99 protein-coding genes, 1 tRNA gene and 3 pseudogenes (2 of these 103 cut by a window edge) are annotated in these 114835 nt (G+C 71.5%); 58 read left to right on the top strand and 45 right to left on the bottom strand.

The genetic code is table 11. The features are described 5' to 3' along the window. Nucleotides 1-63: the end of a glutamate synthase subunit beta gene (locus AB0950_RS15480; protein ID WP_360150226.1), read on the top strand. The gene continues 1401 nt to the left of window position 1, outside the view; 63 of the gene's 1464 nt are visible here — the last part of the coding sequence; the start codon falls outside the window, past its left edge; it ends in the stop codon at nt 61-63. 143 nt (nt 64-206) lie between these two features. On the opposite strand, the gene AB0950_RS15475 is transcribed toward AB0950_RS15480, so the two are convergent. Then, nucleotides 207-884 carry a hypothetical protein gene (locus AB0950_RS15475; RefSeq protein ID WP_360150229.1) on the bottom strand — a complete coding sequence of 226 codons (678 nt, stop codon included), beginning with the start codon at nt 882-884 and terminating at the stop codon, nt 207-209. 44 nt (nt 885-928) lie between these two features. Further along, nucleotides 929-1411: a MarR family transcriptional regulator gene (locus AB0950_RS15470; RefSeq protein ID WP_360150232.1), complete on the bottom strand. Its 483-nt coding sequence runs from the start codon at nt 1409-1411 to the stop codon at nt 929-931. Nucleotides 1412-1546: 135 nt separating this feature from the next. Here AB0950_RS15470 and AB0950_RS15465 point away from each other — a divergent pair, with 135 nt between their 5' ends. Beyond that, nucleotides 1547-2986 carry an MFS transporter gene (locus AB0950_RS15465; RefSeq protein WP_366778697.1) on the top strand — a complete coding sequence of 480 codons (1440 nt, stop codon included), beginning with the start codon at nt 1547-1549 and terminating at the stop codon, nt 2984-2986. 60 nt (nt 2987-3046) lie between these two features. On the opposite strand, the gene AB0950_RS15460 is transcribed toward AB0950_RS15465, so the two are convergent. Next, nucleotides 3047-3928, bottom strand: coding sequence for a hypothetical protein (locus AB0950_RS15460; protein ID WP_366778696.1), 882 nt, complete (start codon nt 3926-3928; stop codon nt 3047-3049). A 58-nt stretch (nt 3929-3986) separates the two neighbouring features. Continuing rightward, nucleotides 3987-5747, bottom strand: coding sequence for a beta-galactosidase family protein (locus tag AB0950_RS15455; RefSeq protein WP_366778695.1), 1761 nt, complete (start codon nt 5745-5747; stop codon nt 3987-3989). Nucleotides 5748-5872: 125 nt separating this feature from the next. Here AB0950_RS15455 and AB0950_RS15450 point away from each other — a divergent pair, with 125 nt between their 5' ends. The 7 genes from AB0950_RS15450 to pyk all read left to right on the top strand — a co-directional run bounded on the left by AB0950_RS15450 (nt 5873) and on the right by pyk (nt 15314). After that, a complete protein-coding gene (locus AB0950_RS15450; protein WP_366778694.1) occupies nt 5873-6790 on the top strand; it encodes an AraC family transcriptional regulator in 918 nt (305 codons plus the stop codon). A gap of 5 nt (nt 6791-6795) precedes the next feature. After that, nucleotides 6796-7143: a chorismate mutase gene (locus tag AB0950_RS15445; protein ID WP_360150247.1), complete on the top strand. Its 348-nt coding sequence runs from the start codon at nt 6796-6798 to the stop codon at nt 7141-7143. A gap of 151 nt (nt 7144-7294) precedes the next feature. Beyond that, complete coding sequence (pepN, locus tag AB0950_RS15440; protein ID WP_366778693.1) at nt 7295-9820, top strand: aminopeptidase N; 2526 nt, start codon at nt 7295-7297, stop codon at nt 9818-9820. Nucleotides 9821-9928: 108 nt separating this feature from the next. Next, nucleotides 9929-10762 carry an NAD(P)H-binding protein gene (locus AB0950_RS15435; RefSeq protein WP_360150253.1) on the top strand — a complete coding sequence of 278 codons (834 nt, stop codon included), beginning with the start codon at nt 9929-9931 and terminating at the stop codon, nt 10760-10762. A 118-nt stretch (nt 10763-10880) separates the two neighbouring features. Next, the gene (locus AB0950_RS15430) at nt 10881-12257 is read left to right on the top strand and encodes an aminotransferase class V-fold PLP-dependent enzyme (RefSeq protein ID WP_360571416.1); all 1377 of its coding nucleotides are present in this window, start codon (nt 10881-10883) and stop codon (nt 12255-12257) included. Further along, nucleotides 12254-13666 carry a SidA/IucD/PvdA family monooxygenase gene (locus tag AB0950_RS15425; protein ID WP_360150259.1) on the top strand — a complete coding sequence of 471 codons (1413 nt, stop codon included), beginning with the start codon at nt 12254-12256 and terminating at the stop codon, nt 13664-13666. The genes AB0950_RS15430 and AB0950_RS15425 overlap by 4 nt, the downstream gene beginning before the upstream one ends. A gap of 211 nt (nt 13667-13877) precedes the next feature. Next, entirely contained in the window at nt 13878-15314 is a 1437-nt protein-coding gene (pyk, locus tag AB0950_RS15420) for a pyruvate kinase (RefSeq protein WP_366778692.1), read from the top strand. Nucleotides 15315-15317: 3 nt separating this feature from the next. Here pyk and AB0950_RS15415 read toward each other — a convergent pair whose 3' ends face one another. Next, complete coding sequence (locus tag AB0950_RS15415; RefSeq protein WP_366778690.1) at nt 15318-16073, bottom strand: helix-turn-helix domain-containing protein; 756 nt, start codon at nt 16071-16073, stop codon at nt 15318-15320. Between the two features lie 105 nt (nt 16074-16178). Further along, nucleotides 16179-16253, bottom strand: a tRNA-Leu gene (locus AB0950_RS15410). A 103-nt stretch (nt 16254-16356) separates the two neighbouring features. On the opposite strand from AB0950_RS15410, the gene AB0950_RS15405 reads away from it, so the two are divergent. Beyond that, nucleotides 16357-17016, top strand: coding sequence for a response regulator (locus tag AB0950_RS15405; protein WP_360150268.1), 660 nt, complete (start codon nt 16357-16359; stop codon nt 17014-17016). A 73-nt stretch (nt 17017-17089) separates the two neighbouring features. On the opposite strand, the gene AB0950_RS15400 is transcribed toward AB0950_RS15405, so the two are convergent. The 9 genes from AB0950_RS15400 to AB0950_RS15360 form a co-directional block, all read right to left on the bottom strand. Then, complete coding sequence (locus AB0950_RS15400; protein ID WP_360150271.1) at nt 17090-17806, bottom strand: ABC transporter ATP-binding protein; 717 nt, start codon at nt 17804-17806, stop codon at nt 17090-17092. After that, the gene (locus tag AB0950_RS15395; RefSeq protein WP_360571410.1) at nt 17803-18774 is read right to left on the bottom strand and encodes an ABC transporter ATP-binding protein; all 972 of its coding nucleotides are present in this window, start codon (nt 18772-18774) and stop codon (nt 17803-17805) included. Before AB0950_RS15395 ends, AB0950_RS15400 begins: the two co-directional genes overlap by 4 nt. Nucleotides 18775-18779: 5 nt before the next feature. Further along, nucleotides 18780-20621: a branched-chain amino acid ABC transporter permease gene (locus AB0950_RS15390; RefSeq protein WP_360571408.1), complete on the bottom strand. Its 1842-nt coding sequence runs from the start codon at nt 20619-20621 to the stop codon at nt 18780-18782. A gap of 5 nt (nt 20622-20626) precedes the next feature. Continuing rightward, nucleotides 20627-21559, bottom strand: a complete 933-nt coding sequence (locus AB0950_RS15385; RefSeq protein ID WP_366778689.1) for a branched-chain amino acid ABC transporter permease — start codon at nt 21557-21559, stop codon at nt 20627-20629. A 114-nt stretch (nt 21560-21673) separates the two neighbouring features. Then, nucleotides 21674-22912, bottom strand: coding sequence for a branched-chain amino acid ABC transporter substrate-binding protein (locus AB0950_RS15380; RefSeq protein WP_360150283.1), 1239 nt, complete (start codon nt 22910-22912; stop codon nt 21674-21676). Nucleotides 22913-23183: 271 nt separating this feature from the next. After that, complete coding sequence (locus AB0950_RS15375) at nt 23184-23837, bottom strand: Tat pathway signal sequence domain protein (RefSeq protein WP_360571405.1); 654 nt, start codon at nt 23835-23837, stop codon at nt 23184-23186. Beyond that, nucleotides 23834-24274 (bottom strand): hypothetical protein, encoded by a 441-nt coding sequence (locus tag AB0950_RS15370; RefSeq protein WP_366778688.1) that lies wholly within the window; start codon nt 24272-24274, stop codon nt 23834-23836. Before AB0950_RS15370 ends, AB0950_RS15375 begins: the two co-directional genes overlap by 4 nt. A 100-nt stretch (nt 24275-24374) precedes the next feature. Continuing rightward, nucleotides 24375-24866: a hotdog fold thioesterase gene (locus tag AB0950_RS15365; protein WP_366778687.1), complete on the bottom strand. Its 492-nt coding sequence runs from the start codon at nt 24864-24866 to the stop codon at nt 24375-24377. Nucleotides 24867-24914: 48 nt separating this feature from the next. Continuing rightward, complete coding sequence (locus tag AB0950_RS15360) at nt 24915-27227, bottom strand: FdhF/YdeP family oxidoreductase (protein ID WP_360571399.1); 2313 nt, start codon at nt 27225-27227, stop codon at nt 24915-24917. A gap of 566 nt (nt 27228-27793) precedes the next feature. On the opposite strand from AB0950_RS15360, the gene polA reads away from it, so the two are divergent. Together polA and AB0950_RS15350 are read left to right on the top strand one after the other, a co-directional pair. Continuing rightward, entirely contained in the window at nt 27794-30520 is a 2727-nt protein-coding gene (gene polA / locus AB0950_RS15355; protein ID WP_360150298.1) for a DNA polymerase I, read from the top strand. 313 nt (nt 30521-30833) lie between these two features. Beyond that, the gene (locus tag AB0950_RS15350; protein ID WP_360150301.1) at nt 30834-31280 is read left to right on the top strand and encodes a hypothetical protein; all 447 of its coding nucleotides are present in this window, start codon (nt 30834-30836) and stop codon (nt 31278-31280) included. Here the strand turns inward: AB0950_RS15350 and AB0950_RS15345 are convergent. Beyond that, a complete protein-coding gene (locus AB0950_RS15345; RefSeq protein ID WP_360571394.1) occupies nt 31162-32058 on the bottom strand; it encodes a DUF4184 family protein in 897 nt (298 codons plus the stop codon). The genes AB0950_RS15350 and AB0950_RS15345 overlap by 119 nt on opposite strands. Nucleotides 32059-32375: 317 nt before the next feature. Between AB0950_RS15345 and AB0950_RS15340 the strand changes: the two genes are divergently transcribed. Continuing rightward, nucleotides 32376-34109 carry a lytic murein transglycosylase gene (locus tag AB0950_RS15340; RefSeq protein ID WP_366778686.1) on the top strand — a complete coding sequence of 578 codons (1734 nt, stop codon included), beginning with the start codon at nt 32376-32378 and terminating at the stop codon, nt 34107-34109. Between the two features lie 49 nt (nt 34110-34158). On the opposite strand, the gene AB0950_RS15335 is transcribed toward AB0950_RS15340, so the two are convergent. Continuing rightward, a complete protein-coding gene (locus tag AB0950_RS15335) occupies nt 34159-36816 on the bottom strand; it encodes an ATP-dependent helicase C-terminal domain-containing protein (RefSeq protein WP_366778685.1) in 2658 nt (885 codons plus the stop codon). Nucleotides 36817-36946: 130 nt separating this feature from the next. Next, on the bottom strand, nt 36947-37831 hold the full coding sequence (locus AB0950_RS15330; protein WP_360150313.1) for a class I SAM-dependent methyltransferase: 885 nt from the start codon (nt 37829-37831) through the stop codon (nt 36947-36949). A 325-nt stretch (nt 37832-38156) separates the two neighbouring features. Between AB0950_RS15330 and rpsA the strand changes: the two genes are divergently transcribed. From rpsA to AB0950_RS15310, 4 genes are all read left to right on the top strand, one after another. Next, the gene (gene rpsA / locus AB0950_RS15325; protein WP_330340677.1) at nt 38157-39647 is read left to right on the top strand and encodes a 30S ribosomal protein S1; all 1491 of its coding nucleotides are present in this window, start codon (nt 38157-38159) and stop codon (nt 39645-39647) included. A 273-nt stretch (nt 39648-39920) separates the two neighbouring features. Continuing rightward, complete coding sequence (locus tag AB0950_RS15320) at nt 39921-40859, top strand: PAC2 family protein (RefSeq protein ID WP_360150316.1); 939 nt, start codon at nt 39921-39923, stop codon at nt 40857-40859. Nucleotides 40860-40904: 45 nt separating this feature from the next. Beyond that, nucleotides 40905-41528, top strand: a complete 624-nt coding sequence (coaE, locus tag AB0950_RS15315) for a dephospho-CoA kinase (RefSeq protein WP_360150319.1) — start codon at nt 40905-40907, stop codon at nt 41526-41528. A gap of 50 nt (nt 41529-41578) precedes the next feature. Beyond that, nucleotides 41579-41959, top strand: coding sequence for a tetratricopeptide repeat protein (locus AB0950_RS15310; protein WP_361984234.1), 381 nt, complete (start codon nt 41579-41581; stop codon nt 41957-41959). A 38-nt stretch (nt 41960-41997) separates the two neighbouring features. Here the strand turns inward: AB0950_RS15310 and AB0950_RS15305 are convergent, their stop codons facing one another. After that, nucleotides 41998-42294, bottom strand: coding sequence for a DUF6343 family protein (locus tag AB0950_RS15305; protein ID WP_360150325.1), 297 nt, complete (start codon nt 42292-42294; stop codon nt 41998-42000). An 86-nt stretch (nt 42295-42380) separates the two neighbouring features. Between AB0950_RS15305 and AB0950_RS15300 the strand changes: the two genes are divergently transcribed. The 3 genes from AB0950_RS15300 (at nt 42381) to AB0950_RS15290 (ending at nt 44632) form a co-directional block, all read left to right on the top strand. Next, complete coding sequence (locus AB0950_RS15300) at nt 42381-43325, top strand: acyltransferase domain-containing protein (protein WP_366778684.1); 945 nt, start codon at nt 42381-42383, stop codon at nt 43323-43325. A gap of 61 nt (nt 43326-43386) precedes the next feature. Continuing rightward, nucleotides 43387-44070: a class I SAM-dependent methyltransferase gene (locus AB0950_RS15295; protein ID WP_360150331.1), complete on the top strand. Its 684-nt coding sequence runs from the start codon at nt 43387-43389 to the stop codon at nt 44068-44070. 112 nt (nt 44071-44182) lie between these two features. Further along, on the top strand, nt 44183-44632 hold the full coding sequence (locus tag AB0950_RS15290; RefSeq protein WP_360150334.1) for a DoxX family protein: 450 nt from the start codon (nt 44183-44185) through the stop codon (nt 44630-44632). Between the two features lie 436 nt (nt 44633-45068). On the opposite strand, the gene AB0950_RS15285 is transcribed toward AB0950_RS15290, so the two are convergent. Beyond that, a complete protein-coding gene (locus AB0950_RS15285) occupies nt 45069-45857 on the bottom strand; it encodes an RNA-binding S4 domain-containing protein (protein ID WP_360150337.1) in 789 nt (262 codons plus the stop codon). A 140-nt stretch (nt 45858-45997) separates the two neighbouring features. On the opposite strand from AB0950_RS15285, the gene AB0950_RS15280 reads away from it, so the two are divergent. After that, nucleotides 45998-46693: a uracil-DNA glycosylase gene (locus tag AB0950_RS15280; RefSeq protein ID WP_366778683.1), complete on the top strand. Its 696-nt coding sequence runs from the start codon at nt 45998-46000 to the stop codon at nt 46691-46693. A 133-nt stretch (nt 46694-46826) separates the two neighbouring features. Here the strand turns inward: AB0950_RS15280 and AB0950_RS15275 are convergent, their stop codons facing one another. After that, nucleotides 46827-47510: a GntR family transcriptional regulator gene (locus AB0950_RS15275; protein ID WP_360571380.1), complete on the bottom strand. Its 684-nt coding sequence runs from the start codon at nt 47508-47510 to the stop codon at nt 46827-46829. 212 nt (nt 47511-47722) lie between these two features. Between AB0950_RS15275 and AB0950_RS15270 the strand changes: the two genes are divergently transcribed. Beyond that, the gene (locus AB0950_RS15270; RefSeq protein ID WP_360150346.1) at nt 47723-49180 is read left to right on the top strand and encodes an NCS1 family nucleobase:cation symporter-1; all 1458 of its coding nucleotides are present in this window, start codon (nt 47723-47725) and stop codon (nt 49178-49180) included. A gap of 5 nt (nt 49181-49185) precedes the next feature. Next, a complete protein-coding gene (locus tag AB0950_RS15265; RefSeq protein WP_366778682.1) occupies nt 49186-49908 on the top strand; it encodes an aspartate/glutamate racemase family protein in 723 nt (240 codons plus the stop codon). 333 nt (nt 49909-50241) lie between these two features. Here AB0950_RS15265 and AB0950_RS15260 read toward each other — a convergent pair whose 3' ends face one another. Together AB0950_RS15260 and AB0950_RS15255 are read right to left on the bottom strand one after the other, a co-directional pair. Next, entirely contained in the window at nt 50242-50697 is a 456-nt protein-coding gene (locus AB0950_RS15260; RefSeq protein ID WP_360150973.1) for a GNAT family N-acetyltransferase, read from the bottom strand. An 81-nt stretch (nt 50698-50778) separates the two neighbouring features. Then, a pseudogene (locus AB0950_RS15255) lies at nt 50779-51111 on the bottom strand (RidA family protein); the annotation flags it as partial. 197 nt (nt 51112-51308) lie between these two features. Here AB0950_RS15255 and AB0950_RS15250 point away from each other — a divergent pair. The 5 genes from AB0950_RS15250 (at nt 51309) to AB0950_RS15230 (ending at nt 56934) form a co-directional block, all read left to right on the top strand. Next, nucleotides 51309-52124: a nucleotidyltransferase domain-containing protein gene (locus tag AB0950_RS15250; protein WP_360571378.1), complete on the top strand. Its 816-nt coding sequence runs from the start codon at nt 51309-51311 to the stop codon at nt 52122-52124. 209 nt (nt 52125-52333) lie between these two features. Continuing rightward, nucleotides 52334-54472 carry an FUSC family protein gene (locus AB0950_RS15245; protein ID WP_366778681.1) on the top strand — a complete coding sequence of 713 codons (2139 nt, stop codon included), beginning with the start codon at nt 52334-52336 and terminating at the stop codon, nt 54470-54472. Between the two features lie 166 nt (nt 54473-54638). Further along, nucleotides 54639-55805 carry a cytochrome P450 gene (locus AB0950_RS15240; protein ID WP_366778680.1) on the top strand — a complete coding sequence of 389 codons (1167 nt, stop codon included), beginning with the start codon at nt 54639-54641 and terminating at the stop codon, nt 55803-55805. 127 nt (nt 55806-55932) lie between these two features. Beyond that, nucleotides 55933-56604, top strand: a complete 672-nt coding sequence (locus AB0950_RS15235; RefSeq protein ID WP_360571372.1) for a DUF899 domain-containing protein — start codon at nt 55933-55935, stop codon at nt 56602-56604. Between the two features lie 153 nt (nt 56605-56757). Further along, nucleotides 56758-56934 carry a hypothetical protein gene (locus AB0950_RS15230; protein ID WP_360150361.1) on the top strand — a complete coding sequence of 59 codons (177 nt, stop codon included), beginning with the start codon at nt 56758-56760 and terminating at the stop codon, nt 56932-56934. A 103-nt stretch (nt 56935-57037) separates the two neighbouring features. Here the strand turns inward: AB0950_RS15230 and AB0950_RS15225 are convergent, their stop codons facing one another. Next, nucleotides 57038-57427, bottom strand: coding sequence for a hypothetical protein (locus AB0950_RS15225; protein ID WP_360150979.1), 390 nt, complete (start codon nt 57425-57427; stop codon nt 57038-57040). A 419-nt stretch (nt 57428-57846) separates the two neighbouring features. Beyond that, nucleotides 57847-58458 (bottom strand): annotated as a pseudogene (locus AB0950_RS15220) (ATP-binding protein); the annotation flags it as partial. A 213-nt stretch (nt 58459-58671) separates the two neighbouring features. Between AB0950_RS15220 and AB0950_RS15215 the strand changes: the two are divergent. The 3 genes and pseudogenes from AB0950_RS15215 to AB0950_RS15205 form a co-directional block, all read left to right on the top strand. Then, the gene (locus tag AB0950_RS15215) at nt 58672-59532 is read left to right on the top strand and encodes a helix-turn-helix transcriptional regulator (RefSeq protein ID WP_360150364.1); all 861 of its coding nucleotides are present in this window, start codon (nt 58672-58674) and stop codon (nt 59530-59532) included. After that, entirely contained in the window at nt 59533-59787 is a 255-nt protein-coding gene (locus AB0950_RS15210) for a DUF397 domain-containing protein (RefSeq protein WP_071375516.1), read from the top strand. Between the two features lie 68 nt (nt 59788-59855). After that, nucleotides 59856-60016 (top strand): annotated as a pseudogene (locus tag AB0950_RS15205) (SAM-dependent methyltransferase); the annotation flags it as partial. A gap of 26 nt (nt 60017-60042) precedes the next feature. Here AB0950_RS15205 and AB0950_RS15200 read toward each other — a convergent pair. From AB0950_RS15200 to AB0950_RS15190, 3 genes are all read right to left on the bottom strand, one after another. Next, nucleotides 60043-61530: a glutamate synthase subunit beta gene (locus AB0950_RS15200; protein WP_360150369.1), complete on the bottom strand. Its 1488-nt coding sequence runs from the start codon at nt 61528-61530 to the stop codon at nt 60043-60045. A gap of 187 nt (nt 61531-61717) precedes the next feature. Further along, nucleotides 61718-62197: an anthrone oxygenase family protein gene (locus tag AB0950_RS15195; RefSeq protein WP_360150372.1), complete on the bottom strand. Its 480-nt coding sequence runs from the start codon at nt 62195-62197 to the stop codon at nt 61718-61720. Nucleotides 62198-62358: 161 nt separating this feature from the next. Beyond that, nucleotides 62359-63054 carry a DUF2293 domain-containing protein gene (locus AB0950_RS15190; protein WP_366778679.1) on the bottom strand — a complete coding sequence of 232 codons (696 nt, stop codon included), beginning with the start codon at nt 63052-63054 and terminating at the stop codon, nt 62359-62361. 194 nt (nt 63055-63248) lie between these two features. Between AB0950_RS15190 and AB0950_RS15185 the strand changes: the two genes are divergently transcribed. Next, the gene (locus AB0950_RS15185; protein ID WP_366778678.1) at nt 63249-63881 is read left to right on the top strand and encodes a uridine kinase; all 633 of its coding nucleotides are present in this window, start codon (nt 63249-63251) and stop codon (nt 63879-63881) included. On the opposite strand, the gene corA is transcribed toward AB0950_RS15185, so the two are convergent. Then, complete coding sequence (gene corA, locus AB0950_RS15180) at nt 63882-65009, bottom strand: magnesium/cobalt transporter CorA (RefSeq protein WP_366778676.1); 1128 nt, start codon at nt 65007-65009, stop codon at nt 63882-63884. A gap of 220 nt (nt 65010-65229) precedes the next feature. Between corA and AB0950_RS15175 the strand changes: the two genes are divergently transcribed. Further along, nucleotides 65230-66024, top strand: coding sequence for a methyltransferase (locus AB0950_RS15175; protein ID WP_360571362.1), 795 nt, complete (start codon nt 65230-65232; stop codon nt 66022-66024). 216 nt (nt 66025-66240) lie between these two features. Here the strand turns inward: AB0950_RS15175 and AB0950_RS15170 are convergent, their stop codons facing one another. Next, nucleotides 66241-67161: a PfkB family carbohydrate kinase gene (locus tag AB0950_RS15170; protein ID WP_360150387.1), complete on the bottom strand. Its 921-nt coding sequence runs from the start codon at nt 67159-67161 to the stop codon at nt 66241-66243. Continuing rightward, complete coding sequence (locus tag AB0950_RS15165) at nt 67158-68066, bottom strand: pseudouridine-5'-phosphate glycosidase (protein WP_366778675.1); 909 nt, start codon at nt 68064-68066, stop codon at nt 67158-67160. Before AB0950_RS15165 ends, AB0950_RS15170 begins: the two co-directional genes overlap by 4 nt. A gap of 105 nt (nt 68067-68171) precedes the next feature. Here AB0950_RS15165 and AB0950_RS15160 point away from each other — a divergent pair, with 105 nt between their 5' ends. Beyond that, nucleotides 68172-68603 carry a VOC family protein gene (locus tag AB0950_RS15160; RefSeq protein ID WP_360150390.1) on the top strand — a complete coding sequence of 144 codons (432 nt, stop codon included), beginning with the start codon at nt 68172-68174 and terminating at the stop codon, nt 68601-68603. Between the two features lie 16 nt (nt 68604-68619). Here AB0950_RS15160 and AB0950_RS15155 read toward each other — a convergent pair whose 3' ends face one another. Further along, on the bottom strand, nt 68620-69174 hold the full coding sequence (locus AB0950_RS15155; RefSeq protein WP_360571357.1) for a methylated-DNA--[protein]-cysteine S-methyltransferase: 555 nt from the start codon (nt 69172-69174) through the stop codon (nt 68620-68622). A 41-nt stretch (nt 69175-69215) separates the two neighbouring features. Continuing rightward, nucleotides 69216-70085, bottom strand: a complete 870-nt coding sequence (locus tag AB0950_RS15150) for a glycerophosphodiester phosphodiesterase family protein (RefSeq protein WP_366778674.1) — start codon at nt 70083-70085, stop codon at nt 69216-69218. A gap of 281 nt (nt 70086-70366) precedes the next feature. Here AB0950_RS15150 and AB0950_RS15145 point away from each other — a divergent pair, with 281 nt between their 5' ends. From AB0950_RS15145 to AB0950_RS15120, 6 genes are all read left to right on the top strand, one after another. Continuing rightward, nucleotides 70367-71233, top strand: coding sequence for an MHYT domain-containing protein (locus AB0950_RS15145; protein WP_360150399.1), 867 nt, complete (start codon nt 70367-70369; stop codon nt 71231-71233). 40 nt (nt 71234-71273) lie between these two features. Beyond that, nucleotides 71274-73421 carry an excinuclease ABC subunit UvrB gene (gene uvrB / locus AB0950_RS15140; RefSeq protein ID WP_360150402.1) on the top strand — a complete coding sequence of 716 codons (2148 nt, stop codon included), beginning with the start codon at nt 71274-71276 and terminating at the stop codon, nt 73419-73421. A gap of 154 nt (nt 73422-73575) precedes the next feature. Next, nucleotides 73576-74154, top strand: a complete 579-nt coding sequence (locus AB0950_RS15135; protein ID WP_360150405.1) for a TerD family protein — start codon at nt 73576-73578, stop codon at nt 74152-74154. A 61-nt stretch (nt 74155-74215) separates the two neighbouring features. Further along, nucleotides 74216-76225, top strand: a complete 2010-nt coding sequence (locus AB0950_RS15130; protein ID WP_366778672.1) for a TerD family protein — start codon at nt 74216-74218, stop codon at nt 76223-76225. Between the two features lie 222 nt (nt 76226-76447). Next, complete coding sequence (locus tag AB0950_RS15125) at nt 76448-77449, top strand: TerC family protein (protein WP_360150411.1); 1002 nt, start codon at nt 76448-76450, stop codon at nt 77447-77449. 43 nt (nt 77450-77492) lie between these two features. Further along, on the top strand, nt 77493-78593 hold the full coding sequence (locus AB0950_RS15120) for an ionic transporter y4hA (protein WP_360571353.1): 1101 nt from the start codon (nt 77493-77495) through the stop codon (nt 78591-78593). A gap of 47 nt (nt 78594-78640) precedes the next feature. On the opposite strand, the gene AB0950_RS15115 is transcribed toward AB0950_RS15120, so the two are convergent. Further along, complete coding sequence (locus AB0950_RS15115) at nt 78641-79912, bottom strand: MFS transporter (protein WP_366778742.1); 1272 nt, start codon at nt 79910-79912, stop codon at nt 78641-78643. Nucleotides 79913-80121: 209 nt separating this feature from the next. Between AB0950_RS15115 and aroQ the strand changes: the two genes are divergently transcribed. Continuing rightward, nucleotides 80122-80595 carry a type II 3-dehydroquinate dehydratase gene (gene aroQ / locus AB0950_RS15110; RefSeq protein WP_360150418.1) on the top strand — a complete coding sequence of 158 codons (474 nt, stop codon included), beginning with the start codon at nt 80122-80124 and terminating at the stop codon, nt 80593-80595. A 24-nt stretch (nt 80596-80619) separates the two neighbouring features. Here aroQ and AB0950_RS15105 read toward each other — a convergent pair whose 3' ends face one another. From AB0950_RS15105 to AB0950_RS15085, 5 genes are all read right to left on the bottom strand, one after another. Further along, nucleotides 80620-81348: an amino acid ABC transporter ATP-binding protein gene (locus tag AB0950_RS15105; RefSeq protein WP_360150988.1), complete on the bottom strand. Its 729-nt coding sequence runs from the start codon at nt 81346-81348 to the stop codon at nt 80620-80622. A 26-nt stretch (nt 81349-81374) separates the two neighbouring features. Beyond that, on the bottom strand, nt 81375-82277 hold the full coding sequence (locus tag AB0950_RS15100; RefSeq protein ID WP_366778671.1) for an amino acid ABC transporter permease: 903 nt from the start codon (nt 82275-82277) through the stop codon (nt 81375-81377). Then, nucleotides 82274-83158, bottom strand: coding sequence for an ABC transporter substrate-binding protein (locus AB0950_RS15095; RefSeq protein WP_366778670.1), 885 nt, complete (start codon nt 83156-83158; stop codon nt 82274-82276). The genes AB0950_RS15100 and AB0950_RS15095 overlap by 4 nt, the downstream gene beginning before the upstream one ends. Before the next feature lie 315 nt (nt 83159-83473). After that, on the bottom strand, nt 83474-84130 hold the full coding sequence (locus AB0950_RS15090; protein WP_360150427.1) for an MBL fold metallo-hydrolase: 657 nt from the start codon (nt 84128-84130) through the stop codon (nt 83474-83476). A gap of 45 nt (nt 84131-84175) precedes the next feature. Beyond that, nucleotides 84176-84859 carry a maleylpyruvate isomerase family mycothiol-dependent enzyme gene (locus AB0950_RS15085; protein WP_360150430.1) on the bottom strand — a complete coding sequence of 228 codons (684 nt, stop codon included), beginning with the start codon at nt 84857-84859 and terminating at the stop codon, nt 84176-84178. A gap of 224 nt (nt 84860-85083) precedes the next feature. On the opposite strand from AB0950_RS15085, the gene uvrA reads away from it, so the two are divergent. Beyond that, the gene (gene uvrA / locus AB0950_RS15080; RefSeq protein ID WP_360571347.1) at nt 85084-88110 is read left to right on the top strand and encodes an excinuclease ABC subunit UvrA; all 3027 of its coding nucleotides are present in this window, start codon (nt 85084-85086) and stop codon (nt 88108-88110) included. Between the two features lie 163 nt (nt 88111-88273). Here the strand turns inward: uvrA and AB0950_RS15075 are convergent, their stop codons facing one another. Further along, entirely contained in the window at nt 88274-89185 is a 912-nt protein-coding gene (locus tag AB0950_RS15075; RefSeq protein ID WP_366778668.1) for a carbohydrate kinase, read from the bottom strand. Then, nucleotides 89182-90312, bottom strand: a complete 1131-nt coding sequence (locus AB0950_RS15070; protein ID WP_366778667.1) for a LacI family DNA-binding transcriptional regulator — start codon at nt 90310-90312, stop codon at nt 89182-89184. Before AB0950_RS15070 ends, AB0950_RS15075 begins: the two co-directional genes overlap by 4 nt. A 270-nt stretch (nt 90313-90582) precedes the next feature. Between AB0950_RS15070 and AB0950_RS15065 the strand changes: the two genes are divergently transcribed. Further along, nucleotides 90583-91014 (top strand): Rieske 2Fe-2S domain-containing protein, encoded by a 432-nt coding sequence (locus tag AB0950_RS15065; protein WP_366778666.1) that lies wholly within the window; start codon nt 90583-90585, stop codon nt 91012-91014. Nucleotides 91015-91078: 64 nt separating this feature from the next. Here the strand turns inward: AB0950_RS15065 and AB0950_RS15060 are convergent, their stop codons facing one another. Beyond that, on the bottom strand, nt 91079-92026 hold the full coding sequence (locus AB0950_RS15060) for a hypothetical protein (protein WP_360150445.1): 948 nt from the start codon (nt 92024-92026) through the stop codon (nt 91079-91081). A gap of 683 nt (nt 92027-92709) precedes the next feature. On the opposite strand from AB0950_RS15060, the gene uvrC reads away from it, so the two are divergent. From uvrC to pgi, 11 genes are all read left to right on the top strand, one after another. After that, complete coding sequence (gene uvrC, locus AB0950_RS15055; protein WP_366778665.1) at nt 92710-94800, top strand: excinuclease ABC subunit UvrC; 2091 nt, start codon at nt 92710-92712, stop codon at nt 94798-94800. Then, nucleotides 94797-95816, top strand: coding sequence for an RNase adapter RapZ (rapZ, locus tag AB0950_RS15050; RefSeq protein WP_360150451.1), 1020 nt, complete (start codon nt 94797-94799; stop codon nt 95814-95816). The genes uvrC and rapZ overlap by 4 nt, the downstream gene beginning before the upstream one ends. Beyond that, nucleotides 95813-96910: a uridine diphosphate-N-acetylglucosamine-binding protein YvcK gene (yvcK, locus tag AB0950_RS15045; RefSeq protein ID WP_360150454.1), complete on the top strand. Its 1098-nt coding sequence runs from the start codon at nt 95813-95815 to the stop codon at nt 96908-96910. Before rapZ ends, yvcK begins: the two co-directional genes overlap by 4 nt. Further along, the gene (gene whiA / locus AB0950_RS15040) at nt 96901-97890 is read left to right on the top strand and encodes a DNA-binding protein WhiA (protein ID WP_330340728.1); all 990 of its coding nucleotides are present in this window, start codon (nt 96901-96903) and stop codon (nt 97888-97890) included. The genes yvcK and whiA overlap by 10 nt, the downstream gene beginning before the upstream one ends. A gap of 568 nt (nt 97891-98458) precedes the next feature. Further along, nucleotides 98459-99466, top strand: coding sequence for a type I glyceraldehyde-3-phosphate dehydrogenase (gap, locus tag AB0950_RS15035; protein ID WP_069781521.1), 1008 nt, complete (start codon nt 98459-98461; stop codon nt 99464-99466). Nucleotides 99467-99600: 134 nt separating this feature from the next. After that, complete coding sequence (locus AB0950_RS15030; protein WP_360150459.1) at nt 99601-100812, top strand: phosphoglycerate kinase; 1212 nt, start codon at nt 99601-99603, stop codon at nt 100810-100812. A 2-nt stretch (nt 100813-100814) separates the two neighbouring features. Continuing rightward, nucleotides 100815-101591 carry a triose-phosphate isomerase gene (gene tpiA, locus AB0950_RS15025; protein ID WP_360150462.1) on the top strand — a complete coding sequence of 259 codons (777 nt, stop codon included), beginning with the start codon at nt 100815-100817 and terminating at the stop codon, nt 101589-101591. Between the two features lie 108 nt (nt 101592-101699). Next, nucleotides 101700-101936, top strand: a complete 237-nt coding sequence (gene secG, locus AB0950_RS15020) for a preprotein translocase subunit SecG (protein WP_360150465.1) — start codon at nt 101700-101702, stop codon at nt 101934-101936. A gap of 215 nt (nt 101937-102151) precedes the next feature. Beyond that, nucleotides 102152-102487, top strand: a complete 336-nt coding sequence (locus AB0950_RS15015; RefSeq protein WP_003957010.1) for an RNA polymerase-binding protein RbpA — start codon at nt 102152-102154, stop codon at nt 102485-102487. 131 nt (nt 102488-102618) lie between these two features. Next, the gene (locus AB0950_RS15010) at nt 102619-103896 is read left to right on the top strand and encodes an MFS transporter (protein WP_366778664.1); all 1278 of its coding nucleotides are present in this window, start codon (nt 102619-102621) and stop codon (nt 103894-103896) included. A 51-nt stretch (nt 103897-103947) separates the two neighbouring features. Beyond that, the gene (gene pgi, locus AB0950_RS15005; protein WP_366778663.1) at nt 103948-105600 is read left to right on the top strand and encodes a glucose-6-phosphate isomerase; all 1653 of its coding nucleotides are present in this window, start codon (nt 103948-103950) and stop codon (nt 105598-105600) included. A 314-nt stretch (nt 105601-105914) separates the two neighbouring features. Here the strand turns inward: pgi and AB0950_RS15000 are convergent, their stop codons facing one another. Genes AB0950_RS15000 through AB0950_RS14990 form a run of 3 tightly spaced genes read right to left on the bottom strand, consistent with a single transcriptional unit; the run spans nt 105915 to nt 109473 of the window. Continuing rightward, entirely contained in the window at nt 105915-108197 is a 2283-nt protein-coding gene (locus AB0950_RS15000) for an FtsX-like permease family protein (RefSeq protein ID WP_366778741.1), read from the bottom strand. Nucleotides 108198-108217: 20 nt separating this feature from the next. After that, complete coding sequence (locus tag AB0950_RS14995; RefSeq protein WP_360150474.1) at nt 108218-108970, bottom strand: ABC transporter ATP-binding protein; 753 nt, start codon at nt 108968-108970, stop codon at nt 108218-108220. Beyond that, a complete protein-coding gene (locus AB0950_RS14990; protein WP_360150477.1) occupies nt 108967-109473 on the bottom strand; it encodes a PadR family transcriptional regulator in 507 nt (168 codons plus the stop codon). Before AB0950_RS14990 ends, AB0950_RS14995 begins: the two co-directional genes overlap by 4 nt. A gap of 129 nt (nt 109474-109602) precedes the next feature. Between AB0950_RS14990 and AB0950_RS14985 the strand changes: the two genes are divergently transcribed. From AB0950_RS14985 to AB0950_RS14970, 4 genes are all read left to right on the top strand, one after another. Continuing rightward, nucleotides 109603-110874 (top strand): ABC transporter substrate-binding protein, encoded by a 1272-nt coding sequence (locus tag AB0950_RS14985; protein WP_360150480.1) that lies wholly within the window; start codon nt 109603-109605, stop codon nt 110872-110874. A 143-nt stretch (nt 110875-111017) separates the two neighbouring features. Beyond that, the gene (locus AB0950_RS14980; protein WP_360150483.1) at nt 111018-112679 is read left to right on the top strand and encodes a glycoside hydrolase family 13 protein; all 1662 of its coding nucleotides are present in this window, start codon (nt 111018-111020) and stop codon (nt 112677-112679) included. A gap of 29 nt (nt 112680-112708) precedes the next feature. Further along, nucleotides 112709-114034 carry an ABC transporter substrate-binding protein gene (locus AB0950_RS14975; protein ID WP_360571337.1) on the top strand — a complete coding sequence of 442 codons (1326 nt, stop codon included), beginning with the start codon at nt 112709-112711 and terminating at the stop codon, nt 114032-114034. Between the two features lie 2 nt (nt 114035-114036). Further along, on the top strand, nt 114037-114835 hold the 5' portion of the coding sequence (locus AB0950_RS14970; protein ID WP_360150489.1) for an ABC transporter permease subunit. 557 nt of this gene lie beyond the right edge of the window; only the first 799 of its 1356 coding nucleotides appear in the window; its start codon is at nt 114037-114039; its stop codon lies beyond the right edge, outside the window.

The following is a 114835-nucleotide window of genomic DNA, read 5'->3' as shown; positions in this document are numbered from 1 at the left end:
CTGACCGGCGCCAGCGACCTGCCGGCCCCGATCCGCCCGACCGACCGCGCCCTGGCGGTCTGACGGCGCCAACAGACGTCCCGTACAACGGCGTACGGGCGGGGTTTTCTGGGGGGACACCCCCCAGACCCCCCGCTGACGACGCCTGCCCGACTGTCCCCGACCGGACGCGTGGGCAGGCGTCGTTGCATGTCCGGCCGAGGGTGTCACTCGTACCAGACGCCGGCAAGCGGCCCGCGCTCGGTGACGGCCCGCACCCCGGACGGCAGGACGGCCCGGCCCGGATCGCCGCGGATGTGCTGGTAGAGCGTGGGCGTGGGCAGGCCGGCGGTCTGGATCCAGCCCCGTCCGTGCACATGCCCGGCCGCGGTCAGCTCCTCCGCCTGCCCCGCCGGAGCCAGGTCCTTGCGGTACAGCTGGCTGATCGTCTGGTCCTCGTCGGCGTAGGCGAACCGTGCCGCGTACGCGTACCGGTCGTCGTTCAGCCACACATAGAGCACGACGGGCTTGTCCAGCACCGAGCGGAACCACCGCGCGGACCGCTCGGCCAGCTCCTCGACCGTCCCGGCGGCCTCCAGGGCCCAGCTCGACGGGCGGTCGGTCAGGGTGAACAGCTGGTTGTGCAGACGGTCGCCGCGGACCCGGTCGCCGTAGAAGTGCACACCGACGTCGATCAGATGGAGCCGCGCCCCCGGATCGCTGAAGGACAGGCGGGCCACCAGCGAGTCCCAGGCGTCCGTGCGCAGCAGCTCTGCGCCGACGCCGGCCCCGGCCCAGCCGGCGGTGCGCTCGCGCAGCGCGGCCGCGAACGCCCGCTCGTCGTCGGTGAACTCGAGCTCTTCGTCGTCTTCCGGTTCGATGGCGAACCAGGGATGCTCAGGCATGGCCGGAAGCGTACGGCCGGCCCACCGGGCCGGGCACCTGCTTTTCAGCCCGTCAGGCGGGCCGCGGCGGCGCGCTGACGCTCGCTCATCACGGACAGGAAGCGGATGACGGTCCGCAGTTCGTCCGTGCTGAACTCCTCGCACGCCTCGACGACGTCCCGTCCCCAGTCCTCGAAGAACTCGGCGAGTTCGGCGATCTTCTCCTCGTTCAGCTCGACGAGCACCCGGCGCTTGTCGGTGGGGTGCCGGACGCGGTGGACGAATCCCTTGGCCTCCAGCCGGTCGATCAGCCCCGTGACGGAGGCGGGGGCGAGTCCGGTCAGCTCGGCGAGGTCCTTCGCGGTGAGCGCGCCGTGCCGCTGGAGCAGGTCCAGGGTCTTCTCCTCCGTCGCGTTCAGCCCCTGCTTGGCCGCGACGGCCGAGTGGAACATGACCGTGACCCCGCTGTGGGTCCGGCCCACCGTCATCAGCTGCTCCAGCGTCTCCGCCCGGGCCGCCTGCTCCTGCTTCTCGTCTGCCTTGGCCATGTCCCCAGGCTAGCAAAAATTTCGTTCGGCCGAACTAAGGACTTGCGGAGGTGGCCGTGCCGGTGCAATTCTTTCGTTAGCCCGAACGAAATAAATCCGGTGGACGCCGGATCCACGACAGCCGAGGAGACCTCCGTGTCCGCAACGCTCACCGAACCCTCCGCCACCGCGGCGCCACCGCATCCGCGGCGCTGGGCCGCCGCCGTCGTGATGATGATCGCGGCGCTCATGGACCTGCTCGACACCACGATCGTCAACGTGGCCGTCCCTTCCATCAGCCGCGACCTGCACGCCTCGCCCAGCGACCTGCAGTGGACCGTCTCGGCCTACCTGCTCGGCTTCGCCGCCGCCCTGATCGTCTCCGGCCACCTCGGCGACCGCATCGGCCGCCGCCCGCTCTTCCTCGCCGGGACCGCCGGCTTCGGACTGGCGAGCCTGGCCTGCGGGATCGCCCAGTCACCGGGACAGCTGATCACCGCACGCGCGGTGCAGGGCCTGCTCGCGGCCGTGCTGGTGCCGCAGGTGATCGGCTCGTTCCGCACCCTCTTCCAGGGCAAGGAACGCGGGGCGGCCTTCGGGATGTACGGCGCCGTCGCCGGCTTCGCCTCCGCCGTCGGACTGCTGCTCGGCGGCGTCCTCACGGACGCCGACCTGTTCGGCTGGGGCTGGCGCTCGGTGTTCCTGGTGAACGTGCCGGTGGCCGCGGCGACCTTCGTCGCCGGCTGGCTGCTGGTCCCGGCCACGCGCGAGCGGTCGGCGGGCCGCCCGGACGTTCTGGGCAGCCTGCTGCTCGCCGGCGGCCTGGTCGCGGTCGTGCTGCCGCTGGTGCAGGGCCGGGAGAACGGCTGGCCGCTGTGGGGCTGGATCTGCCTCGGCGCGGGCGTGCTGACCGTGGCGGGCCTCGGGGTGTACGAGGCCCGGCGGCACCGGCCCGGCATCGTGCCGCTGCTTCCCGCCCGGGCCTTCCGGCTCCCCGCGTTCTTTGTGGGCGTCCTCGTCCAGCTGCTGTTCTCCGTCGGCATGCAGGGCTTCTTCCTGGTCTTCGCGGTCTGGCTGCAGGCCGGCGAGCGGTACACGCCGATGCAGGCCGGGCTGGTGACCGTCGCCTTCTCGGCCGGCGGCTTCCTCACCGCGCCCGCCGCGGACGGGCTCGCCGTACGGTACGGGCGGCTGGTGCTCGGCGCCGGGGCGCTGATGATGGCGGGCGGCCTCGGCTGGGCCGGCGCGGTGATCGACGGCGCGCCCGCCGCGCACACCGGGGCGTGGCCGCTGGTGCCGGGTCTCGTGATCGCTGGAGCCGGGCTCGGGTTCCTGGTGGTGCCGCTGGTGAACGTGGTGCTGTCCGCGGTGCCGGGGGAGCTGGCCGGCGGCGCGTCCGGGATCTTCTCCACCGCCCAGCAGTTCGGCGGCGCGGTGGGGGCCGCGGTGGTCGGCACCGTGTTCTTCGGGGCCGTCGGGAAGGGGATGACCGGGGCGCTGGTCGACGCGATGCCGTGGGTCGTCGGGGCGTTCGTGATCTGCGCGGGGCTGTGCGCGGCGCTCCCTCGGCGGGGGTCGGCCGACCAACTCGACTGATCCGGAGGTTGGGCAAGGACCGGGGGCCGGGGGCGGAGCCCCCGGCTTGCTGCCGTGAAGCTACGTGTCGCACTCCAGCACCGTCCGGCACAGCCCGCACCGCGCCCGTACCCGCCCCTTCACCGGCACCCGGATCCGCTGGTGGCAGGTCGGGCACGGGAACGTCACGCGCAGGTGGCCCGCGGGGTCGGGGCTGAAGGCGTAGGGGGCCGTCGGCTGGACCCCGGACACGTGCCGCCGGTCGTGGGCGTAGCGCCGCCGCCCCGCCCAGCCGGCCCCGGTCAGCGGCGGCTGCTGCCCGTCCCGGCGGGCCACGGCCATTCCCTCGACGTACGCCTTGTACGCCTGCGGGCTGGTGAACCACACCGAGGGGTCCTCGTGGAACAGCAGCGCCCGCTTGGCCAGGACGTACCCGAACTCCTCCGGGGTGAGATAGCCGAGCTTCTGCGAGGAGACCCCGTCCTGCCGGAAGGCGTCCAGCAGCAGCCATCCCGCGCCCAGGTAGGTCGTCACTGTGTCCGTGAGGATCTCGTTCTCCGGCGTGCCGGCGAAGGAGAGGTCCAGCCGGTGCAGGTACACGTGCGCCACCTCGTGGGCCAGCGCCGCGCCGATGTCGCGGCGGTGGGTGCGGAAACGGTCGTTCAGCTCCACGAAGTACTCCGGTCCCGCCGCCAGTTCGACGTTCGCCGCGTGGGTCATCTCCCGGAAGCCGACGATCAGCCGCGCGTCCGGCAGCCGGAAGTGCCGCACGATCTCGCGGGCCACCCGCTGCGCGCCCAGATGCAGGTCGTCGGTGTCGCAGAAGGCCACGTCGGCGGGGGCCACACTGGTCGCGAACGTCTGGACGGTGTCGTAGGACAGCCGCTTGTACAGCGCGGTGATGGCGGCCCGCACCGTCTCCAGGTGCGGGTAGCCGTGCTGGACCGGTCCGCCGTTCGCCACGTCCGCACCCCCAAAGACGCCGGAACTCCTCTCCACTGTAGGCGTGCGGGACGCCCCGTCACACGGGCAGCAGCCGGGGCGCGCACCGGTCGGGGCCGGCCTCGTCGAGCTCCAGCACCCACACCTCGTTCCCGCCCTCGCGCAGCACCGGGCCGGGGACGTACAGCGACCGCTGCGGGCCCACCGACCAGTAGCGGCCCAGGTTGAACCCGTTGATCCAGACGAACCCCCGGGTCCAGCCGGGCAGCTCCAGCCGCGCGTCCCCGGCCCCGCCGACCTCGGCCGTGCCCCGGTACAGCCCGCGCGCACCCTCCGTGGGCAGTGCCCCGAACGGCACCGCGGCCACGCCGTCGTCGAACGCGCCCAGATCCAGGCCACGCGCGCGTACCCCGTGCAGATACTGCCGCTCGTGCAGGATCCCCCCGGTGATCCCCTTCGCCTCCCCGAACCGCGGCCCGTAGTTCACCCGCCCGAGCGACTCCACCCACACCTCCACGCGCGCGGGGCCCGCGACGGGCTCCTTCAGCCGGGGCTCCTCCTCGGTGAGCACCCCGGCCCGCTCCCCGTCGACGTACACCACCGCCAGGTCCCGCAGCCCGCGCAGCGTCAGCGGGTACGGCTGCCGGGGGCCCGGCACGTCCACCGTGTAGCGCACCAGGCCCCGGGTGACGTGCAGTTCCTCGAAGGCGAGCGGCAGCGGGGCCACCCTCTCCTCGCCGCCCAGCGCGTCCAGGACGTCCCCCATGGGCGCCCAGGAGTCCAGCGTCACCGCGGCGGGACGGCCCAACGCGGCGGGCGGCGACGGCAGTTCGGGCAGCGGCTCGCCGTGGTACGCGGTCAGCACCTCGCGGAAGCGCCAGAACTTCCGCGTCGGGCGGCCGTACTCGTCCACGGGAGCGTCGTAGTCGTAGGAGGTCACGTCCGGCTCCAGCGGGCCCTCGTGCAGCGCGCCGCCGCCCCGGTTGGCGCCCGCCCAGCCGCCGAAACTCGTGCCGCCGTGCGCCATGTACAGGTTCACCGACGCACCGCACTCCAGGATCTCCCGCAGCGCCCCGGCGGCCTCCTCAGCATCCCGTACGACGTGCTCGCCGGCCCAGTGGTCGAACCAGCCGCACCAGAACTCCATGCACATCAGCGGGCCCTCGCGGCGATGGCGGCGCAGCGTTTCGAAGGCCACGCGCGCGTGGGAGCCGAAGTTCACCGTGGCGAGCACCCCGGGAAGCGAACCGCCGGTCAGCATGTGGTCCTCGGGACCGTCCGACGTGCACAGCGGGACCGTGACCCCCTTGGCGCGCAGCAGACCGGCCAGGTGCTCCAGATAGCCGGTGTCACTGCCGTAACTGCCGTACTCGTTCTCGACCTGCACCAGGATCACCGGGCCGCCGCGGTCGATCTGCCGGGGCGCGATCTCGTGCATCAGGTGGTGGAACCAGCGCTCCACGTGGGACAGATACCGCTCGTCACGCGTGCGCACGCGCGTGCCCGGCTCGCCCGTCACCCAGGGCGGCAGCCCGCCGTTCTCCCACTCGGCGCAGATGTAGGGACCCGGCCGCACGATCGCCCACAGCCCCGCCTCCCGGACCGCGTCCAGGAACCGGCCGAGCGCCTGCACGTCCCGGTACCCGCCGCCCGGCCGCGGCTGGTGCAGATTCCACGGGACGTACGTCTCCACGCAGTTCAGGCCCATCGCCCGCAGCATCGCCAGCCGGTGCCGCCAGTGCCCCTCGTGCACCCGGAAGTAGTGCAGCGCCCCGGACAGCAGCCGCACCGGCCGCCCGTCCAGCAGGAAGCCGGATTCCCCCACCGTGAACTCGCTCATGCGCCCCAGCCTCGGCTCTTCCGGCGGTCGGCGCCATGGACGAAGATCGGCAGAGCTTGGACAAAACGTTTGGCCGCAACGTCTGGCCGAAAGTCCGCCTCGGAGCACGCCCGGGAGGAGCAGCGATGTACCAGACCTGGATGCGGTTCTTCAGCCCCGGCCCCGCGCACCACCGGCTCGGCCTGGTCTGCCTCGGCGTCGGCCTGCAGCACGGCGCGCTGCCCACGGTCGGCCCGCGCACCCTCGACCGCCACGTGGCCGTCGTGATCAGCTCCGGCCGCGGCTGGTACCGGGGCGCCGACGGCCGCCGTACGGCCGTCACCGCGCCCGCGCTGCTCTGGCTCACCCCCGGCGTGCCCCACCACTACGCGCCCGATCCGGACACCGGCTGGGACGAGGGCTTCGTCGACTTCGCCGGACCCGCCGCCGCCACGTACACCGACCTCGGCTACATCGAGCCGGACCGGCCCGTCGTGCCGCTCTCCGACGCCTCCGGGCCCCGCGCGGTCGTCGCCCGCATCGCCCGCGCCGCCCGCCGCGGCAACCCGCTGCTGGAGGTGGAGACCGGCGCCGCCGTGCACGAACTCCTCGTCGCCCTGCGCCGCGCCCGCGCCGACCTCGCCCCCGACGGCGACCAGGTGCTGCAGGCGCTCGCCCGCGACGCCTGCACGCCGATGAGCGTCGCCGACCACGCGCGCGTGCACGGCATGACCCCCGCCGAGCTGCGCAACGCCGTCCGCCGGGCCGCCGGGTGCAGCCCCAAGGACTACCTGCTCGGCATCCGCCTCGGCCGCGCCAAGGAACTCCTCGCCGCCACCGAGCTGCCCGTCGCCGCCGTCGCCCGCCGCGTCGGCTACGACGACCCCGCCTACTTCTCCCGGCTCTTCACCCGCCGGGTCGGCCTCGCCCCCGTCCGCTTCCGGGCCCAGCAGGGCCGCAGCGTGCCCGGCGGCTGGAGCGACCGCGTCCCCGACCCCGGCGATCCGCCGATGATCCACTCTCCGGACAGCCCGGAGCGCCGGCCCGCACACCCCATAAGGTGACCCGCATGACCACCAGCGACATCGGAACCGGTGACGTGGACCCCGAGGTCCGTCAGGAACTGGAGCGGCTGCGCGACAGCATCGACAACATCGACGCCGCCGTCGTCCACCTGCTCGCCGAGCGTTTCAAGGCCACCCAGCAGGTCGGCCGGCTCAAGGCGGTGCACCAGCTGCCGCCCGCCGACCCGGCCCGCGAGGCCCGCCAGATCGCCCGGCTGCGCCGGCTCGCGGAGAACGCCAAGCTCGACCCGGCCTTCGCCGAGAAATTCTTGAATTTCATCATCGCGGAGGTGATCCGCCACCACGAGCGCATCGCCGAGGACACGGCCAACGGCCAGCAGCCGGAGGCCTGACCGGGGGCCTGACCGGGGGAGAGACGGGGGTGGGCGGGGGAGTGGGCGGCGCCGGCCGGGGAGCGCGCCGAAACGACCGGTGAGCCGGACATAAGCCGTTAAACCGCCCACCCCCTGTGCGCTGTCAGTGCGATCAGGCAGCATGGCCTGCATGTCCGTACTCACGCGCGATGAAGCGCAGCTCCGAGCACAGCTCCTCGACGTCCACCGCTACACGGTCGAACTGGACCTCACCACCGGGGACGAGACGTTCGACTCCCGCACGGTGATCCGGTTCACCGCGCGGAGCGCCGGGGACACGTTCGTGGAGCTGAAGCCCGCCGCATTGCGCGCCGCCACCCTCGACGGGCAGCCCCTCGACCCCGAGTCCCTGGACGACGGCCGGCTCGCCCTGCGCCATCTCTCCGCCGGCGAACACGAACTGCGCGTCGACGCGGCCATGCGCTACTCCCGCACCGGCGAGGGCATGCACCGCTTCACCGACCCCGCCGACGGCGAGACCTACGTCTACACCCAGATGTTCATGGACGACGTCCAGCGCGTCTTCGCCGCCTTCGACCAGCCCGACCTCAAGGCCGTCTTCGAGGTCTCCGTCAAGGCCCCCGACGGCTGGACCGTCCTCGCCAACGGCATCACCGGGCGGCGCCCCGACGGCGTCTGGCAGGCCGCCCCCACGCCGCGGATCTCCACCTACCTCGTCGCCGTCGCCGGCGGCCCCTGGCACTCGGTGCGCACCGAACACCGCGGACTGCCCTTCGGCATCCACTGCCGCCGCTCCCTCGCGCCGTACCTGGACACCGACGCCGAGGAGATCCTCGACATCACGCGCGCGTGCTTCGACCGCTACCACGAGAAGTTCGAGGAGCCCTACCCCTTCGACTCCTACGACCAGGCGTTCGTCCCGGAGTTCAACGCGGGCGCCATGGAGAACCCGGGCCTGGTCACCTTCCGCGACGACTTCGTCTACCGCTCCGCCGTCACCGACACCGAGCGGCAGACCCGCGCCATGGTCATCGCCCACGAGATGGCCCACATGTGGTTCGGCGACCTCGTCACCCTCAAGTGGTGGGACGACATCTGGCTCAACGAGTCCTTCGCCGAGTACATGGGCTACCAGACCACCGCCGAGGCCACCCGCTTCACCGACCCCTGGACCGAGTTCGGCGTCACCCGCAAGGCCTGGGGCTACGACGCCGACCAGCGCCCCACCACCCACCCCGTCGCCCCCGAGAACGTCCACGACACCGCCTCCGCCCTGCTCAACTTCGACGGCATCTCCTACGCCAAGGGCGCCTCCGCGCTGCGCCAACTCGCCGCCTGGCTCGGCGAGAAGGACTTCCTCGCCGGCATCAACACCCACTTCGCCCGGCACAAGTTCGGCAACGCCGCCCTCGCCGACTTCATCGACTCCCTCGCCTCCGCCACCGACCGCGACGTGCCCGCCTGGGCCGACAGCTGGCTGCGCACCACCGGCGTGGACAAACTCACCCCCCACATCGCCTCCGCCGACGGCACCTGCACCCTCACCGTCCAGCACGCGGGCAGCCGCCCGCACCGCCTCACCGCCGGCCTGTACGACCACGACATCGCCGACGAAGGCCGCCTCGTGCTGCGCGAACGCCTCGGCCTCGACATCCCGCAGACCGCCCCCCAGCCCATCGGCAAGCGCCCCGCGCTGCTCCTGCTCAACGACGGCGACCTCACCTACGCCAAGATCCGCTTCGACGACGGCTCCTTCGACACCCTGCGCACCAGCCTCTCCGGCCTGCCCGACCCCCTCACCCGCGCCGTCGCCTGGAACGCCCTGCGGGACGCCGTACGCGACGGCGAACTGCCCCCCGCCGCCTACCTGGACACGGCCCGCGCCCACCTCCCGCGCGAGACCGACCTCGCCCTCGTCCAGGGCGTCCTCGCCTTCGCCTCCGGCCAGATCGCCGACCAGTACCTCAGCCCCGAGGACCGCCCGGCCGCCCTGACCACCCTCACCGCCCTCTGCCGCGACCTGCTGCGCCGCACCGAGGACGGCGACCACCCCGGCCTGCGGCTGCTCGCCGTACGGCACCTGATCGGCGTCGCCGCCCACCCCCACACCATCGCCGCCTGGCTCGCCGACGGCACCGTCCCCGGCGGCCCGGAACTCGACCCCGACCTGCGCTGGAGCATCCTCGGCCGGCTCGCCGTACTCGGCGCCACCGACGAAGCCGCCATCGCCGCCGAGCTGGAACGCGACCCCAGTGCCACCGGCCAGGAGGGCGCCGCCCGCTGCCGCGCCGCCCTGCCCGACCCGGAGGCCAAGCGCACCGCCTGGGAAGCCATGTTCGCCGGCGACGACCTGTCCAACTACCTCTTCACGGCCACCGCACAGGGCTTCTGGCAGCCCGAACAGGCCGACCTGGTACGGCAGTACGTGCCCCGCTTCTACCCCGACGCCGTCGCCGTCGCCGCCCGGCGCGGCCCCGCCATAGCCACCGCCGCCGCCCGCTGGGCGTTCCCCGCCCACGCCGTCGACGCCGAGAACCTGCGGCTCGGCCAGGCCTGCCTGCGCGAGGCCGACCCCACCCCCGCCCTGCGCCGCACCCTCGCCGACCGCCTCGACGACCTCGCCCGCGCCCTGCGCGTACGCGGCGAGCAGCAGACACCGGCCGCACAGGAGGCACAGGAAGCACACCAGGACTAGGTCCGGCGGCCTAGGGCACGGCTGGTCCCTGCCGACGATGCGGCGGCCCCGACGGCCCTCCTAGGGTCGAGCAGTCAGAAACGACCAGCCACCCCCGGAGGCACCCCCGTGATCGCAGTGACCGGCGCGACCGGCAACGTCGGCCGTGCCCTCGTCGACCGACTCCTCGCCGCAGGGCAGCCCGTGCGGGCGCTCACCCGCGACCCGCAGCGGGCCGCCCTGCCCGACGGCGCCGAGGTCGTCCGGTTCCGGCCCGACGACCCCGCCGCCGCGCTCGACGGGGCTACCGCCCTCTTCCTGTACGCACAGGCCTGCACCCCCGACCTCCTCAAAGCCGCCCGCACCCAGGGAGTACGGCACGTCGTGCTGCTCTCCAGCGGCATCATCAAGGAAGGCGCCGACGACGACACCCACCCCATCCACGTCCTGCACGCCACCGCCGAACAGCACATCCGCGACAGCGGCCTCGACTGGACCTTCCTGCGCCCGAACGCCTTCGCCACCAACGCCCTGCAGTGGGCGCCCCAGATCCGCGCCGGAAACACCGTCCGCGGCGTCTTCGCCGACGCGCTCTCCGCACCCATCCACGAGGACGACATCGCGGCCGTCGCCGAACGCGCCCTCCTCGACGGCGGACACGAAGCCGCCGTACACCGCCTGACCGGCCCCGAGGCCCTCACCAACGCAGGACAGGTCGCCACCATCGGCGCCGCCCTCGGCCGGCAGCTGACCTTCGCCGAGACCGACCCCCGCCAGGCCGGCCCCGAACTGTTCCCGCACGTCCCGCCCGGCATGCTCCAGCGGCTGCTGCACACCTTCGAAGAGACCATCGGCGTCCCACCGGAGATCACCGGCACCGTGGAACAGCTCACCGGCACCCCGGCCCGCACCTTCGCCCAGTGGGCCCACGACCACACGGAGGACTTCACCGCACAGAGCTGAGCACGCACTTCCGCCGTACCCACTTTCGGGTCTCGCTCGTTGAGCATCGGGGACACACCGGGTTCTTCCCGTACAACCCGCAAGCCCACGAGTCGGTCCACGAGCGGAGGGACAGGCGATGAGCGGTCAAGGCCCCCTGCACACCCCACCCCTCGCCTCGGGGGCGCACGGCCCCGCCGCCCTGCGCCCCCTCCTCGACACCGTCCTCGACGCCCTCACCGCCGGCACCCGGGCACGCGGCGGGCCACTGCCCGGCGGCGGCCCGCAGGCCGTCGCCGCCCGCGTCACCGCCGCCCTCGCCGACGTCCTGCCGGACCACGGCGACCCCGACGCCCTGCGCGCCCTCGTCCACGCCCTCGCCGAGGGCGCCGCCGACCCCGCCGACCCGCTGTGCGCCGCCCACCTGCACTGCCCGCCCCTCGCCGTGGCCACCGCCGCCGACCTCGCCGTCAGCGCCCTCAACCCCTCCCTGGACTCCTGGGACCAGGCCCCCGCCGCCTCCGCCCTCGAAACCGCCGTCACCCGCGCCCTCGCCCACGCCACCGGACTCGCCGACGCCCTCGTCACCACCGGCGGCACCGAATCCAACCAACTCGCCCTGCTCCTCGCCCGCGAGACCCACGGCGACGGCGTACGGCTCGTGTGCGCGGCCAACGCCCACCACTCACTGCCCCGAGCCGCCTGGCTGCTCGGCCTGCCCGACCCCGTCGTCCTCCCCGCCCCCCACGGCACCCTGGACCTCGCCGCCCTCGACCAGACCCTCACCACACTCCCCGGTCCCCTGCTCGTGGCCGCCACCGCAGGCACCACCGACGCCGGCCTCATCGACCCCCTCCGCGAGATCGCCGGCCTGTGCGCCACCCACGGCGCCCGCCTGCACATCGACGCCGCCTACGGCGGAAGCCTCCTGTTCAGCGACCGGCACCGCGACAAACTCCACGGACTCGACGCCGCCCACACCGTCACCCTCGACCTGCACAAACTCGGCTGGCAGCCCGTCGCCGCAGGCCTCCTCGCCGTCGCCCACCCCACCGAACTCACCGCACTGCACCACCGCGCCGACTACCTCAACGCCGACGACGACACCGACGCCGGACTCCCCGACCTGCTCGACCGCTCCCTGCGCACCACCCGACGCCCCGACATCCTCAAGATCGCCGTCACCCTCAAGACCCTCGGCCGCACCGGACTCGGCGCCCTCGTCGACCAGGTCTGCGACCGCGCACGCCGGCTCGCCGCCCTCATCGCCGAACACCCCGGCCTCGACCTCTACGACCGGCCCGTGATCAGCACCGTCCTGTTCCGGCCCACCGACGCCGACGACGACACCGTCGCCGCCGTACGCCGCAGGCTCCTGCACGAAGGCCGCGCCGTCCTCGGACGCGCCCGGCTCGACGGACGCCTCTGGCTCAAAGCCACCCTCCTCAACCCCCACACCCGACCGGACGACCTGGCCCAGCTCCTGAAACTCGTCACAGAAGGCACCCCCGCATGAACACCCCCCCACGACACGAGGCCACCTCCCCCCGCGACCTCGTCGGCATCGGCATCGGCCCCTGCAACCTCTCCCTCGCCGCCCTCGCCCACCCGCTCGCCGAACTCGACGCCGTCTTCTACGAACAACGCCCCGGCTTCGGCTGGCACCCCGGGCTCCTCATCGACGGCGCCACCATCCAAGTCCCCTTCCTCGCCGACCTGGTGACCCTCGCCGACCCCACCAGCCCCTGGAGCTTCCTCAGCTACCTCAAAAACCGCGAACGCCTCTTCCCCTTCTACTTCGCCGAGCACTTCCACATCCAGCGCGCCGAATACGACGCCTACTGCCGCTGGGTCGCCCAGAACCTCCCCGGACTGCACTTCAGCCACCAGGTCGACGCCGTCCGCTGGAACCCCGAAGGCGACGTCTTCGAAGTCGACTTCACCCAGCTCGACACCGAAGGCGAAGCCGAAGCACTAGGCCGCACCTACACCCGCAACGTCGTCCTCGGCGTCGGCAGCGAACCCTGCGTACCCGACCCCCTCAAGCCCCTCGTGGACACCCCCGGCGTACCCGTCGTCCACGCCGCCGACTACCTCGACCACCGCACCGAGATCCTCGCCGCCGACCACATCACCGTCGTCGGCTCCGGACAGTCCGGCGCCGAAGTCTTCCTCGACCTGCTCCGCCACCGCCCCGCAGGCCGCGAACGACTCCACTGGATCGGCCGCAGCGAAGCGTTCGCCCCGATGGAATACTCCAAACTCGGCCTCGAACACTTCACCCCCGACTACACCCGCTACTTCCACGCCCTCCCCGAACCCGTACGCGACCGGCTCGTCCCCGCCCAATGGCAACTCCACAAGGGCATCGACGCCGGCACCCTCGCCGCCATCCACGACGAGCTGTACCGGCGCACGCTCCACGGCGGCTGGCCCGACGCCGTGCTCACCCCCGGCGTCCGCGTCCGCACCGCCGGCCGCATCGCCACCACCAAGATCGAACTCCACTTGGAACACCTCCAGCAGGACAGCCGCTCCCGGCTCACCACCGACGCCGTCGTCCTCGCCACCGGTTACCGCGAACGCCCCCTCGACCGCATCCTCGCCGGACTCGACCCCTACCTGCGCCGCGACAAGAGCGAACGCCTGCGCATCGACGAGGACCACCGGCTCGTCCTCGACCCCTCGGTGACCGGCTCCGTCTACGTCCAGAACGCCGAACTGCACACCCACGGCGTCGGCGCCCCCGACCTCGGCCTCGCCGCCTGGCGCAGCGCCACCATCCTCAACACCCTCACCGGAAAAGAGCCCTACCCACAGCCCACCCGAACGGCCTTCACGACCTTCGGCCTGAGGGAAGACCGCCACCGGGTACCGCCCACCCGGCAGGTACGGCACCTCACACCACTCGTCGACGGAACGTGACCGCGGACCCGGCCACCGTCCGGACGGCCACCCGCATCAGCCCCCGCATTCAGCGGGCCGCCGACGGCCGTCCGGACACATCCGCCGCAATTCGCTCATCGGAGCGAGCGCTCGCACAATTCAACACTTGTCAATGACCCTTTACTCAAAGGTCCTTGAGTGGTCATGTGCGACCGATTCTCTACCCACCGGTAAGGCCTAGGCTCGACCTATGCGCCGAGCAAAGATCGTCTGCACTCTTGGGCCCGCCACCGACACATACGACCAGATCAAGGCACTGGTCGACGCCGGAATGGACGTCGCCCGATTCAATCTCAGCCACGGCACCCACGCCGAACACGAAGAACGCTACCGGCGAGTCCGCAAAGCAGCCGACGAAACCGGCCGCAGCGTCGGAATTCTCGCCGACCTCCAAGGACCGAAGATCCGGCTCGGCCGATTCACCGAAGGCCCCGTACTCCTTGAACGCGGCGACACCTTCACCATCACCGTCGAAGAAGGCGCCGAAGGCGACCGCCACCAGTGCGGCACCACCTTCGCCGGCCTCTCCGCCGACGTCACCACCGGTGAGCGCATCCTCGTCGACGACGGCAAAGTCTGCCTCGAAGTCACCGCCGTCGACGGCCCCCGCGTCCACACCCTCGTCATCGAGGGCGGCATGATCTCCGACCACAAGGGCCTCAACCTCCCCGGCGTCGCCGTCTCCGTGCCCGCCCTCTCCAAGAAGGACGAGGACGACCTGCGCTGGGCGCTGCGCACCGGCTTCGACGTCATCGCCCTCTCCTTCGTCCGCAGCGGCGACGACGCCAAGGACGTACAGCGGATCATGGCCGAAGAGGGCCGCCGCCTCCCGGTGATCGCCAAGATCGAAAAACCGCAGGCCGTGGAGAACCTCGACGACATCGTCGCCGCCTTCGACGGACTCATGATCGCCCGCGGCGACCTCGGCGTCGAGATGCCGCTCGAACAGGTGCCGATCGTGCAGAAGCGCGCCATCAAGCTCGCCAAGCGCAACGCCAAACCCGTCATCGTCGCCACCCAGATGCTCGACTCGATGATCGACAACGCCCGCCCCACCCGCGCCGAAGCCTCCGACGTCGCCAACGCCGTCCTCGACGGCACCGACGCCGTCATGCTCTCCGGCGAGACCAGCGTCGGCAAACACCCCGTCGAGACCGTACGCACCATGGCCAAGATCGTCGAAGCGGCCGAGGAGGACATGCTCGCCAAGGGCCTGCCCCCGCTCACCGAACGCAACAAACCCCGCACCCAGGGCGGCGCCGTCGCCCGCGCCGCCGCCGAAATGGGCGACTTCCTCGGCGCCAAGTTCCTCGTCGCCTTCACCCAGTCCGGCGACACCGCCCGCCGCCTCTCCCGCTACCGCTCCCCGATCCCCCTCCTCGCCTTCACCCCCGAACCGGCCACCCGCTCCCAGCTCAGTCTCACCTGGGGCGCCGAGACCTTCCTCGGTCCGCACGTGGACTCCACCGACGCCATGGTCGACCAGGTGGACGAGCTGCTGCTGAAGTACGGCCGCTGCGAGAAGGGCGACACCGTGGTCATCACGGCCGGCTCCCCGCCCGGCGTCTCCGGCTCGACCAACATGGTCCGCGTCCACCACATCGGCGAGGACGACAGCCCGAGGTGACACTCAGTGTTTCGGGCCGACGTGGGTGTCCATGAGGGCGACGGAGGTCTTCTTGGCGACGGAAATGTTGTACGGGCTGCCGTCGCGGGTGCAGTGGGTCCACTCGACGCCCAGCTTGTCGAGGGTGCTCGTATAGAGGTCCCGGATGTCCTCCGACTTGTTGGTGAAGAAGTAACGCGGGTATTCGTACCGCTTGCGCTCACCGGCGACCACGCGTGTCGTCCAGTTGGTGATCCGGCACCCGTCGGAGTGGATGAGGCCGCGGATGAACTCCCAGGGGTGAGCGTCGACGATGGCCTGCTGCCAGGGTTCGAGGACGATGGGCCGCTCGTGCTTCCTGCCGGGGCCGTGCTGGGGGAACAAGCGTGGCCCGTGCCGGGAGTAGCTGGTCACCATCGAGCACCCCTGCTTCTGAACGGCGTAGACACCGACGCCGGGACGCACCTTCGTGATGGCCTCTCGGCACTGCCGTAACAGGTCGGGCCACGCGTCGGCGCATGCGATCCTGAGGTAGTAGCCGGTGCGTGGGTGGGCGCTGATGCAGCCGTCGCCGAGATAGAGGCCAAGCAGGTAGGCGTAGGCGCTGTCGTCAGCCGGTGGTCCGGGGTCTGGTGTTACCGGACCAGGCAGGGGCTCCAAGCGGTGCTGCCACGAGCGGATGGCGGCCCGCGACATGCCGGTTTCCTTGCTGACGGAGTTCAGGCTGCGCCCCTGGGCCAGCAGTGCGAGGGCTCGCTTGCGTGTGCTGATGTCGTACATGTGGACACCATGCGAGAGGGCTTGCGGCGACACGCAGAGAAAAGCGGAGGATCACACGAAGGGAATCCTCCGCTTCGCGCGCTGACCTTGGAATCGAAGGAAAAGTGCCCCGGGTCGGACTCGAACCGACACTGTACGGGTTTTGAATCCGTTGCCTGCTGCCAATTGGGCTACCGGGGCTCGCAGAATCCAAGGTTTCCCCTGACCCTCCGCGCGTCCACCATACCGTAGCTAGGTAGGCTCTTGTCAGCAGTACCAGCCTGCCCTGGACCAAGGAGCCTCAGTGACCGCCCCCGAGTCGCCCCAGCCCGTAGACGTGCCCGACGACGACAAGTCGCACGTGCCTCCGCTGACGACCCGTGTCGTCATCGCCGAGGACGAGGCCCTGATCCGGCTCGATCTGAAAGAGATGCTGGAGGAGGAGGGGTACACCGTCGTCGGCGAGGCCGGGGACGGTGAGCAGGCCGTGGCGCTGGCCCGCGAGCACCGCCCGGATCTGGTGATCATGGACGTGAAGATGCCGAAGCTCGACGGCATCTCCGCGGCGGAGAAGATCGCCGAGGAGTCCATCGCGCCGGTGCTGATGCTGACCGCCTTCTCGCAGCGTGACCTCGTGGAGCGGGCCCGGGACGCCGGTGCGATGGCGTATCTGGTGAAGCCGTTCAGCAAGAGCGATGTCGTTCCGGCCATCGAGATGGCCGTCTCGCGCTTCACGGAGCTGAGGCAGCTGGAGAAGGAGGTCGCGGACCTCACGCAGCGTCTGGAGACCCGGAAGCTGGTGGATCGGGCGAAGTCGATCCTGCAGACGGAGTACGGCCTGACGGAGCCGGCCGCGTTCCGGTGGATCCAGAAGACGTCGATGGACCGCCGTATGTCGATGCAGCAGGTCGCGGAGGCCGTGATCGCTGACAACGAGGAGAAGAAGGCGGCCAAGAACGGCTGAGCGGCGTTCTTCGTACGACGCGGCCCGCACCCCGGTCTCCGGGGTGCGGGCCGCGTCGTCGTGTCCGTACGGTTCAGTCCTCGCCGAGGTAGGCCTTGCGGACGGATTCGTCGTGGAGGAGGTCCTGGCCGGTGCCGGACAGGACGATGTTGCCGACTTCCATGACGTGCCCCTGGTCGGCGAGGGAGAGCGCCGCCTGGGCGTTCTGTTCGACCAGGAGGATGGTGGTGCCCTGTGCCTTGAGTTCGGCGATGGTCGACATGATCTTCTGCATCATGATCGGTGACAGGCCCATGGAGGGCTCGTCGAGCATGAGCAGTTTGGGCTGGGACATCAGGGCGCGCCCCATGGCGAGCATCTGCTGTTCGCCGCCGGAGAGGGTGCCCGCGGCCTGCTTGCGGCGTTCTCCGAGGATGGGGAAGAGGTCGTAGGCGCGCTGGATGTCTTTTTCGATGCCGGGTTTGTCGCTGCGCAGGAAGGCGCCGAGGCGGAGGTTGTCCTCGATGGTCATGCGCGGGAAGATGTGCCGTCCCTCGGGGGAGTGGGCGAGGCCCAGGGAGACCACCTGGTGGGCGGGGACCTTCTTCAGTGACTTGCCGTTGAAGCGGATCTGGCCGCCGACGGGTTTGAGCAGGCCGGAGAGGGTGCGCAGGGTGGTGGTCTTGCCGGCGCCGTTGGTGCCGATGAGGGTGACCACCTGGCCGGCTTCGACCTTGAAGGAGATGCCCTTGACGGCTTCGATCTTGCCGTAGGCGACCCTGAGGTCCTCCACTTCGAGCAGTGCGGTCATCGGTCGTTCTCCTTGCCGGGCGCGGCGTCGTTCGTGTTCTCGGCGTTGCCTTCGGCCGGTTCGGCTGCCGCGGGTGCGTCCTCGGAGCCGGAGCCGGAGCCGGCGTCGGCCTCCGCGGCTTCGACTTCGGCGGCTTCTTCTTCGCCGGGGGCGTTTTCGAAGGGTTCGCCGAGGTAGGCCGCGATGACGCGTTCGTCGCCCTGGACGGTGGCGCTGTCGCCCTCGACGAGTTTCTCGCCCTGGACGAGGACGGCGACGCGGTCGCAGAGGTTGAAGATGAAGCGCATGTCGTGCTCGATGACGAGGACGGCGATGCCCTTGTCGCGGATGGCGAAGACGAGTTCCTCGGTGGCCCGGGTTTCCTGGGGGTTCATGCCGGCGGTGGGCTCGTCGAGGAGCAGCAGGCCGGGTTCGCTGGCGAGGGCGCGGGCGATCTCGAGTTTGCGCTGTTCGCCGTAGGGGAGGTTGCGGGCGAGGTGTTCGGCCTTGCGCTCCAGGCCGACGAACTCCAGGAGTTCCATGGCGCGTTCGCGGGAGGCCTTTTCGGCGCGGTGGAAGCCGGGGCCGCGCAGGAGTGCGGACCACAGGCCTTCTCTGGTGCGGGTGTGGCGGCCGACGAGGACGTTCTCCAGGACCGTCATGTTGGCGAACAGGCGGATGTTCTGGAAGGTCCGGGCGATGCCGGCGGCGGTGACCTTGAAGGACTTGGGCGGCAGGACCTGGCCTTTGTAGCGGACTTCGCCCTCGGTGGGGACGTACAGGCCGGTGAGGCAGTTGAAGAAGGTGGTCTTGCCGGCGCCGTTGGGGCCGATGAGGCCGACGATCTCGCCGGTGTTGACGGTGAGGTCGACGTTCCGTACGGCGGTGAGGCCGCCGAAGCGCATGGTGACGCCGCGGGCGTCGAGGACGGTCTGGCCGGAGGCGGGGGCGCCGGGGGTGGCGTCCTTGGTGGTGGTGTCGGTGGTCATGGTGGTCAGGCCCCTGCCTTGGTGAGGACGGCGGGCGCGTCGGTGTCTTCGTGGAACTCGAGTTGGCGGCGCCGGTTGGGGATGAGGCCCTCCGGCCGGAAGCGCATCAGGAGTACGAGCGCGACGCCGAAGGCGAAGAGCTGGTAGTCGCCCAGGAACTGGAGCTTGGCCGGGATGAGGTAGAGGAGGGCCGCGCCGACCAGGGGTCCGGAGATGGTGCCCATGCCGCCGAGGACGACGGCGGCGAGCAGGAAGGCGGAGTTGGGCGGGACGACGTGGGCGAACTGGTACTGCTCGGGCGTCACGGTGTAGGTGACGTGGGCCTGGACGGAGCCGGCGAGGCCGGCGAGGCAGGCGCCGAGGGCGAAGGCGATGAGCTTGACGCGGAAGCCGTTGATGCCCATGGCGAGTGCGGCGGTCTCGTCCTCGCGGATGGCGATCCAGGCGCGGCCGATGCGGGAGTCGCTGCTGCGCCGGAACACCACGACCACGATGAGGGTGATGAGCAGCATCAGCAGGAAGTAGTTCGCGAAGCGGCCGATGGTGGCGCCGAGGAACTGGTGTTCCTGGCCGAAGTCGAAGCCCAGGATGTCGAGGTTGGGGATGGAGGAGATGCCGTTGGAGCCGTTGGTGACGTCGGGGCCTGAGGTGCCGTCCATGTTGAGGACGGTGATGCGGAAGATCTCACCGAAGCCGAGGGTGACGATGGCGAGGTAGTCGCCGCGCAGGCGCAGGGTGGGGGCGCCGATGAGGACGCCGAAGACCATGGCGACGGCGGCGCCGAGCAGGGCCGAGGCCCAGAAGGGCCATTGGACGTGCAGCGGGGAGGAGGGGGAGCCGGAGACCAGGGCGGCGGTGTAGGCGCCGACGCCGAGGAAGGCGACGTAGCCGAGGTCGAGGAGGCCGGCGAGGCCGACGACGATGTTCAGGCCGAGGGCGACGGTGGCGAAGATGAGGATGTAGACGCCGATGGTCGCGTACTGGTCGTCGGACTGGGTGAGGGGGAAGGCGGCCGCGGCGACGAAGGCGCCGGTCATGGTGATGATGCGGTGCCGTGCGGTGATCGCCGAGAGGCGGGAGACGAGTCCGGCCTTGACGAGGGTGGCGAAGCCGAAGCCGGCGGTGATGAGGAAGCCGATGAACAGCTCGTCGTAGGAGGTGTCGATGCCGTAGGAGAAGACCGCCAGGCCGATGGCCATGGCCGCGGCGATGACGAGGATCTCGGCCCAGGCGGGGAGTTTGCGGCCGGGGCGCGGGGTGTCGGCGGCGAAGGAGGCCTTGAGGACGTTCCACTTCTGCCGGGTGTTGTGCCTGAACAGTTCCCAGCCGGTGTCGTCGGGGTCGGCGGGGTCGGGTTCGGGTCGTTCGAAGGGCAGGGCGAGTGCGCCGACGAGGGCGGCGAGGGTGGCGACGGCGACGACGAAGCCGCCGGGTTCGAGGTTGACCAGTCCGCCGAGTTCGCTGCTGATGGCGATGACGGTGTACCAGGCGGTGGCGAAGGTGCCGAGTGCGGCCATCTTCAGGGCCGCGTCGGGGGTGCCGGGGGTGAGCCAGCCGAGGCCTTTGATGCCGTAGGAGGCGAGGCCGAAGAGGGTGGTGAGGATGCCGCCGATGAGGACGAGGACCTGCAGGCCGCCGGGGTAGCCGTAGACGGTGAGGTCGCCGGGAAAGTCGGTGGTCCAGGTCCAGGACAGGAAGGTGGAGGCGATCGCGAGGGCGCCGCCGCCGGTGGCGAGGGCTCGTCCGAGGGGGGCCGGCAGACCGATGAGGCCGGAGTGGGTGGCCTCGGGTGCGGTCGTGGTCTGCGGGGTCTCGGGGGAGCCGGATGCGGTGGTCTGTGTGGTCATCGCGATCACGCCCTGTCCGCGACGCGCTCGCCGAGCAGGCCCTGTGGCCTGAACAGGAGCACGAGGATGAGGAGTACGAAGGCCCAGACGTCTGCCCAGGACTGGCTGCCGAACTTGTCCATGCCGGGGATGTCCGCGATGTACGCGGTGGAGAGGGCCTCGGCGACGCCGAGGACGAGTCCGCCGAGCATGGCGCCGTAGATGTTGCCGATGCCGCCGAGGACGGCCGCGGTGAAGGCCTTCAGGCCGAGGATGAAGCCCATGCGGAAGTCGATCTGGCCGTATTTCAGGCCGTAGGCGACGCCGCCGACCGCGGCGAACGCGGCGCCGACGGCGAACGCGACGACGATGATGCGGTCGGTGTTGACGCCCATCAGCTTCGCGGTGTCCGGGTCCTGGGCGGTGGCCTGCATGCCGCGGCCGGTGCGGGTGCGCATCACGAAGTAGGCGAGGATCGCCATGCTGATGGGGGCGGCGGCGACCAGGAAGATGTCACCGGTCTGGATGGTGACGTTGCCGATGTTGAAGGGGCCGCCGGGGATGCTGGGGAAGGTGCGGGCGGACTTCGCCTGGGGGTACCAGGCCCAGACGGCCTGCTGCAGCGCCAGGGAGAGGCCGATGGCGGTGATGAGGGGCGCGAGGCGCGGGGCGTTGCGCAGGGGGCGGTAGGCGAACCGTTCCGCTCCGACGGCGACGGTGACGGCGACGAGGATGGCGCCGATCAGCATCAGCGGCAGGGCCACCCACATGGAGGTGCCGTCGGGAAGGATGTACGCGTAGACCGTGAGCGCGCCGAAGGCGCCGGTCATGAAGATCTCGCCGTGGGCGAAGTTGATGAGCTGGACGATGCCGTAGACCATTGTGTAGCCGATGGCGACCAGCCCGTACATGGATCCTAGTAGCAGGCCGTTGACCAGCTGCTGCGGCAGCTCGTTCACCGCATGTCCTCCGGGACGTTCGGGAAGTTCGACGGATGAAGCCGGATGCGAGTCCGCGCGGGGCGCCAGTGGAACAGCGCCCCGCGCGGCTCTCGGCAGGTGCGGGTGTGGGGGTCAGCCGCCGTTGTAGGTGCCGGACTCCACGGCCTTCCAGGCGCCGTTCGTCACGGAGTAGACGGTGAGCTGCTTGTTGGTGGCGTCACCGTACTGGTCGAAGGAGACCTTGCCGGTCACGCCGTCGAAGGAGACGTTCTGCAGGGCGGCGGTGACCTTGGCGCGGGCGTCGGAGGGCAGCTTGCCGCCGTTGTCGTCGACGACCTTCTTCACGGCCTCGATGATCGACCAGGCGGAGTCGTAGGAGTAGCCGCCGTAGGCCGCGTACTCCTCCTTGTAGCCGGCTGCCTTGTAGTTGGCGACGAAGTCCTTGGCGGAGGGGAGGGTCTCGACCGGGGCGCCGACGGAGGTGGCCATGTCGCCGGTGGCGGCGCTGCCGGCGAGCTTGATGAAGTCGTCGGCGTAGATGCCGTCACCGCCGACGAGCGGGATGTTGGCGCCGGCGGACTTGATCTGCTTGCTCAGCGGGCCGGCCTGCGGGTACTCGCCGCCGTAGTAGACGACCTGGGCGCCGGAGTTCTTCACCTTGGTGGCGACCGCGGAGAAGTCCTTGGTGTCCGGGTTGATGTGCTCGGTGCCGACGACCTTGCCGCCGAGCTTCTTGAACTCCGAGGTGAAGGTGGCGGCGAGGCCGGCGCCGTAGGTCTTCTTGTCGTCGATGACGAAGACCTTGGTCTTCTTGGCCTTGTTGTAGACGTACTGCGCGGCGAACGGGCCCTGGATGGCGTCGGTGGTCGCGGTGCGGAAGTACGACTTGTACGGGCGGGCCTTGGTCTTCTGCCAGTCGGCGCCCTGGGTCAGGGCGGGGTTGGTGTTGGCGGGCGAGACCTCGACCAGCTTGGCGTCGTCGAAGACCTTCTGCATCGACTCGGCGACGGAGGAGTTCAGCGGGCCGACGACGCCGAGGACGCTGTTGTCGGAGACGAAGGCGGAGGCGTTCTGCTGGCCCGAGGAGGGCTGCGCCTGGTCGTCCTTGGCCGCGATCTTGAAGGTGACGCCCTTGACGTAGTTCTTCTTGTTGGCCTGGTTGACGGCCAGGTCAACGGAGTTCTTGATGCCCAGGCCGAGCGCGGACAGGTCGCCGGTCAGTGGGGCGTCGACGCCGATGGTGACGGTGGTGCCACCACCCTTGCCGGAGTCGGAGCCCTTGTCGCCGCTGTCGCGCGAGCCGCAGGCGGTGAGGGTGAGTGCTCCCGCTGCCAGCGCGGCGGTGATGGCGATGAGCGAACGTTGACGCACGATCAGTCCTTTCCCCTGGACGACCGCTTCCCCCTGGAAGCGGTCGAGCCGCGCGCCCGACCGAAGTGACAAGCCCAAGAGGCAATTGGGGGGCGCGGTGACTGGCCGTGACTCTAAGCGTGTGTGGGGAACGTGGAGGAGTGTCTGGCCAATGCTGTGACTCTCTTGTTATGACACGACGTAATGCAGAGCGGTACGGCGTGGGAGTTAGGGCGGAATTCCGGCCGATTCGCCCCGTCCGCAATGTGAGAATCCGCAGGACCCACCATGATCAATTCAGGTGTCTCGAGGGTTTTGGTGATGACGTGGTGCTGTTGCCGCAGGCGGCTTTCAGTGCCCGGGAGAGATGCCGGGCGTAGCGCGTGCCGAGGATGTAGCTGTGAATCTGTATTGCGCGCGTATTACGCAGAGTTACGTCCAGAAAAGGAAGCCCGGCGTCCATGGGCAGATTTCCGCATCGGGTCACGTGCATGGTGATGGTGATCCTGCGGTCCGAACCTGCCCTTGTCCGGAACGGCGCCGGCGGGTCCGTCACCAGCGAGAGTCCCGCGTACGGCTGGGTCACCCGGGTCACGGTGACCGGTGGCCCGGACTCGACGCTCACCAGCACCGCGAAGCTGAAGCTGCGGGGCGGGGCGCCGGCCGGGGTGGGACGGCCGCTGGCGTACTCCACCTCGACCACCTGGGCGGGGTACGGCGCCGGGGGTGGTGGCTGCTGCCGGGGGCGGGCGGCGTAGAGGTAACCGCCGCCGGCCAGGAGGGCGGCCACCGCGGCGAACGCCAGCGTGGCGCGCCGATGTCGGGCGTAACGGGTCGCCAGGAACAAGCGAACGCGCGCCGCGCGGTCGGCAGTTGGGGACGTGGGGTGCCGCAGGTCCCACGCGTGCGTGCCCTCGCCCGGCTCCAGGGGGCCGATGCCGCTCATTGCCAGGGGCCTCCACTCGGGGTTCCGTGCCGATACCGCTCGACGCAGGCCGCGTGCGCCTGACGGTCGATCAATTTCTTCGCGGCAGCGGTGCCTTGACGCCGTTTCGCGACCCGCGCGGCGTCGACGACCTCGCGCAGGATCGCGTACTGCCCGTTGGACAGGCCCATCGACTGGTAGTCGCCGTAGGTGCCACTGTCGAGCACTTCACGGGCCCAGTGCGCGACGAGGCGGGTGCAGAGGGTGGCGGGGGAGGTGGGGGAGGTGCGAGTGGGGGTATCGGAGGTCGGCGAGTTGGGGGAGTCGGTGGCCGTGGAGACGGTGCCGGGGTCGAGCGCGGCGGGCCGGTCGCAGGCCGTCGTACAGAGCAGTGCCGGCAGCGCCAGCCCGAGCACCAGGAGCCTCGCCCCCGGCCGGGGGTTCCCTCGCCGTCCCATGAGCAGAAGCTAAGGGGAGGGACGGCGGAGGGCAACGGGCCGGTGCGGGCGGGCCGGGGCGGCGGGAGCAGTGGGCCGGTGTACGAGCGGGCCGGGGCGGTCAGGCGCCGGCGGGCGGGATCACGGCCGCGTCGGTGGGGCGGGCGTCGCGCAGGAGACAGGTCAGCCGGGCGGTGCACACGCGGCGGCCCTCCTCGTCGCTGATCACGATCTCGTACGTCGCCGTCGACCGGCCCCGGTGCACCGGCGTGGCCACGCCCGTCACCAGGCCGGAGCGGACCCCGCGGTGGTGCGTGCAGTTCAGGTCGACGCCGACCGCGATCTTCGAGCTGCCGCCGTGCAGCATGGAGCCGACCGAGCCCAGGGTCTCCGCCAGCACCGCGGAGGCGCCGCCGTGCAGCAGGCCGTACGGCTGGGTGTTGCCCTCCACCGGCATGGTCCCGACCACCTTCTCCGCCGAGGCCTCCAGGATCTGCACACCCATCCGCGTGCCGAGGTGCCCGGCCGAGAACAGGGCGGGCAGGTCGACACCGAGCGCCGCGTACTCGTCGACGACCTCCTGCGGGAACTGAACTCGCTGCTGCTCACCCATGGGCCCGGCTCCGTTCTTCGTACGGCTGTCTGCTCGCTGAGCAAACGCTCAGTCGGTCGCCGATTGTTCCAGACGGCCGCCCGCGGTGGCGGTGTGATCTTCGAGACGTACGACCACGGACTTGCTGGCCGGTGTGTTGCTGGTGTCGGCGGTGGCGTCGAGCGGGACCAGGACGTTCGTCTCGGGGTAGTACGCCGCCGCGCAGCCCCGGGTCGTCGGGTAGTGCACGACCCGGAAACCCGGCGCCCGCCGCTCCACGCCGTCCTGCCACTCGCTGACCAGGTCGACGTACGCCCCCTCGGCGAACCCGAGCGCCCGCGCGTCCTCGGGGTGCACCAGCACCACCCGGCGGCCGCCCGTGATCCCCCGGTAGCGGTCGTCCAGGCCGTAGATCGTGGTGTTGTACTGGTCGTGCGAGCGCAGGGTCTGCAACAGCAGCCGGCCCTCGGGCAGTTGGGGATACTCCACCGGCGCCGCCGTGAAGTTCGCCTTGCCCGTGGCGGTCGGGAAGCGGCGCTCGTCGCGCGGCGCGTGCGGCAGCGCGAAGCCGCCCGGCCGGGCCACGCGCGCGTTGAAGTCGTCGAAACCGGGGACCACGCGCGCGATGCGGTCACGGATCGTCGCGTAGTCCTTCTCGAACTCCTCCCACGGCACGACGCTGCGCTCGCCGAGCACGCGGCGCGCGAGACCGCAGATGATGGCCGGCTCGGACCTCAGATGCGCGCTCGCGGGCGCGAGCCGCCCGCGCGAGGCGTGCACCATGCCCATCGAGTCCTCCACGGTCACGAACTGCTCACCACCGGCCTGCACGTCCCGCTCGGTGCGTCCCAGCGTGGGCAGGATCAGCGCACGCGCGCCCGTGACGGCGTGTGAGCGGTTGAGCTTGGTCGACACGTGCACGGTCAGCCGCGCGCGCCGCATCGCGGCCTCGGTGACCTCGGTGTCGGGGGAGGCCGAGACGAAGTTGCCGCCCATGGCGAAGAACACCTTCGCCTCGCCGTCGCGCAGTGCGCGAATGGCCCGTACGACGTCGAAGCCGTGCTCGCGCGGCGGCGCGAACCCGAACTCCTTCTCCAGCGCGTCCAGGAAGGCGGGAGCGGGCCGCTCGAAGATGCCCATCGTGCGGTCGCCCTGGACGTTGCTGTGCCCGCGCACCGGGCACACGCCCGCGCCCGGCCGGCCGATGTTGCCGCGCAGCAGAAGGAAGTTGACCACCTCGCGGATGGTCGGCACGGCGTGCTTGTGCTGGGTGAGGCCCATCGCCCAGCAGACGATGGTCCGCTTGGAGGCGAGCGCCATGGCGAGAGCCTGCTGGATCTCCGCGCGCGTGAGGCCGGTGGCCCGGAGCGTCTCGTCCCAGTCGGCGGCACGCGCGACCTCGGCGAACTCCTCGAACCCGTGGGTGTGCTCGCGGACGAACTCCTCGTCGACCGCGCCCTCGGTCTCGAGGATCAGCTTGTTGAGCAGGCGGAAGAGGGCCTGGTCGCCGCCGATGCGGATCTGCAGGAACAGATCGGTGAGGGCGGCGCCCTTCAGCAGGCCCTGCGGGGTCTGCGGGTTCTTGAACCGCTCCAGGCCCGCCTCGGGCAGCGGATTGACGCTGATGATCTTCGCGCCGTTCGCCTTCGCCTTCTCCAGCGCGGAGAGCATGCGCGGGTGGTTCGTCCCCGGGTTCTGCCCGGCGACGATGATCAGGTCGGCCTGGTACAGGTCCTCCAGCAGGACGCTGCCCTTGCCGATGCCGATGGTCTGGCTGAGCGCCGACCCGGACGACTCGTGGCACATGTTGGAGCAGTCCGGCAGGTTGTTCGTGCCCAGCTCGCGCGCGAACAGCTGGTACAGGAACGCGGCCTCGTTGCTGGTGCGGCCAGAGGTGTAGAAGACGGCCTCGTCGGGGGAGGCGAGGGCGGCGATCTCCTCGGCGACGATGTCGAAGGCACGGTCCCAGCCGACCGGCTCGTAGTGGGTGCCGCCCTCGGGCAGATACATGGGGTGGGTGAGCCGTCCCTGCTGCCCCAGCCAGTACCCGCTCCTGGTCGCCAGGTCGGCGACGGAGTGCGCGGCGAAGAACTCCGGGGTGACCCGGCGCAGGGTGGCCTCCTCGGCGACGGCCTTCGCGCCGTTCTCGCAGAACTCCGCCTTGTGCCGGTGGTCCGGCTCCGGCCAGGCGCAGCCCGGGCAGTCGAACCCGTCCTTCTGGTTCACCCGCAGCAGTGTCAGCGCCGTGCGCCGCACGCCCATCTGCTGCTGGGCGATGCGCAGCGTGTGCCCGATCGCGGGCAGCCCCGCCGCCGCGTGCTTCGGCTCCACGACCTGCGGCGCGTCCTGAACCGGATCACCCTTGGGCGGCTTCGTCGCCATCGCACGCTCCCCTTCGACTGCGTGTGACAAGTACGACGCCGATCCTGCCACGCCCCACCGACAACACCCCCGCCCCCTTCTCCGACGCCCTCTCTTCGGGCGGCCGGTGCGCCCCGCCTCCACGGCCTTCAGCGTCGGCCAGTCGCCTTCGCCGGTGATCGTCTGCGCTGACCGACCGTCCGCCTCCGCCGGCCTCCTGCTTCCGGTGGCCGCCTTCGACGTCTGGCTCCGTCCGCCTGCTCTTTCCTTCGGCCGCCGTCCCCGCCGCTCCCCTCTACCGGTGGCCTTCTTCGCGGGCCGTCTTCCTCCGCCCACTGTCTCGTCCCCCTGCCATCTTCGGTCGACCGCTCTTCTCTGCCGCTCGCCCTCTTGCGGGCGTCTTCCGCCGTGGGCTTTTGCCCGTCGCGTCGGCGATCAGCCAGGCCGGCGGCTGTCCGGCGGTGGCGGAGCCGGTGTCACCGCTCCGCGACGGCGCCGACACATCCGGCAACCGGCGGGGCAGCCCCCGGCGCCCGCCCGAGACGGGCCGGTCCGGGTTGTCAGTGGCTCGTGGCAGGATCGAGGGCGTGGCAGAGACAGCATCGAAGCAGACCGACAAGACCCCCGGCGGCACCCGTCCCCGGCTGATGCTCATGGACGGGCACTCGCTGGCCTACCGCGCGTTCTTCGCGCTGCCCGCGGAGAACTTCACGACCGCGACCGGCCAGCCGACGAACGCGATCTACGGTTTCGCGTCGATGCTGGCCAACACCCTGCGTGACGAGGAGCCGACGCACTTCGCGGTGGCCTTCGACGTCTCGCGCAAGACCTGGCGCTCGGAGAAGTTCACCGAGTACAAGGCGAACCGCTCCAAGACCCCCGACGAGTTCAAGGGCCAGGTCGAGCTGATCGGCGAGCTGCTCGACGCGATGAACGCCCCCCGCTTCGCCGTGGACGGGTACGAGGCGGACGACGTCATCGCCACCCTCGCCACCCAGGCCGAGGCCGAGGGCTTCGAGGTGCTCATCGTCACCGGCGACCGCGACTCCTTCCAGCTGGTCACCGACAACATCACGGTGCTCTACCCGACGAAGGGCGTCTCGGAGCTGACCCGGTTCACCCCGGAGAAGGTTTTCGAGAAGTACGGCTTGACGCCCGCCCAGTACCCGGACTTCGCGGCACTGCGCGGCGACCCGTCGGACAACCTCCCCGGCATCCCCGGCGTCGGCGAGAAGACCGCGGCGAAGTGGATCAACCAGTTCGGCTCGTTCGCGGACCTGGTGGAGCGCGTCGACGAGGTCAAGGGCAAGGCCGGGCAGAACCTCCGCGATCACCTGGAGTCCGTCAAGCTCAACCGCGTCCTCACCGAGCTGGAGCGCCAGGTCGAGCTGCCGAAGCCGGTCACCGACCTGCAGCGGACCGCGTACGACCGCAAGGCCGTCGCGATGATCCTGGACACCCTGGAGATCCGCAACCCGTCCCTGCGCGAGCGCCTCTTCGCCGTCGACCCGGGCTCGGTGGAGGCCGAGGCCACGCCGATCGCCACCGACGGCGTGGAGCTGGACGGCACGATCCTGCGCACCGGCGAGCTGGCCGGCTGGCTCGCCGAGCACGGCGCCGAGACGCTGGGCGTGGCCACCGTCGACGCCTGGGCGCTGGGCGCCGGCTCGGTCGCCGAGGTCGCCCTTGCCGCGGCCGGGGGAGCGGCCGCCTGGTTCGACCCGGCCGAGCTGGACGAGGCCGACGAGAACGCGTTCGCGGCCTGGCTGGCCGACCCCGCCCGCCCCAAGGTGTTCCACAACGCCAAGGGCGCGATGCGTGTCTTCGCCGAGCACGGCTGGTCCGTCGAGGGCGTGACCATGGACACCGCGCTCGCCGCCTACCTGGTCAAGCCGGGCCGCCGCTCCTTCGACCTGGACGCGCTGTCCCTGGAGTACCTCCACCGCGAGCTGGCGCCCGCCGCCGCTGCCGACGGCCAGCTGGCCTTCGGCGCCGACGAGGCCGCCGAGGCGGAGGCCCTGATGATCCAGGCCCGCGCAGTCCTCGACCTGGGCACGGCCTTCGAGGCCCGCCTGGCGGAGGTCGGCGCCGCCGACCTGCTCCGGGACATGGAGCTGCCCACCTCCGCCCTGCTCGCCCGCATGGAGCGCCACGGCATCGCGGCCGACCGCGCGCACCTGGAGGCGATGGAGCAGATGTTCGCGGGCGCCGTGCAGCAGGCCGTGAAGGAGGCGCACGCGGCCGCCGGCCACGAGTTCAACCTGGGCTCGCCCAAGCAGCTCCAGGAGGTCCTCTTCGGCGAGCTGGCCCTGCCGAAGACCAAGAAGACCAAGACCGGCTACACCACCGACGCCGACGCCCTGGCCTGGCTCGCCACCCAGACGGACAACGAACTTCCGGTGATCATGCTCCGCCACCGCGAGCAGGCGAAGCTGAGGGTGACGGTCGAGGGCCTGATCAAGACCATCGCGGGCGACGGCCGTATCCATACGACGTTCAACCAGACGGTGGCCGCGACCGGGCGCCTGTCCTCCACGGACCCGAACCTGCAGAACATCCCGGTCCGCACGGACGAGGGCCGGGCGATCCGCCGCGGCTTCGTGGTCGGCGACGGCTTCGAGTCCCTGATGACCGCCGACTACAGCCAGATCGAGCTGCGGGTGATGGCCCACCTCTCCGAGGACGAGGGCCTGATCCGGGCGTTCACCTCCGGCGAGGACCTGCACACCACGGCCGCGTCCCAGGTGTTCGGCGTCGAGCCGGCCGCGGTGGACGCGGAGATGCGCCGCAAGATCAAGGCGATGTCGTACGGCCTGGCCTACGGCCTGTCCGCCTTCGGCCTCTCCCAGCAGCTGAACATCGAGGCGGCGGAGGCCCGCGCCCTGATGGACGCGTACTTCGAGCGCTTCGGCGGCGTCCGCGACTACCTCCGCCGCGCGGTCGACGAGGCCCGGGCGACGGGCTACACCGCGACCCTCTTCGGCCGCCGCCGATACCTGCCGGACCTCAACAGCGACAACCGCCAGCGCCGCGAGGCCGCCGAGCGCATGGCTCTCAACGCGCCCATCCAGGGCACGGCGGCGGACATCGTGAAGATCGCCATGCTCAAGGTGGACAGCGCGCTGCGGGCGGCGGACCTGAAGTCCCGCATGCTCCTCCAGGTCCACGACGAAATCGTCCTGGAGATCGCCCCCGGGGAGCGCGCGGCCGCCGAGCAGATCGTCCGCCAGGAGATGTCCAAGGCCGTCCAGCTCCGAGCCCCCCTGGACGTCTCGGTCGGCGTGGGCCCGGACTGGGAATCAGCAGCGCACTAGCCCACGGGGCTCAACCGGAGGGGGCACCGCAGCCGACCAGTGCTGCAGCGCCCCCTCCGCCGCTCCGGCCTTCCCCAGTCCCGACCAGGGACGCCACCCCGGCACAGAGAATCCCGCCACACCGGCGCCCAGCCCCCACGGCGCATCCCGGCGGTGCCAGCCCCACCGAACCCGCGAGACCCACCCCACCCCACCCCCACAGCACAAAACCCGGCACCCGCCGTCAGCAAGTCGGCCGAACCCCGCAGGGACCGTCACTCACGTGGCCCCCGCCAAAACGCCCCTCCACCCCGCGCCGCGCAAAACTGCGGGCATGGGTATACGCATGCTTCACCGCCGGACGCCCGAGGCAGACATTCGGGCCTGGGCGGACACCGCCTCGGCGCAGGCCATGCTCGCCTCGCCGGTCCCGGCCCTCGCGGCCGACGCAAGCACCGCCCGCATCCCCGCCGACCTGACCGCGACCGTCCGCAGGGCAGCCGCCGGTCTCCGGCACACACTCACCGGCCTGACCGCGCACGCGGACCACGCCCCCGACTGGCGCCAGTGGGCCGACCTCGCCCGCGGCTACCTCGCCCTCGCGCTCGCCGCGCTCCCGAGGCCGCGTCCCCGGCACACCCTCACGGTGTTCGTGGCGTCCCTCACCGAGCGGCCGGCCGCCCCCGCCCCGCACCGACCACCCCACCAGGAGCACCGGGACCAACGGGACCACCGAGATCAGCGGGACCGCCCGGACCCCGGCGCCGACCCCACGCCCTGACCCCGCCGGCGTACAGCACCAGCCCCAGGACCAGCCCCGCGCCCGCCCCGAAGCACACGGTGGGCACCAGTTCCCACGGCCGCTCCGGCGCCCCCATGAGCGCCCACCAGCGCGCCGCCCGCTGCACCGCCCCGGCCGCCGCACAGCAGCCGATCACCGCGCCGGCCCACCACCGGTCCCGCGCGGACAGCACCGGCACCCCCACCGGTTCCCCGTCCGCCGCACGCCGTAGCGCACGCGCGGCGAACGCCGCGATCACCACCGCGCCCGCCACGGACGAGCCGTACTGCAGCCAGATGGACAGAGGGGTGCCCGCCACCCGGTCCCGCCCGATGGCCGGAATCAGCCGCGTCCCCCACCGCCCCTGATGGGTGAAGGCGTCCCACACCACATGGGTCAGCGCGCCCAGCACCGCGGAGACGTACCACCGCAGCACCGTGGCGGCGTCCGCACGCGCGCGTGGCGCACCGCAGCGCAGCAGCACGGCCGGCCGCCCCTGCCGGCCCCGGGGCAGCAGCGCGAGCAGCGGCTCGCGGACCAGCAGCCACAGACCGACCAGCGCCCAGGAGATGAGCACGTCGACCGTGCAGACCCCGCCGAACGCGTGCGTGACCGCGCCGAATTGCATGCCGCCCGGCAGGACATTCGCCGCATAGAACGGCATGTCGGGCGCGAAGGACCCCGCGACCAGCACCGCCGGCACCAGCGGGCCGCGTCCGGTCCCGTCCCGGCGAACCGCGGGCAGGACGGCCGCCGCATGGCTGAGAGTGAACGGCAACAGGTCCCCCAGGAGCGGTCGTAGCCGTGGTGCGCGCACCGGTGATCAGGCCGGTCCAGTATGCGGGACACCCCGCCCGGGCCCGTGCGCGGCAACGCGAGTTGGCCATCCGGTGAAATCGGGGCTCGAACGGGTCCCGATGCACAGCAAGTTGTCGTAGGGTCACCTGCGGTGCCGTGCCGGGCGCACGGCCGGAACACACGTCACAGCACGGAAAGGGCGTCACAGGGGCAACCAGAACACCGGGTCAACCGTCACACCACAGCGAGGCAGACAGACGGAGACGGACGCACGGCGTCCACGGGAGGGTTCACTCGATGGCGGCGCATTTCGGAAGGCGGCTGCGCAAGGGGGCGGCGACCACCGCCGTGGCCGCGGCAGCGGTCGCGGCTCTGTCGGCGTCCCAGGCTCCGGGAACACCCGGCGAGGACCACGGGAAACAGACGACGGCCGGCGCCGCCGCCCCCGTGCCCGACACGGCCTCCGACGGCAACGCCACCGGCAACTCGCCGTACTACACGGACCTGCCGCCGCTCAACAGCCCCGACCCCAGGCCCTCGCCGAGCGCCACCGGCACCCCCGTCGCCCAGGGCGACGCCGAGGCCGGCATACCGGCGACGGTCCTCGACGCCTACAAGAAGGCCGAGGCCGAACTGCGTTCCGCGAAGCCCGGCTGCAACCTGCCCTGGCAACTGCTCGCCGCGATCGGCAAGGTCGAGTCCGGCCAGGCCGAGGGCGGCCGGGTCGACGCGGACGGCACCACGATCGGCAGGATCCTGGGCCCGTCCCTCGACGGCAACGGCTTCGCGCTCATCAAGGACACCGACCACGGCGCCTACGACGGCAACACCCGGTACGACCAGGCCGTCGGCCCCATGCAGTTCATCCCCTCGACCTGGGCGTGGGCCGGCCGCGACGGCAACGGCGACGGCAAGAAGGACCCCAACAACGTCTACGACGCCGCCCTCGCCGCGGGCCACTACCTGTGCCGCAACGGCTGGGACCTCTCCCGCGAGGGCGACCTGCACAGCGCGATCCTCAGCTACAACAACTCGCAGGACTACCTGAACACCGTCCTGTCGTGGCTGGAGTACTACCGCAAGGGCACGCACTCCGTGCCCGACGGCACCGGCAGCGTGCCCACCCACCGCAGCGACGGCGGCTCCCCGCACGCCAACTCCCCGAAGCACACCAAGGCGCCGAAGACCAAGCCCGACCCGAAGCCGGACCCCAAGCCCAGCACCCCCGGCGGCGGGAGCGGCAGCCCCAGCCCGACCCCGCCGAAGACGCCCGCCCCGCCGACGACCCCGCCGACCAACACCGACACCGTGGACCACCTGGCGGACGCGGACACGGCCAAGCTCACCGCGATGGCCGGCCACGACTTCGACCAGCGGATCGGCACCCGCGCCGTGACCAAGTCCGGCAAGCCCGTCGCCAAGGTCAGGATCCGCTTCACCGTCTCCGGGGACACCGACGCCACCTTCACCGGCGGCGAGACCGTGGCCACGGTCGCCACCGACGCCCAGGGCGTCGCCCTCGCGCCGGCGCTCCAGGCGGGCGAGAAGACCGGCGACTTCAAGGTCACCGCCACCGTGGTGGGCCGCTCGGTCAAGGCCCTCGGCTACACGGCCACCGTCACCCCGCGCGCCGCCGACACCCTGACCCGCACCAGCGACACGCCGCTGACCTGCACCCCGGGCGGCGAGTTCGCCGACCAGGTCCAGGTGAAGGCGACGTACAAGGGCGCCGCCGCGGACAAGGTCGCGGCCACCGCCACCCTGATCAAGTCCGACACGGACGCGACCGAGAACGACAAGGGCCCCTACTTCAAGGACGCCGACGGCAAGCCCGTACGCACGCTCAGCGGACTCCAGACGGACGCCGAGGGCCTGCTGACCCTGCCCAAGCTGTACGCGGACGACACCACCGGCACCTTCCTGCTCCGCATCACCACCATCGGCGGCGCGACGCTCACCGTCGAACTGAAGGTGGCCGCCGCGGACTCCACGGCGACCCCGTCCCCGTCCCCCAGCCCGTCCGCCTCCTGACCCCACGCGAACCGACCGGGTGTCCTCCACCGCACCCACCCTGAACCGGTCAGCGCCTGAGTCGCGCGTTCGTGTGCCGGGTGGGCTCGGCGGTGGTCGGGTCCTCGGGCCACGGATGCTTCGGGTACCGGCCCCGCAGTTCGGCCCGTACGCCCTGATAGCCGTCCTTCCAGAAGGAGGCGAGGTCGGCCGTGACGGCGGCGGGCCGCCCGGCGGGGGAGAGCAGATGCACGAGCAGCGGTACGCCGGCCACCGTCGGCGTCCGGTGCAGCCCGAACATCTCCTGCAACTTGACGGCCAGCACCGGCCGCTGGGCGTCCCCGTAGTCGATCCGGATGCTGGACCCGCTCGGTACGGTGATCCGCTCGGGCGCCAGCTCGTCCAGCCGTGCCGCGTCCCCGCTCGCCCAGGGCAGCAGCCGCGCGAGCGCCTGCCCGGCGTCGATCCGCCCGAGATCGGCCCGCCGCCGGCACCTGCTCAGCTCCGGCTCCAGCCACTCGTCCACGCGCGCGTGCAGCGCGTCGTCGGACACGTCGGGCCACGGCTCGCCGAGGTGGGCGTGCAGGAACGCGAGCCGCTGCCGCAGCGCCTGCGCCTCCGCCGGCCGGCGCAGCAGCCCGAGCCCTTCCTGCCGCAACCCGTCCAGCAGGGCCGCGCGTACGAGCGCCGGGTCGGCGTCCCTCAGCGGCTGTACGGCGAGCTCGATGGCGCCGAGCCGTTCGACGTGCCGGGCGACGACGTCCCCGTCGGCCCAGTGCACCTCGTCCCGCTCCTCCAGCAGCGCCCCGGCGGCGCCGACCGCCAGGCCCTCCTCCACGGCGGCTCCGAGCAGCACGCGCGCGTGCCCCTTTCCGACGGGCCGGTCGGCAACGGCGACGACGATCCAGGGCGCACCCCGCAACGCCGACCCGTCCCCGAGCTCGGCCCGGGTACCGGAGGCCATGAGGTACGACCCACCGTCGAGCCTGGCAACACGCTCGGGAAAGGCAAGACCGGCAACAAGCCCGGCAAGCCGCTCCTCCCCGGCACCGGCCCCCACCGGACTTGCAGCGGCCGAGGACCCAGCCGATGGCCCCACCCCGCCGTCCACCCGCACCGGACGCCCAGGCCCTTCGGGCGGGACGCTTGGTCCGGTTCGGCCGGAGGCATCCGCTGCGGCGCCTGGTCCGGTCTGTTCGGCGGCTTGTGTTCTACGGTGACCGGTGGGCGGGTGAGAAAACTCCCCCGAGACGGCCCGCAGCCGCCGCACCTCCGCAGCCCACCGCCCCGCGTAGGCGTCACCCCCACGCCGGGCCCGCCGCAAGGCACCGGCGAGGTCATCCCCGTAGTCCCGGGGCACTTCTTCGGACAGCAGGGCGACGACCTCGGCCCCCGCACCGGAGGTGTCCAGCAGCGCCCGCCCCAGCCGGGGGTGCACACCGAGCCGAGCCAGCCGCACACCGGTGTCCGTGGCGCGGCCGGCACAGTCCACCGCCCCCACCGCCACCAAAGCGGAGCGCGCCGCCGCCATCGCCCCGCCCGGCGGGGGATCGAGCAGCGCCAGCCCGGAGGCGTCCGGATCGCCCCAGCAGGCCGCCTGCAGGGCGAACGCGGTGAGGTCGGCCACCTTGATCTCCGGCGCCGGAAAGGCCGGCAGGCGGGCGTCCTCGGCCTGCGTCCAGCACCGGTACACACAACCCGGCGCCTCCCGTCCGGCCCGCCCCGCCCGCTGCCGCCCGGCCGCCCGCGACGCCCGTACCGTCGTCAGCCCGCTCAGCCCCCGCGCGTGGTCCACCCGTGGCTCCCGGGCCAGCCCGGAGTCCACCACGACGCGCACCCCGGGCACGGTCAGCGAGGACTCGGCCACCGAGGTCGCCAGCACCACCCGGCGCCGCGTCCCGGGCACCAGCACCGCGTCCTGCACGGCGGCCGGCGCCCGCCCGTGCACCTGGAGCACATCGACGCCGTCCAGCGCGCCGAGCTGCCCCGCGACGCGCGCGATCTCTCCCACCCCGGGCAGGAAGCACAGCACGTCCCCGTCCCGCTCGGCCAGCGCCCGCCGCACCACCGACGCCACGTGCGCCAGCAGCGCCGGATCGACGCGCATCCCGTGCGGCGGCCGTACCGGACGCGCCGGAGGCGCCCACACCACCTCCACCGGATGCGCGACACCCTGCGCCTCGACCACCGGCGCCCCGCCCAGCAGCCGCGCCCAGCCCTCGGCGTCCGTCGTCGCCGACGCGGCGAGCAGCCGCAGCTCCGGCCGCAGGGTCTGCCGTACGTCCCACAGGAACGCGGCCGCCGTGTCGGCGTCCAGGTGCCGCTCGTGGCACTCGTCGAGGACGACGGCGTCGACGCCGGGCAGTTCCGGGTCCCGTTGCAGCCGCTGCAGCAGCACACCGGTGGTCACGACCTCCACGCGCGTGTGCCGCCCCACGACCCGCTCGCCGCGCACCGTGAAGCCGACACTGCCGCCCGGCTTCTCGCCCAGCAGCCACGCCATCCGCCGGGCGGCCGCCCGTGCCGCGATCCGGCGCGGCTCGGCCACCACCACCCGCCGCGCGGGCCCGCCCCCGGTCAGCCCCGCCAGCACCAGCGGCACCAGCGTGGTCTTGCCGGTGCCGGGCGGCGCCACCAGCACGGCGGTGCCGCTGTCGTCCAGGGCGTCGGTGAGGGCGGGCAGGGCGGAGCGCACGGGCAGCGCGTCCAGGGCGTCGTAACGGATCACGCCCCCAGTGTCGTACGACGGCGGAAGGGACCTCGCACGTGCGTGCACGTGTGTACGCACGCGCGTGCGACGGCGGAACCTGCCCTCACGCGCGCGTGCACGTATGCACGCGCGCATGTAAGAACGGGCCTCAGTCGCGCTCGCACACGAAGATCGCCGTCCCCGGGATCAGACTGCCCCGCAGCGGGGACCAGCCGCCCCACTCCGCGGTGTTCCAGGCCGGCCACTCCGGTTCCACCAGATCCAGCAGATGGAAGCCGGACGCCACGATGTCCCGGACGCGGTCGCCCAGCGTCCTGTGGTGCTCGACGTAGACCGCGTGGCCCTGCTCGTCCTGCTCCACATAGGGCGTGCGGTCGAAGTAGGAGGCGGAGACCGACAGGCCTTCGGGGCCCGGCTCGTCCGGGAACGCCCAGCGGATCGGATGCGTCACCGAGAACACGAACCGGCCGCCCGGCCGCAGCACCCGGCGCACCTCGCGCAGCACCAGCCGCGGATCGGAGACGAAGGGCAGCGCCCCGTACGCCGAGCAGGCCAGGTCGAAGGAGCCGTCGGCGAAGGGCAGCGCGCAGGCGTCCGCACAGACGAGCGGAAACGATCCGCCGATCCGCAGGGCGTGCTGGAGCTGGCGGTGCGAGAGGTCCAGCGCCACCGGGCGGGCCCCCTGGGCGGCCAGCCAGCGCGCGCACTGCGCCGCGCCCGCGCCGATCTCCAGGACCTCCTTGCCCTTCAGCTCCTCCGGCGGGCCGAGCAGCTCCGCCTCCACCTCGTCCAGGCCCTCCGGGCCCCACACGAAGCGGTCGTCGCCGAGGAACGTGCCGTGCTCGACCTGGTACTCGTCCGCGTTGCGGTCCCACCAGCCCCGGTTGGCCCGTGCGCTCTCCGCGACGCCGGCGTCACGGCGTGTCGCCTCCGGTTCGAAGGTCTCGGCTCCTTCGGGCTCGTACGCTTCCGGCTCTTGGATGATCGGCTCCCTCGTCGTACTCTTCCGTCCAACCCGCCGGGGGTCCGTCACGGAGGCGGTCCCAGGGGCCTGTCTGGCCTCCAGGGACGTTTCTTCTGCCGGTTATGGGGTGATCTGCCCCGGGTGTGCGCCTTCGCGCATTGACCCTGTCCGGCTGCCCCCGTATGCTACAAGTTGCGCTGCGGGCCTGCGCACCTCAGACGTAGCAGGCTGCGCTCGCATCTGTTGTATGTCCCCTCGGTTGTCGAGGCGCCACCGGGCACCCGGTGTCCACAAGGTGGCGCTTCCTTGGCTGTCCGGCTTCTGCAGAGCGAAACGGGCTCCCGGCGTAAGCAGTACCTACGACTTCAATGTCCGTACCGGAGCCCTTTCCCACATGACGAGCAGCACCGAGACCACCGCCACCACCCCGCAGGTAGCGGTCAACGACATCGGTAACGAGGAAGCCTTCCTCGCAGCGATCGACGAGACGATCAAGTACTTCAACGACGGCGACATCGTCGACGGCGTCATCGTGAAGGTCGACCGGGACGAGGTCCTGCTCGACATCGGTTACAAGACCGAAGGTGTCATCCCGAGCCGCGAGCTCTCGATCAAGCACGACGTCGACCCGAACGAGGTCGTCGCCGTCGGTGACGAGATCGAGGCCCTGGTCCTCCAGAAGGAGGACAAGGAAGGCCGCCTGATCCTCTCGAAGAAGCGCGCCCAGTACGAGCGTGCCTGGGGCACCATCGAGAAGATCAAGGAAGAGGACGGCATCGTCACCGGTACCGTCATCGAGGTCGTCAAGGGTGGTCTCATCCTCGACATCGGCCTCCGCGGCTTCCTCCCGGCCTCCCTGGTCGAGATGCGCCGCGTCCGCGACCTCCAGCCGTACGTCGGCAAGGAGCTCGAGGCGAAGATCATCGAGCTGGACAAGAACCGCAACAACGTGGTCCTGTCCCGCCGCGCCTGGCTCGAGCAGACCCAGTCCGAGGTCCGCCAGACGTTCCTCACGACCCTGCAGAAGGGTCAGGTCCGCTCCGGTGTGGTCTCCTCGATCGTCAACTTCGGTGCCTTCGTGGACCTGGGTGGCGTCGACGGCCTGGTCCACGTCTCCGAGCTGTCCTGGAAGCACATCGACCACCCCTCCGAGGTCGTCGAGGTCGGCCAGGAGGTCACCGTCGAGGTGCTCGACGTCGACATGGACCGCGAGCGCGTCTCCCTGTCGCTGAAGGCGACCCAGGAAGACCCGTGGCAGCAGTTCGCCCGCACCCACCAGATCGGCCAGGTCGTGCCGGGCAAGGTCACGAAGCTGGTGCCGTTCGGTGCGTTCGTCCGCGTGGACGAGGGCATCGAGGGTCTGGTCCACATCTCCGAGCTGGCCGAGCGCCACGTGGAGATCCCGGAGCAGGTCGTCCAGGTCAACGACGAGATCTTCGTCAAGGTCATCGACATCGACCTCGAGCGCCGCCGCATCAGCCTCTCGCTGAAGCAGGCCAACGAGTCCTTCGGTGCCGACCCGTCCGCGGTCGAGTTCGACCCGACCCTGTACGGCATGGCCGCGTCCTACGACGACCAGGGCAACTACATCTACCCCGAGGGCTTCGACCCGGAGACCAACGACTGGCTGCCGGGCTACGAGAAGCAGCGCGAGGAGTGGGAGCGCCAGTACGCCGAGGCGCAGGCCCGCTTCGAGCAGCACCAGCAGCAGGTCATCAAGTCCCGCGAGGCCGACGCCGCTGCCGCCGCCGAGGGCGGCGAGGCCGCGGCTCCGGCCGCGACCGGCGGTTCGTACTCCTCCGAGGGCGGCGACCAGTCCGGCGCCCTGGCCTCGGACGAGGCGCTGGCCGCGCTGCGCGAGAAGCTGGCGGGCGGCCAGAGCTGAACGCTGCCGCTGAGGCTTAGCCGATAGCTGGTTCTGAGGGGCCGTACCTTTCACAGGTGCGGCCCCTCAGGCGTGTTCGGGGGGAGAGCGGCGGCCGTTTCGCCGCGGGTCGTCTGTGGCTTGTCGCGCAGTTCCCCGCGCCCCTGAGGGGCTGGAGTTGCCCGCGCCTCGTTCGTACCGTCTCTCCAAGATCATTCGGTCAGTGGACTGGCGCGGGAATGCCGCCGTTTCAAGCCGTGTTGACCCTGTCGAACACGAGGAGGAGCGGTCACAGTGCTTGATCCGCAGGGTTTGTACGCATGGGAGCCGAAGGGCCTCGCCGTGGTGGACATGGCGCTCGCCCAGGAATCGGCCGGCCTTGTCATGCTCTACCACTTCGACGGATACATCGACGCGGGCGAGACCGGCGACCAGATCGTCGACCGGCTGCTCGACTCACTGCCCCACCAGCTCGTCGCCCGATTCGACCACGACCGGCTCGTGGACTACCGTGCCCGCCGGCCCCTGCTGACCTTCAAGCGGGACCGGTGGACCGACTACGAGCTCCCGGCCATCGAGGTCCGCCTCGTCCAGGACACCACGGGCGCCCCCTTCCTGCTGCTGTCCGGCCCCGAGCCGGACGTGGAGTGGGAGCGCTTCGCGGCGGCCGTACGGCAGATCGTGGAGCGGCTCGGCGTCCGCCTGTCCGTGAACTTCCACGGCATCCCCATGGGCGTCCCGCACACCCGCCCGGTCGGCCTCACCCCGCACGGCAACCGCACCGACCTCGTCCCCGGCCACCGCAGCCCCTTCGAGGAGGCCCAGGTGCCCGGCAGCGCCGAGGCGCTGGTGGAGTACCGCCTGATGGAGGCCGGCCACGACGTCCTGGGCGTCGCCGCGCACGTCCCGCACTACATCGCCCGCTCTCCGTACCCGGACGCCGCGCTGACCGTGCTGGAGGCCGTCACGGCCGCCACCGGGCTGGTGCTGCCGACGGTCGCCCACTCGCTGCGCACGGACGCGTACCGCACGCAGACGGAGATCGACCGCCAGATCCGGGAGGGCGACGAGGAGCTGACCGCGCTCGTCCAGGGCCTGGAGCACCAGTACGACGCCGCGGCGGGCGCCGAGACCCGGGGCAACATGCTCGCCGAGCCCGTGGACATCCCGTCGGCCGACGAGATCGGGCGCGAGTTCGAGCGGTTCCTGGCGGAGCGCGAGGGCGACAACTGACCTCCGCCGGTCCCGCTGTCAGTGGCAGAGCCTAAGCTGGCGCTCATGCTGAAAGTGGGCCTGACCGGTGGGATCGGCGCCGGCAAGAGCGAGGTGTCGCGGCTGCTCGTGGAGCACGGGGCCGTGCTGATCGACGCGGACCGCATCGCGCGCGAGGTCGTGGCGCCGGGCACGCCGGGTCTCGCCGCCGTGGTGGACGCCTTCGGCGAGGACGTCCTCACCGCCGACGGCAGCCTGGACCGGCCCAAGCTCGGCTCGATCGTCTTCGCCGACCCCCAGAGACTCGCCGTCCTCAACTCGATCGTGCACCCCCTGGTGGGCGCCCGTTCGCGCGAGCTGGAGGAGGCCGCGGCCCCCGACGCCGTGGTGGTCCACGACGTACCTCTCCTCACCGAGAACGGCCTGGCACCGCTGTACGACCTCGTGATCGTCGTGGACGCGAGCCCCGAGACCCAGCTCGACCGGCTGGTCCGGCTGCGCGGGATGACGGAGCAGGACGCACGCGCGCGTATGGCCGCCCAGGCGACCCGTGAGCAGCGCAGACAGATCGCGGACATCGTGATCGACAACGACGTTCCGCTGGACACGCTGCGCAAGCGCGTCGCGGAGGTGTGGGAGGACCTCGTACGGCGGGCGCGCGAGGACTCAGCAGAACGGGCCTCGGAATAGCGGCCCTCTCCGCGGGCGTTGAACGGGTGGAGTGAGGGAAGGACTCTGCCGTGCCCGACACCAGCGGTTCGACCGGACGTACTCCGGAGACGCATGTCATCGACTTCCGCGCAGCCGAGCATCTGCTCAACTCGCGGGACCCGCGGGGTGCGGTGAAGCTGCTCGACGGAGTCATCGCCGCGCACCCGGAGAACACCGCGGCCCGGCTGCTGCGCGCGCGTGCGTTTTTCGCCGCGGCGCAACTGCGGCCCGCCGAACTGGAATTCACGGTCGTCCTGGAACGCGAGCCGGACAACGCGTTCGCGCACTTCGCCCTGGCCCGCACCTACGAACGTCAGGGCCGCCCCGACCAGGCCAAACGTCATTTCCGGCTGGCGGCCGCGCTGGACCCGAACCCGCAGTACCTGAAGGCGGCCCGCTTCGACGACTGAGCCGCCACCGACGAGCGTCGCTCTGGGCGCCGGGTCGGTCACGGATGCCGATGTCTGGGTGGGCGCGGGAGCGGTGGGCTGTTGTCCGGCGGGCGGTAGGGCGGGACGTCGCGGCCCGGCTGGTAGTGCGGGCCCTGCCGGATGTGCCGGAGCACCATGGTCATGTCCACGGTGACCACGAGCAACAGCACCCCGCAGGCAGCCGCCCAGCCGGGGCGCCCGAGGAGCGCGAACGCCGCCGTGCCGAAGACCGCCCAGGCCAGGCCCCACACGCACAGCCAGAGCCGCGCCCGCAGAGCACTGCGCGCGGTCGCCGGTTCACTGCCCGTACGCATCGGATCACCACTCCTCCCTGCACCGTACTCTTCGAGGACGACGCTCACCAACGGCGCTCGTCCGCCGTTCGTCGAAGGGGGAACCAGTGCTGCCGGACGCCGACGACCTGCCCGAACTGCTCCTCGACCTGGCCGTGCCGCACGAGGACATCAACGCACTGGTGGCCGGGCGGCGCCGGATGTCCGGTGATCCGGGGGCACTGAGACTCCTGGAGGAGTGCGTCGAGGAACTGTTCCGCGACCCGGAGGACACCGGCCGCACCCCCGACCTGACCGAACTCTTCGAGGCGGCACCCGCCGAGCTGGCCGGCATCTTCCCCGTGTACGTCTTCGTCGCCGCCGTCCCGCACACCCTCGCCCAACACCGGGAGCGCGGCATCCCGGCCGAGGTGTCCCGGCGCTCCCTGGCCGACCTGGGCCGTCACATGGCGGTGCACCGCAGACGGCACGGCACGACCGGTGTGCAGTCACGACGCTGGCTGGTGCGGCACTTCCGCGGCGAGCTGTACCAGCTGGGCCGGCTGCAGTTCGAGCGGGCGCGGCACGGACAGCGCACGTCAGCGGTGATCTCCGCGGCCGGATTGGACGTGGTGCCCGGCACGCCCTGTCTGAACCTGCACATCCCCGACTTCCACGGCCCGCTGACCCCGTCCGCCTGCGACCGCTCCCTGGCGTGGGCCCGGGAGTTCTTCGCCCGGCACTTTCCCGAGGAGCGGCCGGTCGCCGCGCTGTGCCACTCCTGGCTGCTGGACCCGCAGTTGAAGCGGTACCTGCCGGCCGACTCCAACATCATCCGCTTCCAGGACCGCTTCCGCGTCGCCCGCGAGGACACCGAGCCGTCCGACGCCGAACCCGTCCAGTTCGTCTTCGGCGACCCCGACCTGCCGGTCGCGGAGCTGCCCCGGCGCACCGCCGTGGAGCGGGCCGTGGGGGACCATCTGCGGGCCGGCGGCCACTGGTACATCGGGCATGGCTGGTTCCCGTTCCCGGACGAACAGCACCGGTCAGCCCCGCCTCACTCGAACGAGTGAACTAGCGGCGGAGGGGAACGGCTGTGCGGGGACCGGCCGTTGTCCGGGCATGACGGTCGAGATGCGTGAAGGATATGAGGGCACGGGACCCGGTGCGATCACCCCGGACGGCTGCGCGGTCGAGTTGTACGAGCGGCTGCCGGTGGGCGAGGAGCCGGACATCATCGCCGCGGCGGTACCGGCCGGGGCGCACATCCTGGAGCTGGGCAGCGGAGTGGGCCGGATGACGCACGCCCTGATCGAGCGCGGGTTCACGGTGACGGCGGTGGACGAGTCCGCCGCCATGCTCAGCCGGGTCCGCGGGGCGCGCACGATATGCAGCCCCATCGAGCAACTGGACCTGGACGGCGAGGAGTTCGACGTGGTGATGCTGGCCTCGTTCCTGGTGCACGCGGGTGACGAGGAGGTGCGCAGAGGCCTGTTGCGCACCTGCGCCCGGCACGTGGCGAAGGACGGCTGTGTGCTCATCCAGCGCGAGGGCGAGGACTACCACACGAACGTGCCCCGGGAGCGGGCCGACCCGAGCGGCTTCACGGTACGGGTGCTCTCGGCGGAGCCGCTCGGGAACGGAGCGAACTCGGTCCACGTCGAGTACGTCTTCCCGGACGCACGGTGGACCCAGACGTTCCTGTCCCGCCCGTTGACCAGGGAACAGTTCGAGTCGGCACTGGAGGAAGCGGGGCTGGAGGTGGACACCTATCTGACACCCGACCGGATGTGGGTGCGTGCGGTGCCGGGGACGTAGGCGGGCACGCGGTCGGAGAAGGTGCCCGCCGGAGCGATGAGTTCCCGGACCGTGCGCCGTCTACTTCGGTGACAGCAATCGACGATCGGCACCGCTTCCCCAGGAGACCCTCATGTCCGAGTCCACCGCTCCCGTCGCCCACACCGCTTCCGTCACCTCCAGCGGCTCCCGCAGCGGCCGCAGGCGCGCGGCCCGGGTCGCGCTGCGGACGGTACAGGTGCTGCTCGCGCTGTTCTACGGCATCGCGAGCGCGCTGCCCAAGCTCATCGCCCACCCGTCGGCCGTCGAGGCCTTCGACAAGATCGGCTGGGGCAGTGGGGCCATGTACACCATCGGCGCGCTCGAACTCGCCGGAGCCGTCGCCCTGTTGATCCCCGTGCTGCAGTCCGTCGCGGCGATCGCGCTCAGCGCGCTGATGGTGGGCGCGTTCATCGTCCAGCTCACGGCCTTCGCCGGGCAGAACGCCGCGACCCCGCTGATCCTCATAGTGCCGCTCGCCCTGATCGCCTGGACCCGACGCGAGCACAACGCGGAACTGGTGCGACTGATACGCCGCCACTGACCCCGCGGACCGGAATCGGCACCGACCGGCTGGGCGGGAGGGGGCCCGGCCGGCGGTGTCGGTGTGTGTCGGGGGACCGCCGGGTCGTGGAGGTGCCTGGGGTGATGCGCTGGGGTGAGGCGGCGTCGCTGGCCCTGCGGACCGCCATGGACATCGACTGGCGGGGGCGGGCGGGGAGCCGGCCGGCGGTGCCGGTGTGTCTGGGTCCCGCCCGGTCGTGGAGGGAGCCGGCTGGCGGTGTCGGTGTGTGTCCGGGTCCCGCCGGGTCGTGGAGGCGGTCCGGCTGGCGGTGTCGGGGTGTGAGCGACTGGCGGGGCAGGGGGCCTCGGCCGACGGCGCCGGTGTCTGTCCGGTCGAAGCTTCGCTGCTCTCGGTCGGCCTCTATCCGGTCAAGGCTTCGCTGCTCTCGGGCGGTCTCAGCGGGGCCCCGCCTCGGTCAGCGTCCTCGAGGGCGCCCGGTGGTTCCACCGGAGCCGGAGCCACCCCGCCTGCCGGACCTGCCGACTCCATGGGACCCGCCGGATCCGCTGCCTCCGCCGGACCTGCCGCTACCGCCGGACCTGCCGCGGGCGCCCGACTCGGAGCCGCCCCGGCCCCCGGAGCCGCTCGGTGCGCCGGGTCCCCCGAAACCGCTGAGGTCTCCGGGGGAGCCGAACGCCGGGAGGCCGCCCGGAAGGCCCGGGCCGGCGAGGCCGCGGAGGCGTTCCATCTCGCGGCGGTCGCGCTTGGTGGGGCGGCCGGCGCCTCGGTCACGGATGCCGGCGGGGGCGACGGCCTCGCGGGGCGGCGGCGGAGGCGAGTTGTCGATGTAGCACTGGGCGGCCACGGGGGCGCCAACCCGCTTGCGGATGAGGCGCTTGACGATCACGACACGCTCGCGGCCCTCGTGCCGCAGCCGTACCTCGTCGCCGACGCGCACGGAGTAGGCGGGCTTCACCCGCTCGCCGTTCACATGGACGTGACCGCCCCGGCAGGCGGTCGCGCCCAGGGACCGCGTCTTGATCAGGCGCACGGCCCAGATCCAGCTGTCGATCCGGACCGTCTCGCCCTTGCCGGGCCCCGCGGCCTCGGCGGCGGCCACAGCGGCGGCGATCTTCGGATCGACGGCCTGCTCGGCGGCGGAGGCGCCGGAGCCATGGGAATCCTCGGCGTCCTGGGCGGGGCCGGGCCCGTCCGGTCCACCGGTCCCACGGTTCACGTTCTCGTCCGCATCCTCGGAAGCCATGCCCCCGACCTTAACTCTCCGGGCGGCGTGAGCCGGAGGCGTTTTTCCAGGGGGTGAGGGATACGGCAGGGCCACTGATCTGCGCGTCGGTGCCCCTGGGCCCCGCGTGCACCCGAGCCGATGGGGCATACCGTGGCCGTATGGACGACAGCAGCGCCATCGATCGGCTCGACCGGCGTGTCGCGGAGTGCCGGGCCTGTCCTCGCTTGGTCGAGTGGCGGGAGGAGGTGGCGCGGACGAAACGGGCCGCGTTCGCCGACTGGACGTACTGGGGGCGGCCGGTACCCGGCTTCGGTCCCGCCGACGCCCGGCTGCTGATCATCGGGCTGGCCCCCGCCGCGCACGGCGGCAACCGCACCGGGCGGATGTTCACCGGCGACCGTTCCGGAGACGTGCTCTACCAGGCGCTGTACGACGTGGGTCTCGCCTCGCAGCCCACCTCCGTCACTGCCGACGACGGGCTGGAACTGTACGGCGTCCGGGTCACCGCGCCGGTGCACTGCGCCCCGCCCGCCAACAAGCCGACCCCCGGCGAGCGCGACACCTGTCGCCCCTGGCTGGTGCAGGAGCTGAGGCTGCTGCGGCCGACGCTGAAGGCCGCGGTCGTGCTCGGCGCCTTCGGCTGGCAGGCCGCGCTGCCCGCGTTCAGCGAGGCGGGCTGGAGCGTGCCCCGGCCCCGCCCGGTCTTCGCCCACGGCACCCGAGTCGCCCTGGACGGCCTCGACCTCTTCGGCTGCTTCCACGTCAGCCAGCGCAACACCTTCACCGGCCGGCTCACCGCGGAGATGCTCCGCGAGGTACTGGGCACGGCGGCGAAGGCGGCGGGACTCCGCTGACCGCCACTCGTCCGCCGGCAGGGACGCCGCCCCTTCGGCCGCCGGCTCCGCAGCCGGAAACGGCCCCTCGGCCCCGTTGGCCTTGCCCCCACTCGCCTCAGCCGCCCGAACCCCGCCCCTCAGCCCCGTCGGCTCAGCCGCCGTCGGCCGTAGCGCCGTCCCCGTCCCTCGTTTCCTCGCCGAACAGGTGCCGTACCGTCGAGCGGTAGTTGGCGCGGACGTGGGCGAGGGCGTGGGTGCGGGCGCGGGTGGGATCGCCGGAGGCGATGGCGTCGTACAACTCACGGTGTTCGGTGAGGAGTTGGGGCCACTCCTCGTTTCGCCGGGTGAGCCAGCGCAGGCGGCCGTCGACCGGTTCCATGACCGAGATCAGCAGGCTGTTGCCGGCCAGGGCGCGGATGCGGTCGTGGAAGCGGGTGTTGATGTCCGTGATCGCCTCGGCGTCACCCTCCTTCGTCGCCCGTGCCGCCTGGTCGAGCAGGTCCCGCAACTCCGCCAGGGCCTCGGGGGTCACCCGGGACGCCGCCAGCCCCGCCGCGTACACCTCCAACGCCTCGCGAAGTTCGAAGAGTTCCCGCACGTCGGTCGGGGTCAGCCGGCGTACGACCGTACGGCGGGCGGACTCGAAGAGGACGAAGCCCTCGGCGACCAGTGCGCGGATCGCCTCCCGCACCGGCACCCGCGAAACGCCGAAGCGCTCGGCGAGTTCCCGTTCGACGAGCCGGTCGCCGGGGGCGAGGCGCCCGGCGATGATGTCCTCCCGCAGGCTCGCCAGGACCCGCTCGCGCACCGCGCCCAGGGGTTCGATCTTCGTCATGCGCCCATCTTCGCCGACGCGAGGGGACTTTTACGGGGCCGTAACGGCAACGACATCGGTCCGAACGCTTGACGACGGCACCATGTCCGCAGTTTGGTATACCAAACGCGCCTCGCTCTCGTGCCTGACGCTGCCGCTCCATCGGCTTGCCCGCCGATGGTCCGTCCGAGTTCCTGCGGTATGGCCCCTTCGTCCCCCGTTCAGGAGGCCCCGTGTCCCTCGCCGACCGCGCCGAAGCCACCGGCGCCCCCGCGTTCGCCCCCGACCCCCGCCTCGTCAACGAGGACCTCGCCCCCGCGAAACAGCGGAACTGGAAGGTCTTCGACCTCTTCGCCATGTGGATGTCCGACGTCCACAACCTCGGCAACTACACCTTCGCCGCCGGCCTGCTGGTCCTCGGCATGAACGTCTGGCAGGTCTTCACCTCCCTGCTCGTCGGCTTCGTGCTCATCTACGCCGGCATGAACCGGATGGGCCGGATCGGCCAGCGCCACGGCGTGCCCTTCCCGGTGGTCAGCCGCATCAGCTTCGGCGTCTGGGGCGCCAACATCCCCGCGCTGATCAGGGCCGTGATCGCCATCATGTGGTACGGCATCCAGACCTATCTGGCCTCCGTCGCCGTCAACGTGATGCTGCTGGCGGCCTGGCCGGGCCTGGAATCCCTCACCCACCACTCCTTCCTCGGCCTGGACGCGCTCGGCTGGATCTCCTTCGTCTCGCTCTGGCTGCTCCAGGCGCTGATCATCAGACAGGGCATGGAGGCCGTGCGGAAGTTCCAGGACTTCTGCGGCCCGGCGATCTGGCTCGTGATGATCGCGCTGGCGCTGTGGGTCCTCGCCAAGGCCCACTGGAGCATTTCGCTCACCTCCACCCCGCACCCGGTGTCCACGGGCGAGCAGTGGCGGCAGTGGTTCGGCGCGATCGGCCTGATCCTCGCCACCTACGGCACGCTGATGCTCAACTTCTGCGACTTCTCCCGCTTCGCGCCCGACGACCGGACCGTCCGGCGCGGCAACTTCTGGGGCCTGCCCATCAACTCCACCGCTTTCGTCGTGGTGTCGGTGATCGTCACGGCCGGCTCGCTGAAGGCGTTCGGGCAGGCCATCACCGACCCCGCGGAACTGGTCGCCAAGGTCGGCAACACCTGGGTGCTCGTGATCGCCGCGTTCACGTTCGCGGTCGCCACCATGGGCGTCAACATCGTCGCCAACTTCGTCTCACCGGCGTACGACCTCGCCAACGTCTGGCCGCAGAAGATCACCTTCAGGATCGGCGGCATGATCAGCACGGTGGCCGCGCTGGTCGTCACCCCCTGGAACCTCTTCTCCAACCCGACGGTCGTCAACTACTTCCTCGGCGGCCTCGGCGCCTTCCTCGGCCCGCTGTTCGGCGTGATCATGGTCGACTACTACTGGGTCAAGCGCGGCAGGGTCGACCTCGACGCACTGTTCGACGCGCGCCCGGGCACCCCGTACCACTACCGCAGGGGCGTCAACCCGAGGGCGCTGTGGGCCTTCCTGCCCTCCGCCGCGGTCGCCGCCGTGGTCGCGCTGGTGAAGAGCTTCAGCGACGTCGCGCCGTACTCCTGGTTCATCGGCACCGCGCTCGCCGCCGCCCTGTACGCGCTGCTGGGCCGCCGGGAGCGCGTGATGTCGGTGAAGGAGGCCTGACAGGCGTGCGGATCATCGTCACCAACTGCAACACCACGCAGGAGATGACCGAGGAGATCGTCCGCGGCGCCCGGGCCGCCGCGGGCCCCGGCACCACGGTGACCGGTCTCACCCCCGCCTGGGGCCCGGCGTCCGCAGAGGGCTGGCTGGACAGCTATCTCTCCGCGGCCGCCGTCCTGGACACCCTGCGCACGTACGACGGCCCCGCGTACGACGCCGTCGTCCTGGCCGGGTTCGGCGAGCACGGCCGGGAGGGCGTACGGGAGTTGGTGGACGTCCCGGTCGTGGACATCACGGAGGCGGCCGCCCACCTCGCCTGCCTCCTCGGCCGCCGCTACGGCGTCGTCACCACCCTCGACCGATCCTGCGGCCAGATCGAGGACAGCCTGGAGACCGCCGGTGTGGCCCGGAACTGCGCCGCCGTCGTCGGCACCGGCCTCGGCGTCCTCGACCTCACCGCCGATCCCGGCCGCACCGAGACGGCGTTCCTCGCAGCGGCCGAGCGGGCCCGGGACGCCGGCGCCGAGGTTCTCGTCCTGGGCTGCGCCGGGATGACGGGACTCCAGCGGACGGTGGGGGAGAAGCTCGGGCTGCCCGTGGTCGACGGCGTGGCGGCGGCGGTCAAGCTCGCCGAGTCCCTGGTCGCCCTGGACCTGACCACCAGCCGCGCGGGCAGCTACCAGCCGCCGCTGCCCAAGGAGAGGAGATGGGGCCACCCGGCACGCTGAGCCGGCCCGCACACGTGCCGTGCCGTGCCGTGCCGTGCCGGTCACGGGCGCTGGACGCTCGAGGTGGGGCCCACGCCTGCTGCGCCGCGCACGGGCAACGGATGTCGCTCGGCGGAGCGCACGCCTGCTGCGCCGCCGACGGGCACTGGACGTCGCTCGGGGCGGGGCTCACGTCTGCTGTGCCGCGCACGGGCGACGGACGTCGCTCGGGGCGGAGCGCACGTCTGCTGCGCTGCCCACAGGCGCTGGACGCTCGGGGCGGGGCTTACGCCTGCTGCGCCGCCCACGGGCACTGGACGTCGCTCGGGGCGGGGCGCAGGCCTGCTGCGCCCCTCACGGGCGCCAGACGTACCGCACGTCCGGCTCCCGTTCCTCGTTGCCGCTGCCGTCGGTGAACTCGGCGGCGGTGAATCCATGGCGCTCGTAGAAGCGGTGAGCGGGCTTGTTGACCTGGAAGGTCCACAGGGTCAGCCCGCCCGGACAGCGCTCCTTGGCCAGCGCGACGAACCGGTCGCCGATGCCGCGCCCCCGCCACTCGGGGCCCAGATAGAGCTGCGACAGCAACTCGCCGTCCAGCACCATCAGCCCGACGATCGTTCCGTCACCGGCCTGCGCCACCCACGTCTCGCGCAGCGGCACGACGACGTCCCGGATGTACGCCCGCACCTCGTCGTCGGTACGCGGCCGGACGACGGTGGGCAGGGCGGCACGGAAGGACCGCAGATACACATCGGCGGCGGCCGCCGCGTCCGCCGCCACGGCCCGGCGCAGCACGACGTCACCCGGCATGAAGTCCCCCTCCCGCTCCGGCACCACCGCGGTGGCCGTGATCTCCACCAGCTGCCCGGTGTAACCGAGGCAGGCGACACCGAGCAGCGTGGACGAGTGCGGCCCCGCACTCAACCCGGAGGCCTCCACGACCTCCCACACCGCGGACAGCACCGCGCGCTCGCTGCTCACGACGTACACCTCCGTCGCCACCACATGCGCCAAGTCGCTCCCGACGGCGCCCAGTTGCTCCCGAAGGTTGGCGATCACCTGCTCCGCCTGCCGCACCGGATCACCCGGCCCGACGATCTCCCCCTTCTCGTCCAGCGGCACGGCCCCGGCGAGAAAGGCCAGCTTCGTGCCGGCCTCGACCACCGAGGCGTGGGAATAGGTGGGTGGCGGGAAGAGGGCCGGAACGGTGACGCGCTGGATCATGAGGACTGTCCCCCGGTGACGGCAGTGAGCAACTTCCCGATGATGGCTCCTCTCCAGCCCACCCGCATCCGAATTCTCAGGCACATCCACCGACGGAACACCTACCGCACGCCACGGACAACGGCCGTGGCCGGCGAAGCGGAGGCGCGAGAAAAACGGGTGGCCGTACGACGGCGCCGGGCGCTCCCATGAGACCCATGACCGACGACACCGACTTCCTCCGGAACGTCACCGACCGCCTGGCCGCTCTTCCCACGGTGAGGGCGGTGGCTCTGGGCGGTTCCCGCGCCCAGGGCACCCACCGCCCCGACAGCGACTGGGACCTGGCGGTCTACTACCGGGGCCCCTTCGACCCGGACGACCTGCGCGCCGTCGGCTGGGAGGGCGAGGTCTCCGAGGTCGGCGGCTGGGGCGGCGGGGTCTTCAACGGCGGGGCCTGGCTGACGATCGACGGGCGCCGGGTCGACGTCCACTACCGGGACCTGGACGTGGTCGAGCACGAACTGGCGGAGGCGGAGGCGGGACGCTTCCGGGTGGAGCCACTGCTCTTCCATCTCGCCGGAATTCCCAGCTATCTGGTCGTGGCCGAACTCGCCGTCAACCATGTGCTCAGCGGCACCCTGCCCCGCCCGGCCGGCTACCCGGCCCGGTTGCGCGTCACCGCCGCCGAGCGCTGGCACGGCACCGCCCGCGCCACCCTGCACTACGCCCGGCACAACCACGCTCCGCACGGCCGCCTCACCGAGACCGCCGGCTGCATCGCCACGGCCGCTGCCCAAGCCGCCCACGGGGTGCTCGCGGCCCGCGGCGAGTGGGTGACGAACGAGAAGCGCCTGCTGGAACGGGCCGGACTGCGGGAGATCGACGACGTGGTGGCCGCCCTGCGCGGGGAACCCGATGCGCTGGTCCGTGCCGTCACCCAGGCCGAGCGGATCGTCGGCGCGTCGCGTTCCCAGCGATTCGCTGCCCCGGGTGCGCAGGACGGCCACACAGACGGCCGAAACCAGCGCTGAGAACGGCAGTCGCAAAGACGGTCAAAAAGGCGATTGCGAAGAATCGCCGCGTTGCGTTCATTGAGAAAACGGCCTGCGCCGCACCTTTCACACGGGCGAAACGTGAGTGCCCCGTCCCTCGCCCCGTCGCCCCGTACCGTGGAAGTACCGCCACCCGGCCGCCGTCGTCCGAAGCGAGGAACACCCCGCCCGCGTACGACAGGAGGCCCGTGTCCCGGTCCGCCGTACCCCTCTGGCTCGCCCATGCCCTGCGCGCGCAGCGTGGTCCCGTTCCCTGGAGCGCGGTGACCCGGGGTGTGCTCGGCTGCGGGCCGCTGCTGCTCGCCGGTGTGCTCGCCGGGCGGACGCCTCTGGGCGTGCTCGCCGCCATCGGAGCGATGCTCGCCGGGATCAACGACCGGCCGGGCAGCCGGCGCGCCTCCGTGCGGCGGCTCGGGGTGCCCGCGCTCGCCGGCGCCGTCGGGCTGCTCGCGGGGACGTACGCCGGGCAGGGGCTGGCCGCCGTACCGCTCACCCTCGTGCTCACCGCGCTCGGCCTGGTCGCCGGCGGCATCAGCGTGGTCGGGCCCGCCGCCTCCGCCGCCGGCACGCACCTGCTCGTCGGCGCCGCGATCGGCGCCGGGATGCCGGCGGCCGAGAGCGGCGGGCAGCAGGCCCTCGCCTTCCTCGCCGGAGCCGGCTGGCTGCTTCTGCTGCGGCTCGCCCTGCCCACGCCCGGCGCGCTCGCCGGGGACTTCCGGTTCGACGGGGAGCGGGAGGCGGTCGCCGGCGTGTACGACGCCATCGCCGCGCTGGTCGAGGCCGTGGGCGGGGCGCAGGCCACCGCACGGCGGGCCGCGCTCACCGCCGCTCTCGACCACGCCCAGGACGCCCTCGCCGGGCCCCGGCTGCGCCGGTACGCAAGTTCCGCCGCCGAGCGCCGGCTGCACGCCCGGTACGCGGCCGCGCTGCCCCTCGCCGAGGCCGCCACCGCCCTGTTCTGGGTGGGGGAGCCGGTCCCGGCGCGGGCCGCAGAGGGTCCCCGGCGCCTCGCCGCCGCCGTCCGCGCCGACACCGCCGCCGGCCCACTCCCCGCCCCACCCGTCCCGCACACCCGTCGCCCCGGCCCACGCCTGCGCCGGATCGGCAGGCCTCCCCACCACGCCGCGGGCCACTCCGCCGGCGGAAACCACCCACAGCAGCATGAGGGCCGTGTTCGCTACGAGGGCCAGGGCCACGAGGGTCGCCTTCGCTACGAGGGCCAGGGCAACGAGGGCCGCGTTCGTTACGAGGGTCAGGCCCAGGTGAGCCGTCCTCACCCCGCGAGCCACCATCCCGCCGGCACCCCCCTCGCCCCCGCCCTCCGTGCCCTCGACGACGCCCTGCTGTGTGCTGCCGAGGCCTTCGACCGGGGGAACGGCGCCCAACGGCGGCTGCTCACCCGGCGCCTGGGTCTCCGGGGCGCGCTGCGCGCCGTGTTCGGCAGTGGTGGGCGCGAGTACGGGATGCGGGTCGCCCTCTGCTTCGGGGCCAGCGCCGCCATCGCCCAGGCGCTGCACCACACCCGCTGGTACGGCCAGCACCAGCACTGGTACTGGATGCCCGCCACCGCCGTCTTCCTCGTCAAGCCCGACCTCGGTCCGCTCGCCTCCCGGGTGCTGTGCCGGGCCGCCGGGACCGTGCTGGGCGCCCTGGTGTTCGCCGGGCTCGCCGCGCTGCTGCCCCGGCCGGCGGGGCTGATCGCGCTGGTCGCGGTGTGCGGGGCGCTCGTCCCGGTCGCCACCCGGCACTTCGCCGCGCTGACGGCCGTCGTCACCGTCCTCGTCCTCGCCCTGGTCATGGCCGGCGGCGAGCCGCAGGCCTCCGTCAGCCGGATCGGGGAGACCCTGCTGGCCTGCGCGCTCGTGCTGGTCGTCGGGCATCTGCCGATGCCGGGGCAGCGCGGCGGCGGGGTACGCGCGCGGCTCGCCACGGCCGGGAACGCCGCGCACGCCTATCTCGCGCACGTCCTCGGCGAGTCCGGGGAATCCGGGGAATCCGGGGAGTCAGGGGAGTCAGGGGAGTCCGGCGACCGCGCCGAGCGGTGGGCGCTGCGCCGCGAGGCCTACCGGACCCTCGCCGAGGCCCGTACCGCCATCGCGCTCGCCGCCGCCGAACTGCCCGCCCTGGCCCGGCACACCGCGGGCACGGACGCCGTCGCGGACGTCCTGGAGCGACTTGTCGACACGACCACCGCCTGCGCCGTACACCTCGACGACACCGGCCGGCTCACGTCCCGGCACGTCGAGCAACTCCGGGAGGCGCTGGCCGATTTGCGGATCCAGGGAGTCGAGGTGCCGCCGCACGGCCGTACAGCGGTCCCTGTCTGACGCTCCGGCGGCCTCCTCGTCACCGCTGGCTCCTCGGACGCAGTACGGCCGGGGTCGGCCGCCGAAGTATGCTCTGCTGTACGTGAGTTGGCGGCACGGCGCCGACGCGTGGGCACGGGCGGCGCCTTCAGGAACGCGGCAGCTGAGTCGCCGTAGGCTGACCGTCATGGATCTCGCGGACGGTCTCATCACGCACCCCTACGACGTCTACCGGCGGCTGCGCGACACCGCTCCCGTGCAACGCATCACCGGTCCCGACGGCACTCCCGCCTGGCTGGTCACCCGGTACGAGGACGTCCGGACCGCGCTCGCCGATCCGCGGCTCTCGCTCGACAAGCGGCACGCCACCCCCGGCGCCTACAAGGGCTTCTCGCTGCCGCCCGCCCTCGACGCCAACCTCCTCAACATGGACCCGCCGGACCACACCCGGATCCGGCGCCTGGTCGGCCGCGCCTTCACCCCGCGCCGGATCCAGCACCTGCGCGAGCCCATCCGCCGTACCGCCGACCGCCTCCTGGACGCGCTCGGCCCGCACGGCGGCACCGACCTCATCGCCTCGTACGCCGCGCCGCTGCCGATCACCGTCATCTGCGACCTGCTCGGCGTGCCGGAGGAGCACCGACTGGACTTCCGGATCTGGACCGACACCCTCATCGCACCCGATCCCACACGCCCCGAGGCCGGTCGGGAGGCGGTGGCGGCGATGCTCGGCTTCTTCACGCGTCTCCTCGCCGCCAAGCGCGAGCAGCCCGCCGACGACCTGCTCTCCGATCTGATCGCCGTACGCGACGAGGGCGACCGGCTCAACGAGGACGAACTGATGTCGCTGGCCTTCCTCATCCTCTTCGCGGGATACGAGAACACGGTCCAGCTCATCGGCAACGCCGTGCTCGCCCTCCTCCAGCACCCGGACCAGCTCGCCGCCCTGCGCGAGGACCTGACGCGACTCCCGGCGGCGGTGGAGGAGTTGACCCGTTACGAGGGGCCGGCGCTGTTCGGCATCCGGCGCTTCGCGGTTCAGGACGTGACGATCTCCGGCGTGACCGTGCCGGCCGGGGAGACGGTGTGGGTGTCCTTGTCCGCCGCCAACCGCGACCCCGCCCGCTTCCCCGATCCCGACCGCCTCGACCTCTCCCGCGACGCCTCCGGCCATCTCGCCCTCGGCCACGGCATCCACTACTGCCTGGGCGCCCCGCTGGCCCGCGCCGAGACGGAGATCGCCCTCGCGGCCCTGCTGGAGCGCTTCCCCGATCTCGCCCTGGCGAAAGGGGAGTTGCGCTGGCGGCCGTCGATGCGGGCCCGGGGGCTGCGGGCCCTGCCGGTGACCTACTGAGGGGCCGTGCCGAACCGAGGGCCGTGCCGAGCTGAAGGTTGTGTCGAAAAAAATCTTCGCGTCCGGCGATGAGTTCCGCTGCCCGCGACGGTCAGCACCTGGAACCGACCGTCGGACAGGAGGGCCCATGTCGCTTCCGGAGATCGTCTCTCGTGAGCAGTGGCGCGCGGCGCGCGAGGAGTTGCTGCGCAAGGAAGAGGCGGTCAGACGGGCGCGCGAGGTGCTCGGCGCGGAGCGGCGGCGGCTGCCCATGGTCGAGGTCGACCCGGAGTACGTCTTCGAGGGCGGTGACGGCAAGGCCACTCTCCTGGACCTCTTCGAGGGCCGGTCCCAGCTCGTCGTGCAGCACTTCGTGTTCGCCCCGGAGCGGGAGAGCGGCTGCGCGTGCTGCTCGGCCTTCCTGGACCAGGTCGGCCACCTGGCCCATCTGCGCGCCCGGAACACCTCGTTCGCGGCCGTCTCGAGGGCGCCGTTCACCAGGATCCTGCCGTTCAAGGCGCGCATGGGCTGGACGGTGCCCTGGTACTCCTCCTCCCACGGCGACTTCAACCTCGACCTGGAGGCCACCGTGGTGACGGACCAGGGCTTGGCCGACCGTCCGGGCATCAGCTGCTTCCTGCGCGAGCACGACCGGGTCTTCCACACCTACTCGGTGTACGGCGACGCGGACGACCACCTGGACGGACTGGGCGGCCTGCACGGGCTCGGCACCCTCGCGGGTCTGCTCGACCTCACACCGCTCGGCCGCAACCCGTCCGGAAGCGACCGGCTGCGCCTGCACGATGAGTACTACCACTGACACCGAGCGTGCGCATCGTGCCACAAAGTGAACGGACCCTCACGGTCCGCCCCGAACGGGTGTAGGTAATGTCTCAGTCCCGTCACTGAGCGAGCCGTTTCCCTTCTCCAGAGCGTTAACTCCTACGAGTACGACGCTTTCTGGAGGTGCGAGATGGTGAACGGGCGAACGGTGCTCGAACGCTTTCCCGCCGGTGGTCCGCGGGGATCCTGGCCCGCGGAGGAGTTCGCGCAGGCACGGCGTCAGGAAGGCCTGCCCGCCGAGGTCGTCATGGACCTCGCGACGGACGCGTTCCTCGTCATCGTGCGGGGGACCGAGGCCGCGGAGTGAGCGAACCGGCGCGGTCGGCCGCGCGGTGATCTGCTCGGCGTGACGGGGCGTACGGCCAGGCTCGGCCAGCCCTGACTCAAGGTCAGCGCGGCCGGTGCCAACGCTAGGAGGCCGCGCGAGACCAGTCCGGGGTCGTCCCGGTCACCCGGCACAGGGCCAGGTAGAGCGGGATCGGCGGGGTGTACGGGACTGTGCCCTCGGGGCGGTGGATGAGCCGGGCGGCGCCGGTGACCAGGGCGCCGGGGGCGTAGTGGGCCGGGGACGGCCAGGGCAGGGCGTAGTCGGAGTCCGAGGGGACGATCCACCACCAGCGGGCGCCGTCGGCGTACACACAGCCCAGCCGGGGCAGCCGGGGTACGACGAGCGGACCGAGCCGGTCGGGCACCGCCACGGCGTCACAGCCGAGCGGCACGGTCATGCCTTCCGGGACCGTGAGCCTGCGGGGCGCGTCCGGGGCGGACCGGCGCCGTTGCAGCCGCACCAGGGTGTCCAGCCCGAGAGACCGCTCGGAGCCCTGGCCGACGACACCCGCACCGGGGGTACCGGTGACGTCCTGCTGGTGGGAGCCGCAGCCGGAGTCATGGCATCGGGGGTCGTAGCCGCGAGGGCCATGGCCGCCGGTCACGGACGCTCCCCGGCGCGCTGCTGGTCGTGGCGGTGATCGCCAGTGTGATCCCCCATGCGATGCTGGTCGGGGATCCGCTGCTGCTCAGGCCGGTGCTCGCCGCCCCGATGCTGGTCAGCGCCCCGGTGCGGAGGCTGGTGCGGCGGGCGGTCCAGGAGCCGGTGTCGGTGAGGCTCCGATGCTCCTTGGCGGTGCTGGTGGTGGTGCTCAGGTGCGTGATGGCTGACGTGCCCGGCGTCTTGCCGGCCCTCCGGAGAGTCGTCCTCGTCGGGGTCGTCAGGGCGGTCCGGCTTGGGGCGGGCGCCCCAGCCCAGGTCGCCCCGCGGAGCGGCGGTGTCGTCGGCCGCGTCCGTCCGGCGCGCCAGCTCGGCCCAGACCAGCAGTCCGGGGCCCTGTTCCTGGGCGCCCCAGGACAGGCACAGGGCGTCGACGAGAAGCAGTCCCCTCCCGTGCTCCTCCTCGGGGCGCTGCGGGGACGGGTGGGGTTCGCCCGGAGCACAGCCTTCGTCACGTACGGCTATGCGCACGGTGTCGACCTGGTCGTGCAGCTCGCACACCACACGGCTGCTCGCGGTGTGCACGATCGCGTTCGTGACCAGCTCGGATATGACCAGGGCCGCGCTGTCGCAGGTGTCCGCGCATACCGACCAGCGGGTCAGCCGGGCGTGCGCGAGGCGTCTGGCCTGGGCGACGGAACCCGGATGCGCGGCCAGTTCGAAGCGGAACCGGCGCTCGGCAGCGCCCCTTTCGGGGGCTGCTCCCTGCCCTGCTCTCGAACCGGCTCGCGCGGGGATACCGCCATCGGCGCCAAGACCGGACCGGTCTGCGGCGGCGTCTGTTCCTAAGGGCGCGGACGGAATCACGCTTGCCACTATCTCCCCGCCGTGAACACTTGGCAAGTGTCACTCTGAAAATTGCAGAGTGCTGTGTGACTCGGTCAGGGGCCGTGGCACACTGCTCGCAACAGCACGTCGAGCGGCGCCAATTGGGAGCACCGGAGACCGCCCAGGTCTTCGAATGCATCTTCGAATGGCGCCGCAGGCCTGTCAGGGAACGTCTGTCAGAACCGTCCGGCAGAGGCAGAGGCAGAGGCAGCCGGTGGAGGTGAGAGCGTGAGCGAGCCGCGGTCCGCGCCGACGGTCGGGCAAGTCGTCCTCGGGCGCCGCCTGTTGGACCTCCGGGAACGTGCCGGGCTGAAGCGCGAGGAAGCCGCCCGTGTGCTGCGCGTCGCGCCCGCCACCGTCCGCCGCATGGAGATGGCCGAGGTCGCCCTCAAGATCCCGTACCTGCAACTGCTGCTGAAGGCCTACGGCGTACCCGACGACGAGGCCGAACTCTTCGTCCAGCTGGCCGAGGAGGCCAACAAGCCCGGCTGGTGGCAGCGTTTCCACGACATCCTGCCCGGCTGGTTCTCGATGTACGTCAGCCTCGAGGGCGCGGCCGGCCTGATCCGCTCCTACGAGCCGCACTTCGTCCCCGGCCTGCTCCAGACCGAGGACTACGCGCGCGGTGTGCTCAAGTCCGGCGCCATCGGCCAGACCAGCCCGGAGGACATCGAGCGGCACGTCGCCCTGCGCATGCAGCGCCAGGAACTGCTCACCCGTCCCGACGCCCCCCGCTTCTGGGCGGTGATGGACGAGACCGCCCTGCGCCGCCCGGTCGGTTCTCCGGAGGTGATGCGCGCGCAGATCGACAAGTTGCTCGAGGTCACGAAGCTGCCCCAGGTGACGCTCCAGGTCGTGCCGTTCGAGAGCGGGCCGCACCCGGGGACGTACGGGCCCTTCGTGCTGTTCCGATTCGCCATGCCGGAGCTTCCGGACATGGTCTACAGCGAGTACCTGACCGGCGCCGTCTACCTGGACGCGCGTGCCGAGGTGGCGACCCATCTCGAGGTCATGGACCGCATGGCGGCACAGGCCGCTACGGCACAACGCACGAAGGAGATCCTCCGGGATCTCCGCAAGGAGCTGTGAATGGATCGCATCACGCCGCGCGGACACGTGTACAACGGCATGCCCGCGCGGGAGTTGGGCAGCGAGGGCTGGCACAAGCCCTGGAGCGGCGGCAACGGCGGCAACTGCCTGGAGGCGATGAAGCTGGCCGACGGCCGGATCGCCGTACGCCAGTCCACCGACCCGGACGGGCCGGCGCTGATCTACACCACGGACGAGATGACCGCGTTCATAGAAGGCGCCAAGGCGGGGGAGGCCGACTTCCTGCTCTCCTGACCCCACTTGCCCGTGTGTTGCTACTCGCTCGACTTCCTCATCATGGCACCGACTTGATCATTCTGGAGGGCCGGCGGATGCCGGCCCTCGGTCCCCGTGTGCCCGTGCAGGCCCGCGTCGACCGCGTGTCCATCGCCGCCCCACCTGATGGCTCGCTCCCCAGGGCGTACGGCAGTTCCTGCACATCGGCACCGGCACACCGACCGAGCCGAACCCGCACCAGATCGCCCTCACGATGGGAAACGCCGGCCCCGCCTAAACCCGCATGGGCCGATCCCGAGGCGAGACCGGGGCCGGCAGCTGCGAGCTCCCGGTCAGATAGCGGTCGACGGCCGCCGCCACCGCCCGTCCCTCCGCGATCGCCCAGACGATGAGCGACTGCCCGCGCGCCGCGTCCCCGGCGGCGAACACCCCGGGCACATTGGTGGCGAAACCGTCGTCCCGGGCGATCGTGCCGCGCGGTTGCAGCGCCAGCCCCAACTGGCCGATCAGCCCGTCCTCCTGGTCCGGCCCGGAGAACCCGAGAGCGAGCAGCACGAGCTCGGCGGGCAGCGTCCGCCCGCTCTCCGGCACCGGGCGCCGCGCCGCGTCCACGCCCACCAGGTGCAGCGACCGCACCCGCCCGCTGTCGTCCCCGGTGAAACGGAGCGTTGACGCCGCGAAGAGCCGCGCGTCCGCGTCCGCCGCCGGTGCCGTACGCAGGTCCCGCGCCTCCTCGTGCGCGGCCGACAGCCGGTACAGCTTCGGGTACGTCGGCCACGGCTCGGTGTCCTCGTCGCGCTCGGTGCCCGGCTGTGCGTAGATGTCCAGCTGGGTCACGGACGCGGCCCCCTCGCGCACCGCGGTCCCCAGACAGTCCGCTCCGGTGTCCCCGCCGCCGACGATCACCACGTGCTTGCCGGCCGCGGACAGCGGTGAAACCTCCAGATCCCCCTCACAGACCCGGTTCGCCAGCGGCAGATACTCCATCGCCTGGTGTATCCCGTTCAACTCCCGGCCCGGCACCGGAAGTTCCCGCCACGCCGTGGCTCCCGTGGCAATGACGACGGCGTCGTACCGTCCGCACAGCTCCGCCGCCCCGACATCCCGCCCGACGGCGGTCGACGTACGGAACTTCGTCCCCTCGGTGCGCATCTGCTCGATCCGCCGCTCCAGATGCCGCTTCTCCATCTTGAACGCGGGGATCCCGTATCGCATCAGCCCGCCGATCCGGTCGTCCTTCTCATAGACGGCGACCGTGTGCCCGGCCCGGGTCAGCTGCTGTGCCGCGGCCAGTCCCGTGGGCCCGGAGCCGATGACGGCGACCGTCTTCCCGGACAGCCGCTCGGGCGGCGAGGCCGGGACGAAACCTTCCTCCCAGGCCCGGTCGGCGATCGCGCACTCGACGTTCTTGATGGTGACGGCCGGCTGGTTGATCGCCAGGACGCACCCCGCCTCACAGGGCGCCGGACACAACCGGCCGGTGAACTCGGGGAAGTTGTTCGTCGCGTGCAGCCGGTCGCTCGCCGCCCGCCAGTCCTCCCGCGAGACCAGGTCGTTCCACTCCGGGATGAGATTGCCCAGCGGGCAGGCGTGGTGGCAGAACGGGATGCCGCAGTCCATGCACCGGTCGGCCTGCTTGCTGATGATCGGCAGCAGCGCTCCTGGGACGTACACCTCGTCCCAGTCCCGCGCCCGCTCCTCGACGGGCCGCCGCGGCCACTCCTGGCGCGGCGTGGTGATGAACCCCTTGGGATCGGCCATGGTCGTCTTCCTCGCGTACGGAGACCGCGCGGGCACCGCGTGTACGACCGGCCGTACGTCATCGGGCGGCATCCTTCGGCACCCTTTCGGCCACGATACGTCCGCGCCGACGGCCGCGCAGAGTGGCTGCCAGCGCTTTCCCGGCGTTTGTCCGGGGCCGGTCAGGACCGGGACGCGTACCCGGCGGTCAGGCGAGGGCCAGCAGGTAGACCAGGGCGGCCGCCGCGGCGGCGGCCGTACGGACGTGGTTCCAGAACGTCCACTCCCGCACATACGCCGGCCAGTACACGGCGGCCTCCGGCGCGCCCGGGGTCAGCCGGGCCAGCCGCTCGTTGCGCGGGACGTTGGCGGCGATCGTCAGCAGGAACGCGCCGAAGAGATACAGCGCGCTGCCCAGCAGCAGTTCTATCTTGCCGTCGGCCGGCCACACCACGAACGTCACCACCGCGATCATCGCGCTCAGCACCGCCGAACCCGTGAACACCGTCATGAAGACGGGCCGCACCGCGGCGACATTGATCGCGTTCATCGCGGCGACGCCCTGCGCCGGCGGCAGCGCGGCGAGCCCCCGCATCACCAAGGCCGAGAAGGCGCAGAAAACCCCGGCCATCAGCCCGGTACCGAGAATCCCCACCACGACCAGCACGAAGAACGGCCCGTCGATCATCTCCCACGCCCCATCCTGTCTCGTCCCACCCCATACACGCCGGCATCCCCTCGGGGAGCAGGCTCCGGCCAGGCTTGGCGAACGCAGCCGACGCACGCTCGCGTCTCCGCCCCCGCGGCCTGTTTCCGCCCCCTCTCACTCAGCCGGTGTCCGTTCGCTCCTCAGCCGACGTCCGCACCGGGGTTCTGCCAGCCCCGCAGCACGCTCTCCACCGCCGGGGCGATCCGGCGCCGTGCCTCGTACCGCGGCACGCCGCGCATCAGCAGCTGGTCGTACGGCGTGTCCACGTGCCGTACGGCCGCCACGACCGCCGACACCACCGCCCCCTCCGACAGCGCCAGCCCGGCCGCGCTGCGCCCGACCCGTCCGCTGCCCCGAACGGACGCGTGCGCCGCGATGGCCTGTGCGCGATCGGCGGGGCAGCCGGGAAACAGCCGCAGGATCTCGGCCGCGAACGCCGCCGCGAACCGTTCGTCCTCCGCCGCCCGGCGCCGTGCGTCCCGTGCCCGTCGCCTGCGCCGCGCCTCCGCGTCCGCCAGACAACGGGCCTCGGCCCGAGCCAGCGCCGCCTCCTCCACGAGCACGCCCTGCCGCTCGTAACGGCTCTTGCGCCGGTTGAACCGCACCACCACGACCGACAGCCCGCTCTCCTCCCGCGACCTGCGGGTCAACGCGGTCTCCCCGCGCGGCAGGAACACCAGGTGCCCCAGGTCCGCGCAGTCCAGGCAGCGCGGAGCCCCGTCCTCCAGCACGAGCAGCGACAGCGGCCCGCGCCGGCAAGCGGCGCACCGCTTGGGCTTCTGCGCCTGGATGACGAGAAGGCGACCGGGGGAGTGGGGAGTTGAGGGAAGCGCCATACGCGGTACTTTCCCCGCCGCCGCCCGCCCCTCCCACGCCGTGCCTAGTCCTTCCTCATCTCTGCCCTCACCTCTGCCTCACCTCTGCCCCATCTGCCCTCAGCCCTGTCTCCTCCCGCATGCCGTCCTCGTGCCCGGCCTTTCCCCGGCAGCCACCGTCACCTCCCCTCCCTCCACCCGGCATCATGGGCCCTGTGCGACTCGAAGCGATCACCTGGGACCGGCTCGCGGAGCTGCTCGCCGATCGGCTGGCCGCGCTGGAGCCGGCCGACGGCAGTGCCTGGCCGCGCGTCGGCTTCGACGGGGCCCCGGCCGCCCGGCCCGGCGACCTCGCCGAGCGGGTCGGGGAGGCGCTGCGGGTGCGGGGCCGGCCCTCACTCGTCGTCGGCGCCGAGGGCTTCCTGCGCCCTGCCTCGCTGCGCCTGGAGCACGGGCGCCGGGACGCGGAGTCGTACTACGGCGGATGGTTCGACACCGGCGCCCTCTGGCGCGAGGTCTTCGGCCCGCTCGACCCCGGCGGCACCGGGCGCGTCCTGCCCGACCTGTGGGATCCGGTCACCGACCGGGCAACCCGCAGCCCCTATGTCCGACTCCCGCCCGGCGCAGTCCTGTTGCTCCATGGCCCCCTCCTGCTGCGGCACTGGTTCCCCTTCGACCTGACCGTGCACCTCCTCCTCTCCCCGGGTGCCCTGCGCCGCCGTACCCCCGAGGCCGATCACTGGACGCTCCCCGCCTTCGAGCGCTACGAGGCCGAGACCGAGCCCGCCGCCACGGCCGATGTGCTGGTCCGCGCCGACGACCCGCGTCATCCCGCCTGGAGCGGTTGATCAGAGCCAGCCGTTGCGCCTGAAGCCCCGGTACAGCACCAGGCACGCCGCCGCCATGACGGCCATGACCAGGGGATAACCGAACCGCCAGTGCAGCTCCGGCATGTGGTCGAAGTTCATGCCGTACACCCCGCACACCATCGTCGGCACGGCGATCACCGCGGCCCACGCCGTGATCTTCCGCATGTCCTCGTTCTGCGCGACGGTCACCTGCGCGAGGTGGGCCTGCAGAATCGAGTTGAGCAGTTCGTCGAACGCGGCGATCTGCTCCTTGGCCCGTATCAGATGGTCGAGCACATCCCGGAAGTACGCCTGTATCTCAGGGGCGACGACCCGTATGGGACGGGTGGCCAGGTCCTCCACCGGGCGGCCGAGCGGCACCACCGCCCGCTTCAGCTCCAGCAGTTCACGCTTCATCTGGTAGATGCGCCCGGGGTCGACCCGCGCGCCGTTCTCCGAGAACACCTCCGTCTCGACCTGGTCGATGTCCGCCTGCACCGCGTCGGTGACGCTCAGATAGTCGTCCACGACATGGTCGGCGATCGCGTGCAGCACCGCCGCCGGCCCCTTGGCGAGCTGATGCGGATGCGCCTCCAGCTCCTCGCGCAGCGGACCCAGTGAGCCGTGCCGGCCGTGCCGCACCGTGATGACGAAGTCCTCACCGACGAACACCATGATCTCGCCGGTGTCGACCACCTCGCTGGTCGCCGTCAACTGCTCGTGCTCCACATAGCAGACCGTCTTGAACACCGCGAAGAGCGTGTCGCCGTAATGCTCCAGCTTCGGACGCTGATGAGCCTCGACCGCGTCCTCCACCGCCAGCGGATGCAGGTCGAACAGCTCCGCGATGCCCGCGAACTCACGGTCCGTCGGCTCGTGTAGCCCGAGCCAGACGAAGCCCTCCCCCGTCTTGCGCACCATCCGCACCGCGTCCACCAGGTCCGTGCACTGCGGCACGCGCACGCCGTCCTGGTACGTCACACAGTTGATCACCGACGAGCCCAGCGGCGACCTGGCGGGATGACTCAGGTCCACGCGTGGCCGCCGCCGGGCCAGCCGCGCCACCTTGCGCAGGCCGCCGACCCTGCTCAGCCCCGTGACCTTCCGCAGATTCCCCGCCATGGACATCTGGATCTCCTCGCCTGGATCTCCCTCGCTCGACGCTTTCGCGCCTTGCCCGGCAAGTCTGCCAGCCGAGGGCAAGGCGCGGGTAAGCCTGTGGGAACACGAGGTTCCGCTTGGTTCCCGCCTGTGGATGAAGCCGTGGTGTGTGGACGGGGCACCCGGCGCGGGGAGAACGCCGGTGTGCGGATGAGGCGCCGGTGTGCGGATGGCGCATGATCGAGGCATGACCGCATCCGACGGGTACCTTCTGGACAACCGGCAGAACGAGGCCGGCGAGCGCTTCGACGCGTTCACCACCCTCTTCGATCCCACGACGTTCCGGCACATCGAGGCGCTCGGCATCGGGCCCGGCTGGCGCTGCTGGGAAGTCGGCGCCGGCGGAACCTCCGTGGTGTCCTGGCTCGCCGAGAAGGTCGGCCCCACCGGAAAGGTCGTCGCGACCGACATCGACACCTCGCGGCTCGACGCCGCGGCCCGCCCACCGGTGGAGGTCCGCGTGCACGACGTGGGCGCCGACGAACCGCCGGGCGAGGGCTTCGACCTGGTCCACGCCCGGCTCGTCCTCGTCCATGTCCGGGACCGGGCAAGGGCGTTGCGGTCCATGATCCGGGCCCTGCGGCCCGGCGGACGGCTGCTCGTCGAGGACGCCGACCCCGCGCTCCAGCCCTTGACCTGCCCCGACGAGTACGGCCCCGAGCAGCGGCTCGCCAACCGGCTGCGCCAGGGCTTCCGCAAGCTGCTCGCCGAACGCGGCGCCGATCTCTCGTACGGCCGCAAACTCCCGCGTCTGCTCCGGGAGGCCGGGCTGAGCGCGGTGGAGGCCGAGGCGTTCTTCCCGGTGACGTCGCCCGCCTGCACCGCTCTCGAGGCCGCGACGGTCCGCCAGATCCGAAACCGCCTCGTCGCCGCGGGGCTCGCCACCGACGAGGAGATCGACCAGCACCTGGCCAACGTCGAGGCCGGCGGCATGGACCTGGCCACCGCGCCGATGATCTCCGCGTGGGGGAGGAAGGACTAGCCGGGCGCCGCCGCGCCGACGCGTGTACCAATCCCGGTCCCCAGCCACGTCCGCGACACAGCGCCGCCACGAGCCACCGCTGCCAGCGCCTTCACGGCCGTCGGCGAGCAGCGTCGACAGACGGCTGGGTGGCCCCCTTGAATGCTGCGGTAGATCTACGCCCTACCCCGGGAAACCAGCCGCCGATTTCGGCCTCGCCTCCGAACGCAGGGGGAATCAGTCGCCCCCCGGACGCGGCGGTCTGCCGCCCACCCGTTCCACCGCCTCGGCACCCGCCCTGCAGCCGCGTGCCGCCGCTTCCTCAGGGGCCATGTCCGCCAGCAGCGCAGCGAGGAACGCGCCGGTGAAGGCGTCGCCCGCGCCCGTGGTGTCCCGAGGGACCGCCGGCACCGCCGGGACCCGGGTCGGTGTGCCGCCGGAACGGACGACCAGCGCACCGTCCGCCCCTGTCTTGACCACCACCAGCGGAACGAGACGGCTCAGCTTGGCCGCCGCGTCCGCCGGATCCGGCAGCCCCGTCAGCAGGCACGCCTCGTCGCGGCTGGGCAGCAGGACGTCCAGCTCCTCCGCGAACGCCAGAAAGCGGTCCACCCCCAGCCGTACGAGGAAGCCCGCCGACGCCGGATCCAGGCTGACCGGTACACCACGCGCGCGTGCCGCGGCGAGCGCCGTCCGCGCCAGCTCCCGGCTCGGCTCCGTGAACAGCAGATAACCCGACAGGTGCAGCCGGGCCACTCCGTCGAGCAACGCGTCCGACCAGTCGGCGGGTTCGAGCCGCAGCGACGCCCCACTGTGCGTGAGGAACGTGCGCTCGGCCGCCGCGTCCGTGTCCACGAGGCAGATCACCGTGCCGGTGGCCGCCGCCGGATCGACGACCAGCCGGGGCCGCACCCCGGCCGCGACCAGCTCCCGCTCGTGCCACGCGGCCGACTCCCCGCCCACCCGTCCGAGCAGTCGTACGTCCGCACAGCCCGCGTGCGCGGCCCAGCAGGCCACATTGGCGCCCGCGCCGCCCGGCAGCGTCCGGATCACGGCGGCGGTGTCGGTGCCGGCCGCGAGGGGCCCGTGGTGTTGGGCGACCACATCGGTGACCACGTCACCGACCACCAGCAGGGCCCCGCCCGGGCCCGCGGTCATGCCCGGGTCCACGCCGCGGCGATCCGTGCCGCCAGCCGTACGTTGCCGCGCACGGCCGCCAGATTGGCGTTCAGGGAGGCGCCCTCGGTATGCCGGACCAGGTAGTCCAGCAGGAACGGGGTCACCGCCTGACCGGTGACGCCCTGGTCCGCGCAGGCGCGCAGCGCGTCGGCCAGCACGCGCGCGTGCAACTCGGGGTCGAGCTGCTCCGCCTCGGGCACGGGATTGGCGACGATCAGCGCGGAGTGCGGCGCGTCCAGCGCGTCCTGGGCCCGCATGACGTCCGCGACCTGCTCCGGCGTGTCCAGCCTCCAGTCGACCGGGTGCCCTGAGTCGGACAGATAGAAGCCGGGGAAGCGGTCCGTGCCGTAGCCGGCGACGGCCACGCCCAGCGTCTCCAGCCGCTGCAGGGTCGCGGGCACGTCCAGGATCGACTTCACGCCCGCGCACACCACCGTGATCCGGGTGCCCGCCAGCAGACGCAGGTCGGCCGACTCGTCCTGGGTCACCGTCCACTCCCGGTGCACCCCGCCCAGCCCGCCGGTGGCGAACACCCGGATGCCCGCGAGTGCGGCCAGCTGCGCCGTCGCCGACACCGTGGTCGCTCCGCTCGCACCCGCGGCCATGGCGAGCGGCAGATCGCGGTGGCCGAGTTTGCGGACATCGTCCTCGTTCGCGACCCGCTCCAGCTGCTCCTTGTCCAGGCCGATCCGGGGACGGCCGTCGAGCACGGCGACGGTCGCGGGAACGGCGCCCTCCCGGCGTACCGCGTCCTCGAGCTCCAGGGCCACCTGAAGGTTGCGCGGGCGGGGCAGACCGTGCGCGATGATCGTGGACTCCAGGGCCACCACCGGCCGCCGTGCGTCGATCGCTTCCCGGACCTCTTCCGACACCATCAGCACCACGAGCACCGCCTCCTGTCCGTCGGTAACGGCCTTTCCTCATCTCTGGCGGGCGCCGGCCGCCCCTAAACGCTTGCGGCCTGTGGGGGACGCCACCAGCCTGGGCGCATGACGAACACCAGCATGCGTCTCGACCACGTCGTCCTGTGGGTGACCGACCCGGTCGCCGCGGCCGGTTTCTACGAGACGGCCGTGGGCCTGGAGCCGATCAAGGTCGCGGAGTTCGCCGAGGGCGAGGCGGCTTTCCCGTCCGTGCGTGTCAACGAGGAGACCATCCTCGACCTCGCCCCGCTCAGCTTCGCCCCGCGCATGAAGATGCTCCCCGGTGCGGCCGAGAGCGCGGGCCACCCCGTCAACCACATCTGCCTGTCCCTGTCGGCCGACGCCTTCGACGCCCTCCGAGCCCGCCTGCAGGAGCACGGTGTCGCCGTGTCGGACATCGACCGCGACCTGTCCGGCGCCCGCGGCGACGCCACGCGCAGCTTCTACTTCCGCGACCCCGACGGCAACGTCTTCGAGGCACGGCACTACGACGGCTAGCCGGGCCGCCGGACGGTCAGAAGAGCGGCTCGGGCAGCACTCCCTCCAGGGCGAGCAGCTTCCGCTTGGTCTCCAGCCCGCCCCCGAAGCCGCCGATCCCGCCGTCGCTCTCCACCACCCGGTGACACGGCACGACCACCGGCAGCGGATTGGCGCCCATCGCCGCGCCGACCGCCTGCGCACCGCCCGGCTGCCCGACCCGCCCGGCCAGATCGCCGTACCCCACCACCGTGCCGTACGGCACGCCGGCCGCCAGCTCCCGCAGCACCTGCCGGTTGAAGCCGGAGATCAGCGACCAGTCCAGCGGCAGGTCGAAGTCGTGCCGCTCGCCCGCGAAGTAGGCCCGCAGCTGGCCTATCGCCTCCGCCAGCACCGGCGCGTCAGGATCCTCGACGGGAGCGGCGCCCAGCCGGGCCGCCAGCCGCTCCAGGGCGCGGTCCCGCACCGCTTCCGTGGCGTGGAAGACGACGTTGACCAGGCCGTCAGGAGTCGCCGCCAGCATCAGCGGCCCAATCTCCGAGCGCACCACGGCCCACACGACCTGCTGCTCATCCTGCCCATGGCTGTCCATGCGCCCACGTTACGGCCCGCCACTGACAACGCCCGCCGCGCTCAGTACGAGCCGAGTGCCGCCCGCACCACGTCCGGCTTGTTGGTGATGATCCCGTCGACGCCGCAGCCGGCGACCTTGCGTGCGGTGACCGCGTCGTTCACCGTCCAGGCGAACACCCTCAGCCGCCTGCCGTGCGCCCCGCGCACAGCGTGCGCGGCGGCGACGTACTTCTTGGTGAGCGATCCGTACGACGGGTTGACGAGATCGGTGAAGGGCGCGTACTGGCGCAGTTGCGCCATGGTGGGCGACCCGAGGAGGGCGGTGGTGACCGCGGGCTTCAGCTCGTGCACGGTGCGGATGCTGCCGACGCTGAAGCTCTGCACGATCAGCCGGTTCAGGTGCCCGCGGTCCAGCCAGCCCTCGTTGCCGAGGAGCTTCAGGGTCTGCTGCTCGATGCCGGGATAGAGCTCCGGGTTCTTGATCTCCAGGAGCAGCTTCTCGTGGTTGTGCTCGATCCGGCGCATGTACTGCTTCAGGGTCGGCACGCGCGTGCCTGCGTACGCGGGGGAGTACCAGCTGCCCGCGTCCAGCCGGGCGATCTCGGCCGCCGTGAAGTCCTTCACCTTCCACGGCGCCCGGCCGGGGAAGATCTTCTCGACGTTCGTGGTGCGCCGCAGGCTGTCGTCGTGGATGACGACCAGCTCGCCGTCCTTGGTGCGCTGGACATCGTTCTCGACCCAGGAGAAGCCCAGCCGTGCGGCCTTGTCGATCGAGGCCAGCGTGTTCTCGGGAGCGTAGGCCGAGGCACCTCGGTGGGCGATCACCGTCGGTTCGCCGACGTCGCGCGCCCGGGCGTCGGAGGTGGGGCTCACCAGGGCCGCCGTCCCCAGGACCGCGGCGACCGCGACGGCAACTACGCGCGCGTGCATGCACACTCCTCGCGTCGAGCGAATACGGACGGCAACCAGCCTGACAGCAGACGGTCCGCGGCACCGCGCGCACTACGGCCACAGGCGGAATGGTTCTGTCCCGATTCCGCACACCGGTACCGCACAACTGAGGCAAGGCCGTGTTTCTTTGCCGGAACATCGTTCGACCATTCCGGTCGGGGTCATACTCTCTGCGACAACCCTGACCGCCCCGGCGGTCCTGGGCCGGGGGACAATTTCAATGGATTCCGGGACGCAAGAGGGCGGAAGGGCAGCCGCGGATGCAAGGCACGGTCGACGGATTCAGTTACGGGGCCGTCACCCCATTGGTGGCCTATCTGATGGCCTGCCTCGGTGGCGCCCTCGGCCTGCGCTGCACCACCCGGTCCCTGCTGGTCACGCACTCCTGGCGGCCCGCCTGGCTGGCCCTCGGCTCGGCCGCGATCGGCTCCGGCATCTGGACCATGCACTTCGTCGCCATGATGGGCTTCGCCATCAAGGAGACGCCGATCCACTACGACAAGTCGATCACCTATGCGAGCCTCGGCATCGCCATCGTCATGGTCGGAATCGGGATCTTCATCGTCGGCTACCGGGGCGCCACCGGCACCGCCCTGTTCACCGGCGGCACGATCACCGGTCTGGGTGTCGCCTCGATGCACTACCTGGGCATGGCCGGTGCGCGCTTCCACGGGCGGTTCACCTACAACACGCTCACCGTCATCGCCTCCGTCGTCATAGCGGTCGTGGCCGCCACCGCCGCCCTGTGGGCCGCCGGGCGCGTGCGCGGCTTCCTGTGGAGCGTGGGGGCGAGCCTCGTGATGGGGCTCGCGGTCAGCGGCATGCACTACACGGGCATGGCGGCCCTCGGCGTCCACCTCGACAGCGCCTCCCACACCGGCGGAGGCGCGCCCGAGCCGTCCGTGCTCGCGCCGATGCTGGTCGGCCCGCTCGCCTTCCTGCTCCTCGCGGGCATCGTCGTGATCTTCGACCCGCTGATGGTCGCGGGCCGGACCGCCCCCGGGCCCGTCGAGCACAAACCGGGCGTCCCAGCCGCCGCGGTCTCCTCCCACCCGCCCCGCCGTACCGTCCTGCACGAGGTGCACCAGCCCGAGCAGCACGCCTCCCGGACCCCGCAGAACCGCTGATCCGGACCCGTTGTCAGTGCGGGGTCGTACGGTGGATGGCATGCGGCCCGTTTCCCACATCGAACGCACGGTGGCGCCCTTCGAGGTCGTCAGCCCCTACCAGCCCAGCGGCGACCAGCCGGCGGCCATCGCCGACCTGGCCCGGCGCATCGAGGCCGGTGAGAAGGACGTCGTCCTGCTGGGCGCGACCGGCACCGGCAAATCCGCCACCACGGCGTGGATGATCGAGAAGCTCCAGCGCCCCACGCTCGTGATGGCGCCGAACAAGACGCTGGCCGCCCAGCTGGCCAACGAGTTCCGCGAGCTGCTGCCGAACAACGCGGTCGAGTACTTCGTCTCGTACTACGACTACTACCAGCCCGAGGCCTACGTCCCGCAGTCGGACACGTACATCGAGAAGGACTCCTCGATCAACGAGGAGGTCGAGCGGCTGCGCCACTCGGCCACGAACTCGCTGCTCACCCGCCGTGACGTCGTCGTGGTGGCCTCGGTGTCCTGCATCTACGGCCTCGGTACGCCACAGGAGTACGTGGACCGGATGGTCCCCCTCAGGGTCGGCGACGAGATCGACCGGGACGAGCTGCTGCGCCGCTTCGTGGACATCCAGTACACCCGCAACGACATGGCCTTCTCCCGCGGCACCTTCCGGGTCCGCGGCGACACTATCGAGATCTTCCCGGTCTACGAGGAGCTGGCCGTCCGCATCGAGATGTTCGGCGACGAGATCGAGGCGCTGTCCACGCTGCACCCGCTCACCGGCGAGATCATCAGCGACGACCAGCAGCTGTACGTCTTCCCCGCCTCCCACTACGTCGCCGGCCCCGAGCGCATGGAGCGGGCCGTCAACGGCATCGAGAAGGAGCTGGGGGAGCGCCTGGCCGAGCTGGAGAAGCAGGGCAAGCTCCTGGAGGCCCAGCGGCTGCGGATGCGCACCACGTACGACATCGAGATGCTCCGCCAGATCGGCACCTGCTCCGGCGTGGAGAACTACTCGATGCACTTCGACGGCCGCTTGCCCGGCTCCCCGCCCAACACCCTGCTGGACTACTTCCCGGACGACTTCCTGCTCGTCATCGACGAGTCGCACGTCACCGTCCCGCAGATCGGCGCCATGTACGAGGGCGACGCCTCCCGCAAGCGCACCCTCGTGGAGCACGGCTTCCGCCTGCCCTCCGCGCTGGACAACCGCCCCCTGAAGTGGGAGGAGTTCCAGGAGCGCATCGGCCAGACCGTCTATCTGTCGGCCACACCGGGCCCGTACGAGCTCTCGCGCTCCGACGGCTTCGTGGAGCAGATCATCCGTCCGACCGGCCTGGTCGACCCGGAGGTCGTGGTCAAGCCCACCGAGGGCCAGATCGACGACCTGGTGCACGAGATCCGCAAGCGCACCGAGAAGGACGAGCGCGTCCTCGTCACCACGCTCACCAAGAAGATGGCCGAGGACCTCACCGACTACTTCCTGGAGCTCGGCATCCAGGTGCGCTATCTGCACAGCGACGTCGACACCCTGCGCCGCGTGGAACTGCTGCGCGAGCTGCGCTCCGGCGAGTTCGACGTCCTGGTCGGCATCAACCTGCTCCGGGAGGGCCTCGACCTGCCCGAGGTGTCCCTGGTGGCGATCCTGGACGCCGACAAGGAGGGCTTCCTGCGCTCGGGGACCTCGCTGATCCAGACCATCGGCCGCGCGGCGCGCAATGTCTCCGGCCAGGTCCACATGTACGCCGACAAGATCACCCCGGCGATGGAGAAGGCCATCGAGGAGACCAACCGCCGCCGGGAGAAGCAGATCGCCTACAACAAGGCCAGGGGCATCGACCCGCAGCCGCTGCGCAAGAAGATCAACGACATCGTCGCGCAGATCGCCCGTGAGGAGGTCGACACCGAGCAGCTCCTCGGCTCGGGCTACCGCAAGTCCAAGGACGGCAAGGGCGCCAAGGCGCCGGTCCCGGCGCTGGGCGACAAGACGGCCAAGGGCGCGAAGGCCGGCAAGGCCGCCAAGGGCAAGGCGGCGGCCACGGTCCCCACGGACCGTCCGGCGGCCGAACTCGCCGAGCAGATCGAGGAGATGACCGAGCGCATGCGCGCCGCCGCCGCGGAGCTGCAGTTCGAGATCGCGGCCCGGCTGCGCGACGAGGTGTCGGAGATGAAGAAGGAGCTGCGCCAGATGCGGGAAGCCGGCCTCGCCTGAGCCCCACCACCCGCCGGACCTCGGCATACGCGCAAGTGTTGCAACACCGACACAAAGCGCGGGCCGGGGTTCGGCACTGTCAGTGCCCCTGCGTAGGGTTCTTGGCAACCGCGCGATGCGCGGCAACAGGGGACCTTCGAGAGGGGATTCAGCGGTGTCCGTCAACTTGAGCAAGGGTCAGGCCATCAGCCTGGAGAAGAAGGACGGGGCCACCCTGACCGCGGTCCGCATGGGGCTCGGCTGGCAGGCGGCGAAGCGGCGGGGCCTGTTCGGCTCCCGCACGCGCGAGATCGACCTGGACGCCTCGGCCGTCCTCTTCGCCGACACCCAGCCGGTCGATGTCGTTTTCTTCCGTCACCTGGTGAGCGACGACGGCTCTGTCCGCCACACCGGCGACAACCTCGTCGGCGGCGTCGGACAGGGCGGTGACGACGAGGCGATCCTCGTGGACCTGCAGCGCGTTCCGGTCCACATCGACCAGATCGTCTTCACCGTGAACTCCTTCACGGGCCAGACGTTCCAGGAGGTGCAGAATGCGTTCTGCCGCCTCGTGGACGAGACCAACGGCCAGGAACTGGCCCGCTACACGCTGGACGGCGGCGGTGACTACACCGCTCAGATCATGGCGAAGGTGCACCGTTCGGGCTCCGGCTGGACGCTGACCGCCCTCGGCACCCCGGCGAACGGCCGTACGTTCCAGGACCTGATGCCGGCGATCCAGCAGCACCTGTAGGACCGCCCGCTCGACCGGCGGGGCGCACGACGGCACGACACGACGGACGGGGGCGACGGCGATGACGGCCGAGCTGGTGCGGGGGCAGAACCACCCGCTGTCCCAGGACCGGCTGACGATCCGGATCTCGGCCGGGGCACCGGTCCTGGCCGGAGCCACGCTCAGCGACGAGAACGGCACGGTGCACGGCCCCCAGTGGGTCGCCCATCCCGGCGCCCCCGCTCTGCCCGGCGTCGAGACGCCCCGGCAGGCCGCCGGCGACCACCGGCTGGCCGTCGACCTGGGTGCCCTGCCCGAGGCCGTGCACCGCGTCCATGTCTTCCTCGCTCTGCCCACCGGGGCCGGCGCGCCGCTCCGGTTCGGTGCCGTAGCCGCCCCGCACACCACGGTCGAGACCCCGGACGGCACCGAACTCGCCTGCTACACCCTCACCGGCCTCGACAGCGAGACGGCCGTGCTCGCCCTGGAGCTGTATCGCAGACAGGGCGCCTGGAAGGTGCGCGCGGTGGGCCAGGGCTATGCGGCGGGGCTTACGGCACTCCTCGCCGACCAAGGGCTGCACGGGGCAGCCGACCTGGCGGCAGCCGCCCATGAGGCGGCGGTCCCCGGCCGGCCGGGCACGTCGCCGGCGCCGTCCTCCGTTTCGTCGCGGCGGGAAACGTCACCGCACGAGACGGCAGCCTCCACCGCGCCCGTCACCCCGGCCCCGGGGCCCGGTGAGACCCGGGCGCCCCGGCCGCAGGACACCCCCGCGGCCGGCCCGCCACCCTCGTACGGGCCGCAGCAGCCGGACCCGGCACCGCCGCACGAGACGCGGAACCCGTACGACGCCCAGACATCAGCCGCCCCGCATGTTCCGGGCGCCCGCGTCGACTACAGCCACCCCGGCCGCCGCCCGCACGGCGCGCCGCCCGCCGAGCCTCAGGCCGCCGGTGACACGCCGGCGCAGCCCGTCGCGGGGGACGCCGTGGGCTGGTCGATGGAGGAGCGGCTCTACAACCAGGTGTGGGGCATGTTCGAGGACCTGGCCCGCACGACCGCCGCCTACCGCAGCGCGGTCGACTTCGCCGACGCGCGCCTGGAGAAGGAACTCGACCGGGCCCTGACCGACCCCCGCGGCCGGCTCGGCGCCGCGGGCGACGCCGCGCGGGAGGCAGCCCATGCCCGCCGGACGCAGCTGGTGGACCAGGCGCGCGCCGTCCTCGACCGCGACCTCGCCCAGCTCACCGCCGAGTCCGAGGTGGTCGAGCCCGCGCTCCCGCCCGCCTACGCCCGCTGGGACAACCCCGTCTGGCACGGCTACCGCGTGCCCACCGAGCCGCCGATGGCGCTGCGCCTCGGCGACCTCCGGCTGCCCGAGAGCGGGCAGCTGAGCATTCCGCTGCTGGCCAGACTGCCACTGGAACGCGGCCTGTGGGTCGACAGCGGCCCGACGGCGGAATTCGACGGCTTCCCCGACTCCGCCCAGCTGCGGCACCTGGCGTTGGAGGCGGCGGTGGCGCTCGCGGCGCGGCTGCTGGCCGTGCATCCGGCAGGGGACTTCGCCGTGCAGGTCATCGACCCGGCGGGCGCAGGAGCTGCGGCATTCACGCCGCTCACCCGGACCGGCGTGCTGACCGCGCCTCCCGCGGGCGGCGCGGCCGGGGTGACGCAGACGCTGGAGCGGCTCACCCGGCGGGTCGACCTGGTGCAGATGGCCGTGCGCGGCGGCGCGCCCGAGTCGCTGCCGGCCGATGTCGACACCGCACGTCAGCTGCTGATCGTCAACGACTTCCCGCACGGTTTCGACGATCGGGCGGTGACCCGGCTGCGGTATCTCGCGGACGAGGGACCGGACGTCGGCGTCCACCTCCTTCTGGTGGCCGACCGCGAGGACGCCGCCGGCTACGGCCCCCTGCTCGATCCGCTGTGGCGTTCGCTGATGCGACTCACCCCCCTGCCCGACGACCACTTCGCCGATCCATGGGTGGGGCACGCCTGGACCTATGAACCCTCGCTGGTACCGCCCGGCAGCCAGGTCGTGCACCAGGTTCTCACCGAGGTGGCCAGAGCCATGACCAAGTACAGGTAAAGCCATCTGACCTGGAGATTTGATCTTTCTTTTGCTTCTCTCTTTACCTTTCCTTGGTGATTGGGGTATTGTCTTCCGTACGGAGGGGAGTACTCCCTGACAGCGGCGCACCCGTCAGTACGGACCGTTTCCGGTCCCGGGGCGCCGGCCCGACGCGGGTGGAAGAGACCTCCGGCAGCGACGACGCTGACGTGTTTGCCGTGATGTGACGCCGGAGGTGCTGTGGATATCTCGCTGACCGTGTGGGTCCTGACCATCGGGGGCCTCGCCGCCCTGATCGCGGTCGATTTCCTCATCGGGCGCAAGCCTCATGAGGTGTCGATCAAGGAAGCAGGGGTCTGGACCGTCGTCTGGATCACCCTCGCCGGACTCTTCGGCCTCGGTCTCCTCGTCTTCGGCGGTGGGCGGCCCGCCGGTGAGTTCTTCGCGGGGTTCATCACCGAGAAGTCGCTGAGCGTCGACAACCTCTTCGTCTTCGTCCTCATCATGGCGAAGTTCGCCGTACCCGCCCGGTACCAGCAGCGCGTCCTGCTCGTCGGCGTGCTCATAGCCCTGGTCCTGAGGGCCGTCTTCATCGCGGCGGGAGCCGCGATCCTCGCGAGCTTCTCCTGGGTGTTCTTCCTCTTCGGCGCCTTCCTGATCTGGACCGCCTGGAAGCTCATCCAGGAGGCCCGCGCCGACGAGGAGGACGAGGAATACGAGGAGAACAAGCTGCTGAAGGCCGCGGAGCGCAGGTTCGGCGTGGCCGACCGGTACCACGGCACCAAGCTCTGGATCCAGCACAACGGCAAGCGGGTCATGACCCCGATGCTGGTCGTGATGCTCGCCATCGGCACCACGGACGTCCTGTTCGCCCTGGACTCCATCCCCGCGATCTTCGGCCTGACCCAGGACCCGTACATCGTCTTCACCGCCAACGCCTTCGCCCTCATGGGCCTGCGGCAGCTGTACTTCCTCATCGGCGGCCTGCTCGAGAAACTGGTCCACCTCTCGTACGGCCTCTCGGTCATCCTCGGCTTCATCGGCGTCAAGCTGGTGCTGCACGCGCTGCACGAGTCCGGGGTCCATGTCCCGGAGATCAGCATCCCGGTCTCGCTCGGCGTGATCTGCGCGGTCCTGGTCGTCACGACCGTCACCAGCCTGATAGCCGGCAGCAGGCAGGCCGCCGTCGAGGCGGCGCGCAGCGAAGCCGAAGCCACCGCGAAGGACAGCGTCGACGCCTGACGGACGGAATGCGAAGCCTGTACGTCTCTGCGACCATCGCCGCATGATCACCCGGCTCCGGTCGCTCACCCCGCAATGGACGATCCTCGTGCCCGTCCTCGCGGTCGTCCTCCTGGCCTTCACCTGGGGCCGTGCCCTGCCGGGTGCGATGGTCGCACTGGTGATCCTGGTGCTCGCCGGCTCCGTGCTGGCAGCCGTCCACCACGCCGAGGTCGTCGCCCACCGCGTCGGTGAGCCGTTCGGCTCACTGGTGCTCGCCATCGCCGTCACGGTCATCGAGGTGGCGCTGATCGTCACCCTCATGGCCGACGGCGGCGCCAAGAGCGCCACGCTGGCCAGGGACACCGTTTTCGCCGCCGTGATGATCACCTGCAACGGCGTCGTCGGGCTGTGTCTCCTCGTCGCCTCGCTGCGGCACCGCATCGCGGTCTTCAACGCGGAGGGCACCGGCGCCGCCCTGGCCACCGTGGCGACGCTCGCCACCCTCAGCCTGGTGCTGCCGACCTTCACCACCAGCAAGCCCGGGCCCGAGTTCTCCTCCTTGCAGCTGACCTTCGCCGCGCTGTCCTCACTGATCCTCTACGGACTGTTCGTCGCCACCCAGACCGTGCGCCACCGCGACTACTTCCTCCCGATCACCCGGCAGGGAGAGGTCATCACCGCCGAGGAGCACGCCACGCCTCCGTCCGCGCGCACCGCCCGGATCAGCCTCGGACTGCTCGCCCTGGCCCTGATCGGCGTGGTCGGGCTGGCCAAGGGCGTGTCGCCCGCCATCGAATCGGGCGTGGCGGCGGCCGGCCTGCACCAAGCCGTCGTCGGTGTGATCATCGCCCTGCTCGTGCTGCTGCCGGAGACGATCGCCGCACTGCGTTCCGCGCGCCGCGACCGGGTGCAGACCAGCCTCAACCTCGCACTCGGCTCGGCCATGGCCAGCATCGGCCTGACCATTCCGGCGGTCGCCCTCGCCTCCGTCTGGCTGTCCGGACCGCTCGTGCTGGGCCTCAGCCCGACGCACATGCTGCTGCTCGCCTTGACCGTGGTGGTCAGCTCCCTGACGGTGGTGCCGGGACGGGCGACGCCACTGCAAGGCGGAGTCCACCTGGTGGTGTTCGCGGCGTATCTGGAACTCGCGATCAACCCGTAGCCGGTCGGCCGGGTCAGCCCGTCGGCCAGCTCAAGCCCTCGGCCCTGTCAGCCCACCGCCGGCTCCACCGACGCGACCGGCGCCGGCCGCGTCTCCGGAAGCAGCGCGAAGCACACCAGGCTGACCAGCGCGATGCCCGTCAGATACGCGCCCACGGCCCAGGGCACCCGCCCGCCCTGCTCCGCGAGCGCCGTGGCCACGATCGGGGTGAGCGCGCCGCCGAGGACCCCGCCGAGGTTGTAGCCCACCGCGGCGCCCGTGCAGCGCACCCGCGGCTCGTACAGTTCCGGCAGATAGGCGGCGACGACCGCGAACATGGCGACGAAGGCAAGCAGTGCGCCGAGGATGCCGACAAACATCAGCAGCGGCCGGCCGGTGGCGAGCAGCGACACCATCGGGAGCATCCACAGGACGCAGGCCGCGCACCCCGTCAGACACAACGGCCGGCGCCCGTAGCGGTCGCCGAGCACCGCCACCAGGGGAGTGAGGGCGCCCTTCACGACCACCGCGGCCATGACGCAGGTCAGCATCACCGTGCGGCTCACCCCGAGCCGCTCCGTCGCATACGCCAGCGACCAGGTCGTCACCGTGTAGAACACCGCGTACCCGATGGCCAGCGCGCCCGCCGTCAGCAGGACGAGCCGCCCGTGGTGGCGTACGACCTCCACGAACGGCACGCGCGCGTGGTCGTCGATCTCCAGGAACCGGGGGCTCTCGGCGAGCGACGAGCGCAGCCACAGCCCGGCGAGCGCCAGGGCGCCGGCCGCCCAGAACGGCACCCGCCACCCCCACCGCGCGAACTCCGCGTCGGACAGCGCCGCCGACAGGGCGAGCATCATGCCGTTGGCCAGCAGGAAGCCGAACGCCGGCCCCACCTGAGGGAAGCTCGACCACAGCGCGCGCCGCGCGGCCGGCGCGTGCTCGGCGGTCAGCAGCACCGCTCCGCCCCACTCCCCGCCGAGCCCGAGCCCCTGCAGGAAGCGCAGGACGAGCAGCAGCAGGGGCGCCGCGACGCCGATCGTGCCGTACGTCGGAAGGCAGCCCACCGCGACCGTGGAGGCACCCGTGAGGAGCAGGGAGGCGACCAGCACCGGCCGCCGTCCGCGCCGGTCGCCGAGATGCCCGAACAGCACCGAGCCCAGCGGCCGGGCCACGAACCCCGCTCCGAACGTCCCGAACGCCGCCAGCGTCCCCGCGAACGGCGAGAACGCCGGGAAGAACAGCGGTCCCAGGACCAGGGCCGCGGCCGTGCCGTAGACGAAGAAGTCGTAGAACTCGATCGCGGTGCCCGCCAGGGACGCGGCGGCGAGTCTCGGCATCGAGGGGGTGCGTACGGCGCGTACAGGCTGCATGCCGCGTCAACCACCCGGCGTGATCAACGGTTACGGGGCGCGTGGAGGCGAGCGGGCGACCATGGCGTACGCCGAGGCCACCGGCGCACACGGCCCGCCGTGCGCTGCGGCCACCGTGATAGACCGGTGCGAGCAGGCGGTTGTCGACGTACCGCCCCGAACGGACCGGAGGAACCGTGCCCCGCACCCTGGCCAACGCCCCGATCATGATCCTCAACGGGCCCAACCTGAACCTGCTCGGCCAGCGCCAGCCCGAGATCTACGGCAAGGACACGCTGGCCGACGTGGAGGCGCTGTGCGCCAAGGCGGCGGCCGCGCACGGCGGCACGGTGGACTTCCGGCAGTCCAACCACGAGGGCGAGCTGGTCGACTGGATCCACGAGGCGCGCCTGAACCACTGCGGGATCGTCATCAACCCCGGCGCCTACTCCCATACCTCGGTCGCGATTCTGGACGCGCTCAACACCTGCGACGGCATGCCCGTGCTGGAGGTGCACATCTCCAACATCCACCAGCGTGAATCGTTCCGGCACCACTCGTACGTCTCGCTGCGCGCCGACGGCGTGATCGCCGGATGCGGCGTGCAGGGCTATGCGTTCGGCGTGGAGCGCGTGGCCGCCCTGGCGGGCGCTGCGCGGGCCGACGCGTAGTCACCGGCGCGGGCCGGCGCCCGGCTAGAGCCGGCCCGCCTCCACGATCCGCCGCAGGAAGCGCCGTGTGCGCTCCTGCCGCGGGTCGCCGAAGACCTGCTCCGCCGTGCCGCGCTCCAGGACGACGCCACCGTCCAGAAAACACACCTGGTCGGCGACGTCCCGCGCGAAGCCCATCTCGTGCGTCGCCAGCACCATGGTCATGCCCTCGTCCTTCAGGCCCCGGATCACCTCCAGCACCTCGCCCACGAGTTCGGGGTCGAGCGCGGCCGTGATCTCGTCCAGCAGCAACAGCCGGGGCCGCACGGCAAGCGCCCGGACGATCGCCACCCGCTGCTGCTGACCGCCGCTGAGCCGGTCCGGATAGGCATGCGCCTTGGCGCCCAGTCCGAGGCGCTCCAGCAGCTCCCTGGCGCGTTCCTCGGCCTCCTCGCGGGAGACGCCGTGCACCCGGCGCGGCGCCAGCGTGATGTTGTCCAGCACCGTCATGTGCGGGAAGAGGTTGTACGCCTGGAACACCACGCCGATCCGGCGCCGCACCGCGTCCGGGTCGACACCGGGATCGGTGATCTCCTCGCCGTCCAGCCAGATCGCGCCGTCGTCGATCTCCTCCAGCAGGTTGGCGCACCGCAGCAGCGTGGACTTGCCCGAGCCGGAGGCCCCGATCAGCGCGGTAACCGTGTGCGGGGCGACCTCCAGATCGACGTCCCGCAGCACGAGCGAGGCGCCGAACGCCTTGCGGACGGACTCCATGCGCAGCACGGGCGCGTCGGCGTCGCTCACAGTGATCCTCCCTGGGCCCGCTGCCGGTCCGTCCGGGCCGTCACCCAGTCCGTGAAGCGGGTCATCGGAATGGTCAGCGCCACGAAGACCAGGCCCGCGACGATGTACGGGGTGTAGTTCAGGCTGCGCTGGGTGATGATGTCGGCCGCCCGCACGGCGTCGACCGCGCCGCCGATCGACACCAGCCCGGTGTCCTTCTGCAGCGACACCAGGTCGTTGAGCAGGGGCGGCACCTGACGGCGCACGGCCTGGGGGAGCACCACGTACCGCAGCGCCTGGCGGCTGGTCAGGCCCAGCGAGCGGGCCGCGGCGCGCTGCGAGGGGTGCACGGACTCGATGCCGGCGCGGAACACCTCGGCGACGTACGCGGAATAGGTCAGCGTCAGCGCCGTACCGCCCAGCAGCACGGGATCGACGGTCACGCCCTGCAAGCGCAGGGCGGGCACGCCGAAGACCACGATCATGAGGTTGATGATCAGTGGCAGACCGCGGAAGAAGTCCGTGTACGCGGCCGCCAGCACGCGCAGGGGGAAGAACACGGGCCCGGGCAGGGTGCGCGCGACGGCGATCAGCATGCCGAGGACGAGCACCAGCACGCCGCAGACCAGCAGCAACTGCACGTTGAGCCACAGCCCTTCGAGGACCTTGGGGAGGGCCTCGCGCGCGTAGTGGCCGTCGAAGAAGGTTTCCCTGGTGCGCGGCCAGCCGGGAGCGCTGACGACGACCAGGGCCAGGACGACGCCGGTGACCAGGGTGGAGAGTGCGGCGATCGCCGTGGCACGGCGGGCACGCGCGCGTTTGTGCCGCTCGCGTGCGAGCCGCCGTTCTGACGGGACGTACGCGTCGCCCAGGCCGTCCTTGCCGGAGTCCTTTCCGGACTCCTCCTCGACGACGGTCACTTGAGCACCGGCGCGTCGACGGCGTCGGACAGCCACTGCTTCTCCAGCTTCGCCAGCGTGCCGTCCTTGCGCAGGGTGTCCACGGCCGCCGTCACACACGGCGTGAGGCCGCTGCCCTTGTCGAGGACGAGTCCGAACTGCTCGGGCGCGCCGCCCTGGTTCTCGAACTGTCCGACGACCTTGGCGTCGGTCACCTGGGCCGAGGTGACGTAGAAGGCGGTCGGCAGATCGGTGACGATCGCGTCCACCTGGCCGTTCCTGAGCGCGGAGACGGCCTCGTCGTTCTTGGAGTAGGCGGCGGCCTGCTGCGACGGCTTCACCACGTCACTGATGTAGTCGAGGCTCGTGGTGCCCACCTGGGCGCCCAGCTTGAGGCCCTTGAGGTCCGCGATGCTCGTCGCCCTGGCCGCCTTGCCGTCCTTCAGGGCGATGACGGCCTGGCGCACGTCGTAGTAGCCGGAGGAGAAGTCGACGGCCTTCTTGCGCTCGGCGCTGATGGACACCTGGTTGACGTCGAAGTCGAAGGTCTTCTCCCCGGGAGCGAACGCCTTGTTGAACGGCACCCTCTGCCAGACGACGGCGCTCTTGCCGTACCCCAGCCGCCCGGCCACGGCGTAGGCGACCGCCGACTCGAAGCCCTTGCCGTTCGCGGGCTTGTCGTCCTCGAACCAGGGCTCGTACGCCGGCTCGTCCGTCGCGATCGTCAGCTTCCCGGCCGTCTTGGTGGCCGGCTTGCCCTTGGCGCAGCTCTGCGAGGCCGAGCCGGACGGGGCGGCCGACGCCTTGTCCTCGGGCTGCGGGGCGCAGCCGACGGCGGTGGCGAGCAGGGCTACGGTGGCGGCGGCTGCCGCGCGGCGCAGGGTGCGAGGGACGCGATGCATGCCGGGAGAGTGGCAGCGAACCGCGCGTTTGTCGAGGTCACGACCACGACTGTCCGCATAGTGGGAGCGGGTGTTGCGGTCGTGTGAACGGTGAGCCGGCCAGGGGCGGTTGACCTGGGCCGCCGGCCGAGGGCGGGGTTGGAGACCGGCGGCCCTGCCGCGGAGGAGCCGTCATCCTCTACGGGGTTGCCACCAGTTGACTGCGTGACACGGCGTGCGGGGAGCGCGCACGCGCCCCCGACACGAGTGAAACGTTCACACGGGGCGCGCGGTGGGCGGCACGCCCGGTGTCCGGGCGTGAGGCGCGCCGGACGGTCACCACCCGCGCGCGTGCCACTCCGGCAGATGCGGCCGCTCCGCGCCCAGCGACGTGTCGTTGCCGTGGCCGGGATACACCCAGGTCTCGTCCGGCAGCACGTCGAAGATCTTCGTCTCCACGTCGTGGATCAGGCTGGCGAAGGCCTTCGGATCCTTGTGCGTGTTGCCGACGCCGCCCGGGAAGAGGCAGTCGCCGGTGAAGACGTGCGGGTGGCCGTGCGGGTCGTCGTAGACCAGCACGATCGAGCCCGGGGTGTGCCCGACGAGATGCCGTGCGGTGAGTTCCACCTGCCCCACCCTGATGACGTCGCCGTCGTCCACGAGGACATCGGTGGGCACGGGGATGCCGGGGGCGTCCTCGCGGCCCGCGTACGTACGCGCGCCCGTCGCCGCGACGACCTCGGCGAGCGCCTGCCAGTGGTCGCCGTGCCGGTGCGTGGTGACGACGGACGCGATGCCGTCGTCACCGATCATGCCGAGGAGCGTGCCCGCCTCGTTGGCGGCGTCGATCAGGAGCTGCTCGTCGGTGGCCCGGCAGCGCAGCAGATAGGCGTTGTTGTCCATCGGGCCGACCGCGATCTTCGTGATCATCAGGTCTTTCAGCTCGTGCACATCCGCCGGTCCGCCGACCCTGACCTCTCCGGTGTACGTCATGGAGATCAGCCTATAGCGGACATGCGCCCGCGCACCGTCGGCCGCCTACAGCGGAGGCAGCGTCGGCAGCGTGCCCTGCGCGGTGAGGCCGGAGCCGTCGCGCCGCCCGGCGAGCCAGCCGGCCAGGTCCGCCGGAGTCCCGCTGATCGTGACCTCCGGCTCGTCCGCCTCCCGCCCGGTGCGCCACGCGCGCGTGCCGTCCGTGATCCGTGTCGGCGCGACATCGGGGTGCCCGGTGAACCGCTGGGCGAGAAAGCCGGTCTCCCGCTCCAGGAACTCCGCCGGAAGATCCTCCAGCTCGTAGCCGATGCCGAGGTCCACATGGTGCAGTTCCACCTCCGCCCACCGCCGGAACGGCACCCGCGCCGCCGAGTCGGTGACCCCGTTGCGCAGCTCCACGGTGCGCGACCAGTCCGCCGGCGCATCCCCCGCCGCCTGGAAGCGGGCCGCGCTCTCCCGCAGGTCGGCGAGCTGGACGTCGAGCGGCCGCGGGGCGTCCCGCACGATGTCGGCGTCCCGCGCCTCGGCGCTCGGGTACATGGGGCGCCCCTCGAGGACGTTCACGAGCGCGTCGGCGTTGCGGGCGAGATGGGCGACGACGTGCCCGCGGGTCCAGCCGGGAAGCCGTGACGGCTCGGCGAGCGACGCGTTGTCCAGTTTGGCGACTGCGGTGAGGAGCCGCTCGGTCGCGTCACGTACACATGCCAGGTCATGAGCGTGATCAATCATGAGCCTGACATTAGCCCCGCCACACCTTCGGGTGAAGGTGGTGAAGCTGGTCCGTGAATCGAAAGTGCGTGCTATATCGTCGGAGGCGGCGTCGGGCATGCTGGAGGGCCGGAGGTTGTTATGCAACCGGGCAATCCGACCGGCGTTGTCAGTGGCTCCCCCTAGTCTGAAGAAGCACGGGGGCCCCGCCCCTGTCACTTCTCTCAAGAAAGGTGCGGACCGGCGTGGCCGACCGTCTCATCGTCCGTGGCGCGCGCGAGCACAACCTGAAGAATGTCTCGCTCGACCTGCCCCGGGACTCGCTCATCGTCTTCACGGGCCTGTCGGGGTCGGGCAAGTCCTCCCTGGCCTTCGACACGATCTTCGCGGAGGGCCAGCGGCGCTACGTGGAGTCGCTCTCCTCGTACGCCCGGCAGTTCCTCGGCCAGATGGACAAGCCGGACGTCGACTTCATCGAGGGTCTGTCCCCGGCGGTCTCCATCGACCAGAAGTCGACCTCCCGCAACCCTCGCTCGACGGTCGGCACCATCACCGAGGTCTACGACTACCTGCGTCTGCTCTTCGCGCGCATCGGCAAGCCGCACTGCCCCGAGTGCGGCCGGCCGATCACTCGTCAGTCGCCGCAGGCCATCGTCGACCGGGTCCTGGAGCTGCCGGAGGGGAGCCGCTTCCAGGTGCTGTCCCCGCTCGTGCGCGAGCGCAAGGGAGAGTTCGTCGACCTCTTCGCCGACCTGCAGACCAAGGGCTACTCCCGCGCGCGCGTCGACGGCGAGACCGTCCAGCTCTCCAACCCGCCCACGCTGAAGAAGCAGGAGAAGCACACCATCGAGGTGGTCGTCGACCGCCTCACCGTGAAGGACTCCGCCAAGCGCCGTCTGACCGACTCCGTCGAGACAGCCCTCGGCCTGTCCGGCGGCATGGTCGTGCTCGACTTCGTCGACCTCCCAGAGGACGACCCCGAGCGCGAGCGCATGTTCTCCGAGCACCTGTACTGCCCGTACGACGACCTGTCCTTCGAGGAGCTGGAGCCCCGCTCCTTCTCCTTCAACTCGCCCTTCGGCGCCTGCCCCGACTGCACCGGCATCGGCACGCGCATGGAGGTCGACCCCGAGCTGATCGTCCCGGACGAGGACAAGTCCCTGGACGAGGGCGCCATCCACCCCTGGTCGCACGGGCACACCAAGGACTACTTCGGCCGTCTGACCGGCGCCCTCGCGGACGCGCTCGGCTTCCGCACGGACATCCCCTTCGCGGGCCTGCCGCAGCGCGCGAAGAAGGCCCTGCTCTACGGCCACAAGACCCAGATCGAGGTCCGCTACCGCAACCGGTACGGCCGTGAACGCGTGTACACCACGCCCTTCGAGGGCGCGGTGCCGTTCGTGAAGCGCCGGCACAGCGAGGCCGAGAGCGACGCCAGCCGCGAGCGCTTCGAGGGCTACATGCGCGAGGTGCCCTGCCCCTCCTGCGAGGGCACCCGGCTGAAGCCGATCGTCCTCGCGGTCACCATCATGGGGAAGTCGATCGCCGAGGTGTCCGGGATGTCGATCAGCGACTGCGCGGACTTCCTGAGGCAGCTGAAGCTGAGCGATCGCGACAAGAAGATCGCCGAGCGGGTGCTCAAGGAGGTCAACGAACGGCTGCGCTTCCTGGTCGACGTCGGCCTGGACTACCTCTCGCTGAACCGCGCGGCCGGCACCCTCTCCGGCGGTGAGGCCCAGCGGATCCGCCTGGCCACCCAGATCGGCTCCGGCCTCGTCGGCGTGCTGTACGTCCTGGACGAGCCGTCCATCGGTCTGCACCAGCGCGACAACCACCGGCTGATCGAGACCCTGGTCCGGCTGCGTGACATGGGCAACACGCTCATCGTCGTGGAGCACGACGAGGACACCATCAAGGTCGCCGACTGGGTCGTGGACATCGGCCCCGGCGCAGGCGAGCACGGCGGCAAGGTCGTGCACAGCGGCTCGCTGAAGGAGCTGCTCGCCAACACCGAGTCGCAGACCGGCGCCTATCTCTCGGGCCGCAAGGCGATCCCGGTGCCGGACGTGCGCCGTCCGCGCGACCCGTCCCGGCAGCTCACCGTGCACGGCGCCCGCGAGAACAACCTGCAGGACATCGACGTGTCGTTCCCGCTGGGCGTGTTCACGGCCGTCACCGGCGTATCCGGATCCGGCAAGTCGACGCTGGTCAACGACATCCTCTACACGCACCTGGCCCGCGAGCTGAACGGCGCGCGGAACGTTCCCGGCAGGCACACGCGCGTGGACGGTGACGACCTGGTCGACAAGGTCGTGCACGTCGACCAGTCGCCGATCGGCCGCACCCCGCGGTCCAACCCGGCGACGTACACCGGCGTCTTCGACCACATCCGGAAGCTGTTCGCCGAGACCACCGAGGCGAAGGTCCGCGGCTACCAGCCCGGCCGCTTCTCCTTCAACGTCAAGGGCGGCCGCTGCGAGAACTGCGCGGGCGACGGCACGATCAAGATCGAGATGAACTTCCTCCCGGACGTCTACGTCCCGTGCGAGGTCTGCCACGGCGCCCGGTACAACCGGGAGACCCTTGAGGTCCACTACAAGGGCAAGTCCATCGCCGACGTGCTGAACATGCCGATCGAGGAGGCCACCGACTTCTTCGAGGCCGTCCCGGCCATCTCCCGGCACCTGAGGACCCTGAAGGACGTCGGCCTCGGCTACGTCCGCCTCGGCCAGTCCGCCACCACCCTCTCCGGCGGCGAGGCCCAGCGTGTGAAGCTGGCCAGCGAACTGCAGAAGCGGTCCACCGGGCGCACCGTCTACGTCTTGGACGAGCCGACCACCGGCCTGCACTTCGAGGACATCAGCAAGTTGCTCAAGGTCCTCGGCGGCCTGGTCGACAAGGGCAACACGGTCATCGTCATCGAGCACAACCTCGACGTGATCAAGACCGCGGACTGGGTCGTGGACATGGGTCCGGAGGGCGGCGCCGGCGGCGGTCTCGTGGTCGCCGAGGGCACGCCCGAGGAGGTCGCCGGGGTCCCGGCCAGCCACACTGGCAAGTTCCTGCGCGAGATCCTCGGCGCCGACCGCATCAGCGATGCCGACACCGTGCCGGCGCAGCGTGCCGCCACGGCCAGGAAGACGGTCGCGGCGAAGACGGTGGCCAAGAAGTCGGTGACGGCCAAGGCCAACAACACGGCGACCAAGAAGGCCGCCACGGCGACGAAGAAGACGACGCCCGCGAAGAAGACGACGCGGGCCCGCAAGGCCTGACATAACACCAGAAAAACGGCGCCCCGCGGGAACTCCCCGCGGGGCGCCGCTCGTTCCACCATCAGCCACCCCGGATCCGAGGCACGACAGGTCCCCGCACCACGGTTCCGGCCGCACCTTGACAACAGCAGAGAGGGAAGCGGCTAACGAGAAAAGGGGCCGCTCACAGATCACCGAGTTCGGCCGCGTACGGCGGCTCGGCCCCCGCCCGCGAACAGGTGATCGCCGCCGCGCGTGCCGCGAAGCGCAGCAGCCGCGTCCAGCCCTCCGTCCCGAGGGCGGCGAGCGCTTCCTCCGACAGCGCGTCCAGAGCCGAAAGTCCGTGCAGCAAGGCCGCGTTCACCGTGTCACCGGCGCCGATGGTGTCCACCACGGCGACCTTCTCACCCGTTACGGAGTGCTCCGCGCCGTCCCGGGTGAACGCGGTCAGACCGTCCCCGCCCCGGGTCACCACGACGGCCGCCGGTCCCGCGGCCAGCCACTCGCGCGGGGTGCCGCCCAGCCACTCGGCGTCCTCCGCGGACAGCTTCAGCAGCGTCACCGAGGGCAGCCAGCTCTTGAAACGCGCCCGGTAGGCATCCGCGTCCGGGATCAGGCCCGCCCGGATGTTGGGGTCGAGCGCGGTGCACAGCCCCTGTGCTGCCGCCGTGCGCATCAGCTCCTCATAGGCGCTCGCCCCCGGTTCCAGGACGAGCGAGCAGGTGCCGAAGGACACCGCGCGCGTGCCGGCGGGCAGCGCGGCGGGAGCGGTGAACAGACGGTCGGCGGTGCCGTCGACATAGAAAGAGTAGGCGGCCGACCCGCCGTCGTCGATCGTGGCCACCGCCAGCGTCGTCGGCTCCGCCCCGCGCTGCACGCCCGACACGTCGACCCCCGCGTGACGCAGCCCGTCCAGCAGGGCCTCGCCGAAGGCGTCCCGCGAGGTCCGGGAGCAGAACGCGGTGCGCGAGCCGAGGCGGCCGAGGGCCACGGCGGTGTTGTAGGGGCCGCCGCCGAGCGCCGGCTTCAGGACCGCGAGAGCACCGGAGCCCTGCGGTACCAGGTCGATCAGTGCCTCACCGGCGACGACGATCACGAGGTGGTTCCCTTCTCCGACAGCGTGGATGATGCGGCGTGCCCGGACTCCCCGGTCCCGCCCGGCTCCTCCGGGCACCCGCAGGACGTGCGATGGACGAACGCGCACGGCAGCCGCACCGTCCGGGCCGGCCGGCGCGGGTCGTCCAGGCGGTCGAGCAGCACCCGCACGGCCTCGCCGCCCAGTTCCCTGCTGGGCTGGGCGATGGCGGTGAGCCGGGGCGAGAACAGGTCGGCCCAGGTGAAGTCGTCGAAGCAGCACAGGGCGATGTCGTCGGGGACGGACAAGCCGTGCCGCCGCAGGGCGCGCAGCGCGCCGATGGTCATCGCGTTGTTGGCGGTGATGAGGGCCGTGGGCGGATCGGGGAGGGCGAGCAGGGCGGCCGTGGCCTGCTCGGCACCGGCGGACTCCGAGTTCCCGGACACGAGGAGCCGTTCGTCGAAGGCCAGCCCGGCGGCGGTGAGACCGTCCCGGAAGCCGGAGACGCGTTCCCCGGTAGTGCTGAGGCCGGGCAGGCCCGCGACGAGGCCGATCCGGCGGTGGCCCAGCCCGGCGAGATGGGTGACCAGACGCGCGGTCGGTCCGGCGCTCTCGGCGGAGACCTGGTCGTACCAGGGCCCATCCTCTGGAGTCGCGGCGCCCGCACCGGCTCCCGTGTCGGTGTCCTCCAGCATGTCCGCGCCGATCATCCGGTCCAGGAACACGGTCGGTACGGAGTGCCTGCGGAGATAGCCGACCAATTCACGCGGGCGCGCGGATGGGGCGACGATCATGCCGTCCACCCGGCGTTCATGGAGCAGTTGCACGACCTTGCGCTCGTGCTCGGGATCGTCGTGCGGGTCCGCGATGAGCAGGCTGTAGCCCGCTTCCAGGGCGGCGGCCTCGACACCCTGGAGGATCTCCGTGAAGTACGGGTTGCTGATCGCCGACACCGCGAGCCCGATGGACCGGGTGCGGGAGGTCACCAGGGAGCGGGCCAGCGTGTTGGGGGTGTAGCCCAGGGCGTCGATGGCGTCCAGCACGGCCTGGCGGGTGTGGGGCAGCACCGGGCGGGTGTCGTTCAGCACGTGGGAGACGGTCGCCACGGAGACGCCGGCGCTGCGCGCGACGTCGGCCATGGTGGGCATCGCGTCTCCCTTCTGCTGCGACCGAGTCTCCCGAGCCCGAGTCTCATGCGACTGCGACCGGGCGCGATCCTTCCGCGCCGGGACGGTATCCCATCGACCGGCCTGACGTAAACGCTTGCGTAAGCGTTTACGTCACCGCCTCTGGTCGGCCCGGTGGTCCTGCGCTGAGTATCGGCCCCGCTCCCCGCCGACCGACCTGCCCCGCCCCAGGACCGGCCCTTCTGCCCGGGTATCGTCGCCATGCACACCCCTTGAGCAGTGGAGTCCCAGATGCCCGCCCGATCGTCCGCGAGCCGTCGTACCGTCCTTCGAGGGGCCGCCGTGGCCCCGGTCGCCGGGCTCGGCCTGGCCGCCTGCTCGGCGCCGGGCCGGGACGGCTCGGACCCGGCAGCCACCCCGACGGCGCCGGTCGAGCTCGGAGCCGAGAGCGAGGTCTCGACGGGCGGGGCCAAGCTCTACCGCGACCACAACGTGGTCGTCAGCCGGGACGGGAACGGCACGCTGAAGGCGTACAGCACGATCTGCACGCACGCGGGGTGCCCCATCAGCAAGCTCCAGGGGACCACTCTGATCTGCCCCTGCCACGGCAGCCAGTTCGACGCCGTGACGGGCAAGGTGGTCCAGTCACCGGCCACCGAGCCCCTGGCGGAGCTGCCCGTCAAGACGGCGAACGGCAGGATCATCGCGGGCCCGGGCGCCTGACCGGACAGCCGAACCGGAACGGGCCGCGGCGGTCCAGCTCAACTGTCAGGCGGCGAGGGCGAGTTCACTCCCAGTCCCATGCGATGCCGACGATGCCCGGACGGATCCGCGGCTCGACCACGTGGACGCAGTGGTGGGGGCCGGTGACCGGCAGTTCATGGCGGCCGCTGCGGGGGGCTGCCGGCGAGTGCTGGGCGAAGCGGTGACAGCGGACCGGCAGCGCGGCCCCGTCGAACCGGACCTGGAGGGCGTACTGGCCGCCGGGGAAGCCGAAGCGGTGGAGGTACTCCCGGGCGGGCCCGGCCGTGCCGTCCTCGATGCCGTACCGGAAGAGGAAGGTGTCACCGGCGCGCAGCCGGGTGCCGAAGAGCAGCTCCGCGACCAGCACGCCGGTGTCCTGGTCCCAGCGGATGCGTCCCGTGCGGCAGTTCTCCAGCGCCCGCACTCTGATGTCGGCCGGGCGGCAGCCGGGATCTCCGTGATGCACGGCGACGAAGCGGTCGACGCCGTCGCGGTGGGCCCGCACGATGTGGTGGGCCTCGCGGGCCGCCAGCTCGCGCCGGGCACCGATGCGGACGCATTCGTGGTGCCCAAGGGTGTGCAGCCCGCCGTCGAGCGACCAGCCCAGCTCGGCGCGGAGCCGGTCCAGGGCGTTCGAGGCCTCGGTCAGCAGGCGGTAGGAGCGTCCTGCCGGGCGGCCGGCCGTCGGGCGCTGATCGGTCTCGGTGAGCAGCCGGATCAGTGACTCGTCCGGCAGCTGGAGGATCTCCTCAAGGGCCCGCACGGCCCTGAGCGACTCCGGCCGCTGGGGGCGGCGGGCGCCCTGCTGCCAGTAACTCAGGCTGGTGACACCGACCTTCACCCCGTACCGGGACAGATGGTGCTGGACGCGCTGGAGCGGCAGCCCGCGCGCGGCGATCGCGGCGCGCAGCGCCACATGGAAGGGGCCGCCCCGCAGGGCCGTGTCCAGTTCCGCGGTGGCGAGGTGCGCGTGCTCGGTGGCATGCCGCATACCGGGGCGCCTTTCTATGAGGTGTCGCTACGGCTGGTCAGACCGATGCGCTGGTGCCGGGGCCACCCCTTGGGCGCTGTGGACGCCCGTGCCTGCGCACGCCACGCCGGTACGCGTGGATGCACGGCCCCGAGTTCCCCCGCATTGAAGCGTGTTGACCAGACCCCGACAACACCTGGAACCCGCCAGGCCCTCGACCGGTGGCGGCGCCGCGGCCGGATCCCACAGCCGTCGGCCCGTCGCGCGCCCCGCCCACGCCGCTCGACGGGGAGGCCGGCGTGCCCCGCCCACGGCGCTCGACAGGAAGGACGGCGTGCGACGCCCACGGCGCTTGACAAGGGGGAAGGACGGCGTGCGACGCCGCACGACTCGACGGAAAGACCGGTGCGCGACGCCGCACGGCCCGGTCTCCGGCCGCACCCTGACCATGTCGACAAGGAGACCTGGGCATCTCGGCGGCGATGACACGGCCGGGAGCCAAGATCTCCTCTTCGCCCGCCGCCTGGCAAAGCCTCCACGTCCCTCAGCGGCCCCCTCCCCGGCCGTCCGCCCCGCGATCGGTACCGGAGCTTGGCCTGCCGTCGATGCGCACCGGCGCCGGCCTGTGGACGGACGGGCGTGCGGGTGCGGGCGTTGTCCACAGGCCCGACGCGGTGTCGGTGCTCGCCAGTAGGGTGTGAGACATGGCCGATCCCTCCAGCTACCGCCCCAGGCCGGGTGAGATCCCGGACTCCCCGGGGGTGTACAGGTTCCGCGACGAGCACCGCCGGGTGATCTACGTCGGAAAGGCGAAAAGCCTGCGCCAGCGCCTGGCGAACTACTTCCAGGACCTGGCCAACCTGCACCCCCGGACCCGGACGATGGTGACCACCGCCGCGTCCGTGGAGTGGACCGTGGTGTCCACGGAGGTCGAGGCGCTCCAGCTGGAGTACTCGTGGATCAAGGAGTACGACCCCCGGTTCAACGTCAAGTACCGCGACGACAAGAGCTACCCGTACCTCGCGGTGACGATGAACGAGGAGTTCCCGCGCGTGCAGGTGATGCGCGGTCACAAGAAGAAGGGCGTTCGGTACTTCGGTCCGTACGCGCACGCGTGGGCCATCCGCGACACCGTCGACCTGCTGCTGCGCGTCTTCCCGGTGCGCACCTGCTCGACGGGCGTCTTCAAGAACGCCGCCCGCACCGGCCGGCCCTGCCTGCTCGGCTACATCGACAAGTGCTCCGCCCCGTGCGTCGGCCGGATCGGTCCCGACGACCATAGGGAGCTGTCCGAGGAGTTCTGCGACTTCATGGCCGGCCGCACCGGCACCTACCTCCGCCGTCTGGAGAAGCAGATGATGGAGGCGGCCGAGGAGATGGAGTACGAGCGGGCGGCCCGGCTGCGCGACGACATCGAGGCCCTGAAGAAGGCCATGGAGAAGAACGCCGTCGTGCTCGCCGACGCGACGGACGCCGATCTCATCGCGGTCGCCGAGGACGAGCTGGAGGCGGCGGTGCAGATCTTCCACGTACGCGGCGGCCGGGTGCGCGGCCAGCGCGGCTGGGTGACCGACAAGGTCGAGGAGATCACCACCGGCGCCCTGGTCGAGCACGCCCTGCAGCAGCTCTACGGCGAGGAGACCGGGGACGCCGTCCCCAAGGAGGTCCTCGTCCCGGCACTGCCCGAGCCGGTCGAGCCGGTCCAGGAGTGGCTGACCGGCCGCCGCGGGTCCAATGTCTCGCTGCGCATCCCGCAGCGCGGCGACAAGAAGGCGCTCATGGAGACCGTGCAGCGCAACGCCCAGCAGGCCCTCGCGCTGCACAAGACCAAGCGCGCCTCCGACCTGACCACGCGCTCGCGCGCCCTGGAGGAGATCGCCGAGGCCCTCGACCTGGACAGCGCCCCGCTGCGGATCGAGTGCTACGACATCTCGCATCTCCAGGGGGACGACGTGGTCGCCTCCATGGTCGTCTTCGAGGACGGCCTGCAGCGCAAGAGCGAGTACCGCCGCTTCCAGATCAAGGGCTTCGCGGGCCAGGACGACGTCCGCTCCATGCACGAGGTGATCACCCGCCGCTTCAAGCGGTACCTCGCGGAGAAGGAGCGGACGGGGGAGTGGGCCGACGGCTCCGAGGACGCCCTCGGCGACGGTGACGGCGCGCTGACCGACACGGACGCGGCCGCCAGCACCCTCAAGGACGACGACGGCCGCCCCAGGAAGTTCGCGTACCCGCCGCAGCTGGTCGTGGTCGACGGCGGCCAGCCGCAGGTCGCCGCGGCCCGGCGCGCGCTGGACGAGCTGGGCATCGACGACATCGCCGTCTGCGGCCTCGCCAAGCGCCTGGAGGAGGTCTGGCTGCCCGGTGACGACGACCCGGTGGTGCTGCCCCGCACCAGCGAGGGCCTGTATCTGCTCCAGCGCGTACGGGACGAGGCCCACCGGTTCGCGATCACGTATCAGCGCACCAAACGCGCCAAGCGCTTCCGGGCCGGCCCCCTGGACGAGGTCCCCGGCCTCGGCGATACCCGCAAACAGGCGCTCATCAAGCATTTCGGCTCGGTGAAGAAGCTGCGGTCCGCCACAATCGAGCAGATCCAGGAAGTGCCGGGCATAGGGCGGAAGACGGCCGAGACCGTCGCCGCGGCCCTCGCCCAGGCGGCTCCGGCCGCACCCGCCGTCAACACGGCGACTGGAGAGATCATTGAAGACGAGGAACCCGATACGACGGCGGGTGCCTCGCGGGAGCCCGTAACCGCGGGCCTCCCGGACGAACGACGGGGGCAGGAGACATGACCGAGCACGACGCACAGCCCACAGCGGACCGAGATCCCGCTCACAGGGAAGCAGGGCAGGATCAGCCACGAACCGCGGCCGGTCAGCAGCCCGCGGTCCAGGACGACGGAGCACAGGTGAGCACGGACGGTACACCGGCTTCAGGCCCGGAGACGGCCATCCCCGAGCTGGTGATCATCTCCGGCATGTCCGGAGCGGGACGGTCGACGGCGGCGAAGTGTCTGGAGGACCTCGGCTGGTTCGTCGTGGACAACCTCCCGCCCGCCCTCATCCCCACCATGGTGGAGCTGGGCGCCCGCTCGCAGGGCAACGTGGCGCGGATCGCGGTCGTCGTCGACGTACGCGGCCGGCGCTTCTTCGACAATCTGCGCGAATCCCTCGCCGACCTCGACACCCGCGGCGTGACCCGCAGGATCGTCTTCCTGGAGTCCTCCGACGAGGCGCTGGTGCGCCGCTTCGAGTCGGTGCGCCGCCCGCACCCGCTGCAGGGCGACGGCCGTATCGTCGACGGCATCGCCGCCGAGCGCGAGCTGCTGCGCGAGCTGCGCGGCGACGCCGACCTGGTGATCGACACCTCCAGCCTCAACGTGCACGAGCTGCGCGCCAAGATGGACGCCCAGTTCGCCGGCGAGGAGGAGCCCGAGCTGCGGGCCACCGTGATGTCCTTCGGCTTCAAGTACGGTCTGCCGGTCGACGCCGACCTGGTGGCGGACATGCGGTTCCTGCCCAACCCGCACTGGGTCCCGGAGCTGCGCCCGTTCACCGGCCTCAACGAGGAGGTCGCCGCCTACGTCTTCAACCAGCCCGGCGCGAAGGACTTCCTCGACCGGTACGCCGAGCTGCTGCGGCTCATCGCGGCCGGCTACCGGCGCGAGGGCAAGCGGTACGTGACCATCGCCATCGGCTGTACGGGCGGCAAGCACCGCTCGGTCGCGATGTCGGAGAAGCTCGCCGCGCGGCTCGCGGCCGAGGGCGTGGAGACGGTGGTCGTGCACCGGGACATGGGACGGGAATGACGGAACGTACACGGCGGCTGGGCAGGCTGCGCCGGATGGTGCCCGAGGGCCGTTCGAGCCGTGCCGCGGCCGACGCCCGGGCGGCGGCCCGGCCCGCCGAGGCCCGCGGTGGGCGGCCCCGCCGCCGGGGCGCCCAGCCCAAGGTGGTCGCGCTCGGCGGCGGCATGGGCCTGTCCGCCTCGCTCGCCGCGCTGCGCCGGATCACCGGCGACCTCACGGCCGTGGTCACCGTGGCCGACGACGGCGGCTCCAGCGGCCGGCTGCGCGACGAGCTGGGCGTGCTGCCGCCCGGCGACCTGCGCAAGGCGCTGGCCGCGCTGTGCGGCGACGACGAGTGGGGGCAGACCTGGGCCCGGGTCATCCAGCACCGCTTCCAGTCCAAGGGCGATCTGCACGAGCACGCGGTCGGCAATCTGCTGATCGTCGCCCTGTGGGAGCAGCTCGGCGACCACGTGCAGGCTCTGGACCTCGTGGGCAAGCTGCTCGGCGCGCACGGGCGGGTGCTGCCCATGTCCGCCGTGCCGCTGGAGCTGCAGGCCCTGGTCAAGGGGCACGACCCGGACCGTCCGGACGACGTGGACACGGTGCGCGGGCAGGCGAACGTCGCCCTCACCCCGGGCGAGGTCCAGTCGGTGCACCTGGTGCCGAACGACCCGCCGGCCGTGCCCGAGGCCGTGGCGGCGGTGCTGGACGCGGACTGGGTGGTGCTCGGCCCCGGTTCCTGGTTCTCCTCGGTGATCCCGCACCTGCTCGTCCCCGAGCTGCTGGACGCCCTCACCGGGACCAAGGCACGCAAGGTGCTGTCCCTGAACCTCGCCCCGCAGCCGGGAGAAACCGAGGGCTTCTCCCCGCAGCGTCATTTGGAGGTTTTGGGGCGACACGCCCCTAAACTCGCCCTGGACGTGGTGCTGGCCGACGAGGCCGCCGTGCCCGACCGCGACTCGCTCACCGAGGCCGCCAAGCGGCTGGGAGCCGCGATCGAGCTGGCGCCGGTGGCCCGGACCGACGGAAGCCCCCGGCATGATCCGGAGCTGTTGGCCGCCGCGTACGACCGTATTTTTCGGATGCATGGAAGGATCGGCCCATGGCGATGACGGCAGCGGTGAAGGACGAGATCTCCCGGCTCCCCGTCACCCGGACCTGCTGCAGGAAGGCGGAGGTCTCCGCCATTCTGCGGTTCGCCGGCGGCCTCCACCTGGTGAGCGGGCGCATCGTGATCGAGGCGGAGCTGGACACCGCGATGGCGGCCCGCCGCCTCAAGCGGGACATCCTGGAGATCTTCGGCCACGGCTCCGAGCTGATCGTGATGGCGCCCGGCGGGCTGCGCCGCGGCTCGCGGTACGTCGTCCGGGTCGTCGCCGGCGGGGACCAGCTGGCCCGCCAGACGGGGCTCGTGGACGGCCGGGGCCGGCCCATCCGGGGCCTGCCCCCGCAGGTGGTCTCGGGAGCCACGTGCGACGCGGAGGCGGCCTGGCGCGGGGCCTTCCTGGCGCACGGTTCGCTGACCGAGCCCGGCCGGTCCTCCTCCCTGGAAGTGACCTGCCCGGGGCCCGAGGCCGCGCTGGCGCTGGTCGGCGCCGCCCGCCGGCTGTCCATCGCCGCGAAGGCGCGCGAGGTGCGGGGCGTGGACCGGGTGGTCGTCCGCGACGGCGACGCGATCGGCGCGCTGCTGACCCGGCTGGGCGCGCACGAGTCCGTGCTGGCCTGGGAGGAGCGCCGGATGCGCCGCGAGGTGCGGGCCACGGCCAACCGGCTCGCCAACTTCGACGACGCCAACCTGCGCCGCTCGGCCCGGGCCGCCGTGGCCGCCGGAGCCCGGGTGCAGCGGGCGCTGGAGATCCTGGGCGACGAGGTCCCCGAGCACCTCGCCGCGGCCGGACGCCTGCGCATGGAGCACAAGCAGGCCTCCCTGGAGGAGCTGGGCGCGCTTGCCGACCCGCCGCTGACCAAGGACGCGGTCGCGGGCCGTATCCGCCGGCTGCTGGCCATGGCCGACAAGCGCGCCGCCGACCTGGGCATCCCCGGCACGGAGGCCAACCTCACCGAGGAACTGGCGGACAACCTGGCGGGCTGACCGCCCGCACGCCAACAGGCCGGTGCCGAGGCCCAGTCGGGCCAGGCACCGGCCTTCGTGCACCTGATGTCCCGTCATGGGTGCGGGCGACGGCGTCTGCTCAGTGGCACCGCTGTCCCCAATGGCATCACTGGCACCACCGACCTCAGCGCCCGTACAGGTGTCGTCGGCGGCCGATCGGGCACCTCTGCCGAGGAAGGCGTTCCACGCGTTCGGGGAGGTGAGGGCCGCCACGTTGACAGATCAGGCTCGCCCTGTTCCGACAGGTGAGCGCAGGCCCTCTCAACGGTGCGCGGAAAAGGGCGTTGATCAAGTGAGCCGACCCGCTCACGAACGAGTGAACAGACCGTCAAAACCGCCCGGCATTCCGTAACAAATACGAGTGAAACCACCGTCGATCCGGGACGGTCCGTACCCCTACTGACGGGTACGGAACGCCTGCCCGTGTATGGGCCATCTCGATGTCACCCCGGGGCCATCGGAGAGGTAGGGTCGGTGGTGGTCGGGGACATCCCAAACAGAGCTCGCCGGCACCGCATGGCCGGCGTACCAACGAGGAGATCGGTTCGTGACGATCCGCGTAGGCATCAACGGCTTCGGCCGCATCGGGCGTAACTACTTCCGCGCCCTGCTGGAGCAGGGGGCGGACATCGAGGTTGTGGCTGTCAACGACCTGGGTGACACCGCGACCACCGCTCACCTGCTCAAGTACGACACGATCCTGGGTCGCCTCAAGCAGGAGGTCTCCCACACCGCCGACACCATCACCGTGGACGGCCACACCATCAAGGTGCTCTCCGAGCGCAACCCGGCCGACATCCCCTGGGGCGAGCTGGGCGTCGACATCGTCATCGAGTCGACCGGCATCTTCACCAAGAAGGAAGACGCCGCGAAGCACATCGCCGGCGGCGCCAAGAAGGTCCTCATCTCGGCTCCGGCCAAGGACGAGGACATCACCATCGTGATGGGCGTCAACCAGGACAAGTACGACCCGGCGAACCACCACGTCATCTCCAACGCCTCCTGCACCACCAACTGCGTGGCGCCGATGGCGAAGGTCCTCGACGAGAACTTCGGCATCGTCAAGGGCCTGATGACGACGGTGCACGCGTACACGAACGACCAGCGCATCCTGGACTTCCCGCACAAGGACCTGCGCCGCGCCCGTGCCGCCGCCGAGAACATCATCCCGACCACCACGGGCGCCGCCAAGGCCACCGCCCTGGTGCTGCCGCAGCTCAAGGGCAAGCTGGACGGCATCGCCATGCGCGTCCCGGTCCCGACCGGCTCGGTCACCGACCTGGTCGTCGAGCTCGGCCGCGAGGTCACCAAGGAAGAGGTCAACGCCGCCTTCCAGAAGGCCGCCGAGGGCGAGCTGAAGGGCCTCCTCGACTACACGGAGGACCCGATCGTCTCCTCCGACATCGTCAACGCCCCGGCGTCCTGCACCTTCGACTCCTCCCTGACCATGGTCCAGGAGGGCAAGAACGTGAAGGTCATCGGCTGGTACGACAACGAGTGGGGCTACTCCAACCGCCTCGTGGACCTCACGGTCTTCGTCGGCAACCAGCTCTGATCGCCGAAGCGGGACCTTGAAGTGAGAGCAGGGCTCGGGCAGCGCAGCGCCGCGCTGTCCGGGCCCTGTCTCGCGCCCGGACCACGTCCTCTTACGATCAGGTGCACCACGAGCCCTCCTTTGGAGTCCACTCAATGAAGACGATCGACGAACTTCTCGCCGACGGCGTGAGCGGCAAGCGGGTATTCGTCCGCGCCGACCTCAACGTGCCGCTGGCCGACGGGACGATCACCGACGACGGCCGCATCCGCGCCGTCCTGCCCACCGTCAAGGCCCTCGCGGACGCGGGCGCCAAGGTGGTCGTCGCCTCGCACCTGGGCCGCCCCAAGGGCGCCCCGGACCCCGCCTTCTCCCTCGCTCCGGCCGCCTCCCGCCTGGGTGAACTCCTCGGCTCCGCCGTGGCCTTCGCGACCGACACCGTCGGCCGGTCCGCCCAGGACACGGTCGCGGGGCTCGTCGACGGCCACGTCGCCGTCCTGGAGAACCTGCGCTTCAACCCCGGCGAGACCGCCAAGGACGACGCCGAGCGCGCCGGGTTCGCCGAGCAGCTCGCCGCCCTCGCCGACGTCTACGTCGGCGACGGATTCGGCGCCGTGCACCGCAAGCACGCCTCCGTCTACGACCTGCCGAAGAAGCTGCCGCACTACGCCGGCCACCTCATCGCCACCGAGGTCGGCGTCCTGAAGAAGCTCACGGAGGACGTCCGGCGCCCGTACGTCGTCGCGCTCGGCGGCGCCAAGGTCTCCGACAAGCTCGCCGTCATCGACCAGCTGCTCGGCAAGGCCGACCGGCTGCTCATCGGCGGCGGCATGGCCTACACCTTCCTCAAGGCCAAGGGCTACGAGGTCGGCATCTCCCTCCTGCAGGAGGACCAGGTGCCCGCCGTCAAGGAGTACATGGAGCGCGCCGAGAAGCAGGGCGTGGAACTGGTGCTCCCGGCCGACGTCGTGGTCTCCCGGACCTTCCCGGACCTGAAGACCAAGGCGCCGACCGAGCACACCACCGTCGACGCGGACAAGATCCCCGCCGACCAGGAGGGCCTGGACATCGGCCCGAAGACCCGGGAGCTGTACGCCTCGAAGCTCGCCGACGCCGAGACCGTCTTCTGGAACGGTCCCATGGGCGTCTTCGAGCACCCCGACTACGCCGAGGGCACCAAGGCGGTCGCCCAGGCCCTCGTCGACGCGAAGGGCTTCAGCGTCGTCGGCGGCGGTGACTCCGCCGCCGCCGTGCGTACGCTCGGCTTCGACGAGAACGCATTCGGCCACATCTCGACCGGTGGCGGCGCATCCCTCGAATACCTCGAGGGCAAGACGCTCCCCGGCCTCGCCGCACTGGAGGACTGACCTTGAGCACCCGCACGCCGCTGATGGCGGGCAACTGGAAGATGAACCTCAACCACCTCGAGGCCATCGCGCACGTCCAGAAGCTCGCCTTCGCCCTGGCCGACAAGGACTACGAGGCCGTCGAGGTCGCCGTCCTGCCGCCCTTCACCGACCTGCGCTCCGTGCAGACCCTGGTCGACGGCGACAAGCTCAAGATCAAGTACGGCGCCCAGGACATCTCGCAGCACGACTCCGGCGCCTACACCGGCGAGATCTCCGGCCCGATGCTGGCCAAGCTCAAGTGCACCTACGTGGTCATCGGCCACTCCGAGCGCCGCCAGTACCACGCCGAGACCGACGAGCTGGTGAACGCCAAGGTCAAGGCCGCCTACAAGCACGGCCTGACCCCGATCCTGTGCGTCGGCGAGGAGCTGGACGTCCGCGAGGCGGGCAACCACGTCGCCCACACCCTCGCCCAGGTCGAGGGCGGTCTGAAGGACCTCCCGGCCGAGCAGGCCGAGACGATCGTGATCGCCTACGAGCCCGTGTGGGCCATCGGCACCGGCAAGGTCTGCGGCGCCGAGGACGCGCAGGAGGTCTGCGCCGCCATCCGCGCCAAGATCGCCGAGCTGTACACGCAGGACGTGGCAGACAAGGTCCGCATCCAGTACGGCGGCTCCGTGAAGTCGGGCAACGTCGCCGAGATCATGGCGCAGGCCGACATCGACGGCGCCCTGGTCGGCGGCGCCTCGCTGGACGCCGACGAGTTCGTCAAGATCGTGCGGTTCCGCGATCAGTGACGCGAGCTGTGAGTAGGCGGTAGCGGCAATACGTCGTACTCTTGCGGGGGCACAGCCGGGACGCTGTGCCCCCGTCGTCCATCCGAATCCGAGGAAGTTGGTCCAGCCGTGGTTGTGGGGTTCTCGATCGCCCTGATCATCTTCAGCCTGCTGCTGATGCTGCTGGTGCTGATGCACAAGGGGAAGGGCGGCGGCCTCTCCGACATGTTCGGCGGTGGCATGGCGTCGTCCGTCGGCGGCTCGTCGGTCGCCGAGCGCAACCTCGACCGGATCACCATCGTGATCGGTGTGCTGTGGTTCGCGTGCATCATCGTCCTCGGCATCCTGATGAAGACGACCAGCTGACACCATCGCAGCACACACATCACGCATATTCGGCACGTAAGGCCCCATGTTCGGTACGCGCTCCAGGGCGCGGCCTATCATGGGGCTTGCGTCTGGGTGTGGGGCTGGTAACTCCCAACACTGGACGCGCGTTGGGCCTTACGTAGACTGAGGCGCTCGCAGCGAAGCGAAACGCCGACTCGCTTCGCGGCACCATCACGCAGGGAGTTACGACCGTGGCAAGTGGCAACGCGATCCGAGGAAGCCGGGTCGGGGCGGGGCCGATGGGCGAGGCCGAGCGCGGCGAGTCCGCGCCGCGTCTGCGCATCTCCTTCTGGTGCTCCAACGGGCATGAGACGCAGCCGAGCTTCGCCAGCGACGCGCAGGTCCCCGACACCTGGGACTGCCCCCGCTGCGGCTTCCCGGCCGGTCAGGACCGGGACAACCCGCCGGACCCCCCGCGCACCGAGCCGTACAAGACGCACCTCGCGTACGTACGGGAGCGGCGCAGCGACGCGGACGGCGAGGCGATCCTCGCCGAGGCGCTCGCCAAACTGCGGGGCGAGATCTAGAAGTTGACACCGGCCGGGCGCCTTCCACGTGCCCGGCCGGAGCCATATCGCTCCGCTCGCACGGCCGATTGTCAGTGCTGCCCCCTACGGTTGTCAGTGCAGGCGAGAACCGCGCGAGGGGAGTTCTGGCAATGGTCGGCACGGGGGAGACCAAGACGGGCCAGAGCCGTGCGCCCGGATGGCGCGGGGGCTTCGGACGGCTGTGGACGGCCGCCGTGGTCTCCCGGTTCGGGGACGCGTTACGGACCTCCGCGCTGCCCCTGCTCGCCGTCCGGCTCAGTGACGAGCCCCTGGTCATCGCCTCCGTGACGGCCTGTGGTTACGTGCCCTGGCTGCTGTTCGGCCTGCTCGGCGGGGCCGTGGCCGACCGGGTCGACGGACGGCGTGCGATGTGGGCCGTGGACACGGTCCGCGGCCTGCTGGTGGCCGCCTTCGCCGTCACCGTGGGACTGGGCCACGCCTCGATCCCCCTGCTGCTCGTCCTCGCCTTCGCGCTGACCACGCTCCAGACCCTCTTCGACAACGCCGCGACGGCCCTGCTGCCCGCGCTCGTGGACCGCGAGACACTGGGCGGCGCCAACGCCCGTCTGATGACCGGTCAGCAGATCGCCGGCGGTCTGCTGGCCGCCCCGCTCGTGCCGCTGCTGCTGACGGCGGGCGCGGCCATGCCGTTCGCGGCCGACGCGAGCACCTTCCTGGTGGCTGCCGCCCTGGTGGCGTCCCTGCGGACGCGTCCGCCGCAGCGCGCGTCACGCCCCGCGGGCAGCACCCTGCGCACGGAGATCGGTGCGGGCCTGCGCGCCCTGTGGGGCGACGGAGCACTGCGCGCGATCTGCGTGGCCACGCTGCTGTGCAACATCGGCATGGGCGCCCTGATCGCCACCCTCGCGCTGCACGTGACACGCTGGCTGGACGCGGGCGACGCCGGATACGCGGCCGCGATGACGGCCTACTCGGTGGGCAGCATCGCGGGGGGATTCGCCGCGCAGCGACTCGCGCTGCGCACCGGAAGGGTGCGGGCGCTGCTGGTCGCCGGCGGTGTCCAGACGTCGTCGCTGCTGCTCATCGGATCCGTACGGCACCTGGCCGCGCTCGTCGCCGGCATGCTGCTGCTCGGCGCCATGAACATGGTGTGGAACGTCAACCAGGTCACCCTGATGCAGCAGCGCAGCCCCGAGCCCATGGTGGGCCGGATCGCCGCCGCGTTCCGCACGGCCTCCACGTCCGGCGCCCCGCTCGGCGCACTCCTCGGCGGGGTCGCCGCGCGCGCGTACGGGCTGAACGGCCCGGCCCTGCTCGCCGCGGTCCTCTTCGCTCTCGCCGTCACCTCGCTGATACCGGCCCGCAAGCCGGACGTACCTGTTGTCGCGCCGCACGGCGATGTCACGACGGCTCGCGCCGAGCGGTGATCAACTAGGTTGGAACAGCTGGGACAGGCACGAAAGAAGGCGGAAGTCGAAATGAACGCAGACGGCCGTACCAGGCTCAACCAGACGCCCGAGTGGACCGCTCTCGCCAAGCACCGCGAGGAGCTGGCCGACACCCATCTCAGGGAGCTGTTCGCGGCCGATCCCGGGCGCGGTGAGACCTACACCCTCCAGGTCGGCGATCTCTACATCGACTACTCCAAGCACCTCGTCACCGACGAGACGCTGCGGCTGCTGCGCGAGCTGGCCGCCGCCACGGACGTGTCCGGGCTGAGGGACGCCATGTTCCGCGGCGAGAAGATCAACGTCACCGAGGACCGGGCCGTGCTGCACACCGCCCTGCGCGCCCCGCGCGACGCGGTGATCGAGGTCGACGGCGAGAACGTCGTTCCTAAGGTGCACGCCGTCCTCGACAAGATGGCCGCCTTCGCCGAGCGGGTCCGCTCCGGCGAGTGGACCGGCCACACCGGCAAGCGGATCAGGAACGTCGTCAACGTCGGCATCGGCGGCTCCGACCTCGGCCCCGCCATGGCCTACGAGGTGCTGCGCAGCTTCACCGACCGGGAGCTGACGGTCCGCTTCGTCTCCAACGTCGACGGCGCCGACCTGCACGAGGCCACCCGCGACCTGGACCCGGCCGAGACGCTGTTCATCATCGCCTCCAAGACCTTCACCACCATCGAGACGATCACCAACGCCACCTCGGCGCGGACGTGGCTGCTGGACGCGCTCGGCGACGACTCGGCGGTGGCCCGGCACTTCGTGGCGCTGTCCACGAACGCCGGGAAGGTCACCGAGTTCGGCATCGACCCCGAGAACATGTTCGAGTTCTGGGACTGGGTCGGCGGCCGGTACTCGTACGACTCCGCGATCGGTCTGTCGCTGATGATCGCCATCGGCCCGGACCGCTTCCGGGAGATGCTCGACGGCTTCCGGCTGATGGACGACCACTTCCGCACCGCCCCCGCCAGGGCCAACGCGCCTTTCATTCTGGGCCTGTTGGGTATCTGGTACGGCAACTTCCACGACGCCCAGTCGCACGCCGTGCTGCCGTACAGCCACTACCTGTCGAAGTTCACCGCCTACCTCCAGCAGCTGGACATGGAGTCCAACGGCAAGTCGGTGCAGCGCAACGGCCGGCCGGTGGAGTGGCAGACGGGGCCGGTGGTGTGGGGCACGCCGGGTACCAACGGGCAGCACGCCTACTACCAGTTGATCCACCAGGGCACCAAGCTGATCCCCGCGGACTTCATCGGCTTCGCCGAGCCGGTGGCCGAGCTGAGCGGTGAACTCAAGGCGCAGCACGACCTGTTGATGGCGAACTTCTTCGCCCAGACCCAGGCCCTCGCCTTCGGCAAGAGCGCCGAGGAGGTCCGTGCGGAGGGCGTGGCGGAGGAGCTGGTCCCGCACAAGACCTTCCAGGGCAACCGGCCCACGACGACCATTCTGGCGAAGGAACTCACCCCGTCCGTCCTCGGCCAGCTGATCGCGCTCTACGAACACAAGGTGTTCGTGCAGGGCGCGGTGTGGAACATCGACTCCTTCGACCAGTGGGGGGTCGAGCTGGGCAAGGTGCTGGCCAAGCGGGTCGAACCCGCCCTGACCGAGGGCGCGGAGGTGCCCGGCCTGGACGCCTCGACCAAGACCCTGGTCGCCAGGTACCGGCAGCTGCGCGGCCGTAGCTGATCCGACGGGCTCACCGACGCCTTCCTGCTGAAGCCGGCCGCGCTGGTTCCCGGGCTGCGCGGCCCGGACTTCGACGCGGCGGTGAAGACCATGAAGTACCGCTCGTTCGTGGACCGGGCCGAGGAGGTGTACGAGGAGGCGGGCGGAACACAGGACCCCCAGGGCCCCGGCACCCCGACCGCGGAGATCGACAACGTCCGCGTCCCGGTCGACTACAACGCGGTGCTGTTAGACGGTGATGCCTTTGCCGCGCTGCTCACGAAGATCGGGGCCCAGCCCGAGCAGTGGGGGAGAGGGGCTCGTCCTGAGGGCCGTCAGGCCACCGTGCTGAAGGTGTCCGCGAGGCGTCCGCGTGCCGCGCGGGCCGCGGGCAGGGCGGCCAGTGCTGCCGCCCCCAGCACGGCGGCCGCGCCCAGCACGAGCAGCAGTGCGGGTGACGGGGACTGCGCGATACCGGCCCCGATCCCGCTGGAGCTGCCCTGGGCGTCGATCAGCCGGCGGCCCAGCGGCAGCCCCAGCGCCGTGGCGGCGATCGCCGCGGCCAGGGCCGTACAGCTCGTCGCCGTGACGGTGATCGCGGTGATCTGCCGTGGCGACATGCCGATCGCCTTCAGCGCCAGCACGTCCCGTTCGCCCTCGCGGACGCTGCCGCCGATGGCGGTGAGCAGCTCGACCAGCCCGATCAGGGCCAGCACGGCGATCAGTCCGGCGACGACGCCGCGCAGCGGGGACAGACCGTCGGCCGGGTTCGTCACGGGGTGCACATCGAGGTGGCCCCGGCCGGCCCGGGCGAGCGCGGCGGCCACGCTCCGCGCGTCGGCGCCGGGACGCAGCCGCAGTTCCCAGAAGGCCGGGGTCAGCGCGGGGTCGTTCTCGCGCAGGGTGTCCAGGGAGGTGGTGACCACCCGGCCGGCGTTCTGCGGTTCGATGCTGCGGCCCACGATGTGCAGGATCTGCGGCCGGTCGCCCACCGTCATGCGCACCCAGTCGCCGACCCGCGCGTGCAGCAGGTCCAGCAGGCCCTGGCCGGCCACCGCCTCGTCCGGTCCGCGGGCCGCGCGGCCCGCGGCGAGGGCGTACGGGTAGGGCTCGGCGCGGGTGCCGACGCCGCGCAGCGCGATGGTGCCGGTCTGGCCGGGGACGAGAGCGGCGACCTCGACTCCGGGATAGGCGGCGGCGACCCGGGAGTCGCCGGTCAGCACGGACCGCACGCCGGACGCGGTCAGGGCGCCGTCCGTGCGGACAGTGAGCGAGGTGGGCAGGCCCACGTGCGAGGGGCTGCTGTGGAAGCGGTCGATCGTGGTCCAGGCGCTGAGCGCCACCACGATCAGCAGCAGCGGCAGCGTCAGCCGGGCCACGGTGGCCAGCGACCGGCCGCGCCCCGCGAACGCCTTGTGGCAGCCGAGGACCAGGGCGGCCGGCAGCCGCAGACCGAGCGCCCGCCGGGCCACACCGGTCAGCCGGCCGCCGGCCGGCCCGGCCCGGCGCGGCACCGGAACCGGCGGCACCCGACCGGCCCGCCACGCCGCGAGACCCGTGGTAAGGCCGATGAACAGCACCGCGCTCACGGGCACCACGCACAGCGCCACGGTGTGCCCGGGCAGCCCCTGCCAGACGCCCACGGCGTCGCCGAGCCGGCCCGGGATCCGGCGGCCCAGGGTCTCGGCGAGCGCGGCCGCGGCGAGAGAGCCGAGCAGCGCGTACGCCAGGTGCTGGAGCAGGAAGATCCGCACCACCTGGCCGGGCGTGAAGCCGATCGCCTTCAGCACTGAGATGTCCCGCAGATGCCCCCGGATGCGGGTGGCGATCGCGCCGTGCACGGCGAACCCGGCGGCGATCAGGGCGCCCAGACCGAACAGGCCGAGCACCTGGCCCAGCAGCCGGTCGTCGCCCTGGGCAGCCGAGCGCGCCTGCTGCCAGGTGGACACCTCGCCGACCGCGCCCGCGCCCAGCACCGTGACCGCCCGCTGCACCGCGTAGTCCGTGTCGGCCGGGTCGGCGAGCCGCAGGCCGATCACCTGGCCGCCGGGGGTGCGCACGGCGGAGGGCAGCGCCCAGACCAGACCCGGCTGCTCGCCCGGGCTGTAGCGGGGCTCGGCGCTGTCCGCGATGCCCTCGACCGTCAGCGTGCGTGCCGTGCCGGGCAGGGTGAGGGTGTCCCCGGGTTCGGCCAGCAGCGCGCGGGCCAGGCTGCTCTCCAGCACCACGCCGTCCGGTTCGGCCGGATCCAGCCAGTGCCCGGAGGCGAGCAGCGGCCGCCCGACGGAGGGCAGCCGCGGGGTGCCGCGCAGCTCAACGGAGGCGCGGGCGCCGCGTACGGAGACGGTGGCGGACTCGGTGCGGTAGGGGCCGGCCACGGCCTGGACCCCGTCCAGCCGGGCCAGCCCGCCGGCGTCGGCGGACGGCACGGTGTGAATCCACACATGCGCCCCGCGGGCCTGGGTGAAGACCCGCTGCCAGGGATTGGTGGCGTACCCGAACAGGGCGGTGGCCAGCAGCAGCGAGGCGACGATCCCGGCGGTGGCCAGCACGAGGAACAGCGCCTCGCCGCGATGCGTACGCAGGTCGGAGTGCGCCCACCGGAGGGCGGCTCGCACGTCCCTGAGATCCGGCACCGTCAGTCCCTCAGCTCCAGCACGCCCGAGATGCCCGGCCTGCGGGAGGCAGGCGCGCCGTCCAGCGGGGCGTCGTCGGCTATGCGGCCGTCGAAGAAGCTGATCACGCGGTCGGCGGCGCTCGCGAGCCGGGCGTCGTGCGTGACGAGGACGATGGTCTGACCACGCCCGTGGAAGCGGGACAGCAGCCGCATCACCTCGCGCGTGCCCTTGCTGTCCAGGCTGCCGGCGGGCTCGTCGGCCAGCAGCAGCGCGGGATGGTTGACCAGGGCCCGGGCGAGCGCGACCCGCTGCTGTTCGCCGCCGGACAGCTCGCCCGGCATGCTGCGCTCCTTGCCCTCGAGCCCCAGCTCGGCCAGCAGCTCCTCGCGTTCGGCGCGCGCCTTCTTCGGCGGGACGCCGGCGAGCAGGGCGGGCAGCTCGACGTTGTCGGCGACGGACAGGTTCGACACCAGGTTGAAGAACTGGAACACGATCCCGATGGCCTTGCGGCGCTCCACCGCCCAGCGCGCCTCGCTGAAGGAGTCCGTGCAGCGCCCGTCCAGCCAGATGCTGCCCTCGTCCGGCCGCTGCAGCCCGCCGAGCAGATGCAGCAGCGTGGACTTGCCGGCGCCCGACGGGCCGGTGATCGCGACGAACTCGCCGCGCGCCACGGACAGGTCGACCCCGCGCACGGCGTGCGCGGGCGCGCCCTCGCCGTGGTGGGTCTTCACCAGACCGGCTGCCCGCAGCACCGGAACAGTGTCCTCGCTCATTCCAGTTCCTCCTGGCACCGCTCCAGCCAGTCGAGGTCGGCCTGCAGATGCAGCATCGCGCCCTCGATGAGCAGGTGGGCGATGCGGTTGTCCCGGTTCTCGGCCGCGGCCAGTTTCGACAGGTTGCGCATGGTGTTGAGGTACTGGCGCCGCTGTTTGTTGATGAGGGCCATCTGGTCGGTGAGACCGGTCTGCGGGGCGAGGGCGAGCTTCATGAAGAACTCGTCCCGCACCCGCGGCTCGTCCTCGGTCTCCTCGAACCAGGCGTGCAGCGCCTCGCGCCCGGCGTCGGTGAGGTGGTAGACCTTCTTGTTGGGTCGGCTGGACTGCTCGACGTCCTCGCCCTCGATCAGTCCCGACTTCTCGAGGCGGCCGAGGGTGACGTAGATCTGGCCGACGTTGGGCTGAGGGTACGCGGAGCCCAGCAGTTGCTCAAGGTCCTGCTTCAGCTCGTAGCCGTGGGCGGGGCCGCGGGCGAGGAGTGCCAGGAGGGGCAGGCGCACGCGTGCTGTCCTCCTGTCCTCTCACAATGTGCTCCAGGCCCTAGTATCGCCCATACCTAACAGGTATACATGGCCCTGACTCCCGGCGAAGAGGCCCGGAGCCGTGTGTATGTGTTCAGGGAGGAACCTATGCGGTGGATACGCGCCGCCGGTAGGGGTCTCCTCGTACTCGCCGTGATCATGACGGGGTACGTCGCCTCCGGCGCCCACGCCGACGACGCGGGCGGCGACGGCCGCGGCCCCCTCACCCTGGCCACCGCCGGCGACCTCACCGGCTATCTCGCCCCGCTTCTCCAGGGCTGGAACCGCACCCACCCCGGCGAGAAGGTCACCCTCGTCGAGCTGCCGGACTCCGCCGACGAGACCCATGCGCAGATGACCACCGATCTGCGCGGCGGTGACCGGGGCCGCTTCGACGTCCTCAACATCGACGTCAACTGGACCTCGGAGTTCGCGGCGGCCGGCTGGATCCGCCCGCTGCCGCGCGACCGCTTCCCGCTGAAGAGCTTCCTGCCGCCGGTCGTGGACACGGCCACCTACGACGGCCGCCTGTACGCGGTCCCGTACGTCACGAATGCCGGACTTCTCCTGTATCGCAAGGACATCCTCGCCAAGGAGGGCGTGCCCCCGCCGCGCACCTGGGCCGAGCTGGAGCACGACGCGAAGACCATCGCACCCAAGTACGGACTCGACGGCTACGCGGGCCAGTTCCTGCCCTACGAGGGCCTCACCGTCAACGCGGCCGAGGCCGTCTACTCGGCGGGCGGCACCATCCTGGGCGGCGAGGGCACCCGGGTCACCGTCGACTCCTCCGCCGCGCGCGAGGGCATCGGCTTCCTCGCCCGCGGTGTGCGCGAGGGCTGGATACCGAAGGCGGCGCTGACGTACAAGGAGGAGGAGTCCAAGCAGGCCTTCCAGGACGGCAGGCTCCTCTTCCTGCGCAACTGGCCCTACGCCTATGCCGTCGCCTCCGCCAAGGGCTCCAAGGTCGCCGGGAAGATCGGCGCCGTGCCGATCCCCGGGCCCGACGGGCCGGGCACCAGCGTGCTCGGCGGCTCCGACCTCGCCGTCAACTCCCACACCCGGCACCCCGATTCGGCCGCGCGCCTGATCGCCTACCTCACCAGCGAGCCCGTCCAGCGCCAGGTGCTCACCCGGGGCTCGCTGCCGCCCGTGCGCGCCGCGCTCTACGAAGACCCCGCCCTGATCCGGCGCTTCCCCTACCTGCCGACGCTGCGCACCGCCGTGCTCACCGCCCGGCCGCGCCCCAAGAGCCCGCACTACGACCAGGTCAGCCTGGTGGTGCAGGCGGTGGTGCAGGACGCGCTCACCGGGCGCCAGACGCCCGAGCAGGCCGTGCGCCGGCTGGCGCGCGAGCTCGACGCGATCGCCCGTCGCTGACTCCGCTGCTAGTTACTTGTTAGGTAACGCCCGGATCTCATCTCGGCTCATGATGCCCCATTAAGTCCGGATTTGTTCCCTCAACTCTCCAGTAGCTTCTGTTCTTTTCGTTGACACCCTCGCGACACGGCTACCTAACATGCATGCATAACCGCTGCCCTTCGCAGCTGGGCCCTTCGGAAAGACAGGCACAAGGGTTGAACAGGCATCATTGGTGGCGTGACGCGGTGATCTACCAGGTCTACGTCCGCAGCTTTCTCGACAGCACCGGCGACGGCGTCGGCGATCTGGCCGGAGTCCGGGCCGGACTGCCGTACCTCAAGAAACTCGGCGTCGACGGCATCTGGCTGAGCCCGTTCTACCCCTCCCCGCAGCACGACCACGGCTACGACGTGGCCGACTACTGCGACGTCGACCCGCTCTTCGGCGACCTCGCCGAGTTCGACCTGCTGATGGCGGCCGCCCGGCGGCTCGGCATCAAGGTGCTCCTCGACATCGTCCCGAACCACTGCTCCAGCGAGCACCCCTGGTTCCGCGAAGCACTGCAGAGCGCCCCCGGCAGCCCGGCCCGCGCCCGCTTCCACTTCGCCGACGGGCGCGGCCCCGACGGCGCCGAACCGCCCAACAACTGGCACGCCATGTTCGGCGGCCCCGCGTGGACCCGGGCCGGCGACGGCCAGTGGTACCTGCACATGTTCACGCCCGAGCAGCCCGACTGGAACTGGCGCAACCCCGAGGTCGCCGACGAGTTCGACCGCGTCCTGCGCTTCTGGCTCGACCGGGGCGTGGACGGCTTCCGCATCGACGTGGCCGCCGGACTGTTCAAGCACCCCGAACTGCCCGACTCCGACGACCCGGAGGCCGACGCCCGCACCCGCGACTCGGTCAACCCGCTCGCCTGGAACCAGCCCGAGGTTCACGGGGTGTGGCGCCGCTGGCGCGCCCTGTGCGAGGAGTACACCGCACGCGACGGCCGCGACCGCCTCCTCGTCGGCGAGGTCTCCGTGCCCACCGCCCGCGAACACGCCCTGTACGTCCGCCCGGACGAACTCCACCAGGCCTTCTTCTTCGACCTGCTCGGCGCCCCCTGGGACGCCGACGCCTTCCGCAAGGTCATCTGCGAGGCCATGCAGGACATCGCCGGCACCGGCTCGACGGTCACCTGGGTCCTCAACAACCACGACCAGGTCCGCACCGTCACCCGCTACGGCGAACCCGCCCCCGAGGGCAGCGGCCTCGGCGCCGCCCGCGCCCGCGCCGCCGCGCTGCTGATGCTCGCGCTGCCCGGCGCCGCGTACATCTACCAGGGCGAGGAACTGGGCCTGCCCGAGGTCGTCGACCTGCCCGACGACGTCCTCACCGACCCGATATTCCGCCGCACCGGCAGCCGCGCCCGGATCCGCGACGGCTGCCGGGTGCCGCTGCCCTGGTCCGGCCAGGCCTCCCCGTTCGGCTTCACCACCGGTGTCGAGGGGGTCAAGCCCTGGCTGCCGCAGCCCGACTACTTCGCCGAGTACGCCACCGACCGCGCCCTCGCCGACACCCGCTCCTTCTGGCACCTGTACCGCGACGGCCTGCACCTCAGGCGCTCCCTGCCGCAGTTGGGCGAAGGCGCGCTGACTTGGCTGGACACCCAGCCCGGCGTCCTCGCCTTCAGCCGCGGCGACGGCCTGGTCTGCGCCGTCAACTTCGGTACGGCCCCCGTGCCCGCCCCCGTCTCCGGGACCCCCCTGCTCTCCAGCGGCCCCTGCCCGGCCGGCGTCCTGCCCGGCGCCACGGCCGCCTGGTGGCTCAGCGACCTGTGATCAACCCCCTCTCGAAAAGGACATCGACGATGATGCGACGCCGTACCACCCTGCTCACCGGCTGCACAGCCCTCACCCTCGCGCTCGGCGCCACCGCCTGCGGCGGCGGACCGGTCTCCGCCGGCGGGGGCGACAAGGCGCTCAGCGGCCAGACCGTCACCGTGGCCGGCGTCTGGACCGGCAGCGAGCAGAAGAACTTCCAGAAGGTGCTGGACGCGTTCACCGCGAAGACCGGCGCCAAGACCCAGTTCATCTCCACCGGCGACAACGTCTCCACGGTCGTCGGCAGCAAGATCGAGGGCGGCAACGCGCCCGACGTCGTGATGGTCCCGCAGGTCGGCGTTCTGCAGCAGTTCGCGAAGAAGGGCTGGCTCAAGCCCCTGTCCGCCACCGCCCAGCAGACGATCACCGCCGACTACGCGCCGGTGTGGAAGAACTACGGCAGCGTCGACGGCACCGTGTACGGCCTGTACTTCAAGGCCGCGCACAAGTCCACCGTCTGGTACAGCCCCGACGCGCTCGCCCAGGCCGGGGTCAAGCCGCCGAAGACGTACGACGAGATGCTCAAGGCCGGTCACACCGTCTCCGACTCCGGGCTCGCCGCCTTCGCCGTCGGCGGCGAGGACGGCTGGACCCTCACCGACTGGTTCGAGAACGTCTACCTCTCCCAGGCCGGCCCCGAGAAGTACGACGCCCTCGCCACGCACAAGCTGAAGTGGACGGACGCGTCGGTCGTCAAGGCGCTCACCACGCTCGGCAAGCTGTTCAAGGACAAGCAGCTGATCGCGGGCGGCCAGAAGGAGGCCCTGAACACCGACTTCCCCGGCTCGGTGGAGAAGGTGTTCGGGCCCAAGCCGCAGGCCGGCATGGTCTACGAGGGCGACTTCGTGGCCGGCGTCGCGCACGACCAGTACGGCAAGACCATCGGCAAGGACGCGAACTTCTTCCCGTTCCCGGCGGTCGACGGCGGCGCGGCACCGGTCGTCAGCGGCGGTGACGCGGCGGTCGTCCTCAAGGACGGCAAGAACAGCAAGGCCGGCATGAAGCTCCTGGAGTACCTGGCCACCCCCGAGGCCGCGGCCGTCTGGGCCAAGGCGGGCGGCTTCCTGTCCCCGAACAAGAAGCTCGACCTGTCCTCCTACGGCGACGACGTCACCCGCGCCACCGCCAAGTCCCTCATCGCGGCGGGCGACTCGGTCCGCTTCGACATGTCCGACCAGGCGCCGGCGGCCTTCGGCGGCACCAAGGGCGCAGGCGAGTGGAAGCTGCTCCAGGACTTCCTGCGCGACCCGTCCGACCCCAAGGGCACGGCGGCGAAGCTGGAGTCGGCCGCGGCGAAGGCCTACCAGGACTGACCATGGCCGCCACCACTGTCGTGAAACAGCGGGCGGCCGAGCCGGCCGCCGCCGGCGTGGCGCGCGGGCGCCGCGGCCGGCGGCGCGCCCGGCTGATCGCCCTGCTCTTCGTCTTCCCCGCGCTGCTCCTGCTCGGCGCGCTCGTCGTCTACCCGGTGCTGTTCTCCGTCGGCCGGAGCTTCTTCGACGCCTCCGGCACCCGTTTCGTGGGCGGCGACAACTACGCCGAGATGTTCCGTGACCCGGCGACCCTGAAGGCCATCCGGAACACCACCATCTGGGTGGTCGTGGCCCCGGCCCTGCTGACCGGCCTGGGCCTGATCCTGGCCGTCCTGGTGGAGAAGGTCCGCTGGGCCACCGCCTTCAAGCTGCTGCTCTTCATGCCGATGGCGGTGTCCTTCCTGGCCGCCGGCATCATCTTCCGGCTCGCCTACGACCAGGACCCGAACAAGGGCGTGCTGAACGCGGCCGTGGTCTCCGTCCACGACGCCTTCCAGGGCACCTCGGCCTACCCGACGGCGCGCGGCCGCACGGGCCTGCTCACCCAGGACCGGGACGGCTCGTACCGTACGACCGCCGCCGCCGGGCACACGGTGAATCTCCCGATGGTCGGCGTGCTGCCCAAGGACCTGCCGGGGGGCGCCGAGCCCGCCGCGGCGGCGGCCTCGCGCCCGGCGGCGCCCGGCGAGCTGCGCGGTGTCGTCTACCTGGACTTCACCCCCGGCGGTGGAGGCAGACAGGGCAAGGTCGACCCGAAGGAGAGCGGCCTGCCCGGCATGAAGGTGCAGGCGGTGCGTGACG

It is taken from the genome of Streptomyces sp. NPDC007189, assembly GCF_040703635.1.
Taxonomy (GTDB): Bacteria; Actinomycetota; Actinomycetes; order Streptomycetales; family Streptomycetaceae; genus Streptomyces.
Note: the sequence above shows the minus strand (reverse complement) of the source record. Positions and strands in the feature narration are given on the sequence as shown.

Excerpts from the sequence above, each read along its gene's own strand:
- AB0950_RS15475 (WP_360150229.1), bottom strand. The coding sequence starts at position 884 with ATGCCTGAGCATCCCTGGTTCGCCATCGAACCGGAAGACGACGAAGAG.
- AB0950_RS15470 (WP_360150232.1), bottom strand. The coding sequence starts at position 1,411 with ATGGCCAAGGCAGACGAGAAGCAGGAGCAGGCGGCCCGGGCGGAGACG.
- AB0950_RS15455 (WP_366778695.1), bottom strand. The coding sequence starts at position 5,747 with ATGAGCGAGTTCACGGTGGGGGAATCCGGCTTCCTGCTGGACGGGCGG.
- AB0950_RS15450 (WP_366778694.1), top strand. The coding sequence starts at position 5,873 with ATGTACCAGACCTGGATGCGGTTCTTCAGCCCCGGCCCCGCGCACCAC.
- AB0950_RS15445 (WP_360150247.1), top strand. The coding sequence starts at position 6,796 with ATGACCACCAGCGACATCGGAACCGGTGACGTGGACCCCGAGGTCCGT.
- pepN (WP_366778693.1), top strand. The coding sequence starts at position 7,295 with ATGTCCGTACTCACGCGCGATGAAGCGCAGCTCCGAGCACAGCTCCTC.
- AB0950_RS15430 (WP_360571416.1), top strand. The coding sequence starts at position 10,881 with ATGAGCGGTCAAGGCCCCCTGCACACCCCACCCCTCGCCTCGGGGGCG.
- AB0950_RS15425 (WP_360150259.1), top strand. The coding sequence starts at position 12,254 with ATGAACACCCCCCCACGACACGAGGCCACCTCCCCCCGCGACCTCGTC.
- pyk (WP_366778692.1), top strand. The coding sequence starts at position 13,878 with ATGCGCCGAGCAAAGATCGTCTGCACTCTTGGGCCCGCCACCGACACA.
- AB0950_RS15415 (WP_366778690.1), bottom strand. The coding sequence starts at position 16,073 with ATGTACGACATCAGCACACGCAAGCGAGCCCTCGCACTGCTGGCCCAG.
- AB0950_RS15400 (WP_360150271.1), bottom strand. The coding sequence starts at position 17,806 with ATGACCGCACTGCTCGAAGTGGAGGACCTCAGGGTCGCCTACGGCAAG.
- AB0950_RS15395 (WP_360571410.1), bottom strand. The coding sequence starts at position 18,774 with ATGACCACCGACACCACCACCAAGGACGCCACCCCCGGCGCCCCCGCC.
- AB0950_RS15390 (WP_360571408.1), bottom strand. The coding sequence starts at position 20,621 with ATGACCACACAGACCACCGCATCCGGCTCCCCCGAGACCCCGCAGACC.
- AB0950_RS15375 (WP_360571405.1), bottom strand. The coding sequence starts at position 23,837 with ATGAGCGGCATCGGCCCCCTGGAGCCGGGCGAGGGCACGCACGCGTGG.
- AB0950_RS15370 (WP_366778688.1), bottom strand. The coding sequence starts at position 24,274 with ATGGGACGGCGAGGGAACCCCCGGCCGGGGGCGAGGCTCCTGGTGCTC.
- AB0950_RS15365 (WP_366778687.1), bottom strand. The coding sequence starts at position 24,866 with ATGGGTGAGCAGCAGCGAGTTCAGTTCCCGCAGGAGGTCGTCGACGAG.
- AB0950_RS15360 (WP_360571399.1), bottom strand. The coding sequence starts at position 27,227 with ATGGCGACGAAGCCGCCCAAGGGTGATCCGGTTCAGGACGCGCCGCAG.
- AB0950_RS15350 (WP_360150301.1), top strand. The coding sequence starts at position 30,834 with ATGGGTATACGCATGCTTCACCGCCGGACGCCCGAGGCAGACATTCGG.
- AB0950_RS15340 (WP_366778686.1), top strand. The coding sequence starts at position 32,376 with ATGGCGGCGCATTTCGGAAGGCGGCTGCGCAAGGGGGCGGCGACCACC.
- rpsA (WP_330340677.1), top strand. The coding sequence starts at position 38,157 with ATGACGAGCAGCACCGAGACCACCGCCACCACCCCGCAGGTAGCGGTC.
- coaE (WP_360150319.1), top strand. The coding sequence starts at position 40,905 with ATGCTGAAAGTGGGCCTGACCGGTGGGATCGGCGCCGGCAAGAGCGAG.
- AB0950_RS15305 (WP_360150325.1), bottom strand. The coding sequence starts at position 42,294 with ATGCGTACGGGCAGTGAACCGGCGACCGCGCGCAGTGCTCTGCGGGCG.
- AB0950_RS15295 (WP_360150331.1), top strand. The coding sequence starts at position 43,387 with ATGCGTGAAGGATATGAGGGCACGGGACCCGGTGCGATCACCCCGGAC.
- AB0950_RS15290 (WP_360150334.1), top strand. The coding sequence starts at position 44,183 with ATGTCCGAGTCCACCGCTCCCGTCGCCCACACCGCTTCCGTCACCTCC.
- AB0950_RS15285 (WP_360150337.1), bottom strand. The coding sequence starts at position 45,857 with ATGGCTTCCGAGGATGCGGACGAGAACGTGAACCGTGGGACCGGTGGA.
- AB0950_RS15280 (WP_366778683.1), top strand. The coding sequence starts at position 45,998 with ATGGACGACAGCAGCGCCATCGATCGGCTCGACCGGCGTGTCGCGGAG.
- AB0950_RS15275 (WP_360571380.1), bottom strand. The coding sequence starts at position 47,510 with ATGACGAAGATCGAACCCCTGGGCGCGGTGCGCGAGCGGGTCCTGGCG.
- AB0950_RS15260 (WP_360150973.1), bottom strand. The coding sequence starts at position 50,697 with ATGCCGGGTGACGTCGTGCTGCGCCGGGCCGTGGCGGCGGACGCGGCG.
- AB0950_RS15250 (WP_360571378.1), top strand. The coding sequence starts at position 51,309 with ATGACCGACGACACCGACTTCCTCCGGAACGTCACCGACCGCCTGGCC.
- AB0950_RS15240 (WP_366778680.1), top strand. The coding sequence starts at position 54,639 with ATGGATCTCGCGGACGGTCTCATCACGCACCCCTACGACGTCTACCGG.
- AB0950_RS15235 (WP_360571372.1), top strand. The coding sequence starts at position 55,933 with ATGTCGCTTCCGGAGATCGTCTCTCGTGAGCAGTGGCGCGCGGCGCGC.
- AB0950_RS15230 (WP_360150361.1), top strand. The coding sequence starts at position 56,758 with ATGGTGAACGGGCGAACGGTGCTCGAACGCTTTCCCGCCGGTGGTCCG.
- AB0950_RS15210 (WP_071375516.1), top strand. The coding sequence starts at position 59,533 with ATGGATCGCATCACGCCGCGCGGACACGTGTACAACGGCATGCCCGCG.
- AB0950_RS15200 (WP_360150369.1), bottom strand. The coding sequence starts at position 61,530 with ATGGCCGATCCCAAGGGGTTCATCACCACGCCGCGCCAGGAGTGGCCG.
- AB0950_RS15195 (WP_360150372.1), bottom strand. The coding sequence starts at position 62,197 with ATGATCGACGGGCCGTTCTTCGTGCTGGTCGTGGTGGGGATTCTCGGT.
- AB0950_RS15190 (WP_366778679.1), bottom strand. The coding sequence starts at position 63,054 with ATGGCGCTTCCCTCAACTCCCCACTCCCCCGGTCGCCTTCTCGTCATC.
- corA (WP_366778676.1), bottom strand. The coding sequence starts at position 65,009 with ATGTCCATGGCGGGGAATCTGCGGAAGGTCACGGGGCTGAGCAGGGTC.
- AB0950_RS15175 (WP_360571362.1), top strand. The coding sequence starts at position 65,230 with ATGACCGCATCCGACGGGTACCTTCTGGACAACCGGCAGAACGAGGCC.
- AB0950_RS15170 (WP_360150387.1), bottom strand. The coding sequence starts at position 67,161 with ATGACCGCGGGCCCGGGCGGGGCCCTGCTGGTGGTCGGTGACGTGGTC.
- AB0950_RS15160 (WP_360150390.1), top strand. The coding sequence starts at position 68,172 with ATGACGAACACCAGCATGCGTCTCGACCACGTCGTCCTGTGGGTGACC.
- AB0950_RS15155 (WP_360571357.1), bottom strand. The coding sequence starts at position 69,174 with ATGGACAGCCATGGGCAGGATGAGCAGCAGGTCGTGTGGGCCGTGGTG.
- AB0950_RS15150 (WP_366778674.1), bottom strand. The coding sequence starts at position 70,085 with ATGCACGCGCGCGTAGTTGCCGTCGCGGTCGCCGCGGTCCTGGGGACG.
- AB0950_RS15145 (WP_360150399.1), top strand. The coding sequence starts at position 70,367 with ATGCAAGGCACGGTCGACGGATTCAGTTACGGGGCCGTCACCCCATTG.
- uvrB (WP_360150402.1), top strand. The coding sequence starts at position 71,274 with ATGCGGCCCGTTTCCCACATCGAACGCACGGTGGCGCCCTTCGAGGTC.
- AB0950_RS15130 (WP_366778672.1), top strand. The coding sequence starts at position 74,216 with ATGACGGCCGAGCTGGTGCGGGGGCAGAACCACCCGCTGTCCCAGGAC.
- AB0950_RS15120 (WP_360571353.1), top strand. The coding sequence starts at position 77,493 with ATGATCACCCGGCTCCGGTCGCTCACCCCGCAATGGACGATCCTCGTG.
- AB0950_RS15115 (WP_366778742.1), bottom strand. The coding sequence starts at position 79,912 with ATGCCGAGACTCGCCGCCGCGTCCCTGGCGGGCACCGCGATCGAGTTC.
- AB0950_RS15105 (WP_360150988.1), bottom strand. The coding sequence starts at position 81,348 with ATGGAGTCCGTCCGCAAGGCGTTCGGCGCCTCGCTCGTGCTGCGGGAC.
- AB0950_RS15095 (WP_366778670.1), bottom strand. The coding sequence starts at position 83,158 with ATGCATCGCGTCCCTCGCACCCTGCGCCGCGCGGCAGCCGCCGCCACC.
- AB0950_RS15090 (WP_360150427.1), bottom strand. The coding sequence starts at position 84,130 with ATGACGTACACCGGAGAGGTCAGGGTCGGCGGACCGGCGGATGTGCAC.
- AB0950_RS15085 (WP_360150430.1), bottom strand. The coding sequence starts at position 84,859 with ATGATTGATCACGCTCATGACCTGGCATGTGTACGTGACGCGACCGAG.
- AB0950_RS15070 (WP_366778667.1), bottom strand. The coding sequence starts at position 90,312 with ATGCCCACCATGGCCGACGTCGCGCGCAGCGCCGGCGTCTCCGTGGCG.
- AB0950_RS15065 (WP_366778666.1), top strand. The coding sequence starts at position 90,583 with ATGCCCGCCCGATCGTCCGCGAGCCGTCGTACCGTCCTTCGAGGGGCC.
- AB0950_RS15060 (WP_360150445.1), bottom strand. The coding sequence starts at position 92,026 with ATGCGGCATGCCACCGAGCACGCGCACCTCGCCACCGCGGAACTGGAC.
- uvrC (WP_366778665.1), top strand. The coding sequence starts at position 92,710 with ATGGCCGATCCCTCCAGCTACCGCCCCAGGCCGGGTGAGATCCCGGAC.
- rapZ (WP_360150451.1), top strand. The coding sequence starts at position 94,797 with ATGACCGAGCACGACGCACAGCCCACAGCGGACCGAGATCCCGCTCAC.
- yvcK (WP_360150454.1), top strand. The coding sequence starts at position 95,813 with ATGACGGAACGTACACGGCGGCTGGGCAGGCTGCGCCGGATGGTGCCC.
- whiA (WP_330340728.1), top strand. The coding sequence starts at position 96,901 with ATGGCGATGACGGCAGCGGTGAAGGACGAGATCTCCCGGCTCCCCGTC.
- AB0950_RS15030 (WP_360150459.1), top strand. The coding sequence starts at position 99,601 with ATGAAGACGATCGACGAACTTCTCGCCGACGGCGTGAGCGGCAAGCGG.
- AB0950_RS15010 (WP_366778664.1), top strand. The coding sequence starts at position 102,619 with ATGGTCGGCACGGGGGAGACCAAGACGGGCCAGAGCCGTGCGCCCGGA.
- pgi (WP_366778663.1), top strand. The coding sequence starts at position 103,948 with ATGAACGCAGACGGCCGTACCAGGCTCAACCAGACGCCCGAGTGGACC.
- AB0950_RS14995 (WP_360150474.1), bottom strand. The coding sequence starts at position 108,970 with ATGAGCGAGGACACTGTTCCGGTGCTGCGGGCAGCCGGTCTGGTGAAG.
- AB0950_RS14985 (WP_360150480.1), top strand. The coding sequence starts at position 109,603 with ATGCGGTGGATACGCGCCGCCGGTAGGGGTCTCCTCGTACTCGCCGTG.
- AB0950_RS14980 (WP_360150483.1), top strand. The coding sequence starts at position 111,018 with ATGCATAACCGCTGCCCTTCGCAGCTGGGCCCTTCGGAAAGACAGGCA.
- AB0950_RS14975 (WP_360571337.1), top strand. The coding sequence starts at position 112,709 with ATGATGCGACGCCGTACCACCCTGCTCACCGGCTGCACAGCCCTCACC.